This window comes from Pseudonocardia sp. WMMC193 (genome assembly GCF_021728735.1).
Classification (GTDB): Bacteria; Actinomycetota; Actinomycetes; order Mycobacteriales; family Pseudonocardiaceae; genus Pseudonocardia; species Pseudonocardia oroxyli.
This window is the reverse complement of record NZ_JAKKDO010000003.1, coordinates 4,248,862-4,360,226: the sequence shown is the minus strand read 5'-3', so window position 1 is coordinate 4,360,226 and position 111,365 is coordinate 4,248,862. Positions and strand designations below refer to the sequence as shown.

Here is a 111,365-nt window from a genome sequence, read left to right as displayed (position 1 = left end):
GATCAGCGGGCTGTCCGCGGGCCTGGCCACCGTGTCACTGCTGATCGCGTGCTCCGTGGTCGCGGCGCAGTGGCAGTCGGTGACCCGCGGGCAGAAGGGCCTGTCGTCCATCCCGACCAGCACCACGCTGTGGACGGCGCTGGGCTGGGTGCTCGTGGCGCTGGTGCTGGCCTGGGGCTATCAGCGCAGCTCCTTCGGGGTCCGGCTGCGCGCCTCCAAGTCCGACGAGGTGGCCGCGGCCGCCGCGGGCATCTCCGTCCCGGTACAGCGTGGGATCGCGTTCGTGCTCTCGGCGTTCCTCACCGGCGTCGGTGGGGCGCTCTTCGCGCTGCAGCTCGGGTCGATCAACCCGGACGTGTTCTACCTCGACGCCACCTTCCTGATCATCACGATGCTCGTGCTGGGCGGCGCCGGCTCGCTGACCGGGGCGGTGACCGGCGGAGTCGTGGTCTCGGTGCTGGCCGAGGTGCTGCGCCGCGTCGAGGGCGGCTCGCTGTTCGGGATGGACGTGCCCGCCCGACCCGGTCTCGCGGACGTCGTCCTGGGCGTGGTGCTCGTCGTGATGTTGTTGTGCAGGCCGTCCGGGCTCACCGGAGGCCGTGAGCTGCGCCTGACTCGACGTGGCACCGGCCGCGGCGACCCGACTCGAGAGCCGTCCGGCCGGCTGACGCCCGTGGGGGCCGCAGGCGGCCCCGGAGAGGACCGATCATGACCGACCGTTCGCCCGTGGGGGTGCTGGTGCACGGCACCACTCCGCCCGACCAGCTCGTGAGCGTCTGCGTGGGAATCGAGGACGCGGGCTTCGGGGAGCTGTGGCTCTCCGAGGACTACTTCTTCCTCGGTGGACCGACGAGCGCCGCGATGGCCCTGCAGGCCACCCGCGAGATCCCCGTCGGCATCGGCATCCTGTCCGCCGTCGTCCGGCACCCCGCGGTCACGGCCATGGAGGTCTCCACGCTGAGCCTCGCCTACCCGGGCCGCCTGATCACCGGGATCGGACACGGCGTGCCCTTCTGGACCCGGCAGATGGGCCTCTACCCCAAGTCCCCCATGCGGTCCCTGCGGGCGGTGATCGAGACGACGCGGGCGCTGCTGGCCGGCGAGACGCTCACGATCGACGACGGCCCGTTCACCTTCGACCAGGTCTCGCTGGTGCACCCGAACCCCGCGGGCGTGGACCTCTACGCCGGTGTGATCGGGCCGAAGTCCCTCGAGCTGGCGGGCGAGATCGCAGACGGCACGGTCATGTCCGTCATCGCGGCGCCGAAGTACCTGGAGTACGCGAAGCAGCACATCGCGGCGGGCGCGGCGAAGGCGGGCCGGGACCCCTCGACCCACCGGATCCCGACCTTCGTCATCTACAGCACGGATGCCGACGGGGACGTCGCGCGGGCCGCCGCCCGCGAGGGCCTGGCCTTCTACCTGCAGGCGGTCGGCCCGACGCCGATGACCGGCGTGTACGGCATTCACGATCGGCTGGGCGAGATCCTGGCCCTCGGTGACCTCGCCGCGATCGCCGAGGCGCTGCCGGAGGAGTGGGTCGAGGAGTTCACCGTCTCGGGTACACCGAAGGAGTGTGTCGGCAGGATCCGCAGGTTCCTCGAGGCCGGCGCCACCTCGGTGGTGCTCGCCCCGTTCCCCGCCGAGCGCAACGCCGAGATCCTCGCCCTCACCGCCACCGACGTCCTGCCCCACCTGGAGGAGCACCTGTGAGTGAGATCGTCTTCTTCCTGACCACCCTGCACTCGGAGGACGTCCGCGAGGCGTACGAGGCCTGGGTCCGCGAGGTCGACCAGCCCACCGCCGAGGCGCTGCCCGGGGTGGAGCGGTACCGGGTCGTGCGGCTCGAGGGCCCCGTCATGGACGGTGTGGACGTGCCACCCCACAGCTACATCGAGATCATCGAGGTCAGCGACCTGGCCACCTACCAGAAGTCGATCGGAGAGACCCCGGCGAGCTTCTTCGACCAGTTCCGCGCCTACATCTCCGGCTTCGACGCCGTCGCCGGACGGGTGGTGCAGTGACCGCGCCGGCGGCGAGCCCGCGCGTCGAGGTGCCGGGCACCGTCGACGAGGCCGTGGATCGCCTCGCCCAGCTCGGCCCGGACGGTGCCGCGCTGGCGGGAGGCACCTGGCTCATGCGGGGCACCCCGCCCCCGGTCCTCGTGGCCCTGCACCGGATCCCCGAGCTGCGGGGCCCCTTCGGGGCGCTGGCCACCCACACCGAGCTGGGCCGTCTCGCCCTGCCCCCCGCCCACCACGCACTCGGCCGCGCGGCCCGGCTGTCGGCGTTCCCCCAGGTCCGGAACGTCGCGACGCTGGGCGGGAACCTCTCCGCGCCCGGCTTCGCCGAGGCCGACCTGGTCCCCGCCCTGCTCGCGCTCGACGCCACCGTCGAGGTCGCGACCCAGCAGGGCAGGCGGCGCGAACCGGTCGAGGCCCACCTCCGGGACCGGGGCGGGCTCGTCGTGTCCGTGGCCGCTCCCGCTCCGGTGGGTCGGCGGTCCGGGTACGCGCGGCTCACCGTCCGCGGTGGTGGGGAGTACGCGCTGGTCTCCGTCGCGGTGTCCGCCGGACTCGACGCGCAGGGGGTCGCGACCGGGGTGCGCGTCGCCGTCGGGTCGGTGGAGGAGCGGGCCCGCAGGGTGCCCGACGCCGAGGCCGTGCTGGAGGGCACCGCGCTGGACGAGGCCACGGTGCGGCGGGCCGGGGCCGCCGCGGCCGCCGTGCTCTCCGCGCGGGACGACCTGCTCGCCCCGGCCTGGTACCGGCTCGAGGTGCTGCCCACCGTGCTGCTGCGCGCGGTGGCCGACCTGCTGGAGGCGCGATGAGGCTCACGGTGAACGGCCGGACGTCCGAGGTGGACGTCCCCGGCGGCACCCCGCTGCTCGAGGTCCTGCGGGAGCACCTGCACCTGCGCGGGGCGAAGCTCGGCTGCGGCACCGGCCGCTGCGGGAGCTGCACCGTCCGGCTCGGCGATCGCACCGTCGCTTCCTGTCTGCTCCCGGTCGCGCTGGCCGAGGACGAGGAGGTCACGACCGTCGAGGGACTCGCGGCCCCGGACGGCCCGCCCCATCCGGTGCAGGCCGCCATGGTCGCCTGCCACGGCGTGCAATGCGGGGCCTGCACGCCCGGCATGGTCATGACCCTGGCCACCTATCTGGACGCCGAGCCCGAGCCGCACGCCGAGGGCGTCCGCGAGGCGTTGACCGGCAACCTCTGTCGCTGCACCGGCTACCACACCATCGTCGACGCGGCGCTCGCCGCGGCCCGGTCGGTCCAGGAGGGAACGGCATGACGGCCCTGTCGGAGAGGCCCGCGCCCACGGCCATCGGCAGGTCGATCCCTCGGCCGGATGCGGACGCCAAGGTCCGCGGAACGGCCGTGTACGCGGTGGACCTGGCCGAGGCGGGTCTGCTGCACGCCGCCGTGTTGCGGGCGCCGCTCCCCGCGGCCCGGATCACCCGGCTGGACGCGACCGTCGCGGCGACCCTGCCCGGCGTCCACGCCGTGGTGACCGGGGCGGACGCGCCCGCGCGGTCCGGGATGCTCGTGATCAAGGACCAGACCGTCTTCGCGATCGACGTCGTGCGGTACGTCGGCGAGCCGATCGCCGCCGTCGCCGCCGAGACCCCGGCACAGGCCGCGGCCGCGCTGGCCGCGATCGAGCTGGAGCTGGAGGCGCTGGAGCCCGTCCTGGACCTCGACGCCGCGCTGACCGGCCGGGTGATCCACCCGGACTGGGCCGAGTACGAGGCGCCCGACGGCAACCGCGGCGGCAACGTCGCCTGGGACTCCGGCCTGGTCAAGGGCACGGACGCCGAGTGGGAGGCCGCGTTCGCCGCCGCCCACGCGGTGGTGAGCGACGAGTTCAGGGTGCCGCGCCAGCACCAGACCCCGATCGAGCCGCACGCCTGCGTCGCCCGCTGGAGCGGCGACCGGTACGTCGTGCACACCTCCACGCAGTTCCCGCACTCCGTCCGCACGCGCACCGCCGAGCTGCTGGGGACGCGGCCCTCGGCCGTGCGCGTGGTGGTGCCGACGGTCGGCGGCGGGTTCGGCGGCAAGCTCGACGCCATGCTGGAGCCGATCGCCTGTCTGCTGGCCCGCCGCTCCGGCCGCCCGGTCCGGCTGGTGAACAGCCGGGCCGAGGAGCTGGCCACCGCGGGCCCGCGGGAGAACGCGATCCTGCGGTTGCGCACCGCCGTCGACGCCGAGGGCCGGATCCTGGCGCAGGAGGCGGACGCGCTGCTGGACAACGGCGCCAACTCCAGCGGTGAGACCGTGATCTGCGGTGGGCTGCCCCCGCTCGCGCTGGGCGCGACGTACCGGGTCCCGCTCGCGCGCTACCGGTCCCGGGTCGTCTACACCAACACTCCGCCCACCGCGGCGTTCCGCGGGGTGGGCGGCCCGTACGTCGTCTTCGCGCAGGAGTCGCACCTCGACCACGTGGCTCGGGAGATCGGCGTCGACCGCCGCGAGCTGCGGCTGCGCAACCTGCTGCGGGCGGGCGAGAAGATGATCAACGGGCAGGTGCTGACGGACGCGGTCCTCACCGAGGCCATGGAGTCCGTGGAGCGCCGAGCCCCGTGGGCCCGCCCGGCAGAGGTCACCCCCGGATGGCTGCGCGGCCGGGCGGTCGTCCCGCTGACCTGGCTGACCAACCCCGGTCCGGGGGAGGCCTCGGTCTCGCTGTCCGACGACGGCACGATCCTGGTCACCACCGCCGCCACGGAGATCGGCACCGGCGCGGTGCAGACCGGCGTGCGCCAGATCGTCGCCGAGCGACTCGGCGTGCCGGTGGAGGATGTGCTCGTCTCCACCCCGGACACCGACGCCGGAGGCTTCGACAACGGCGCCCAGGGCAGCCGCACGACCTACGGCTCCGGTGCGGCGGCGGCCGAGGCGGCCACCGAGCTGCGCGCACAGATCCTCCGGGCCGCGGCCGGGATGCTGGAGGCGGCCGAGTCCGACCTCGAGATCGCCGACGGGGTCGTCGGGGTGGCCGGCAGCCCCGGGGCCACCGTGACCCTCGCCGCGGTGAGCGCCTCGGCCATGTGGACGACGGGTCCGTTGTCGGCGACCGGCAGGTTCGTCTCCCCCGCTCCCGAGTTCGACGGCGGCTGTCTCGTCGGCGCCCTCTTCACGACGATCAACGGCACCTCGTCGCACGCGCACACCGCAGACGTCGAGGTGGACCCGGCCACCGGCGAGGTGCGGGTGCTCGACTACACCGTGGCGCAGGACGTCGGCCGAGCGATCAACCCGGCCATGATCCGCGGTCAGGTGAACGGCGCGGTCGCCCAGGGCCTGGGTTACGCCCTGTACGAGGAACTGCGGATCGGGGCCGACGGGCGGGTGCTCGACGACAGCCTCGAGGGCTACCGCGTCCCCACCGCACTGGACGTCCCGCCCATCGACCTGGAGATCCTCGAGAGCCCCGGCTCGAACGGGCCCTACGGCGTCAAGGGCGTGGCCGAGCCGCCGATCGTGCCCGTCGCCGCGGTCGTCGCCTGCGCCGTCGCCGACGCCATCGGGGCGACCGTCACCGCGCTGCCCCTCACCCCCTTCGCCGTGCTCGCCGCCCTGCGGGGGAGGCGGCCGTGACGCGGTGTCCGAGGTCATCGCCCCGGTGAGCGGAGTGGCGGTGTCCGTCGATCCCGTCCTCGCCGCGGTCTCGTCGGAGCCGTGGCCTGCGACACCCTGTCGAATCACGGCCGAAACAATTCGTCGTCGTGCACTGGGAACGCGAGAAGTCTGGCGAATGGTCCATGGCGACGGCCCCCGAGGCCGCATAGCGTCCGATCCACCGTCCGGGTACACGAGGAGCAGCAGCGAACATGACCACCACCGCTGAACCGGTCGAGCGCCGGACCAGGTACACCGGGGCGCGAATCCGGCGCACCGAGGACCCGCGCCTGCTCGCGGGCCGAGGCCAGTACATCGACGACATCGTCGTGCCGAAGATGCTCGAGGCAGCCGTCCTGCGCAGCACTCACGCGCACGCGCGGATCCGGAGCATCGACGTCAGCCGGGCGCGCGCGTTGCCCGGTGTCTTCGACGTGATCGTCGGCGCGGACCTCGCCGAGCTGGCCGAACCACAGCCCGTGATCTGGTTCCCGATCCCCGAGCAGCGCATCGCCCGTGCCCACGCCCTGGCCGTGGACCGGGTCCGCTGGGTCGGCCAGGCGATCGCCGCCGTCGTCGCCACCGACCGCTACGTCGCGGAGGACGCGCTCGAGCTGATCGAGGTCGACTACGAGCCGCTGCCGGTGGTCGCGGACCTCGACGCGGCCCTCGCCCCGGGCGCCCCCCGGTTGTACGACGACTGGCCGGACAACGTCAGCGGCACCCTCACCTATCGCAACGGCGACGCCGACGAGGCGTTCGCCACCGCGGACGTGGTGGTCGCTGGCACCTTCGACCACGGTCGCACCTTCGGCTGCCCGCTCGAGCCGCGGGGCTGCATCGTGAACTGGGACGCCTTCGAGGGCACCCTCGACGTCTGGCTCGGCACCCAGTCACCCAACCTGGCCCGGGACCTGTTCGGGGAGGTGTTCGGGCTCCCGGTCCACAAGATCAGGGTCCGCACCCCGAACCTGGGTGGCGGGTTCGGCAACAAGTTCGACTTCTACGGCGAGGAGGTCATCGCCGCCGTGCTGTCCCGGCGCACGGGCAGGCCGGTGAAGCTGCTCGAGAGCCGGGCCGAGAGCTTCGTGGCCACCGGGCACTCCCGCGACCAGCGCATGGACTTCGAGATGGCGCTGCGCAGCGACGGGACGATCCTCGGATTGCGCGGCACGGCCTACGGCGTGCTCGGGGGCGCGCTGGGCACCGTCGGCTCCGGGCCGCCCTGGGCGTCGGTGCTGACCTGCATGGGGCCGTACAAGATCCCCAACCTCGAGCTGAACCTGAAGGCCGTGGTCACCAACCGCTCGCCGTACGGCTCCTACCGGGGCTGGGGTGCGCCGAAGGGCAACCTCGTCCACGAGCGGCTGATCGAGATGGCCGCCCGTGAGCTGGGGATGGACCGGGCCGCCATCCGGCGCAAGAACTTCCCCGCACCGGAGGAGTTCCCGTACTTCACCGGTGCCATCTTCACCTTCGACAGCGGTCGCTACGCCGACTGTCTCGACCTGGCGATGAGCAAGGTCGACGAGCTGGGCTGGCGCGAACGCCAGGCGCAGGCCCGCGCCGAGGGGCGCTGCGTCGGGATCGGGTACTCCTTCCACATCGAGCCGAGCGGCTACGGGCCCAGCCGGATCCTCAACCTCGCCGGGCTCACCCACTCCGGTTTCGACGAGGCGACCGTGCGGATGGACTCCACGGGCAAGGTGACCATCTACACCGGACAGATCAACATGGGGCAGGGCACCCACACGGTGTACACCCAGCTCGCCGCCGACGCTCTCGGCATCCCGATGGACGACGTCCTCGTCGTCACCGGTGACACCGACTCCTGCCCCTACACCGGATACGGCACCGGGGGCAGCCGGGCGACCGCACTCGGGGGCGCCGCGATCCTCCGGGCGGGGGAGCGGCTGCGCGCCAAGATCCTCAGGGTCGCCGGGCAGCTCCTCGAGGCGTCGCCGGACGACCTGGACATCGAGGACGGCACCATCTCGGTGCGGGGCACCACGGGAGCGTCGGTGACCACGCGAGACGTCGGAGACGCCGCCTACCGGCGGCTGCGCGACCGGCTCCCGGAGGACGAGATGCCGACCCTCGAGGAGGTCGACGTCTTCGACCCGGTCAACATGGCCACCTCGTTCGGCTGCGCCGCGCTGCTCGTGGAGGTCGATCCGGAGACCGGGACGGTGACCCTGCTGGACTGCCTGCAGGCCCACGACTGCGGCACGGTGGTCAACCCGATGCTGGTGGACGGCCAACTGGCCGGAGGCCTGGCCCAGGCGATGGGCGGTGCGCTGCTGGAGGAGCTCGTCTACGACGAGAACGGCCTACTGCACACCGGCAGCTTCCGGGACTACCTGCTGCCCACCGCCAGTGACATCCCGCCGTTCCGGTTCTTCCACCAGGAGACGCCCGCCCCGGACATCCCGGGCGGCATGAAGGGGGTCGGCGAGGCGGGCACGATCGCCGGGGTGTCACTCGTCGCGAGTGCCATCGACGACGCGCTGCGTGACCACGGCGTGACCGTGACGCGTTTCCCCGTCACGCCACCCCGCCTGCTCGCCCAGATCCGCGAGGCCGCGACCGGGAACGGAGGGGAGCGATGAAGCCGCCCGCGGTGGGATACGCCCGGGCCGGGAACGTCCAGGAGGCCGTCGCCATGCTCGTCGAGCACGGCACGGACGCCACGGTGCTCGCCGGCGGGCAGAGCCTGGTTCCGATGCTGTCCTTCCGGCAGGCCCGGCCGTCGTTCCTGGTCGACATCAACCGCGTCGCGGAGCTGGACTTCGTCCGCGACGAGGGGGCGAGCCTGCTGCTCGGCGCGACGGCCCGGCAACGCGACGTCGAGATGAGCCCGGTCGCCGCCTCGGCGGTCCCGGTGCTGCCCGAGCTCCTCGGCCACGTCGGGCACGTGACCAACCGCAACCGCGGGACCGTCGGTGGCAGCCTGGCGCACGCCGATCCGGCGGCCGAGCTGCCGACCCTGGTCACCGCACTGGGTGGTGAGCTGCTGGTGGAGGGACCGCGCGGCGCGCGCACCGTCGCGGCCGAGGACTTCTTCGTCGCACCACACCGGACCTCGCTGGGGTTCGACGAGCTGCTCACCGCCGTCCGGCTGCCCCGGTTGCCCGCAGGGGCCGGGATGGCGGTCCAGCAGATCGCCCGTCGCCACGGCGATCTCGCCCTCGTCGGAGTCCTCGCGGCAGTCCGGCTCGGCCCGGACGGGGCGATCGACCTGGTCCGGCTCGCCGCGAGCGGAGTCGGCCCGGTCCCGGTCCGGCTGCACGCCGCGGAGGCCGTCCTGACCGGGGTGCCCCCCACGACGGAGGCCCTCGACGCCGCGGCCGACGCGGTCGCCGCCGCCGTCCAGCCGCCCGACGACGTCCACGCCCCCGCGTCCTACCGGCGCGACATGGCCTGCCTGCTGCTCAAGCGGGCGGTCGGGGCGGCCCTCCGACGCAGCGAGGTGAACGCATGACCGACAAGCAGGCCGTGACGGTGACCATCAACGGGCACGTCTATACGGACGAGGTCGAGCCCCGGCTCACCCTGGCCGACTTCATCCGCCACCGCTGCGGGCTCACCGGTACCCATCTCGGTTGCGAGCACGGTGTCTGCGGGGCGTGCACGATCATGCTGGACGGCCGGACCGCGCGGGCGTGCCTGATGCTCGCGGTGCAGGTCGACGGATGCACCCTGACCACGGTCGAGGGCCTCGCCGAGGGGGACCGGCTCTCGCCGCTGCAGGAGGCCTTCTGGAACAACCACGGCCTCCAGTGCGGCTTCTGCACCCCGGGCATGCTGATGTGCGCGACCGAGCTCCTGCAGGCCGACCCCGATCCCACGGCCGAGAAGGTGCGGACGTGCCTGTCCGGCAACCTCTGCCGGTGCACGGGATACGACTCCATCGTCACCTCCGTCCTCAGCGCGGCGGAGCGGCTCCGGAGCTGAAGCCCGACCGGCGTGGGTCGAGGCGTGAGGCGTGTCACCCGGCCCGTAGGGCTTCGGCCAGGACCTCCACGCCGCGGCTCATGTCGGTCGGGGTGGTGCCCGCGTAGCCGAGCAGCAGGGCCGACCTGCTCTCGGGTCCCAGGTAGTGGATCGACAGCGGCCAGACGTGGACGCCCTGGCGCAGCGCGGCCTGGGCGACGGCGCGGTCGTCGTGGTCGTGGGGGAGCCTGCCGACGAGGTGCAGCCCACCGTCCGACGGCTCCAGCCGGATCTGCTCGCCCAGCGGCTCCATGCACCGGAGGAGCTCGACCTGGCGTTCCCGGTGCAGCACCCGCATGCGGCGCAGATGGCGGGTGAGGTGGCCCTGCTCGATGAAGTCGGCGACGACGGCCTGGTCGACGAGGTGGGCGTGCATGTCGGTGCTCAGGTGGGCGGCGAGGAAGCCGTCGACCAGGTCCGGTGGCGCGATGATGTACCCGAGCCGCAGCGCGGGGAACAGCACCTTGCTGAAGGTGCCGACGTAGATCACCCGTTGCCGGGTGTCGATGGCCATCAGCGCGGCGTGCGGCTTGCCGTGGTAGCGGAACTCGGCGTCGTAGTCGTCCTCGATGACCCAGGCGTCGGCGTCCCCGGCCCAGTCGATCAGGGCCAGCCTGCGTTCGAGCGACATGGTGTGGCCGAGCGGGAACTGGTGGGAGGGCGTGACCGTGGCGAGCCGGGCCGCGGGCTCGAGGGCGATGCCGGCCCCGACGTCGAGACCGTGCCGGTCGACGGGCACCGGGACGATCCGCGCGCCCGCGGAGATCAACGCGGCGCGGGCCCCCAGGTATCCGGGGTCCTCCAGCCAGGCGGGGTCGCCGGGGTCGAGCAGGATGCGGGCGCAGAACTCGAGAGCCTGCTGCGAGCCCGTGGTGATGATGACCTGGTCGGGGGTGCAGTGGATGCCGCGGGCGGTGCTGATGTGCCCGGCGACGGCCTCGCGCAGCGGCCGGTAGCCCGCGGGGTCGTCGTAGCGCATCAGCTGCGGCCCGGACTTGCGGAACCGCTCGCGGTGCAGCTTGGCCCAGGTGTCGAAGGGGAACGCGTCGAGCGCCGGGAGTCCGATGAGGAACGCCGTGCCGTGCGGACGACGGCCCAGGACCGACGGCAGCGGCACTCTCCGGGCCGCGGCGAGCCGCCTGCCGCGCGCCGAGAGGTTCGCACGACCGGTCGACGTCGACGGCCTGGCCTGCTCGGTGGCCGGCGGCGGGAGGACCTGCTCGGGCAGGACGGACGCGACATAGGTCCCGGAGCCCTGCCGACCGGTGATGTACCCCTCGGCCTGGAGCTGCTCGAACGCCGCGAGCACCGTGTTGCGGGACATGCCGGTCTCGGCCGCCAGGCTCCGGCTGGGCGGCAGGCGGGTACCCGCGGGCAGCTGACCGGTGAGAATGCTGGTGCGGAGCTGCTCGTAGAGCGCCTTGTACGCGGGCGCGGCCTTGGCCCGTGCGGAACCGGGACCGCCGTCGACGGGGACCTCCGTGTTGCGTGCAGATGTCACGTGGCCCCCCACGGCGGCGGTGAATTGGATCTGGTGGACCCGCTGATCTCGGCTAATCTCTGGAGCCAACAGGTCGCGGTCAGGATAGCCCCACGCGGGTCGTCGGCGAATGGTCACGCCGCCGCCTGAATCCGGTTCTCGCGATCTGCCGCTCGATCCCGACGATCGCCCCGAATCCCACCCGAGGAAGGCGCTGCCCGTGCCGATCTACCTGAGCATGCAACGCGTGCGGTTCTCCAGCCCGGACGCCTACGAGAAGTTCAAGGTCGTGTTCGGCGACACCCGACACCACCTGATGAAGCTGCCCGGATTCCTGCACCTGACCTGGTGGGAGCACCCCGACGACCCGGGCTGGTTCAACGAGTGCAGCTTCTGGACCAGCAAGAAGGCGCTCTACGACTGGCACACCGATACCTATCACAAGCACGCGAAGGCGTGGGCCGCCAATGGCGCCATCATGGAGGACATCATCACCAACTTCGAGTTGGTGGGAACGCGTCTGCTGCGCATCTGTCCGACCTGCGGGGAACTGCAGGACAAGGTCTACGAGCTCGCTCAGGAACAGGCGGTGCTGCGTGAGCAGTGCCCGAACTGCGGATTCCACTTCCCCTACCTGACCGAGCAGCCGTCCAGTTTCGCGGTGTTCAAGGACGTTCCGCTCGACCAGCTCGACGACGTTCCCGGACCGGACACCGAGGCGGCGACGAACGGGACGGCGCCGGTCGGGGACGACCGGCAGCCCGTCGACGCCTGAGTCCCGAGGACGCACGGTGACCGCGCCCACGCTGACGCGCTCGGACCCCCGGGCGCACCCGGGGATGACCCCCGAACTGGCCTCGCGGATCGTCGACGGCGTGCTGCTCACCTTCGCGTCGGGCCGGGTCGACCTGATCCTCCAGGGCTTCACCGAGGACGCCGAGCTGCGGTTCGGCCCGGCCGCCGTCCTCCGGGGCCGGACGAGGATCAGGGCGTTCCTCGAGCACCGGTTCGCAGAGCGGGTCGACCAGCGCCTCGAGAAGCGCCTGCGCGCCGTGGAGGGCGACGCCCTCGTCGTCGACTGGTGCGACCGATGGACCGACACGAGGACCGGCAGGGTCATGCGCAGCGAGGGCACCGAGGTCTGGACGCTGCGCGACGGCCTGCTCCGCACCTGGGAGGTCGACCCCCGCACCTGACCCGCCACGATGCCGGGTCAGGTCTCCGCGGCCAGCCGCTGCAGCACCTCGGAGGTGGGGAGGACGGCGCCGTGCCTGCGGCGGATCAGGTCGACGACCAGCCCGGTCCAGCCCGTCTGGTGGGAGGCGCCGAGCCCGGCGCCGTCGTCTCCGTGGAAGTACTCGTGGAACTGCACATTCTCCCGCCAGCGCGGGTCGGTCTGCATCCGGTCCACGGCGCCGTAGCAGGGCCTGCGGCCGTCCGCGCCGGGCAGGAACAGCGAGATCAGCCGGACCCGCAGGTCCGCGGCGATCTCGTCGAGGGGGAGGGTGCGGCCGGACCCGGTCGGGTACTCGACGGCCAGCTCGTCGCCGTAGAAGCGGTGGTAGCGCTCGAGGGCCGAGATCACCAGGGCGTTCACGGGGAACCACACGGGTCCGCGCCAGTTCGAGTTGCCGCCGAACATCGGGCCGGTGGACTCGGCGGGCTCGTAGTCGACCTGGGCGTGCAGGCCGCCGACGTCCAGCACCGCGGGGTGCTCGCGGTGCCGGGCGGACATCGACCGCAGCCCGTGCGGGGAGAGGAACTCGGCCTCGTCGAACAGCGCGGTGAGCAGCCGCCGCACCCGGGGCCCGTCGACCACGCCGACGAGCAGGCGCCGCTCGCCCTCGGGCCCGCGCAGCAGCCCGGCGGCGGCGAGCGCGTCCGGCTCGGCGACGCCGTGGCGCTGCAGGAACCGCGCGAACCGCTTCCCGACGACCAGGGACCGGTCCAGCCCCTCCTCACCGACTACCCCGCCCGCCAGCATCGGGATCATCCCGACGACCGAGCGGACCGGCACCGGCGCCGAGCGGCCGTCGGGCAGGGTGATCCGGTCGTGGAACATGCCGGCGTCGTCGTCCCAGAGCTCGGCGCCGTCGAGCGCCTCGCGGATCAGCGCGAAGTGCTCCAGGAACTTCTGCACCAGGTCCACCGCGGGCCGCCGCCCGGAGCGGTGCAGGATCGCGGCCATCGTGGCCATGGCGGCGGCGTAGCCCGCCATCCACCCGGTGCTGTCCGCCTGCTCGAGCCGCCAGCCGGGAGGGAGGTGGGAGCGGTCGATGGGGCCGATGTTGTCCAGACCCATGAACCCGCCCTCGAAGAGGTTCGAGCCGTCGGCGTCCTCACGGTTGACCCACCAGGTGAAGTTGACCAGCAGCTTGTCGAACACCCGGGAGAGGAAGTCCAGGTCCGTGCCGCCGTCGAGGGCGAACACCTCGAGCGCGGCCCAGGCCTGCACCGGCGGGTTGACGTCGTCGAAGTCCCACTCGTAGGCGGGCAGCGCCCCGTTGGGGTGCTGGAACCACTCCCGGCACAGCAGGCCGAGCTGGTACTTCGCGAAGGCCGGGTCGACGTGCGCCAGCGCCACGCAGTGGAAGGCCAGGTCCCAGGCGGCGAACCAGGGGTACTCCCAGGTGTCCGGCATGGACATCAGGTCGAAGGCGTTGAAGGTCCGCCAGCGGGCGTTGCGCCCCCCGAGTCTGCTGGGCGGCGGTGGCGGCTGATCCGGGTCGCCGTCGAGCCAGCGGGTGACGTCGTAGGAGTAGAGCTGCTTGCTCCACAACAGACCGGCCACCGCCTGGCGCAGCACCGCGGCCTCGTCGGCGGACGCCGCGGCCGGCGCGAGCTCGGCGTGGAACTCGTCCGCCTCGGCCCGGCGCAGCGCCACCACCTCATCCGCATCGGTGGGAGTGCCTCCCGGCGGGCGCAGCCGGAGCCGGATCTCGGTGGTCGCCCCGCCCGGCACGGTCAGCCGGTACCAGGCGGCGCACCGGCTGCCCCGACGCTCCGGGTTCACGGTGGCCGCCTTCTCGACGACGTGGTCCCCGATCCCGTCCTTCGGGTACCTCGGGCCGGGGCGATGGTAGAGCCGGTCGGTGTTGGTCTCGTTGTCGCAGAACAGGAACTCGTCCGGCGCGGGCTCGGCGGTCAGCTCCAGCTCGCCGAGGAACGGGTGGGTGGTCCGGACCCGGTCGTCGGTGCCGACGAGCTCGTCCGGCTCCTCGCCCCGCCACGACCAGGTGTTGCGGTACCAGAGCTGGGGGAGCACGTGCAGGGTCTCCGGCTCGGGCCCGGCGTTGGTGACGCGCACCGTCATCAGCAGGTCGGTCGGGTCCGCCTTGGCGTAGTCGACCTCCACCACCCAGTACCGGTCGTCGTCGAACACGCCGGTGTCGAGCAGCTCGTACTCGGGCTCGGCGCGGGTGCGGGCGGCGTTGGTCGCCCGCAGGTCCTCGTACGGGAACGCGGCGTGCGGGTAGTGGTAGCGCCAGCGGTTCCAGGCGTGGCTGGGCACCGCGTCGAGGAACCACCAGTACTCCTTGGCGTCCTCGCCGTGGTTGCCCTCGTCGCCGGTCAGCCCGTAGATCCGCTCCTTGAGGATCGGGTCCCGGCCGTTCCACAGGGCCAGGCCCAGGCACAGCCGCTGCTCGACGTCGCTGAACCCGGCCAGTCCGTCCTCGCCCCACCGGTAGGCGCGGGAGCGGGCGTGGTCGTGCGGCAGGTGGGTCCAGGCCTCGCCGTCGGGGCTGTAGTCCTCGCGGACCGTGCCCCACTGCCGTTCGGCCAGGTAGGGGCCCCAGAGGTACCAGTCGCTCGCCTGCCGCAGGCCGAGGTCCAGCCGCCCGAAACCGGCTGCCCGCTCCCGTTCCGCACCCATCGGCTCGTGCCCCTCCGCAGACAGCCCACGTCGATCACCCCGACTATGCCCACTTCCGGCGCGGAGCTCCATCCTCGGATGGCAGGACGGTCGTATGGTGAAGGCGTGCCGAAGCGGGTGGACCACGCCGAGCGGCGGGCCGTGATCGCGGACGCGGTGCTCGCCGTCGTCGCGCGGGGTGGGATCGAGCAGGCCAGCGTCCGGCACGTCGCGGCGGAGGCCGGGGTGTCGGCCGGGATGGTGCAGCACTACTTCCGCACCAAGGACGAGCTGATGCGGGCCGCGATGGAGCGGGTCGGCGCGGCGGTCGAGCGGCGGCTGTCCCTGCTGCCCGCGGACACCCCGCCGCGCGAGCTGCTGCGCGCGCTGTTCCGCCAGCTCCTGCCGCTCGACGACGAGCGGGCGCGGGAGGGCCGCGTGGCGCTGGCGTTCCTGGCGCACGCCGCGGTCGATCCCGCCGCCGCGGGCGAGCTGCGGGACAACGGCAGGCGGATGCGGGCCTACGTCGCGGGGCAGGTGCCGGGGGGTGTGGTCACCGCGGTCGCCCTGCTCGGCCTGATCGACGGCCTCGGGATGCAGGTGCTGACCGGGGATCTCGACGCGGCCACGGCGATCGCCGTCTTCGACGCCCAGCTGGCGGTGGCCTTCGGCGCGGAGCTCCAGGAGACCGGCCCGGGGGAGTGAGAGCGGACGACGGGATTCGAACCCGCGACCCTCACCTTGGCAAGGTGATGCGCTACCAGCTGCGCTACGTCCGCACTGCGCCCCGAAGAGCGCCCGTCGACTGTAGCAAGCTAGCGCAGGCGCTCGCGCACGTGCCCGGCGATCGCCGCCGCCAGCCCGACGGGCACGGCGTTCCCGATCTGCCGCGCGATCCGGATCTTCGAGCCGCACCAGGCGAAGTCCTCCGGGAACCCCTGCAGCAGCGCGGCTTCCAGGTGCGTGACCACCCGGTCCTGGTCCGGGTGCAGGTAGCGGCCCTTCTCCGGCTTGAAGAACTCGGTGCGGATGGTCAGGGACGGCTGGTCCCAGTGCATCCGCCCCATGACGTCCGTGGTGCCGGTCCGCTTCTCCCGCCAGCAGCGGGGGAGCAGCTCGTCCGGCAGGTCGAACCGGCCGCCGCCGGGCGGGATGTGGGCGTAGCGCTGCAGGGACAACGGCGTCGGGGTCCGCCCGAAGTGCAGGTCCAGCCATTTGAACGTGCCCGGCACCGACTCGCCGAAGACGGACGTCCGCGCGTCGGGCAGCGCGGTGGTGGCGGTGCGGGCCGGGAGCGCGCCGATGGTCTCGCGGACGGTGCGCCACCGCCCGCGCGCCCGCGTCGGCGCCGGGTGGTCGACGGGCCCGATCCGCGAGCCGATCACGATCGTGCGCGTCCGCCGCTGCGGCACCCCGTAGTCCGCGGCGAGCAGGTGGGCGTGCGCGAGCTCGTAGTCGGCGATCATGCCGCCCGCCGCCTCGTCCAGGAGCAGCGCGAACTCGGGGCTGCTGCGGAACCGGTCCACGTTCTCGATCACGAACACCTGCGGGCGCGCGACCTGCACGAACCGCAGGAACTGCTTCCACAGCTGGTTGCGGGGATCGTCGACGTCCTTGCTGCCGAGGTTGGAGAAGCCCTGGCAGGGTGGCCCGCCGATGACGACGTCTGCCCGCGGGATCCGCTCGTCCGGCACCTCGGCGATGTCCCCCCAGTGCACGTGGTGCTCGCCGAAGTTCGCGGCGTACGTCGCGGCGGCGTGCAGGTCGTGCTCCACCGCGAACACGGGCGTGAATCCCGCGCGGACGAACCCCGCCGTCATCCCTCCGCAGCCTGCGAAGAGGTCGATCAGCGTGGGCACGGTGGTCAGCCTAGCCGGCCGGGCTCCCGCGGCTCCGCAACCGCGCCGGCGAGTCCGCGCTGGTACCAGGCCACGTCCCACCAGGTCCCGAGCTTGTACCCGACGGCTCGGTAGGTCCCGACGAGCGTGAACCCGAGCGCCCGGTGCAACCCCTCGGACGCCGCGTTGGGCAGGGCGATCCCGGCGAACGCCTGCGTGTACCCGAGTTCGGTGAGGGCGCCGAGGAGCTCCTCGTAGAGGGCGCGGCCGACCCCACGGCCCCGGGCCGCGGGGTCGAGGTAGACGCTCACGTCCACACACCAGCGGTAGGCGGCCCGGCTGCGGTGCGGGCCTGCGTAGGCGTAGCCCCGGACCTCCCCGCGGTCGTCGCAGTCCACGAGCCAGAGGACCGAGTCGGACAGGCGTGCCGCCATGTCGGCGGCGGTCGGCGGCGTCTCCTCGAACGAGATCGCGGTGTCCCGGACGTACGGGGCGTAGATCGCGGCGACGCGCTCGGTGTCGGACGCGGTGGCGCGGCGGATCACCGGGGCACCAACACGTAGCCGGTGTAGCCGTAGTCGGACCCGTGCGCGGTGCGGACGTCGATCTCCTCGCGGGCGGGCGCGGCCTCCGGGCCCAGGGCCGCGAGGGCCGCCGCCAGCGGCTCGTAGTACTGCGCCCAGTCCGAGTCGGGCAGGACGTAGGTGGCCGCGACCCGCCAGCCCGCGGCCGTGGCGGCGGCGACGTTCCCCGCGGTGGTGCGCATCCCCGGGTAGCCGGCGTCCCAGAACGCGCGGGCACCCGCCGCCGGGGTGTCGGTGAGCCACTCCGCCTCGGTGAGCACGATCGCGCCGCCGGGTGCGAGCAGCCTGCGCCACAACGTCAGTGCCCGGTCGAAGCCCACGAGGTAGGCGGAGCCCTCGGCCCAGACGAGGTCGAACGCGCCGTCGGGGAAGGGGAGGTCGTCCATCGAGGCCCGCACCGGCTCGACGCCGGTGCCCGCGAGCGCGTCGAGGAACGGCTGGTGCAGGTCGACCCCCGTGACGTGGGCGCCGGTGAGCCGCGCGAGCGGGATAGCCGAGGCCCCCGTCCCGCAGCCCAGGTCCAGGATCCGGCGCGGCGTGACCCCGCTGAGCCGCAGCAGCAACGCGGTCGTCTCGGCCGATCCGGGCGCCTGGCGGGGCAGCCCGGCGTGGACCCGCCAGAAGATCTCCTCGTCCATGGGCCGATTCTCGCCTGGGAGACACGCCCTCGGGCTCATGGTCGTCCTCGGGGAGTCGGTTCACCCCGACGACGAACCGGACCCGCCCGGATCGACCCGCTGCCCCAGGAAGGTGTGGACGATCCCGCGCTGCCAGCCGGTCATCGGCTCGACCCGCACGTCCGCGAACCCCGCCGACCGCATCCGCGCGCTCAGTGCGGCGGCGCCGTCGAAGTCCAGGACGCTGCGCCAGAGGTAGCGGTAGAGATCGGCGCTGCCGGTGGCGCGCTTGCCCATCGGGATGATGATGCCCCAGCTCACCGCCGTCCAGACGGCCTTGGCGGGCAGGCTGTCCGCGACCGAGTACTCGTGCACGGCCACGGGAGCGCCGGGGGCGAGCAGGTCGTGGATCGTCCGCAGCCCGCCGTCCGGGTCGGCGAGGTTGCGCACGAGGTAGGCGGCCAGGATCCCGTCGAACGGGCCCTGCTCCTCCAGCTCCTCGAGGCGCGAGTGCACGAACCGCACCCGGTCCGGCCACCGCTTCCCGCGCGCGACCGCCAGCATCTCCGCCGACCCGTCCACCGCGGTGATCTCCGCGTCCGGGTGGGCGGCCAGCAGGGCCGCCGTCGAGGCACCCGTTCCGCAGCCCAGGTCGAGCAGCCGGGGGCCGGTGGGCCGCAGCCGCTCGGCCGAGCGGCGCAGGTGCTCGTGGTACCCGGGGTTGCGCCCGACGAGCGTGTCGTAGGAGGGAGCGTGGTCGTCGAAGGCGCGAGGCACGCCGGTGGGCTCGATCCGCACCCGCAGAATGATGCCGTGGCGCCCCGCCCCTCGCCGATCGGCTCGGGGCGTGGCGCACGTTCTGAGGGCTAGGACCGCAGCCGGTACCAGGTGCCCTCGTCGCTGGTCCGGTACTGCACGTAGTCCCGGTCCAACACCTCGCGGACCTGCGGCCCGCGGTCGGTGACCCAGCCGGCGGCGTCCGTGCTCACCATGATCACGGAGGGGTGGACGGCGGCGACCTCGCGGGCCACCTCGGACCACTGGTCGTCGGACATGAGGTCGTAGGTCCAGCCGTCGAAGCGGACGGACAGCGGCGTGCCGGAGAGCCGGTTGTAGAGCGGGTCACCGAGCACGTAGAGGCTGTCGGTGGGCTGCACGTCGGCGGCGGCGAGCTCGGCGCGGATCGTGGAGTAGTCCGCCACGCGCTCGTCGATCCGCTCGCGGCTCGCGGCCGTGAGACCTCCACCGTCGAGCACGGTGGGCAGTGCCCAGCTGCCGGCGTGGGCCAGCATCGGCAGGCAGACCAGGCCCAGGACGACGGCGGTGCGCGGCTGCCACCGCACGACGTCCAGCTGCCGCAGCGCCAGCACCACCAGCGGCGCCGACGCGAAGTACCACTGGTACCACCAGGCGAACTGGGTGGCGATGGCCACGACGTCGAGCAGGACGAAGGCGATCATCGCCAGGTCGAGGGCGTCTCGCCGGCGCCAGGCCGTGGCCGAGCGCCACGCCGCGAGGACGACCACCGGGAACATCCACGCGAGGTAGCGGCCCAGTCCCTCCGCGACGCGGGCGGGCGAGCGCGAGCCGGGTGCCGCGCCCATCTGCGCCGCCTCGACGATCCAGACGTGCAGCGTCTCGCGCAACGCACCCTGGGCGGCGAGCCACGCCAACACCGCGAGGACGGGCACGAACGCGGTCGCCGTGAGCACCACGCCCGCCGCGATCCGGTGCCGCCGCAGCGCGAACCCGAGGTAGACGAGCAGCGCCACCCCGGCCACCGCGGCCAGCAGCAGCTTGAACACCCCGATGATCCCGACGCACAGTCCGGCCAGCACGATCCGGCGGAAGGCGATCTCGGGCCCGGGCGTCGCGGCGACGAACGCGAACGCCCCGACGGCCGGGACGAGGCAGAGCATCTCGAGCTGGCCGAAGTCGCCCGGTCCGGCCGCGAGCAGCAGGGTGCCCGTGGCCAGCACCGGCAGCAGCCTGCGCAGCCGCGCCGACTCGGTCCGCCTGCGCAGCAGCGCCCAGACCGTGGCGCCGAACCCGAACGCCATGAGGACGTCCAGGGCGCGCATCCCGATCTCGCCGAACCCGAAGAGGCCGTACCAGAGGAAGATCCCGGGCTGCTTCACGTCCCAGAGGTCCACGTACAGGGTCTGGCCGTGCAGGATCTGCCGCCCGATCGCCGCGAACACGGCCTGGTCGCCGCGGAAGGGCCAGGTCAGCACCATGCCGCTGAGCGCGGCCAGCACCAGCCCGGACACCCACAGCTCCCACCGCCCCGTGTGCGGCGCCGGGGTGGTGGACGCCTCCTGCACCGCGATGGCCGAGGTCTCGGGCTCGACGGTGCGCGCCCGCTCGGCGCGCGCCGACTCCAACAGCGGCGTGGGCGCCCGGGTGGGCTCGGGGGCCGGGATCGCCCGGATCGTCGGGATGGGCTCGGTCTGCACGGTCGCGAACGGCCCGGTCGGTGCCTCCAGTGCCCGCGACGCGTGCCGCGGCAGCCCGGCCCGGCCGTCGGTCACCCGCACCCGCAGCGCCCCGGTGTCGGGGTCCCGGAACAGGGTCGGTCGATCGTCGGACGCAGGTGGGGCGGGGTCCGACGTCCGCGGAGCGGGGATGGCCGGCCGGAGCGTCACCGCCGCGCTCCGCCCGCCACCGGAGCCGACGCCCGGGTCTGCGCGCAGCCCGTCGGTCGGCGCGGCACGGTCTGGCATGGGTCCCCTCGTCCTGCGGGTCCGGCCGGCGGTCACCGGCTCGCCGGTGTCATCGCGGGATGCCCCCGTCCCGTTTCGTGTTGCGGCGAAATGCCCGACACGTCACAGGGCCGAACGGACGAGCGCGATGGTCGTCGGGTTTGTCCAGCTTGGTCCGATCGGCCCTGGTCAGGTGTGCGCAGATGTCGCTTCGGACACGATCGGGGTGGCGGGGCAACCTGAGAACGGCCGTTAAGGGTGCACCACGCCCACCGGGGCGCGGGTGTCGACCGGTGCGCCGCTTCCGGACGATCCTGTCCGGTTCACGAACCGCCGGAACCGGACGTCATCCGGCCTTCGAGGAAGAGTCGTTCGCCCTCGGTCGGGGCGAGCTCGGCCGCCCGGGCGTAGGCCGCGTCGGCCTCGGCCCGCCTGCCGAGCCTGCGCAGGAGATCGGCGCGGACCGCGTGCCAGGGCGGATAGTCGCCGAGCTGCAACCCGTCGACCAGGGTGAGCGCGGCCGCGGGGCCCTGCACCTCGGCGACGGCGACCGCCCGGTTGAGCGCGACGACCGGGGTCGGCAGCCGGCCGAGGAGCTGGTCGTAGAGGGCCAGGACCTGCGTCCAGTCGGTCGGCGGGTCGGTGTGGACGGCCTGGATCGCGGCCTGGAGCTGGTAGGGGCCGGGCCGGTCGCGCCGCAGGCACTCCCGGACCAGCGCGTGGCCCTCCGCGATCAGCGCGGCGTCCCACAGCGCGCGGTCCTGTCGGTCGAGCGGCACGAACCCGCCCGCGGTGCGCGCCGCCCGTCGGGACTCGGTGAGCAGCATCAGCGCGAGCAGGCCGCGCACCTCGGGCTCGTCCGGCATGAGCTCGAGCAGCTGGCGCCCGAGCCGGATCGCCTCCGCGGCCGCGCCCTGGTTGAAGATCAGGTAGACCACCGCGAGCACGGACGTCACGCGCTCGGGCAGATCGGCGTCGTGCGGCACGTGGTAGGGGATCCGGGCCCGGGCGATCTTGCGCTTCGCCCGCACGATCCGCTGGGCCATCGTCGGCTCCGGCACCAGGAACGCGGCCGCGATCTCGGCCGTGCTCAGCCCGCCCAGCAGCTTGAGGGTCAGCGCGACCTGCGCCGCGCGACCCAGTGCCGGGTGGCAGCAGGTGAAGATGAGCCGCAACCGGTCGTCCTGCACGGCACCCACCTCCTCGGGGGGCTGCGGGTCCCCCGCGAGCAGGTGGGCCTGGGCGTGCCGGGCGTCTCGGGTGGACTCCCGACGGTGCCGGTCGACCGCCTTGTTGCGGGCGGTCGTGATGATCCAGCCCGCCGGGCTCGGCGGCACCGGCGGCCAGCGCCGCACGGCCTCGGCGAACGCCTCGGCCACCATCTCCTCGGCCAGGTCGATGTCGCCCAGCTGTCGGACCAGCACCGACACGGCCCGCCCGTACTCCTCGCGGAAGACCCGCTCGACCTCGGAGGTCATGCCCAGTAGAAGGGGCGGACCTCGATGGGCAGGGTGGTCGCCAGCGTGGCCCGCCGCCCCCAGTGCAGGGCCTCGTCCAGGTCGGCGCAGTCGATGATCGTCAGGCCGCCGAGGTACTCCTTGGCCTCGGCGAACGGCCCGTCGGTCACCAGCACCTCGTCCCCCTGGGCGTGGACGACGGTCGCGGTCTCCTGGCCGTCGAGCCCGCCGGAGAACACCCAGACGCCCGCGGCCTTGGCGTCCTCCTCGAAGGCCGCGACCCGCGCCATGATCTTCTCGAGCTCCTCGGGCGCGGGCGGGGTGCCCTCGGGCTGGTAGACGCTGAGCAGGTACTTCGCCATCACGACCTCCGATGTGGGGTGGGAACACCTCCTACACGAACGCGGCCCGTGGATTCGACACCGCGACCGAGAAGAAACCGAGGGCCCCCGCGCGTGGCGGGGGCCCTCGGTGTGGTGGGAGCGGTGGCTCCAGACCTGACGGTCGTGCAGGGGACTCAGACCCGGCGGTTCTCCGAGCCGATCAGCCAGGCCTGCTTCTCCAGGTCGTGGATGATCTCGTGCAGCAGATCCGCGGTGGTGGGGTCCTCGGCGTCCACCGCGTCGTGCACCGCGCGGGCGGTGGCGGCGGTGCGGCGCGCCAGCTCCGCCATGTTGTTCGTGGCGGCGGTGGTGTCGATCTCGCCCGCGGGCTGCAGCGGCAGCGACGTGGTCTCGGCGACCGTGGTGGGGCGACCGTCCGGCACGGCGTACAGGGCGCGCATGCGCTCGGCGATCGTGTCCGCGTGGTCGCGGGCGGTGTCGATCAGCTCGTCGAGCTGCAGGTGCAGGTCGCGGAAGTTCGCGCCGACGATGTTCCAGTGGGCCTGCTTGCCCTCGAGGTGCAGGGCGGTCAGGTCCACGAGGACCTTCTGCAGGTTGCGCTCGAGGTCCGGGCTGGCGACGACGCCCTGGAAGCTGGGCAGTGCGCTGGTCTTGCTCTCCGTCGTGGTCATGACACCACTGTACCCCCACACTTGACTCGGTCTAACTATGAGGTGCGTCAACTTAGTGACGCTTTCAAAGGTATTGGGGTAGCCTCACCTGCATGAGCGACCTGACCGCACTGCTCCGGGAGCGGGGCTTGCGCAGCACGCCGCACCGGCGCGCGGTGCTGCACGCGCTCGCGGAGCGTCCGCACGTCACGGCGAACGAGGTGGCCTCCGCGGTCGCACGCACGGCATCGGGCCCGGGCGCGGTCACCGAGCTCTCCCGGCAGGGCCTCTACAACGTGCTGGAAGACCTCCGGCGGGTCGGCCTGGTCCGCAGCATCGAGCCGGCGGGCTCGCCCGCCCTCTTCGAGCTGCAGGCCGGGGACAACCACCACCACGCGATCTGCCGGTCCTGCGGGGCGGTGCAGGACGTGCCGTGCTCCATCGGCGCGGCCCCCTGCCTGGACGCGCCGTCGGTCGGCGGGTTCGTCCCGGACGAGGCGGAGATCGTCTTCTGGGGTCGCTGCGCGGCCTGTGCCGCTTCCCTCTGAGGGCAGGCTCGCCTAATCTTCGGGAGTGCGTCGCTTCCTCCCGTTCATCCTCCTCTGTGGACTCCTGCTCGCCGGCTGCGCGTCCGCGCCCGAACCCGGGCAGGGCTCGGGCGGGGTGACCATCGAGCACGTCTTCGGTCGCACGACCGTGCCCCCGGACCCCGTCCGCGTCGTCACCCTCGGCGTGACCGACGCGGACGCGGTGCTGGCCCTGGGGGTCACCCCGGTGGCGCTGACCGGCTACGGGTTCTACGGGGAGCAGGGCGGTCTGGGGCCGTGGGCGCGTCCGCTCGTCCAGGGCAGCCCCGTCCTGCTCGACTCCACCGAGCCGGACCTCGAGCAGATCGCGCGGCTGGCGCCGGACCTGATCGTGGGCGTCAGCGCCGGCTTCGAGCAGGACGTCTACGACCGACTCTCCGCCATTGCCCCGACCGTCGCGCGCCCGGTCGGGACCGTCGCCTACGCCGTCCCGCGGGACGACCAGACCCGTGTGATCGCGCGGGCACTGGGTCGGGAGGCCGACGGGGAGCGGCTGATCGCGCAGGCGAACGCCGCGTTCGCCGAGGCGGTCGCCGCGAACCCCGGGTTCGCCGGGAGGACCGGCACCGCGGTGCTGCCCTACGACGGCAAGTACGGCGCCTACACCCCCGGGGACAGCCGCGGGCAGGTCATGGCCGCCCTCGGGTTCTCGCTGCCGCCTGCCGTCGCGGCCCGCGACACCGGCGAGCGGTTCTACGTCGAGGTCGCGCCCGAGCAGGCCGGGATCATGGACGGGGACGTGCTGGTGATGCTGGCCGACCAGCCCGCCGCCCGCGCCGCGGTCGACGCCGACCCGGTCCTCCAGCAGCTCCCGGTGGTGACCGACGGCCGCATGGTCGTGCCGGACCTGGACACCCGCGGCGCCATGACCTACAACTCCGTCCTCTCCGTGCCCTACGCGCTGGACAGCCTCGTCCCCCAGCTCGCCGCGGCGGTGAGCAAGGCGGGCTGACCGCGCGGGGCCCCGTGGGGTGACGACGCCCGCGTCGGCGGCGCGGGGCCTGCCCGGGAGGATGCGGTGGTGACGACTCCCGGCCCGCCGCCCACAGGTCCCGGATCGGTCGCCGTCCTGCTGGCGATGCTGGGCCGTCGGGTGCGGGAGGAGATCGACGCCGCCCTGGAACCCCTCGACCTGTCGATGCGGCACCTGTCCGCGCTGGGGCACCTGGCCCGTCGGCCGGGGGTGTCCTACAGCGAGCTCGCCCGCCGGGCGGGGATCACCGTGCAGAGCCTGCAGGCGACGCTGCGCCGGCTCGAGGAGCTCGGTGCGGTCGAGCGGCGCGGGGAGCCGGGGCGCGGTCGGGTGGCCGAGCTGCACGTCACACCCGCCGGACGCCGTCTGCTCGGCACCGCGGAGAAGGCCGTCGCCGGGGTGGAGCAGGTGATGCTCGCCTCCCTCCCCCGTCCCGAACGGGCGCTGCTGACGCGCACGCTCGTCGGCATGGTGGGGCGCCTGGGCGACGGCCCCGGCTGAGTCCGGGGGCTGGTTTCAGCCTGACTGATGCTTGTCGCGGTTCCCGTGGGGGAGGGATGCATCCATGGTTTCAGTCGGACTGAAGGATTCCCGGTGGATCTGCGGGGCGGGAAGGGGGCTGCGAGGACCGCGGTGCTGCTGTCGGTCCACGTGCTCAGGGCGATCGTCGTCATCGGATCCGTGACCGTCGCCACCCCGATGCTCCCCCGAGCGGCCCGCGGGGCGCTGGACGGCAGCCGATCGGTGGCCGTCGTGCGGGTGCTGCACCGGATCAGCCGGGTCTACGCGGTGCTCGGGGCGTCGGGTATCGGTCTTCGGGTTCGCGGCGGGCGCGGCCATGGGTCTCCCGGGTGACCCGTGGCTCGTGGTCTCGACCGCGCCGACCCTGGTGGCCGCCCTGCTGCTCGGGCTCCGTGTGCTGCCGGGACGGGCGGCCGCGCTCTCCGCCCTGGAGGGAAGCGTGGTCCGGAGACCGCGCGGGCGATCCGGACGCTGCCGATGAGCACCGGGGTGTCCGCCCCTGCTCTGGGCGGTGGTCGCCGTGCTCGTGATCGTGCGTCCCGGGTCGACGACCGGGGCCTGACGTCGAGCGGGGCCTGCACCGGGCAGGAAAGAGCGCCTCCCACCGTAGGCCGCGGAATTGCTTCGCCCCCGCGTTCGCGGCACTCCGGTGAGAGGCGCTCAGTGCGTACAACGCGCGAATCGGGCCGGAGATGCACGCCCGAACGGGTGGTCGCAGGCTCGCTGCCTGCGACGACGCGTCGGGGGATCGCGATGTCGCGAAGTCGGGCCGCCTCCCGCGAGAGAAGGGGCCGCGTCGCGGGCAGGCGGGCACGCGGGTCGCGCCGGGGACCCGTCGTCGCAGTTGAGAGGGGTCGCGGCCGCCGTCCGTGACCTGGCCGAGACCGCGCCACGCAAGTCGGGGGCGCGAAGTGTGACCGCCGTCATGATCCCCGAAATCTGCCGTTAACCTGGCTCCGACGCGCACTGTAGGCCGCTCACCTGCGGAAACGGGCGCGCAACACCGCTGCGGACCCCGATTTGACCCACCCCGACCCCACCGCGTAACTTTCTCGTTGTCAGCGACGAGCCGGACAGAACGAGCCCCTGAGGCCCGGTCAACAGGCCCGCTGGCCGCCCCCGAGTCGGACCCCCGAGATCCTCTGGATTTCTGGTGGGTGTACGGTTCGGAAACAGCCCCGGAAGTTCTCCGACAGGAGAGCCATGGTGTGCGGGTGTCTTTTGAGAACTCAACAGTGTGTCGAGCTAGATTATCGGGACTGGCGGTTTGTGCCAGTTCTTTTTTGGGACTCGTTCCTCCGACCCCGTCGGAGGCGAGCCCGTCAGCTAGAGCCAGTTTTTGTTGGAGAGTTTGATCCTGGCTCAGGACGAACGCTGGCGGCGTGCTTAACACATGCAAGTCGAGCGGTAAGGCCCTTCGGGGTACACGAGCGGCGAACGGGTGAGTAACACGTGGGCGACCTGCCCTCCACTCTGGGATAAGCCCGGGAAACTGGGTCTAATACCGGATATGACCTTCCCTCGCATGGGGGTTGGTGGAAAGTTTTTCGGTGGGGGATGGGCCCGCGGCCTATCAGCTTGTTGGTGGGGTGATGGCCCACCAAGGCGACGACGGGTAGCCGGCCTGAGAGGGCGACCGGCCACACTGGGACTGAGACACGGCCCAGACTCCTACGGGAGGCAGCAGTGGGGAATATTGCGCAATGGGCGAAAGCCTGACGCAGCGACGCCGCGTGGGGGATGACGGCCTTCGGGTTGTAAACCTCTTTCGCCAGGGACGAAGCGCGAGTGACGGTACCTGGATAAGAAGCACCGGCCAACTACGTGCCAGCAGCCGCGGTAACACGTAGGGTGCGAGCGTTGTCCGGAATTATTGGGCGTAAAGAGCTCGTAGGCGGTCTGTCGCGTCGGTCGTGAAAACTTGGGGCTTAACTCTGAGCTTGCGGTCGATACGGGCATGACTGGAGTTCGGCAGGGGAGACTGGAATTCCTGGTGTAGCGGTGAAATGCGCAGATATCAGGAGGAACACCGGTGGCGAAGGCGGGTCTCTGGGCCGATACTGACGCTGAGGAGCGAAAGCGTGGGGAGCGAACAGGATTAGATACCCTGGTAGTCCACGCCGTAAACGTTGGGCGCTAGGTGTGGGGGCCATTCCACGGTCTCTGTGCCGCAGCTAACGCATTAAGCGCCCCGCCTGGGGAGTACGGCCGCAAGGCTAAAACTCAAAGGAATTGACGGGGGCCCGCACAAGCGGCGGAGCATGTGGATTAATTCGATGCAACGCGAAGAACCTTACCTGGGTTTGACATGCACCAGACATCCCTAGAGATAGGGCTTCCCTTGTGGTTGGTGTGCAGGTGGTGCATGGTTGTCGTCAGCTCGTGTCGTGAGATGTTGGGTTAAGTCCCGCAACGAGCGCAACCCTTGTTCCATGTTGCCAGCACGTAGTGGTGGGGACTCATGGGAGACTGCCGGGGTCAACTCGGAGGAAGGTGGGGATGACGTCAAATCATCATGCCCCTTATGTCCAGGGCTTCACACATGCTACAATGGCCAGTACAGAGGGCTGCGAGACCGTGAGGTGGAGCGAATCTCTTAAAGCTGGTCTCAGTTCGGATTGGGGTCTGCAACTCGACCCCATGAAGTTGGAGTCGCTAGTAATCGCAGATCAGCAACGCTGCGGTGAATACGTTCCCGGGCCTTGTACACACCGCCCGTCACGTCACGAAAGTTGGTAACACCCGAAGCCGGCGGCCCAACCCTTGTGGAGGGAGTCGTCGAAGGTGGGACTGGCGATTGGGACGAAGTCGTAACAAGGTAGCCGTACCGGAAGGTGCGGCTGGATCACCTCCTTTCTAAGGAGTCTCACCGTGTTGGTGGGATGAGGTCGGCGGCTGTTGTGGTTGTCCGATCCTCCTTATCACTGAATCATCCTTCGGGATGCTGGGTGGAACACGACCGTTGTGGTTCTGGTGATCGTTTGATGGTTCGACACACTGTTGGGTCCTGAGAGGACACCGTGTTGGTGGTGTTTTCTTCGGATCGCCTCGCGTGGGGATCGCTTAACGCCTGCTGTGTGTGGGTGGTGGCTTTCTGTGAAGCGCGGGTGTGGTTGTGTGTTGAGTGTTGCATAGTGGATGCGAGCATCTTGTTGTGGTCAAGTGTGTAAGGGCACATGGTGGATGTCTAGGCATCAGGAGCCGATGAAGGACGTGGGAGGCCGCGATAGTCCTCGGGGAGTTGTCAACCTAGCTGTGATCCGAGGGTGTCCGAATGGGGAAACCCAGCGCCCGTCATGGGGCGTTACCGTGCGATGAATTCATAGTCGTACGGGGGGAACGTGGGGAAGTGAAACATCTCAGTACCCACAGGAAGAGAAAACAACCGTGATTCCGTGAGTAGTGGCGAGCGAAAGCGGAGGAGGCTAAACCGTGTTCGTGTGATACCCGGCAGGGGTTGCGGATGCGGTGTCGTGGGTTATGGTCGTCGAGGTTCTGCCGGATCTTGGATCGTGTTGTCTGTGTGTTAGTGGAAGACGTCTGGAAAGCGTCACCGTAGTGGGTGAGAGTCCCGTACGCGAAAACATGCAGGGCATGGTGGACTGTGTACCCGAGTAGCAGCGAGCTCGTGGAATTTGCTGTGAATTTGGCGGGACCACCCGTTAAGCCTAAATACTCCCTGATGACCGATAGCGGACTAGTACCGTGAGGGAAAGATGAAAAGTACCCCGGGAGGGGAGTGAAATAGTACCTGAAACCGTGTGCCTACAAGCCGTCAGAGCCTTTCGGGGTGATGGCGTGCCTTTTGAAGAATGAGCCTGCGAGTTATGCTTCGTGGCGAGGTTAACCCGTGTGGGGTAGCCGTAGCGAAAGCGAGTCTGAATAGGGCGTGTAGTCGCGGGGTGTAGACCCGAAGCGGAGTGATCTACCCATGGCCAGGGTGAAGCTACGGTAAGACGTGGTGGAGGCCCGAACCCACCAGGGTTGAAAACCTGGGGGATGAGCTGTGGGTAGGGGTGAAAGGCCAATCAAACTCCGTGATAGCTGGTTCTCCCCGAAATGCATTTAGGTGCAGCGTCGCGTGGTGGGTACCGGAGGTAGAGCACTGGATGGTCTAGGGGGCCGACAAGCTTACTGAAATCAGCCAAACTCCGAATGCCGGTACTGTTAGCGCGGCAGTGAGACTGTGGGGGATAAGCTTCATAGTCGAGAGGGAAACAGCCCAGATCACCAGCTAAGGCCCCTAAGCGTGCGCTAAGTGGGAAAGGATGTGGGATCGCCGAGACAACCAGGAGGTTGGCTTAGAAGCAGCCACCCTTGAAAGAGTGCGTAATAGCTCACTGGTCAAGTGGTCCTGCGCCGACAATGTAGCGGGGCTCAAGCGCACCGCCGAAGCTGTGGCAATCCAGCAGAGATCCGCTTACCGGTTTTTCCGGTGGGTGTAGTCGTTGGGTTGGGTAGGGGAGCGTCGTGCATCCGTTGAAGCTGCGGGGGAACCCAGTGGTGGAGGGTGTGCGAGTGAGAATGCAGGCATGAGTAGCGAATGCAGAGTGAGAATCTCTGCCGCCGGATGACCAAGGGTTCCTGGGCCAGGTTGTTCCGCCCAGGGTGAGCCGGGACCTAAGGCGAGGCCGACAGGCGTAGTCGATGGATAACGGGTTGATATTCCCGTGCTCGTGATAGTGCGCCCATGCTGAGGTCGTTGATGCTAACCATCCGAACCTGGCTCTGTTGTCCCTTCGGGGGCTTGAGTTCGGGGGAGCGTGGGAACCGATTCGGTAGTAGGCAAGCGATGGGGTGACGCAGGAGGGTAGCTCCGCCACGCGGTGGTTGTCGTGGTGTAAGCCTGTAGCCTGATTCCTAGGTAAATCCGGGGGTCGTGAAGGGTGAGAGGTGATGCGTAGCCGATTGAGGCGAAGTAGAGTGATCCCATGCTGTCGAGAAAAGCCTCTAGTGAGTGCTGTTGCGGCCCGTACCCCAAACCGACACAGGTGGTCAGGTAGAGAATACCGAGGCGATCGAGTGAACTCTGGTTAAGGAACTCGGCAAAATACCTCCGTAACTTCGGGAGAAGGAGGGCCGGTTGTCTTGAAGCCCCTTTGCGGGCTAGGGGCGGCCGGTCGCAGAGACCAGGCCCAAGCGACTGTTTACTAAAAACACAGGTCCGTGCGAAGTCGCAAGACGATGTATACGGACTGACGCCTGCCCGGTGCTGGAACGTTAAGAGGACCTGTTAGTCCTTTCGGGGGCGAAGCGGAGAATTTAAGCGCCAGTAAACGGCGGTGGTAACTATAACCATCCTAAGGTAGCGAAATTCCTTGTCGGGTAAGTTCCGACCTGCACGAATGGCGTAACGACTTGGGCGCTGTCTCGACCAGAGACTCGGCGAAATTGCACTACGAGTAAAGATGCTCGTTACGCGCGGCAGGACGGAAAGACCCCGGGACCTTTACTATAGCTTGGTATTGATGCTCGGTTCGGCTTGTGTAGGATAGGTGGGAGACTGTGAAGCGGTCACGCTAGTGGTTGTGGAGTCGTTGTTGAAATACCACTCTGGTCGAATTGGGTGTCTGAACCTCGGGCCATGATCTGGTTCAGGGACAGTGCCTGGTGGGTAGTTTAACTGGGGCGGTTGCCTCCCAAAGAGTAACGGAGGCGCCCAAAGGTTCCCTCAGCCTGGTTGGCAATCAGGTGTTGAGTGTAAGTGCACAAGGGAGCTTGACTGTGAGACTGACGGGTCGAGCAGGGACGAAAGTCGGGACTAGTGATCCGGCACCGCCTTGTGGAAGGGGTGTCGCTCAACGGATAAAAGGTACCCCGGGGATAACAGGCTGATCTTGCCCAAGAGTCCATATCGACGGCATGGTTTGGCACCTCGATGTCGGCTCGTCGCATCCTGGGGCTGGAGTAGGTCCCAAGGGTTGGGCTGTTCGCCCATTAAAGCGGTACGCGAGCTGGGTTTAGAACGTCGTGAGACAGTTCGGTCCCTATCCGCCGCGCGCGTAGGAGACTTGAGGAAGGCTGTCCCTAGTACGAGAGGACCGGGACGGACGAACCTCTGGTGTGCCAGTTGTACCGCCAGGTGCATGGCTGGTTGGCTATGTTCGGAAGGGATAACCGCTGAAGGCATCTAAGCGGGAAGCTCGTTCCAAGATGAGGTCTCCCACCACCTTGCGTGGTTAAGGCTCCCAGTAGACGACTGGGTTGATAGGCCAGAGATGGAAGCCCTGTGAGGGGTGGAGTTGACTGGTACTAATAGGCCGAGGGCTTGCCACAACATGTTGTTCGCATCCACTGTGTGACCCTGAGCACACGACTGCTCTGTTCAAAGAATGTTTCACATTTGAATAGTGTTGTCGGTGGTCATGGCGGAGGGGGAACGCCCGGTCCCATCCCGAACCCGGAAGCTAAGCCCTCCAGCGCCGATGGTACTGCACTCGCCAGGGTGTGGGAGAGTAGGTCGCCGCCGACATCAAACATCGGAAAGGCCCCGCAGCATTCGCTGCGGGGCCTTTCTGCATTCCCGGTTCTGTTTACCGTCAGGTGGTGCCGACGGCCGCGGCGACCGAGCGGTGACGATTCCGGTGGAGCAGGACGGCGAGTTCCTGGTTGACCTTCTTGGGCCAGGTGGCGCCCCCGTAGATGAAGCCGGTGTAGCTCTGCACCAGCGAGGCGCCCGCGGTGATCCGCTGGTAGGCGTCCTCCCCGGTGAAGATCCCGCCCACGGAGATGATCGTGCGCTCGGGGCCGAGCTTCGCCCGCAGCGTTCCGACGACCGCCTGCGCCGCCTCGCGCAGCGGGAGACCGGAGACCCCGCCCGCGCCGAGGGCGTCGACCTCCGCCCGAGGCGTCCGCAGACCCTCACGGGAGACGGTGGTGTTGGTGGCGACCACGCCGTCGAGCCCCAGGCGCACGGACATGTCGGCGACCGCGTCGACGTCCTCCCCGGCCAGGTCGGTCGTGATCTTGACCAGCAGGGGGACGGTGCGTCCGGGCACGGCGGAGACGAGCTCGTCCCGCACCGCGCCGAGCAGCGGCTCGAGGACGCTGACCTGCTGCATGTCCCGCAGACCGGGGGTGTTGGGCGAGCTGACGTTCACCACCACGTAGTCGGCGAACCGGCCGAGGGCGCGGGCGCTGTAGCGGTAGTCGTCGACGGCCTCGTCCGGCGTCGCGGCCTTGCTCTTGCCGATGTTGATGCCGAGCACGGGACGACGCTCGGGCAGCGTCGCCAGGTGCGCGGCGACGGCGTCCGCACCGGAGTTGTTGAACCCCATGCGGTTCACGAGCGCCTTGTCGGCGGGCAGGCGGAACAGGCGGGGTTTGGGGTTGCCCGGCTGGGGCCGAGCCGTGACCGTGCCGATCTCCACGAACCCGAATCCGAGGTTCCCGAGTGCGACCGGCCCGCGCGCGTCCTTGTCGAACCCCGCGGCGAGGCCGAGCGGGTTCGGGAAGTCGACGCCGAACACGCGGGTGCGCAGCACCGGGTCCGGCGCCGTGAGCACCGAGCTCAGCCGCGGGCCCACGAGCGAGGAGCCCGCCACCCCTCGGATCGCCCCGAACGCGACGCCGTGGATCGGTTCCGCCGGGATGCGGCGCAGGACGTGCTGGAACAGCAGGTCGTACATGCCTTCATCATCGCCCACCCCGACGACCGCTCCACAATGCCGGGGGTCAGTGGGGGGAGCGGAGGGCGTCCATGGCGCGGCGTTCGCGTTTCGTCGGGCGGCCGGTGCCGCGCTCCCGGACGGCGAAGACCGGCCGCGCCTCCTTCGGCGGGGGCGGCGGCGTGTGGTCGATGTAGCAGGCCTGGGCGTCCGGCGCGCCGACGCGCTTGTCGATCACCTTGGCGACCTCGACGATCCGGGTCTGCTCGTACACCCGGGCGCGGACCCGGTCACCGGGGTGCACCGTGGTGGCCGGCTTGGCGGAGCGGTCGTTGACGCGGACGTGTCCACCGCGGCACGCCGCCGCGGCGTCCGACCGGGTCTTCGCCAGCCGCACGGACCACAGCCACCGGTCGAGGCGCGCGGACTCCATCACCCCAGCCTGGCATAGATGCGCGGCGACGGGGGTTGTCACCGACCATGGCACGTGACCGGACCTGGCTCGTGGCGGCCGCGGCCGCGCTGTGGGGCACCGACGGGTTGCTGCGGGCACCACTGGCAGGCGCATTGCCCGCGGCGACGGTCGTGTTCTGGGAACACCTGCTCGCCATCGTGGTGCTGATCCCCTTCCTGCCGTCGGCGTTCCGCGCGTTCCGGGCTGCGTCCGTCCGGGACCGCACGGCGATCGTCGTGATCGGGGCGGGCTCGAGCGCACTCGCCACCGCGCTGTTCACGGCGGCCTTCGCGACCGGGGACGCGTTGACCCCGCTGGTGCTGCAGAAGCTGCAGCCGCTGGTGGCGGTCGTCGCCGCCGCGCTGCTGCTCGGGGAGCGGGTGCGGGGGAGGTACTGGCTGTTCGCCGTGCCCGCGCTGGTCGGTGCGTGGCTCGTGGCGTTCCCGGACCCGTTGAGCGCGCAGCTGCGCGAGCTCGGGGCGGCGGGACTGGCGATCGGCGCGGCCGTGCTCTGGGGGCTCGGGACGGTGCTCGGCCGGATGGTCGGCGTGCAGACCGCACCCCGGGACGTCACCGTGCTGCGGTTCGCGATCGGGCTGACCGCGTCCGCGATCATCGTCGGGGTGCAGGGTGCGCCGGTCGCCATCACCGGATCCCAGGTCGTGCCGCTCGCCCTGTTGGCGCTGATCCCGGGGCTGCTCGCGCTCGTCCTCTACTACATCGGCCTGCAGCGGACGCCCGCCGCGCGCGCCACCCTGGCCGAGCTCGCCTTCCCCGCGACGGCCGCGGTGCTGGGCATCGCGTTCCTGGGCGTCCACCCCAGTGCGACGCAGTGGCTCGGGCTGGTGATCGTCGTGGCGGCCATCACCGCGCTCGGGCTGCGGGAGCGGGGTACGGAACCGGTCGTTCTCGCCCCAACCGGATAGTCTTCGCGGGTGGCGCGTTCCTACGACCGGGTGGTCGTCGTCTTCAACCCCCATTCGACCGGGGACGCGCAGGAGCGTGCCGAGGAGCTGAAGTCCGGGCTGGCGGAGCGGGCCGCGGACCTGCCCGTGGAGCTGCGGCCCACGGAGTACGCCGGGCACGCCCGCGTCATCGCCGGGGAGGAGACCGGAACTCCCCTCATCGTCTCGGTGAGCGGCGACGGCGGGTACAACGAGGTCGTCGACGGCGTCATGAAGTCGGACAACGACGCCGTCGCCGCGGTGCTCGCCGCGGGCAACGCGAACGACCATCGCCGCGTCGTCGGCAGGCGGCCCCTGCTCGACGCGATCGTCGACGGCACCACCGAGAAGCTGGACGTCCTCCGGATGACCGTCGACGACGAGGTGCGCTACGCCCACTCCTACATCGGCCTCGGGATCACCCCCGTCGTCGCGCTCGAGCTGGAGCGCGGCGGGAAGGGGTCGATCCGGGAGGTCCTGACCACGGTGCGCGCGTTCTCCCGGTTCCACCCCTTCGCGATCGACGTCGACGGCCGCACGCAGACCTTCGACAGCCTGGTCTTCGCGAACATCGCCGAGATGGCCAAGGTCGCGACGCTCGCCGAGGGCGCGGAGCCGGACGACGGCGTGTTCGAGGTCGTCCTCATCCCGCACCGCTCGAAGCTGCGCACGGCCCTGTCCGCGGCCCGGGCGGCGCTCGGCGGGCTCGGCCCGCAGCCGAGCGTGCGCGAGTACGCCTTCACCACGATCGACCCGATGCCCGCGCAGATCGACGGTGAGGTCCTCGAGCTGGAGGCGGGCGCGCGGGTCCGGGTGGACATCGTGCCCGGAGGGCTCACCACCGTCCGATAGCGGAGGATGGGGCCATGTTGCTCGAGCGGCTCCGGAACGTGCAGGTGTCCTCCCTCTGCGACGCCGACAAGGGCCTGGCGGTCGTGGACCCGGCGATCCGGGCGATGGTCCCGGACGTCTCGTTCGCCGGTCCCGCCTTCACCCTCCTCGCCTACGACGACCACCTGCCCGTGCTCGTCGCGCTGCGGGAGGCGGAGCCCGGGTCGGTGCTGGTCGTGGCCACCAACACGCTGAGGAAGGCGGTGTCGGGCGAGCTGTTCGCCACCGAGGCCCGGCGCCGCGGGATCGCCGCGATCGTCATCGACGGCTACTGCCGGGACCTGCGCGGCCTGCGCCGCATCGGACTGCCCGTGCACGCGCGGGGCACCACGCCGATGTCCGGCACCACCCGGGACCCGGGCACCTTCGGACGGGAGGTGCTGATCGGCCGGGTCCGGGTCGCGCCCGGTGATCTCGTCGTCGGGGACGACGACGGCGTGGTCGTCGGGAGCCGGGAGCGGTTCGAGGCGGCGATCGACCAGGCCGAGGAGATCGAGCGCGCCGAGCAGGCCCTGCTCGCGGGCATGGCGCGGGGCCGGCCGTTGCACGAGATGACGAACGTCGACGAGCACCTGCACGCACTGGAGGCCGACGTCCCGACGTCCCTCACCTTCCGCGTCTAGCCAGGCATTGTGGAGCCACGATGCGGCCCGGGCCTCAGGTGAAGGTGACGTCCACCTGGCCGAGGGGGCCGAAGTCCGCCCGCACGTGGTCGCCCGCCTGGATGCTGGGGACCTTGGTCGTGGAGCCGGTGGTGACGATCTCGCCCGCCTTGAGCCCGGAGCCCAGGTGGACCAGCTCCTCGGCGAGCCAGACCAGGGCGGTGCGCGGATCCCCCATGACGACGGCGCCGTCCCCCTCCGCCGTCCGCTCGCCGTTGATCCACAGGGCGGTCCCGATCGTCGCCAGGTCGTCCGGGACCGCGGAGAGCTCGGGGCCGAGCACCAGGTGCCCGGCGCAGGCGACGTCCGCGAGCAGCAGCGAGCTGCCCGCGTGCGCGTAGTCGGCGAGGCGGGAGTCCGGGACCTCGATGGCCAGGTGCATCCCGCCGATGGCGGCGAGGACCTCCTCGCGGGTCGGCTCCGGGCCGATGTCTCGCGCGAGGCGGAACGCGTACTCCGCCTCGACCGCCCGCATGTGCAGGCCCGCGAACGGGATCCGGTCGCCCGAGGCCACCCGCCCGCTCTCGAACAGCCGCCCCGGTAGCGGGGTCCCGATCCCGATCACGGCCTGGCTCGGCGCGGACGTCGCGGCGATCTTCCAGCCGTAGCTCGCGCCCGCTCGCTCGGCGACCCGCCGCTGGATGGCCCAGCCCGCCTCGTGGTCGTGCGGGTGGAGGTCCTCCGGCAGCCCGTCGAGCACCTCGCCCGTGGTCCACGCGGTCCACAGGAGGTCGGCGGCGCGGTCGGCGAGCGTCTCGGCAGTGAGCGGCATGGCTGTGATCCTCGCCTCAGCGATCCCCCGAGCGCAATGCCGCCACGACCTCCTTCACCCGAGGGTCAGTCCGCAGCTCCTCCACCGACACCGGGAGCGGCAGCCGCCAGTTGGGGTACTCGTCGACGGTTCCGGGCAGGTTGGGCTGCCGGGTCTCCCCGACGACGTCGTAGGGGCTGGCCAGCACGAGTCGGCACCGGCTGCGCGCGAGCAGGGCGTGCAGGGCGGGCACGATCTCCGCGTCCGACGCGTCGGCGGCGACCAGTCCCTCGGCGACGAGCAGGTCCACCAGCTCGGCGCGCTCCGCGGCGGCCTTGCGCTCCTCAGCGGGCACGTCGTCGAGCAGGTCCAGGTCCGCGCGGGCCCGGACGTGCTCGCCGCCGAGGAAGCCCGCCGCCGTCGGGAGGTCGTGGGTGGAGATCGTCGCGACCGCCTCCTCCGGCCACTCGTCCGGCGGCAGCAGCCTGCCGGTCTCGGGGTCGCGGACGAACCACAGGACGGTGGAGCCGAGCATGTTCCGGCCGTGCAGCGCCTCGGTGACCTCGGGCTCGACCGTGCCGAGGTCCTCGCCGATCACGGCGGCCCCGGCGCGCGCGGCCTCGAGGGTGAGGACGGCGAGCATCGCCTCGGCGTCGTAGTGCACGTAGGTGCCGCGGTCGGGCGAGCGGCCCGGCGGGACCCACCACAGCCGGAACAGCCCGGCGACGTGGTCGATCCGCAGCCCGTCGGCGTGCGTGAGCAGCGCGCGGAGCATGTCGCGGTAGGCGGCGTAGCCGGTCGCGGCGAGGCGGTCGGGGCGCCACGGCGGCAGGCCCCAGGCCTGTCCGCGCTGGTTGAAGGCGTCCGGCGGGGCGCCGACGGTCACGTCGAGGGCGAGCACGTCCTGCAGCGCCCAGGCGTCCGCCCCCTCCGGGTCGCAGCCGACGGCGAGATCGTGGATCACCCCGAGCGGCATGTCGCGGGCGGCCTCGCGGGCCGCGGCCAGCTGGTCGGCGACGCGCTGCTGCAGCCACCCGTGGAACGCGACCCGCGGCGCCAGGGCGCGTCGGGCCTCGGCGACGGCCGGGTTCCCGGGATGGCGCAGCTCCGCGGGCCACAGCGAGAACCGGCCGCCGTAGCGCTCGGCGAGGGCGCAGTAGGTCGCGAAGTCCACCAGGTCCGCGCCGGGGTCGACCGGCTCCGGGCGGCCCGCGGCCCGCCAGAGCGCCTCGGCCGCCGACTTCTTCGCGGCCCACACGCGGTCGTGCGGGATCCGGTCGCCGACGATCTCGGGCCGCAGCGCGTCCACCTCCGCCCGGGTGGCGGGGTCCGCCGCCGCGTACTCGGGCAGGTCGGTGACCCGCAGCGCGAGCGGCGTCGAGAACCGGCGGCTCGACGGCGTGTACGGACTCGGCTGCACGGGCGAGAGCGGGGTGATCGCGTGCAGCGGGTTCAGCAGGATCGCCGAGGCGCCCTGCCCGGCGGCGTGCTCGGTGAACTCGCGCAGGTCACCCAGGTCGCCGATCCCCCAGCTCTGCGCCGATGTCAAGGCGTAGAGCTGCAGCATCCAGCCCCAGGAGCGGGGCGCGGCGGGCAACGCCGCGGGCGACACGACGACCGTGACCTCCTGCTCCGCCGTCCGCAGCCGGTACCAGCCCGGCTCGAGCCCGGCCAGCTCGGTGACCTCGCGGGACGTCCCGTCCTCGGCGGTGAGAGTGCCCGCGCCGCGCCGGGTGTCGCTCGCGCGCATCCCGATGGTGCCGGGGAGCAGGCCGCGCGCCGCCTCCTCGCGGGCCGCGGCGAGCGCGGCGGCCCGGGCGGCGGGCGTCGTGGCGTCGACGTCGAGCAGGCCGAGGACTTCCACGACCACCTCCTCGTCGACGGTCACGGGCCTGCGGTCGCCGTCGTGGTAGCCGGTGGCGACGCCGTGCGCCGCGGCCAGCTCGGAGAGGTCGGGATCGATCGCCACGGGGGAATGCTTCCCCATCGGCCCGGGTCCCATTCGTCCGGTCGACTGAATCGCGCTGAGCTGCGACATCGACACCGGCGTGGGCGCAGCGGCGTGCGGCGTCCCCGGTGCTACGGTCGCGGCCACGAGTCCGGGCGGGCCCGTACCCCTGTGTGCGTACTCGGCCCTTCGGTCGTCCGCACGAGGAGTGAAGCGATGAGCACGTGGGCCCTGCTGGTGATGGTGCTGCTCGTGCTGCTCGCCCTGGGGATCGTCCTGGTGGCGTCCCGGCGGACGCGCACACCGGCCGCGGTGGCGGCCGATCCGCAGCCCGTCGGGCGCACGGTGGGGGACCTGGTGCGCGACCGCGCCCCGGCCGCGCCCGCTCCGGAGCAGCCCGCGGACGAGGTGGTCGCCCCGGCCCCCGAGGCGGTGGCTCCCGTCGAGAGCGGCGCGGAGGAGGACGGGCCCGCGCGGGGCTCGGAGCCGGCGCTCGAGCGCCGCGCGGGCACGGGTGTCGACGCCGGGCCGGTCGGGCCGCCCTGGACGCGCGGCTTCGTGGACGGGGTGCCGGTCGAGGGTCCGCCGGTGCCGAAGCCGCCGCGGCGCACCGGTGTGGACCCGGCGCTGGTCGCCCGGGTGACCTCGGTGTCCCCGCCGGTGCGGCCCAGCGAGGAGCGGGTGGAGCGCGGGATCGTGAGCCCCGCGGTCGCGGACGCCGTGGCCCGCGCCGAGGCACGTCGGCAGGGCGAGCGTCCGGTGCTCACCGCGGTCCCCGACCTGCCGCCCCGCCCCGCCCCGCGCCGCGGCACGTTCGTCGCCAGCGGAGCCGGTGTCGCGGGGCTGGCGCTCACCGGGTTCGTGGGCGGGCGCCGGGACGAGCCGGTCGAGGCCGACGCCGAGCCCGAGCCGCCCGCCGAGTCCGAGCCGCCCGCCGAGCGCACCGCCGTCGAGGCGGCGGCCGACGCCACCGACACCGCTGGCACCGCGCCGGAGGAGTCCGCTGGGGACGCCGAGGCCGCGGACGAGAGCACGGCCGAGGCCACGGTGGACCCGGCGACGGCACCACTCGACGGCGAACGGCGCGTTCGCTCACTGGGTATGAGCGAAGGCGCCGTTCGCCGGGACGCGGAGCCCGAGGGGGCTGACGCGGCTGCGGGTGACGCCGAGGCCGCGTCCGCCGACACCGCCGGGTCCGCCGACACCGGCGCCGCGTCCGTCGAGACCGTGACACCCGTGGTCCCCGTCGCTCCCGTGGCCCCGCTGCCCAGCCCGCGGGACGGGGCGGGCGCCGCCCCGCGGCCCGTGGCCGTCCCCGCCGCGGCCGTGCGCCGGCTCCAGGCCGTCCCGACCAGCGCGGACACCGCGATCCCCACCCCGGCTGTGACCGCCTCGTCGCGGCCCGTCACGCTGAGCGCCGTGACCTCCCCGCACTCCACGGCCGCCCCCGCTCCGGCCGTCGACGCGCGTGCCGCCGAGCACGCCGCTGTGGACCTCGCGCTGCTGCGCACCCTCGGCTTCGCCGACCCCAACCCGCGCAAGGGGGCCTCGCCGGTGGTGGACATGTCCGTCGAGCACCCGGACGACACACCGGAGCCGCCCCGCGACCCCGTCGCCGTCGCGTTCCGGGTGACCGGCCGCGACCACGCGCCGCTCCCGGACGCCACGGTCGCCCTGCTCGACCACCGCGGGCGGGAGGCCGCCTCCGCCCACGGCGACGCGGCGGGCCACGGCTCCGTCGAGGCCCCGCGCCCCGGCGGATATGTACTGGTCGCGTCGGCGGACGGGCACCAGCCCGGGGTCGTCGCGGTGCGCGCGGAGCACGCGGGGGCGTCGGTCGAGGTCCCGCTGGTCCGTTCGTCGGCGATCGCGGGCCGCGTCACCGACGCGGCGGCCGAGCCGGTCGCGTCGGCGGCGCTGGACCTCCTGCAGGACGGCGAGCTCGTCGCCTCCGCCACGACCGGCGCGGCGGGCGACTACCGGTTCGCCGACCTCGCCGCGGGCGAGTACACGATCGCGGTGCAGTCCGGCGGCCACGCCCCGGCGCTCGCCGCGGTCCGGGTCGGCGAGGAGGCCGACGTCGAGCAGGACGTGACCCTGCCCGCCGCGGTCCGCGGCTGATGCGACGGGCGGAGGGGCGCTTTCCCGGCGTCCTCGGAGAGCTGTTCTGGCAGGCCTGGCTCCCGGAGCCCGCCACGGGGATCGTGCTGGTCAGCCACGGTCTCGGGGAGCACTCGGGTCGCTACAGCCACGTGGCGGAGGCCCTCGTCGAGGACGGCTGGGCCGTGTACGCCCTCGACCACGCCGGGCACGGTCGCTCCGAGGGCCGCCGGGTCGACGGCGGGCACGCCAACTGGGTCCCGGACCTCGACCTCCTGCACCTGCACGCCGCCGCCCGACACCCCGGCCTGCCGGTGTTCCTGGTGGGGCACAGCATGGGCGGGCACATCGCGCTGGCCTACGCGCTGGAGCACCAGACCGACCTGGCCGGGCTGGTGCTGTCGGCGCCGGGGCTGTCGAAGCAGGCTGTTCCCGCGCCCGTCGTGCCGGTGCTGCTGGCGCTCGGCAGGCTGCTGCCGACGCTGCGCCCCGCGGGGATCGACCTCACCGACATCAGCAAGGACCCGGCCGTCGTCGCGGCGGTGCGGGCGGACCCGTTGTGCTACTCGGGCAATCCGACGCTGCGGCTCGGCGCCGCGATGTTCGGCGCGATGGACGACCTGCTCGCCCGCTCCCGCGAGCTGACCCTGCCGGTGCTGCTGCAGCACGGCGAGATCGACGCGATCACCACCGTCGAGGTGACCCGGACGCTGGCGCGCACCATCGCCTCCGACGACCTCACCGTCGAGATCTATCCCGGCCTGTGGCACGAGATCTACAACGAGCCGGAGCGGGACCGCCCGATCGGTGATCTCCGGACGTGGCTCGGGGCCCACCGGGAGTCCGTCCACCCGGCGTGATCACCTCGCCGGGTCCATGTCGAACGCCAGGTGGGCCACGCTCGCGGTGAGCAGCGGGCGGCGGGACAGGGCCCGCAGCTCGTCGGCCATGGGGTGGCCGTGGCCCGGGACGAGGGCGGCGCCGCGCCCGATGCGGATCCCGCGCAGGCGGGCGTGGACCGGGGAGGCGAGGCGTCCGTCGTCACCGAAGGCCGTCACGCTGCCGCGGACGGGGAACGGCAGGGGCAGGGCCGCGGAGAGCGCCAGGGTCAGGACGTGCCTGCCCGCGTGCGCCAGCACCCCCGTCGCGCGGGTGGGCGTGAACTCCAGCGACGCCTCCCCGACCCACTTCGGCAGCCCCCACAGCGCCGCGCCCGCCTCCCGGGTGAACTCCTCGGTCACCGGCAGCTCGCTGATGTGGATGCCCGTGTCGGCCCCGCGGCGGACGGGGTAGGCGAGGGCCAGCTCGTCGTAGGTGCCGAGGTCGTTGACCCGGTACCGCACCAGCCCGACGACGGCGACGGTCCAGCCGGCGACCGCGACGGGCCGCAGCGCCGGGGGCAGGGCCACCCGGGACGCCCGGACGGGGTAGACCGCGCAGGCCGCGGCGGCGTCGCCGATCCGGACCGGGAACGTGAGCCGCTCGCCCCGGATCTCCCAGCTGCCGTCCTCGAGCCGCGTCGCCATGCCCCGATCCTGCCGGGTCGGCGGCGCGGCGCGGGGGCCGCGCCCGGCCCGCGCGGGTCACCGGTCGCCGGGTCGGGCGGGACCTGGCAGGCTGGTCCGCGCTGAGCCGCGAAGGCCTCGACGGACAGGAGCGGAACGTGAGCGACCCGGGCGACTCCGTCCGGCGCGACGACGGCGAGCAGGCCGACCACCACGCCGACCACGTCGACGCGGCCCGGCGCTCGGCGCTGCTCGACGGCACGATCACCGAGTTCTTCACCGGTGTGAGCCACGAGTTCCGCACCCCGCTGTCGCTGATCATGGGCCCGTTGGAGGTGCTGCTCGGCTCGTCCGATCCCGTCGTGCGGGAGGAGGCGGGCGTCGCGCAGCGCAGCGCGCAGCGGATGCTCAAGCTGGTCAACACGCTGCTGGACGTCTCGCGGCTCGAGGCGGGCCACACGGACGCCGTGTTCGCCCCGATCGACCTCGGTGCCCTCACCGGCGAGCTCGCGGCCCTGTTCACCGCGCCGACCGAGCGGGCCGGGCTGCGCCTGGACATCGACTCGCCGCCGTCGGGCCGTCCGGTGTGGGCGGACCAGGACATGTGGGAGAAGATCGTCCTCAACCTGCTGAGCAACGCCCTGAAGTTCACCTTCGAGGGCGGCCTGCGGGTGCGCACCCACCTCGCCGACGAGCACTTCGTGCTGGAGGTGGCGGACACCGGCACGGGGGTCCCGGAGGCCGAGGTGCCGCGGCTGTTCGACCGCTTCCACCGGGTGCCCGCCGCCCGCGCCCGCTCGCGCGAGGGCAGCGGGATCGGGCTCGCCCTGGTGCGCAACCTGACCGAGGTGCACGGCGGCACCGTCGAGGTGTCGAGTGTGGACGGTGAGGGGACCCGGTTCACGGTCCGGCTGCCGCTCGGGTTCGCCCACCTGCCCGCGGAGAACATCACGCTCGGCAAGCCGCCCACGGCGCCGCACCCGCGTCCGGAGACGTTCGAGCCGTTCGTCGCCGAGGCCCTGCGGTGGACCCCGGCGCCGGTGGAGGAACCGGGCGGGTGGGTCAGCCCCCTGCCGCCCGAGGTGCCGGGCCCGCCCAGCGGTCGGGTCCTCGTCGTCGACGACGACCCGGACATGCTCGACCACCTGCGCAAGCTGCTCAGCGCGCACTGGTCGGTGCAGGCGGTGGCGAGCGGTGCGGCCGCGCTGGAGCTGGCCAGGGTCGACCCGCCGGACCTCGTCGTGGCGGACGTGATGATGCCCGAGCCGGACGGCATCGCCCTGCTGCGTGCCCTGCGCGCGGACGCGCGCACCGCGGGGCTGCCCGTGGTGCTGCTGTCCGCGCGGGCGGGTGAGGAGGCCGCGGTCGAGGGTCTCGCGGCGGGCGCGGACGACTACCTGGTCAAGCCGTTCTCCGCGCGCGAGCTGCTGGCCCGGGTGGCCAACCACCTGCAGCTCGGCCGCGTGCGCCGGGACGCCGAGCTGCGCTTCCGGGCCATGGCGAACTCCACGCCCGCCCTGATCTGGGTGGACGACGCGGGCGGGCACCGTGTGTTCGTCAACCGCGGCTGGCTGGACTTCACCGGCGCCGACCCCGGCTTCGAGCTGGGCCTGGACTGGCGGGACCGCATCCACCCGGACGACCGGGAGCGCTACCGCTCGGTCGTCACCGCGGCGACGCGCGCGGGAGCCCCGTTCGAGGTGGAGTACCGCCTGCGCGGCGGCGACGGGCGGCACCGGTGGGTGCTGGACCGCGGCGCCCCGGTCGGCGAGGGCGACGGGCGGACCGGCGGGTACGTCGGCGGCTGCCTGGACATCGACGACCGGCACGCCGAACAGCGCCGCCACCAGCTCTACGCCGACCTCGGCGAGATCCTCGACCGCGAGGTCACCCGGGCGGACCGGTTCGCCGCGCTCGCCCGCGCCCTCGTCGACGAGGGCCTGGCGGACCTCGTGCGGGTGTTCGTCGACGACGGCCGCGGGGGCCGGTCCGGCCTCGAGGTGCACACCTGCGCGGCCGCCGACCCGGGGCGGGAGGCCGCCCTGGGGGACCTGCCCGGCCTGCCGGTCCTCGACGAGATCTCCGACGAGCCGGTCCTGCTGGACCCCTCCGCGCTGGCCGCGATGCTGGCCCGGATGCCCGCCGACCAGCGCGAGACGTGGGAGCGCACCGGGGCGCACTCGGCGCTCGTGCTGCCGCTGCAGGCCCGCGGCAAGATGCTCGGCCTGCTCGGGGTCGCCCGCTGCGGCGACTCCCCGGTGCTCGACGGTCCCGATCTCGCCGTGTTCGGCGAACTCGCCCGCCGTGCCGCCGTCGCCATCGACAACGCCCGGCTGCTGGAGCAGGAGCGGGCGGCCGCGACCCGGCTCGGGCTGCTGCACACCGCGACCGCCGAGATGTCCGCCGCGGCCACCCCGGAGGAGGTCGCCCGGATCGCCTCCAGCCACCTCGTCGCGCTGCTGGACGCGCCCACCGCCGGGGTCTGGCAGTCCGCCGGGCGCGGCCTGCGGCTGCTGTCGCTGCACGGGTGGGTCGGCGAGGTGCCCGAGGAGCTGGACCGGATCTCGCTGCTGCAGCCGAGCCCGGCGGACGCGGTCCGCTCCCGCCGCCCGCTCTGGGCGGAGTCGACCGCGCAGCTCGCCGCCGAGCACCCCCGGACCGTCGAGTGGATGGGCCGCTTCGGGCTGCGCGCGGCCTGCTGGCTCCCGCTCGTGGCGGGCACCCGGGACCTGGGCATGGTCGCGGTGGGATTCACCGAGCCGCGGGTGTTCACCGCGAGCGACCGCGAGGCCGCGCTCGCCGTGGCCGAGCTCGCCGCGCAGGCCCTGGACCGCTCGCTGCTGCTGGTCGCCGAGACGGAGGGCAGGCGGCTCGCGGAGCGGCTGGGGGCGGTCGCCACGGCGCTGTCGCGCGCGACCGACATCGAGTCCGTCGCCGACGTGATCCTCGCGCACGGGCGGTCCGCGATCGGCGCGGACGCCGTGGTCGTCCTGCTGGCGGACGACGAGCGCGCCCTGCACGTGCTCGCGGCCGAGGGCTGGGAGACGACCGGGTTCGGGCCCGTCACCGGCACCCACCCGTTGGCGCAGGTCGTGCACTCCGGCGAACCGGTCTGGGAGTCCACCGGGCTGCCCGATCCCTACCCGGCGGGCACGGCCGTGCCGCTGCTGGTGGCGGGCACGGCGATCGGTGCGGTCGGGCTCGGGTTCGGGTTCGCCGAGGAGCCCGCGTTCGGCCCGGACGAGCGCGGGTTCGTGCTGACGTTGGCCAGCCAGTGCGCGCAGGCGATCATGCGCGCCCGGCTGCACCAGGCCGAGCACGAGGTCGCGGTGACGCTGCAGCGCAGCCTGCTGCCGTCCGAGCTGCCCGAGATCGAGGGGCTCACGGTCGCCACCCGCTACAACCCCGGCACCGAGGGCACCGAGGCGGGCGGGGACTGGTACGACGTGTTGGACCTGCCGGACGGGCGCACCGCGCTGGTCGTCGGGGACGTCGTCGGCCGCGGCCCCGGCGCCGCGGCGGTGATGGGCCAGCTGCGCAGCGCCCTGGCCGCCAACCTGGTCAACGGCGCACCGCCCGCGACCGCGCTCGAACAGCTGGACCTGTTCGCCCGCCGGGTCGCGGGGGCGCGGGCCAGCACGGTGGCCTGCGCGATCGTCGACACCTCGACCGGGGCGCTGCGCTACGCGTGCGCCGGGCACCCGCCGCCGATGGTCGCGGGCGACCACGGGGTCCGCGCCCTCGACGGCGGCCGCGGCACCCCCCTCGGGGTCGTCGGGCGCCCGCCGTACGTCGAGGCGGACGGCCGGATCGACCCCGGCGAGACGATCCTGCTGTGCTCGGACGGGCTGTTCGAACGGCGCACCGAGGTGGTCGACGACGGGCTCGACCGGCTGGCCGCGACGTTCGGCGAGCTCGCCCACCACCGTCCGCCGGACATGGTCGACGCCCTGCTGGAGCGGATGCTCGACGCCGCGGGCGCCCCCGACGACACGGTGGTGGTCCTGGCCCGCCGGGTGCCCGAGCCGTTCACCCGGTCCATGCCCGCCGCCCCCGAGGTGCTGGCGCCCATGCGCCGCGCGATCGCGGAGTGGGCCGCCGGGTGCGGGCTGGACGTGGACGCCGTCACGGACCTGCAGCTCGCGGTCGGCGAGGCCGTCACCAACGCGGTCGAGCACGCCTACACCGGCGGGCCCGAGCCCGGCGCGGACGCGGTCGCGCTGTCGCTGGAGCTGCGGCCGGACGGCTCGGTCGCGGTCCGCGTCGCCGACCACGGGCTGTGGCGGCCGCCGCCCGCGGATCCCGGCTTCCGGGGCCGGGGGCTGGCCCTGATCCGCGAGCTCGCGGTCGACGTCGAGGTGCTGGCCGCGGACGACGGCACCGAGGTCTGGTTCCGCATGCCCGCGATGCCCGTCGAGATCTCGGTGCGGGCGGGGACGGCCCCGCTGCCCGGCGGCCCGGCGGACGTCCCCGCCGGCGGCGCCGACAGCGCCGGCAGCGCCGGCAGCGCCGGCAGCGCCCCGCCGCGGGTCACCCGGCTGCGCCGCTGGGCGGACGAGCACGCCGTGCGGCTGCACGTCGAGGGCGACCTGGACCTGGCGGGGGTCGCCGCGGTGCGCGGCGACCTGCTGGCCGCCCTCGAGCGCGGCGGCACGCTGGTCCTCACCCTCGCCGCCGACTCCTACGTGTCCAGCGCCGGGATCGCGGTGCTGTCCGAGCTGGCCCAGCGCGCGCGGACGGCGGGCACGGACCTGTCGGTCGTCACGGCGTCCGAGAGCCCGGCCCGTCGGATCCTGGTGCTCGCGGGCCTCGACACCCTCGTGGGCAGCTCCGGCTAGACCGCGCACGGACCGGACATTTACCGGACATTGTGCGGTGCGTCCCTCCCGGCGGGAGAGGGCTGGGATTTCCGCGACGGCGTGTGTACAACGGTGGAGTGATGCCCGCCTGGAACCTCGGCCCCATCTGGGAGAGCCGTCGCGGGTACGTCTTCGACGAGTGCTGTCGCCCCGGGAACTGACTCCCGGCCCGACCCCCTCGCGAGACACTCTGGAGTACTGCCGTGCGTGCGCCCACGCCGCTGTCCCTGCACGACCTCACCGCCCTCACCCGCACCTACGCCGCCGAGGTCGCGGCGGGCCTGCACCCGGTCCAGGAGGACCCGTTGCACCGCTGGTCGCGGCGCCTCGTCGCGGACGACGTCGTGGACGTCTGGCTGATCTCGTGGACCACCGACCAGATCGCCGAGCTGCACGACCACGCCGGGTCGCTGGGTGCGCTGACCGTGGTGCGCGGTGAGCTCGTCGAGCAACGGTGGGTGGCGGGCCGGGGCCTGCGGTCGCGGACGCTGCACACCGGCCGCGGGGCGTCGTTCCCGCTCGGCCACGTCCACGACGTCGCGAACACCCGCGCGGAGACGGCCGTCAGCGTGCACGCCTACTCGCCGCCGCTGACGGCGATGAGCTACTACGACGTGAGCCCGGCCGGGATCCTGCGGCGCACCCGCACCGAGCTCACGACCGAGCCGGAGAAGGCGCCTGAGACGGTGTCCGTGTGACCGTCGACGAGATGCTGGCCGCCGCCCGGGAGAAGCTCGACCGCGTGGGCCCGGCGCAGGCCGCCGACCTGCTGCGCGCCGGCGCCCGGCTGGTCGACATCCGGCCCGGCTGGCAGCGCGTGCGGGAGGGGGACTTCCCCGACGCGGTGGTGATCGAGCGCAACCACCTCGAGTGGCGCCTCGACCCCACCTCGGCGGCCCGGATCGCGGAGGCCGACTCGCACGACGTCCAGTGGATCGTGGCGTGCTCCGAGGGCTACACCTCCAGCCTGGCCGCGGCCGCGCTGCAGGACCTCGGCCTGCACCGGGCCACCGACCTGGTGGGCGGCTTCCGGGCCTGGCAGGCCGCCGGACTACCCGTCCGGGAGTCCGACGGGGCGCCGCCCGACTATGCGGCTGCGCCGCCCGTGCGTGGTAAGTAGTGCTCTAGCACCACTTGCCGCGCACGAGCGGCGGCGCCGCAGGTCAGGCGAAGGCGCCGATGCCCGTCACGTCCTTGCCGACGATCAGGGTCTGCATCGTCTCGGTGCCCTCGAACGTGTGGATGGCCTCGATGTCCGCCCAGTGCCTCGCGACGTGGTGCTCCAGGAGGATCCCGTTGCCGCCCAACATGTCCCGCGCCGTGGAGAGGATCCGCCGTGCGGCGCGGGTGTTGTGCATCTTGGCCAGCCCGGCCACGGTCGGGGACAGTCGCCCGGCCTCGGCGAGGCGCCCGATCTGCATGCAGTAGAGCTGCATGCCGGTGAGGTCGGCGAGCATGTGCACCAACCGCTCCTGCACGATCTGGAAGCTCGCGAGCGGCTTGCCGAACTGGCTGCGCTCCGTCGCGTACCGCAGGGCGGCGTCGTAGCCCGCGGTGGCGTGGCCGAGCGCCATCCACGCGCAGATCCCGCGGGTCGTGGCGAGCACCCGCGCGCAGTCCGCGAACCCGTTCGCCTCGGCGAGCCGGTTCTCCTCCGGCACCCGGACCCCGGTCAGCACGATGTCGGCCTGGTGGATCGCCCGCAGCGACACCTTGCCGCCGATCACGGTCGCCGCGTACCCCTCTGCGGGGGTCTCGACGACGAACCCCTTCACCTCGCCGTCCTCGGTGTCCCGGGCCCAGACGACGACGAGATCGGCCACCGCGCCGTTGCCGATCCAGCGTTTGCGCCCGTCGAGCACCCAGTGGTCGCCGTCTCGCCGGGCGGTCGTCTCCAGCGCGACGGAGTCCGAGCCGTGGTCCGGCTCGGTGAGTGCGAAGGCCCCCAGCTTGTCCATCGTGGACATCGCGGGGAGCCAGCGCTCCCGCTGCTCCGCGCTGCCGCACATCGCGATCGACTGCATCGCCAGGCCGGCGTGCACACCGAGGAACGTGCCCAGCGACCCGTCGCCCCGGTGCAGCTCCATGTGCACCAGGCCGCAGGCCAGCGGGCTCATGCCCGCCGCGCCGTACCCGGTGATGGTCTCGCCGACGATCCCGAGCTCGGGGAGCCTGCGGACCAGGTGCCACGGCACCTCGGCCCGCTCCCAGTAGTCCCCGATGTCGGGCAGCACCTCGGTGTCGACGAACGTGCGGACGGTGGCGAAGCGGGTCCACTGCTCCTCGGTGAACTGCTCGCGCACCGAGAAGAAGTCCGTGCCCAGCGCCTCGCCGAGATGGGCGTACTCCATGGGGACAGCCTGGCAGGTCGGGCCGCGTGGCGCCCGCCCACTCACAGGGCGTCGAGGGCCTTCTGGATCCGCTTGACGCTGACCGGGTAGCGCGTCTTCATCGGCTGCGCGTAGAGGCTCACGCGCAGCTCCTCGATCATCCAGCGGATCTCGACCAGCGGCGGGGGCGGGTCCACGCCCGGGGGGAGGGCGGCGAGCTCGGCCGCGTACTCGTCCTGGACCTCGTGGACCTGGGTGGTCCACTCGGCGTCCCGGGCGGGGTCGACGCGGAGCTTGTCGATGCGGACGGCGAGGGCCTGCAGATAGCGGGCGACGTCCGCGAGCCGGGCCGCGCCCGCCTGCTCGGCGAAGTGCGGACCGGTCAGCTCCTGCAGCTGGGCGCGGATGTCCGCGGGCGGGTTCCGCAGCTCGGCCAGCGCCGCCTGCACGGGGTGCCAGCGCTCCAGGACCGCACGGACGGCCTGCAGGACCTGCATCGTGGCGCTGCCGAGGTGCTGGGCGAAGACCCCCGAGAGCGAGGCGAAACCCGCTGCGTCCCAACAGGGTCCGCCCGCGCGGGCGATGAGGTGGTCGGCCGCGCACAGCACGCAGTCCGCGATCAGCGCGTCGAGGCCGCCCTGGGGGTTGCGGGCGATCGTGAGCCTGGCCCGGGGGTCGAGGCCCCGCTGCACCTGCTTGGCCGGGCTGGGGGTGGCCAGCAGCAGCAGTCTGCGGACGCCGCGGCGGTGCGCGGAGTCCCGCTCGGCCTCGGTGGCGAACACGCGCACGTCCACCGAGTCGCCGCGGTCGACCAGGCCCGGGTAGCCGGTCACGACGTGGCGGCCGCGGCGGATGGCGTGCTCCCGGGGCAGGTCGCCGAGGTCCCAGGTGGTCAGCCCGGTGCGTTCGATGTCCCGCCCCGCGGCGGCGATCTCCTCGCGCACCTTCGGCGCGAGCTGCTCGCGCAGCGCCTCCAGGTCGGTGCCGCGGGCGACCTCGCGACCTTTCTCGTCGAGGACGCGGAAAGTCACGGTGAGGTGGTCCGGGAGCCGGGCGAGCTCCCAGTCGTCCCGGTGGATGACGACGTTCCGCATCCGGCCGAGCTCGCGCTCCAGCCCGTCGAGCAGGGGCTCGTCCTGGTCGCGCAAGCGGGACAGCACCGCGCGGGCGTGGTCGGGGGCGGGGGAGAAGTTGCGGCGGAGGGTCTTGGGCAGCGTCTTGATCAGCGCCGTGACCAGCTCCTCGCGCAGCCCGGGGACCTGCCAGGTGAACGGCGTCGGGTCGACCTGGTGCAGCGCGGCGACCGGGACGTCGACGGTCACGCCGTCCGTGTGGTGGCCCGGCTCGAACGCGTACGACAGCGGCAGGGACAGCCCGCCCGCGGCGACGTGGTCCGGGTAGGCGGCGCGGTCGATGCCGCGGGCCGCCTCGGTCTCCAGCATCTCCGCGGTGAAGTCCAGCAGGTTCTTGTCCGGCTCCTTCCGCCACCAGGAGTCGAAGTGCCGCCCGGACACCACCGAGGCGGGGATCCGCTTGTCGTAGAAGGCGAACAGGGTGTCCTCGTCCACGACCAGGTCCCGGCGCCGGGCGCGGTGCTCCAGCTCCTCGGCGTCCTCGAGCAGCGCACGGTTGGCGCGGAAGAAGCGGTGCCGCGTCTCCCAGTCGCCCTCGACGAGCGCGTGCCGGAGGAACAGGTCGCGGGAGACCTCGGGGTCGACCCGGCCGAAGTCCACGGTGCGGTCGGCCACCACGGGGATGCCGTACAGCGTGACCCGCTCGGTGGCCACCGCGCTCGCGCGCTTGCGCGACCAGCGCGGCTCCGAATACGTCCGTTTGACGAGATGTCCGGCGAGCGGCTCGATCCACTCCGGCTTGATCGACGCGACGGTGCGCGCCCAGAGCCGCGAGGTCTCGACGAGCTCGGCGGCCATGACCCAGTGCGGCGGCTTGCGCGCCAGCGCCGACCCCGGCCAGATCGCGAACCTCGCGTTGCGGGGGCCCAGGTACTCGCGGGCGCCGCGCTTGTCCCCCTTCTTCTCGGTGCGCTCCTCCAGCAGCCCGACCTGCGAGAGCAGCCCGGACAGCAGCGCCTGGTGGATCCGGTCGGGATCGGCGGGGGCGTCGTTCGCGGTCATCCCCGCGGAGCGGGCGGCCTGGCGGAGTTGGCCGTGCAGGTCCCACCACTCGCGGATCCGCAGGTAGTGCAGGAACTCCTCGCGCAGGGTGCGCCGGAACCGGCTCCCGCTCAGCTCGGCCCGGCGCTCGGCCAGGTAGTCCCAGAGGGCCGTGTAGGCCAGGAAGTCCGAGCCCGCGGCGGTGAAGCGCCGGTGCTGCTCGTCCGCGGCCTGGCGCTGCTCGGTGGGCCGCTCGCGCGGGTCCTGCACGCTCAGCGCCGCGGCGATCACGAGCACCTCGCGCAGGCACCCGGTCTTGTTCGCCTCCACCAGCATCCGGCCCAGGCGGGGGTCGACGGGCAGCCGGGAGAGGGCCTGGCCCACCGCCGTCAGCCTGCCGTGGTCGACGGCGCCCAGCTCGTGGAGCAGGGCGAGGCCGTCCGCGACGTCCCGGCGGTCCGGCGGCTCGACGAACGGGAACGCGGAGATCTCGCCGAGGTCCAGCGCGATCATCTGCAGGACGACCGAGGCGAGGTTGGTGCGCAGGATCTCCGGGTCGGTGAACTCCGGGCGGGCGTCGAAGTCGTCCTCGGCGTAGAGCCGGATGCAGATGCCGTCGCTCGTCCGGCCGCACCGGCCCGCGCGCTGGTTCGCCGACGCCTGGGAGATCTTCTCGATGGGCAGCCGCTGCACCTTGAGCCTGCGCGAGTACCGCGAGATGCGCGCCGTGCCGGTGTCGATCACGTACCGGATGCCGGGCACGGTTAGGGACGTCTCGGCGACGTTGGTGGACAGCACGATCCGGTTGCCCGGGTGTGCGCTGAAGACCCGCTGCTGCTCGGCGGTGGTCAGGCGCGCGTACAGCGGGAGGATCTCGGTGTTGCGGAAGTCCCTGCGCTGCAAGGCTTCCGCGGTGTCCCGGATCTCGCGTTCGCCGGGGAGGAAGACCAGGATGTCGCCGGGGCCCTCGCGCTGCAGCTCCGCCACCGCGTCCGCGATCGCGTCGATCTCCTCGCGGTCCGGGTCGGCGTCCGCGTCGTCCGGGTCGACGACGGGCCGGTAGCGCACCTCGACGGGGTACGACCGGCCGCTGACCTCGACGATGGGGGCGTTCCCGAAGTGCCGGGAGAAGCGCTCCGGGTCGATCGTCGCGCTGGTGATGATGACCTTGAGGTCCGGGCGGCGCGGCAGGAGCTGCGTGAGGTAGCCGAGGATGAAGTCGATGTTGAGGCTGCGCTCGTGGGCCTCGTCGATGATCAGTGTGTCGTACTGCAGCAGGTCCCGGTCGCCGGTCAGCTCGGCGAGCAGGATGCCGTCCGTCATCAGCTTGACCATGGTGCGGTCGCCGACCTGGTCGGTGAAGCGCACCTTCCAGCCGACGACGTCGCCGAGCTCGGTGTGCAGCTCGTCCGCGATCCGGGTGGCGACGGTGCGCGCCGCGAGCCTGCGCGGCTGGGTGTGCCCGATGATCCCGTCGACGCCGCGGCCCAGCTCCAGGCAGATCTTCGGCAGCTGGGTGGTCTTGCCGGAGCCCGTCTCGCCGGCGACGATCACGACCTGGTGGTCCCGGATCGCGGCGGCGATGTCGTCCTTGCGCTGGGAGACCGGGAGCTGCTCGGGGTAGCTGATCCGGGGGACGGCGGCGCGGCGGCGCTCGCGGCGGTGCTCGGCCGCGGCGATCGCGTCGGCCACGGCCTGCTGGGCGCGGCCGTCTCCGGAGCGGCGGGCGCCGTGCAGGCGCCTGCGCAGGCGCTCGGCGTCCGTGCTGCGCAGCTCCGCGACCCGCTGCTCGAGGTCGGCGAGCACGTCGTCCGGCAGAGCGGGGAGCGCGGGCTCGGTCCGGCGGCGGGGCGCGCCGTCGGTCGGGGAGGACGTGCTGGTGGGGCCGGGCGCGTTGCCCCGCTGTGCGGGTGCGCTCCGGCCCCGGGAGCCGCGCCGGCGGGGTCGTCGGCCGCGGCTCCCGTCGCCGCTCGCGGCGCTGCCGGTGGGTTCGGCTGCGGCCTGCGAGGCGGCGGGTCCGGTCGCTGTGGTGGGAGCACCGGACTGGGCGGGGGAGTCCGCGCGGGAGCCGGGGTCTCCGGCGCGCACGTCGTCCCCGGTGGATCGGGAGGAGGTCATCGTGAGGTCAAGTCTGCCAAGTCGGGGCGAGAGAGGTGCCCGGCGGGCCTTCTCTGCAACGGGACGGCTGCCGGAGTTGTTCCCGCGAGCCCCGAGCCCGCCGAGAGGAACCTGAGGGCGATTCCGACCCGTGCGGAATCGCCCTCAGGTTCATCTCGGCAGCATCTTCTCGAAGGCGGACCAGGCCTGCTCCAGGGCGGCCTCGCGGTCCGGGGCCGCGGCGATCCACAGGGCGGCCTCGTTCAGGGCGCCGTTGAGCAGGGGGGTGAAGGCCGGGGCGAGTCCCGCGGCGGCGACGCCCTCGGCCAGGAGCCGGGTGCCTGCGGCGTCGTGCGCCCGCCAGACGGCCCACCCCAGGACGGCGGGGGCGTCGACGAGCAGGATCCGGCGGACCTCCGGGGCCACGGCGGCGGCGAGGAACGCCCGGCAGCCCCGTTCGAGCTGCTCGCGGGCGTCTCCGGTCGCCGCGGCGGCAATGGCCTCGGCCACCTCGCGCTGCACCTCGGCCAGCACGGCCTCGAACAGCGCCTGCTTGCTGCGGTAGTGGTGGTAGACCGCCCCGCGGGTCACGCCCGCCGCGGCGGCGACCTCCTCCAGCCCGACGTCGGCGTAGCCGCGGGCCACGAACAGCTCGCGCGCGGTGGCCAGCACCCGGGCGGCGGTGGCCTCGGCCTGCGCCTTCGTCGCACGTGCCACGGGGCCCCTTCCACTTACGTACAGGATGCATGTATAACATACGTACAGTCTGAATGTATGGGAGTGTGGCGATGACCCCGACCAGCGTGTACCCGGTCCTGATGAGCGCGGACGTGCCCGCGGCGGCCCGGTTCTACCGGGAGCGGTTCGGCTTCGAGACGACGTTCGAGGCGGACTGGTACGTCAGCCTGCGGAACGGGTCGTGGGAGCTCGCGATCCTCGATCCCGCGCACGAGACCGTCCCCACCGGCTACGGGCGACCCGTCGCGGGGATGCTGCTGAACCTGGAGGTCGAGGACGTGGACGCGGAGTACGCGCGCCTGCAGGACCTGGAGATCGTGTTGCCCCTCCGGTCCGAGGCGTTCGGCCAGCGGCACTTCATCGTCGCGGCACCCGACGGGGTGCTCGTCGACGTGATCACGCCGATCCCGTTCACCGGCGCGTACGCCGCGAAGTAGGTGTCCGAGCCGAGCGCAGGTCGCCTCGCGGCGAGTGGCACACCGCGGCTCCAGCCTGACGGTATTCCGCGGCGGCGGTTATCTATTGCGGCCCGGGGACACTGCATCGCCCGGCTCGGACAGGTGGTTCAACGGGTGACCCCCGGGAGATGTTCCCGAGGCCCGGTTCCGTGTGCTGCGTCACGATCGCAGCGCGGCGACCAGCCCGTCGTTGTAGGGGGTCCAGGCCTGCACGGCCCACTCGCCGAACGTGCGGTCGGTCAGGACCACGGCCGCCGCGCCCAGCTCCGGGTCCACCCAGAGGAACGTCCCGGCCTGGCCGAAGTGGCCGAACGTGCGCGGCGAGTGCGTGGTGCCGGTCCAGTGGGGCGACTTGCCGTCCCGGATCTCGAAGCCCGCACCCCAGTCGTTGGGCCGCTGGGAGCCGTAGCCGGGGAGCACGCCGTCGAGCCCGGGGAAGACGACGGAGGTGGCCGCGGCGAGGGTCTCCGGGGCGACGAGGGTCGGCTCGAGCAGCTCGGCGGCGAACCGGGCGAGGTCGGTGGCGGTGGAGTACGCGGCGTGCCCGGCGGGCCCCCGCAGCTCGGTCGCGGTCATGCCCAGCGGTGTGCAGACGGCCTCGGCCAGGTACTCCGGGAACGGGATCCCGCTGGCCTTCTCCACCGTCTCGCCGAGCACGGCGAACCCGGTGTTGGAGTAGATCCGCCGCGTGCCTGGCTTGGCCTGGACCTGCATCGAGTCGAACGCCAGGCCCGAGGTGTGCGCGGCGAGGTGCCGGACCGTCGCGCCCTCCGGGCCTGCCGGGTCGTCCCACTCGACGGCGCCCTCCTCGACGGCGACGAGCAGGGCGTAGGCGGAGAGCAGCTTGGTCACCGAGGCCAGCCGGAACTCCCGGTCCAGGTCCCCGGCCGTCGCGACGACCGCACCGCCCCGGACGACGGCCGCCGCCACGTGGTCGACGGGCCAGTCCAGCAGTGCTCGGGTCGCGCGGGGGAGATCCATGGACCCATCCTCATCTGAAGAAGGCCGGGACGTCGACCGGGCCTCCCTTCGCGGCGAACTCCTCGTGGACGGCGGCGCGCAGGGCGTCGTCCACCAGGTAGTCCAGGGCGGTCAGGGCGAGGCCGTCGGCCCCGTCCCGGACCCCGCGATCACCCGTCTCGCTCCCCGCCGCCGCGGCGAACCCGACGGTGTGCAGGGCGGCGGTCGGGCCGGCGATGGCGAGCATCGGGTGGATCGCGGGCATCCGGTAGGAGAGGTTGCCCAGGTCGGTGGATCCGGTGAGGAACTCGGGGACGACGCCGGGTGCCAGCGGTGTCCGCCCGCGTTCGACCTGGCGGGCGGCCCACCGCCCGGCCAGCGCCGCGTTCTGCCGGATCGGCAGGTAAGGGGGCTTGTCGTCCCAGGTCACGTCCACGGTGCAGCCGTGCATCCGGGCGGCGCCGTACGCGATCTCCGCCACGCGGTGGGCGAGGTCGCGCAGGGTCTCGGGCTCCATGGAGCGGACGTAGAACAGCAGCGCGGCCCGGTCGGGGACGACGTTGGGGCGCGCGCCGCCGTCGGTGAACGTGCCGTGCAGCCGGTCGCTCGGGGGCAGGTGCTGGCGCAGCGCGGCGACGGCGGTGTAGGCGGCGACGGCGGCGTCGAGCGCGTTGCGGCCCATGAACGGCTGGGCCGAGGCGTGCGCGGCCACCCCGTGGAACACCATCTCGACCTGGCGGCGGCCCAGGAACGGGTGCATCGCGACGTCGTGGCTGAAGGGGTGCAGCATCACGACGGCGTCGACGTCGGCGAACAGGCCCGCGCGGGCCATCGTCTCCTTGCCCCCGCCGCCCTCCTCGGCGGGCGTGCCGAACAGCGTGACCCGGCCGGGTGCCCGGCCCGCGAGGCCGAGGAAGGCGCCGACGGCGGTCGCGCAGATGACGTTGTGGCCGCAGCCGTGGCCGATGCCGGGGAGGGCGTCGTACTCGGCGAGGATCCCGATGTGCGGGCCGTCGTCCGAACCGGTGGTGCAGCGCAGGTCGGTGGGCAGGGCGGTGCCGATCTCCGCGGTGTGCCCGTGGCGCGCGAGCAGGTCCGCGACGGCCCGCACCGAGCGGTGCTCCGCGAAACCCGTCTCGGGGTGGGCGTGCAGGTCCCGGCTCAGCGCGACGAGCTCGTCCCCCAGCGCGTCGACCGCCGCCCGCACCGGTGCGCACAGCTCGGCCGGTGCCCCGGTGAACGCGCTGGTCAGCGGCTCGGCGCGGGCGACGGCCGCCTCGGTGGCGGCGACGAGGGCGCGCAGGTACGACTCGTCGGGCTGGGCGGGACCGGTCATGGGGCGGAGGGTAGCGCCGCGAGCCCCGGGTTCCGTGCTCGCGAGTCCTCGCGGCTCAGTCCGAGGAGGACGAGGAGGACGAGGAACCGGAGTCGGAGGAGGACGAGCCGGAGTCGAACGAGCAGCTGGCGCCGTCCGCGGACCACGAGTCCCCGGAACCGCAGGCCCCGGCGTCCGACCACGTGCTCTGCCCCGTCCAGTCCGGGTAGGAGTCCGTGCTGCTGCTCGACCACCGGTGGGGCTCCGACCCCGCCACCCGGTACGGCCCGGCGGGGATCCGCAGCTGCGACACCGCCCGCCTCGTGCGCGTCGTGATCGTCAGCACGACCAGCGCGATGATGCTCCCCGCCACCACCGGCACGGCGAAGAACACCGCGGGCCAGCCCAGGACCAGCGACAACAGGACGATCACGGCCGCGTCCGAGGCCACGACCAGCGGCACGATCCACCGAGGCATCACGGGTCCTCCCTCTCTCGCCCCGTACACGAACGAGCGGGTCGGCACGTCACAGGTCGTGAGTGGGCCGGGGGACGGCAGCGGCGGAGCCGCGGGGTGGGTGAGCGCAGTGGTGCCCTGGCACTACTTTCCGCGCACGGGCGCGAAGCGCGTGTCCTCGATGCCCAGGGCGCGCATCTTGCGGTAAAGGGTCGATCGGGCGATGCCGAGGCGTTCGGCGGCGGCGAGCTTGTTGCCCCGCGCGTCCCGCAGGGCTTCGAGGATCGTCTCGCGTTCGGTGCGGCGCAGCGTCGGCAGCGACGGCGACGCGGCGCGCCGGTGCTCGGCGGGCAGGTGGGCGAGCCCGATGTCCCCGCCCAGCGCCCGCAGCCGCGCCGACGCCAGGACGGCGCCCAGCTCGCGGACGTTGCCCGGCCAGCCGTACGCCTGCAGCGCCTGCAACGCCGCCGGCTGCAGGCGCGGCGCGGGGGAGGGCGTGCGGAGCAGGGCCGCCGCCACGTCGGGGAGGTCCTCGGGGCGCTGCCGCAGCGGTGGCAGCTCGATCCGCGCGCCGAAATGGTCGAACAGGCGGGCGGCGGGGTCGCTCGCGGTCGCGACCACGCGCGAGGTCCCCAGCAGCGCGGCCACGACCGGGGCCAGGTCCGCAGGCAGCGCGTCCAGGTGTCGCAGGATCACCGGCCCGCGCCGCAGCGCGTCCTGCAGCTCGGCGGTCCAGGTCGGCGAGACCGCCGCCAACGCCGCGTCGAACACGGCGGCGCCCGGCAGGATCCGCGCGGCGACCCGGGTCTTGCCGGTCCCCGGCTCGCCGGTGACCAGGACGTCGAGCCCGGAACGGGTGGCGGCGCCGACCTCGGCGAGGGCCCGGCGCCAGGCCGCGCTGCGCCCGGGCAGCTCGGGGTCGGACGTGGCGGGCCTGCGGTGCGGGGAACCGGCGCGGTCCCCGCGCAGCTCGATCAGCACACCCGCGTCGGGGACCATCCGGGCGCGCGCCGAGACGACCGCGCCGCCGTGCAGCCGGACGTCTCCCGCGCACTCGCCCCGCCGCGTCATCGCGTCCGACGCCCACTCCCACAGCAGGGCGTGGTCGCTCGGGTCGAGCAGCGTGGCGGCCGCGGTGGTGGTGATCAGGAAGTCCTGGTTGAGCGTGACGACCGCGGCGGACGTGCGGCGGGAGGCCTTCAGGAACTCCTCCAGGAGCATCCGCTCGCGCAGCGACGACTCCGCGTACATCCGCGACTCGATCTCCCGCGCCGCGGAGAGCATGAGCGGGGTCATCAGGTCGTTGGTGTCGTCGTAGCGGCAGCAGACGTCGAGCACGCCCATCAGCCTGCGGTGCACGGGATGGCGCAGCGGCGTCCCGACGCAGGTGAAGCCCTGCAGGTTGTCCCGGTAGTGCTCGGCGCCCGCGATCCGCACCGGACCGGACGCCTCCAGCACGCTGCCGATGCCGTTGGTGCCGATGTGCTCCTCGCCGAACTGGGAGCCGGGTACGCACAGCACCGTGTCCAGGTGGCGGGAGAGGGTGCGGCCGTCCGCGCGGCGGTCCAGGATGCGGGCGTCCGCGTCGGCGAGGATGACCGCGGTCCCGCCGGTCAGCTGGTCGGCGAGCCAGTCCAGGACGGGTGTGGCGGCGGCCGTCAGCAGCCGGTTGGCCCCGTCGAGCAGCGGCGCGTAGGGGACGCTGTCGTCGCTCGGGGCGACCCGGGACAGTCGGCTGCGACGCCAGGACGAGGCGATCTCCGGGCGCAGCCGCGCGTCCGGGCGGTCCCCGGATAGGAACCCCTCCCGGGCGGCCCGGACCAGGCGTTCCCGCTCGTCGACGGTCATGGGCACCTCCGCGTCGTTGCGGCGTCCCCCGAGTCAACACGTCCCGGGTCCCGTCCGACTGTCCCAGAACGCGACAGACATGACGACCGTTCGGGTGGTGTCGCGAAGTCGGACACTCTCGGCGGGCGCCCGGCCGCATGCTCCTCGGCCATGGCGAGCGCGGAGTCCGCGGAGCTGCGGACGATCTACCAGAGCTGGAGCGACCGGATGGCGGCGGCGCCGGACATGGACCTGCCGACGTTGCGGGACCTGTTCGAGGAGTGGCACCTGCCCACCGCCGAACCGACCGGGGTGACCTACGAGGAGGTCGACGCGGGCGGACGGCCCGCGCTGTGGTGTCTGCCGCTCGACGCGGCCGACGACCGGGTGCTGCTGTACCTGCACGGCGGCGGTTTCGTCGTCGGGTCGATCGCGACGCACCGCAAGCTGGCGGGCCATCTCGCGAAGGCGGTCGGTGCGCGGGCGCTGGTGCTGGACTACCGGCTCGCGCCCGAGCACCCGTTCCCGGCGCAGGTGCAGGACGCCGTCGCGGCGTACCGGTGGCTGCTCGCGCAGGGCTACGCGCCCGAGCACATCGCGACGGCGGGCGACTCCGCGGGCGGCAACCTGGCGATCAGCACCGTCCTGGCGCTGCGCGCGGAGGGCGTCCCGCTGCCCGCCGCGATCCTGCCGATGTCGCCCTGGCTGGACATGGAGCACGTCGGGAAGACCCTGGAGGCCAACGCCGACACCGACGCGCTGGTGCAGCGCTCCGTCGTCGAGGCGATGTCCGGGATGTTCCTCGGCGAGGACGGGGACCGGCGCGACCCGCTGGCCAATCCGCTGCACTGCGACCCGACCGGCCTGCCGCCCTGCTACATCGCCGCGGGCGGCCACGAGACCCTCCTGGACAACGCCGAGCTGTTCCACGAGAAGGCCCGCGCCGCGGGTGTGGACGCGACGCTCGAGATCACTCCGGAGATGCAGCACGTCCACCCGTTCTCCGCGGGCCGCGCGCCCGAGGCGGACGCCACGATCGCGGCGATGGCGGCCTGGGTCCGCCCGCGCCTGGGGCTGGAGGCCCGATGAACACCTACGACGTCCTCATCGTCGGGGCCGGGTTCTCCGGCCTGGCCATGCTGAACCGGGTCCGCGAGTCCGGGCTGTCCGCCCGGGTGATCGAGGCGGGCGCGAACGTCGGCGGGACCTGGTTCTGGAACCGCTACCCGGGCGCCCGCACCGACAGCGAGTGCTACTACTACTGCCTGTCCTTCAACAAGGAGCTCGTCGCGGAGTGGACCTGGTCCGAGCGCTACCCGGGGCAGCCGGAGATGCAGCGCTACCTGGAGTTCGTGGCCGACCGCGCCGACCTGCGCAAGGACATCACGTTCTCCACGCGGGTCACCGCCATGGAGTACCGCGACGAGGGCTGGGACGTCTCGCTGGACTCCGGTGAGCAGCTGCGCAGCCGGTACGTCGTGACGGGGCTGGGGTTCCTCACCGACCCGCACGTCCCCGACTTCCCCGGGCTGGACACGTTCTCGGGCGACCTGCACCTGACGTGCCGGTGGCCCGCCGAGGGCGTGGACCTGCGGGGCAAGCGGGTGGGGGTCATCGGCACGGGGGCGACCGGGGTGCAGGCGATCCCGGTGATCGCGCAGGAGGCGGCGGAGGTGGTCGTCTTCCAGCGCACGCCCAACTACGTGGTCCCCGCCCAGAACCGGCCGATGGACCCGGACGAGATCGCCGACCTCAAGGCCCGGCACTACGAGATCCTCGCCAAGGCCCGCGCGCACTCCTTCGCCATGCCGTTCGACGCGGGCCACGGCGCGGCCATGGCGGTCGACGAGGACGAGCGGCGGCGGATCTTCTCCGACGGCTGGGCCCGCGGCGGCTTCCGGTTCCTCTTCGAGACCTTCGACGACCTCATCCTCGACCCGGCGGCGAACGAGGCGGCCGCGGAGTTCATCCGCTCCAAGATCCGCGAGATCGTGCACGACCCCGCGACCGCGGAGCTGCTCTCGCCGCGCGGCTACCCGTACTCCGGCAAGCGGCCGCCCGCGGGGCACGACTACTACGAGGCCTACAACCGGGACAACGTCCGGCTCGTCGACGTCTCGGCGAAGGGTGCGCCGATCCAGGAGATCACCCCGACCGGGCTGCGCACCGCGGACGCCTCCTACGAGCTCGACGTCCTGGTCCTCGCCACCGGCTTCGACGCCGTGACCGGTGCGCTCACGGCCATCGACATCCGCGGCCGGGACGGGATCACGCTGAAGGAGAAGTGGCAGGACGGTCCGCTGACCTTCCTGGGCACCACCACGGCGGGCTTCCCGAACCTGTTCATGATCACGGGTCCGTTGAGCCCGTTCGCGAACCTGCCGGTGTGCATCGAGAAGAACGTCGAGTGGATCGGCGCGGCGCTCGACCACGCGGCCGGGCGGGTCGTGGAGGCCACCGAGGAGGCCGAACAGGACTGGGCGCGGCAGACCCGCGAGGCCGTCGAGCCGACCCTGCTGACGGAGGGCGAGGGCGTGCACACCTGGTTCCTCGGGGCGAACATCCCGGGCAAGGCGCGCGGGGTGAACGTCTGGTTCGGCGGCGCGAACAACTACTTCCGGATCTGCGACGACAACGCCGAGCAGGGCTTCCCCGGTCTCACCCTGCGCTGACGCACCCGTGCGTGGTAAGTGGTGCCAGAGCACCACTTACCACTCACGAGCGACGGAGTCGCCGATGGCGAGCTGGAGGACCGGCACCTCGGGCTGGCGGTATCCGCCGTGGCGCGGCACCTTCTACCCGACGGGGCTGGCACAGCGCCGCGAGCTGGAGTACCTCTCCCGCGCGGTGTCGTCGATCGAGATCAACGGCTCGTTCTACTCCATCCAGACCGCCTGGCCGAGCTGGCGGGACGAGACGCCGGAGGACTTCCTGTTCTCGGTGAAGGGCCCCCGGTTCGTCACCCACATGAAGCAGCTCAAGGACGTCCGGGTGCCCGTGGCGAACTTCCTCGCCTCGGGCGTCCTGGCGTTGGGCCCCAAGCTCGGGCCGATCCTCTGGCAGCTCCCGCCGCGGATGCTGTTCAAGCCGGACCGGATGCGCGAGTTCCTCGCCCTGCTGCCGCGCACCACCGCGCAGGCCGCGGAGCTGGGCACGGAGCACGACGAGCGGATCGCGAACCCCGTGCTGCACACGGACGACCGACCGCTGCGGCACGCGATCGAGGTGCGCCACGAGAGCTTCCGGAACCCGGAGTTCCTCGGGCTCCTGCGTGAGCACGGGGTCGCCCTCGTCGTGGCCGACACCGCGGGCAAGTGGCCCTTCCTGACCGAGGTGACCGCGGACTTCGTCTACTGCAGGCTGCACGGCAGCGAGGAGCTCTACGTCTCCGGCTACACCCCCGAGGCGCTCGACGCGTGGGCCGAGCGGATCCGCGGCTGGCTCGCCGACGGCCGGGACGTGCTCGTCTACTTCGACAACGACGTCAAGATCCGGGCGCCCTACGACGCGATCGCGCTGGCCGAGCGCCTCTCCTGAGCCACCCGGTGGGCGACCAGCATCCGCCGCCCCACCAGCACCCCGGCGCCCGCGACCAGCATCGCCGCCGCGGACACGAACCACGCCACCGTGAACGACGCGTGCGTGGCGAGGAACCCGAACCCGATCGGCCCCACGAACCCGCCCGCGTAGACCCCGACCTGCACGATCGCCGTCGCCGCGGCGGGGGCCGAGGGGTTGAGCCGCACGACCGCGTACTGCAGCAGCCCGGGCCACGACCAGCCCAGGCCGAACCCGAGGACCACCCCGGCGATCAGCGTGACCGGGCCGGGGACGGCGAGGAGCGCGAGCCCGACCGCACCGGAGAGCAGCGAGCCCGCGACGAACGCGATGTGCGCGCCGCTGCGTCGGTCCGCCAGATAGCCGTGCAGCATCCGCATGACCAGGCCGACGACGCTGCCGAGGGTTAGGACGAACCCGGCCGTCCCGGGATCCACACCTTGATCCACAGCTGCGGACACCAGGAAGATGCCGAGGCCGGTGGCGGCCGCGGCGCCCAGCCCCGCGGCGGCGCCGATGACCGCCAGCGCACCCGTCGCGCGGTCCTCGGGGACGGCGCGGTCCCGCGTGGCGGGCCCCGAACCCCGCGGCGCCGCGGCCAGCGCGGTCAGCGCCAGCCCGGCGGCGATCACGAACGCCCACCGCCATCCGACGGTCAGTGCGACGGCGGGCACCGCCACCCCGGCCAGCAGCGTGGCCAGCGGCACCGACGCCTGCTTGACCCCGAACGACAGCCCCATCCGGTGCTCCGGCATCGACCGCGCCAGGGTGAGGTTGGAGGAGAGCTGGCCCATCACGTTGCACCAGGCGCCGCACAGCAGGATCGCCACGAGCGACGCGTAGTTCCACGGCACCAGGCCCGTGAGCAGCATGAACCCGGCCGCGCCGCACACCGCGACCCGGCTCGTGCGCCGCGACCCCCACCGCTCCACGAGCTTGCCGACCGGCAGCGACGCCAACGCCGACACGCCGAAGTAGAGCGCCACCACGAGCCCCAGCGCCGCCGGGTCGAAGTGCAGCTCCGCCCCGATCTGGACGCTCAACGCGCCCAGCAGGAACACCGGCAGGACCGTCGAGGTGGTGATCGCGACGGCCCCCGCCCCCACCCGCACCGCACTCTGCTCAGCCATCGTGAGCAAGGCTAAACGGCTCGTGAGTGGCGATGGTCGCCAGAGCGACCATCGCCACTCACGGGCGCTTGCGCAGCTCGAACTTCTGGATCTTCCCGGTGCTGGTCTTGGGGAGGGACTCGACGATCTCGATCTCGCGCGGGGCCTTGTAGCGGGCGATCGTCGACTTGACGTGCTCGATCAGCTCCTCCGGCGTCGCCTCGCCGGAGAGCACCACGAACGCCTTCGGGCGCTCGCCCCACTCCTCGTCCGGCACCCCGATCACGGCGGCCTCCAGCACCGCGGGGTGCGAGACGACGGCCTGTTCCACCTCGATCGTCGAGATGTTCTCGCCGCCGGAGATCACGATGTCCTTCGCCCGGTCGCGGAGCTCGACGTAGCCGTCCGGGTGCACCACGCCGAGGTCCCCGGAGTGGAACCAGCCGCCCTCGAAGGCCTTCTCGGTGGCCGCGGGGTCGTCGTAGTAGCCGGTCATGACGTTGTTGCCGCGCATCACGACCTCACCCATGGTCGTGGCGTCCGCGGGCACGTCCCTCATCTGTGCGTCGACGACCCGGACCGCGTCCGTCTGCAGCATCCCGACGCCCTGCCGGGACTGCAGCCGCGCCCGCTCCTCGGGGTCGAGGCCGTCCCACGCGCGCTGGTACTGGTTGACGGTGTAGGGGCCGTAGGTCTCGGTGAGGCCGTAGACGTGCACGATCCGGAAACCCATGCGTTCCATCTGCAGGATCGTCGTGGGGCTGGGCGGCGCCCCGGCCGTCGTGACGACGAGCTGGTAGTCCAGCTGCCGCGCCTGCTCCGCCCGCATGATCGTGGTGACGACGGTGGGGGCACCGTTCAGATGCGTCACCCCGTGCTCGCCGATCAGCTCCCAGATGCGGTCGCCGCGCACCTCGCGCAGGCAGACGTGGGTGCCGCCGACGCCGGTGACCGCCCACGGGGTGCACCAGCCGTTGCAGTGGAACATCGGGAGCGTCCACAGGTAGACGCTGTCCGGGGTGAACCCGGAGTGCACGATCTCGCCGAACGAGTTCAGGTAGGCGCCGCGGTGGCTGTACTGCACCCCCTTGGGGCGCCCCGTGGTGCCGGACGTGTAGTTGATCGAGATCGTGGACTCCTCGTCCGCGACCTCCCACGGGATCGGGGCCTCGGTGCCGCGGGCGAGCAGGTCGTCGTAGCGCACACCCGAGCCGACGCCGTCTCCCGGGTCGGCCGGGTCGATGACCGTGATGATCTCCTCGACGCTCTTCAACCCGGACGCCAGCGGGGCCACCCGGGGGTGCAGCGCGGCGTCCACGACCAGCAGCTTCGCGCCGGAGTGGTCGAGGATGTACCGGATCTCCTCGGTGGACAGCCGGGTGTTGATCGCGACCAGCACGGCACCCGCCAGCGGCACCGCGAAGTGCGCGACGAGCATCTCCGGCAGGTTCGGCAGCAGGTAGGCCACCCGGTCACCGGGCTGGATCCCGGAGCCGCGCAGGCCGTGCGCCACCCGCGTGACCTCGGCGGCGAACTCCGCGTACGTCGTGCGGCGCTCGCCGTAGACGATCGCGGTGTGGTCGGGATACACCTGCGCCGAGCGGCGGAGCAGGGCCAGCGGGGTCAGCGGGGTGTGCCAGACCGGCGTCATCCGTCGATCCTGACCGCTCCGGCGCCGGCGTGCTACCCCTGTGACGGGATGTCTGACGGGTCAGGCATCCCGTAGCGTGATGGCGGCTTTCGGGCAGGCCCGAACGGCCTCCTCGACCTTGGCCCGCAGGGACTCGGGCGGGTTCTCGTCGAGGACGTAGAGGAAGTCGTCCTCCCGGACCTCGAAGACCTCGGGCGCGGCCGCCATGCACAGCGCGTTGCTCTCGCAGAGGTCGAAGTCGACTGTGACCTTCATGCCCTCATGGTGCTCCCCGCAGCCGCGGACCGCCGGACTGAGGACAGCCTTCCTCGACGTCAGCGCTGGTCACGGCTTGGCCTGCAGTCGGGAGCCCACGGGGGTCAGCTCCCGGGTACGGGCACACGGGGGCGTCGGCTCGACCGCGAGCGCCGCCCGCGCCGCCTCGGCCAGGAGCGACGGCGCCGGCGCGGGCGGGGTGGTGACGGGAAGGCGGGCGGCGGTGGGCGGCGGCGCCGCCCGTGCCGGGGCGGGCTCGGGGGGCGCGGCGCCCACGGCGACCGCCGCCGTCGCCAACGCGGCGACGACGAGCAGGCCGAGGACGGCCGCGGACACGGCGACCACTCGGGTGCGGAGCATCGGTCTCTCTCACGAACGGGGGAGCGACGGCCGGGGAGCGGACCGTCGACTCCTCATCGGGTGAGAGACCGGCGCGTTACACGATCGGGTGACTACTCCGAGCCCGTCAGCCGCGCGTAGACGACGACGTTGTCCCGGTAGTTGCGGGTGGCGGCGTCGAACTCTCCGCCGCAGGTGATCAACCGCAGCTCGGACCCCGCGGTGTCCCCGTAGACGTCCTCGGTCGGGAAGGCCGACTTGTCGTACCGGGCGACCCGGTACGCGGTGAAGACCGCGGTGCTCCCGTCGGCGCGCGGCACCCTGATCCGGTCGCCCTCGCTCATCGCCTTCAGGTTGGTGAACGCCCCGGGGACGCCCCGGTAGTCCACGTGCGCGGCCAGCACCGCGGGGCCCGGCGCGCCGGGTGTGGGGCCGAGGGTGAACCAGCCGACCGTCGTCGCGTCCGGCGGGACCTCGAGCGCGCCCGCGCGGTCGATCCCGAGGCGCATGAGCGGGCCCGAGCGCACCCCGATCGTCGGTACCTCCAGACCCACCGGGTCCGACGGCGCCAACGCGGCGATCGGGGCCGCGGCCGGTCGCGTCGCGGCCGGCTCGGCCGCGACGGGTGCGGGAGCCGGCGCCGGGGCGGGGGTCGGGGTGCTGCAGCCCGCCAGCGCGGCCAGCAGCAGGGCGGCGGCGAGCGCCCGGACCCTCATCGGAGGCCGGACCCGCCCGTCGCGACGCCCCCGAGCGGGAACACCGCGACCTGACGGCCCTCGGTGCCGAACGCGTTCTCGCAGGCGATGCCGTCGTCGTCCGCGTCGAGCCGCTCGGGGTCGGAGGGGTTCGCGGTGAGGGCGGCCTGCGCCTCGGCCTGCGTGGCGAAGTCGGCGCAGTCGCGGTCGCCGACGGCCGGAGGCGTGCTCGCACCCCCGTTCCCGCCCGCTGTCGCCACGAACACCGGAGCGGCCTCGTGGGACGGCTCCGGGGCGGGCTCCTCGTGCTCGGAGGTCTCCTCCACCGGCTCGTCGGCGGGGTCGGCAGGCGTGGTGGGGGTCGTGGTCACCGGCGCCTCGGTGCCGCTCGTGGGCGCACCCGGAAGCGACTCGCACGGGATCCCGTCGCCGTTCCGGTCCATTTCGGCCGGGCGGCCTTGCGCCCTCCAGTAGGCGTCCGCCTCCGCCCACGAGCTGAACGTGGTGCAGTTGCGGAGGTCGTCGGCGGCGGCCGGTGCGGCCGTGCCGAACAGGAGCGCCGCGGACGCGGAGACGAGTACGGCGGCGAGTCGGGTCGTGCGGGAAGGCATGCGTGTCCCATCGGTCGGGCTCGGCGGTCGCGTCCCTGCGACCGCCGTGCCCGACCTATCGCCCTCATTACCCCGCCATTACCTCACCTCATCAAAGGTGACTACTCCTTGCGCAGGACCGGGCGGAGGGCGTCGAGGATGTCGGGGTTCTCGATGGTGGAGGGGACGGGTTCGTCGAGGCCGTCGGCGATGCCGCGCATGGTCTTGCGGAGGATCTTGCCGCTGCGGGTCTTGGGCAGGGCGGCGACGACGGCGATCTCCTTGAGGCTGGCGACGGCGCCGATCTGGTCGCGGACCATCTGGACGAGCTCGGCGCGCAGCTGTTCGGGGTCGGGGTCGGCTCCGGCTTTGAGCACGACGAACCCGCGGGGGATCTGGCCCTTCATGGTGTCCGCGACGCCGATGACGGCGCATTCGGCGACGTCGGGGTGGGAGGCGAGGACCTCCTCCATCCCGCCCGTCGAGAGGCGGTGTCCGGCGACGTTGATGACGTCGTCGGTGCGGCCCATGACGAACACGTAGCCGTCTTCGTCGATGCGGCCGCCGTCGCCGGTGAGGTAGTAGCCGTCGAAGGCGGACATGTAGGAGGAGACGAACCGGTCGTCGTCGTTCCACAGGGTCGGGAACGCGCCCGGGGGTAGCGGGAGCTTGACCACGATCGCCCCGTCCTCGCCCGCGGGGACCGGCTTGCCGTTCGCGTCGAGGATCTGGACGTCCCAGCCGGGCAGCGGTTTCGTCGGCGAGCCGGGTTTGACGGGGAGCTGTTCGATGCCCACCGGGTCGGCGACGATGGGCCAGCCGGTCTCGGTCTGCCACCAGTGGTCGATCACCGGGATGTCCAGCAGTGCCGAGGCCCACCGGTAGGTCTCGGGGTCCAGCCGCTCCCCGGCCAGGAACAGGTACCGCAGCCGGGAGAGGTCGTACTTGCGCGCGTAGTCCCCGTCGGGGTCCTCCTTCTTCAGCGCCCGGAACGCCGTGGGGGCGGTGAACAGGGACCGGACCCCGTGTTCGGCGCAGACCCGCCAGAACTGGCCCGCGTCGGGGGTGCCGACGGGTTTGCCCTCGTAGAGCACGGTGGTCGCCCCGGCGAGCAGGGGGGCGTAGACGATGTAGGAGTGCCCGACGACCCAGCCGACGTCGGAGGCGGTGAAGATCGTCTGGCCGGGGCCGACGTCGTAGACGTTCGGCATCGACCAGGCCAGCGCGGTGGCGTAGCCGCCGCCGTCGCGGACCACGCCCTTGGGCCTGCCGGTGGTGCCGGAGGTGTAGAGCACGTACAGCGGGTCGGTGGAGCGGACCGGGACCGGCGCCGCGGGCGTCGCGCGCGCCACCGCGTCGGCCCAGTCCAGGTCGTCGGCGCCCATGGCGGCCTCGGCCTGGGGGCGTTGCAGGATCACCCGCTTGCCCGGCTTGTGGGTGGCGAGCTCGATCGCCTTGTCCAACAGGGGCTTGTACTCGATGACCCGCGTGCCCTCGATCCCGCACGAGGCGGACACGATCACCGCCGGGGTGGCGTCGTCGATGCGCACGGCGAGCTCCTTGGCGGCGAACCCGCCGAACACCACCGAGTGCACCGCGCCGAGCCGGGCGCAGGCGAGCATCGCGATCGCGGCCTCGGGGACCATCGGCATGTAGACCACGACCCGGTCCCCGACGCCCACCCCGAGACCGCGCAGGACTCCGGCGAAGCGGGCCACCTCTTCGGTCAGCTCACCGTAGGTGTAGGTGCGCTGGGTCCCGGTGACCGGGGAGTCGTAGATCAGGGCGGCCTGATCGCCGCGACCTGCGGCGACGTGGCGGTCCAGGGCGTTGTGGGCGACGTTGAGCACGCCGTCGGGGAACCAGCGGTAGAACGGCGGGTTCGACTCGTCCAACGCCCGTGTCGGGGCCTGCTCCCACTCCAACGCCCCGGCCGCGTCCAACCAGAACCCCTCCCGGTCCTGCACCGCGGCCTGGAAGACCTCCTCGTACGCACCCACCGGCGACCTCCTGACCTCGACGTCTCTACGGCAGACCCTAAGGCGTTTCTCCCGACGGGGACACCGTCGCGCTCGCCGAGCAGGCGCTCACAGGAGGTGATGTCGGATCCACGTAACGTCACCCGGCGCGAGGCCGATACGCGAATGGACGGGCGTGATCGTTCGTCCGGGTGAACGGCTCTTCCCTCGAAAGGGGCACAGGTGCGCGCACTGCTGGCGTGGCTGACCGGGGTGGCGGCGCTGTTGAGCGTGGGGCTGGTCGCGCTGCCCCCGTCGGCCGCTCCCGCCTCGGCGACGGCGCCGGCGCCGGACTGCGGCGCCGCGTGGGTCGGCGCGTGGCGCACGAGCCCGCAGCCCGGACCCGGCGCGGACGTCGCGGGCCGCACACTGCGCATGATCGCGGTCCCGCAGGCGACCGGCACCGAGCTGCGCATCCGGGTCTCCAACCGGTTCGGTGCCTCCCCGCTCCAGGTCGGCTCGGCCTCGGTCGGGCTCGTCGGCGCGGGGGCGGACCTGGTGCCGGGCTCCGGGCGGCCGGTGACGTTCGACGGCGCGCCCGGCGTCGTCGTGCCCCCGGGGGCGGAGTGGGCGAGCGACCCGGTCACGTTCGTCGCCGAACGCGGACGGGCGGTGGCCGTCAGCCTCTTCGTCCCGACCGCGCCCGCGCTCGTCTCGGTGCATCCCGTCGCGCTCACGACCTCCTACGTCTCCGAACCGGGGTCCGTCGTCGACGACCCGTCCGGCGCCACCTTCACCCGGCCCGTGACCTCGTGGTCGGTGCTCTCGGGGCTGGACGTGCTGACCCCGCGGACCGAGCACGCCGTCGTCCTCGTGGGGGACTCGATCACCGACGGGGTGGGTGCCACGGCCGGGACCCGCTGGTCGGACGCCCTCGCCGAGCGTCTCACCGGGGCGCTGACCATGCCGGTGCTCAACGCCGGGATCTCGGCGAACCAGCTGGTCGCGGGCGTCAGCGGGCCGCCTCCCGCGCAGCGGTACGCGACGGACGTGGCGGACGTGCCGGGGGCGACGGACGTCGTGCTGCACATCGGGACCAACGATCTGGCCGCCGGACGGTCCGCCGCGGAGGTCACCGCGGGGCTGGCCGGCTACGCCGACCGGGCGCGGGCCGACGGGCACCGGGTCTTCCTGACCACGATCACGCCGTCGGACGCGGGGGCGCACGGCCTGGCGACGGCGCAGCGGGACGCGGTCAACCGCTGGGTACGCACCGAGGGGGCGGCCCACGCGGACGGCGTGTTCGACTTCGCCGCCGCGGTCGCCGACCCGAGCGACCCGACGCGCCTGGCCGCGGCCTACGACTCCGGCGACGGCCTGCACCTCTCGCCCGCCGGCTACCGCGCGCTGGCCGGCGCCGTGGACGTCGGGCGGCTGACGGGCAGCCCGTGCCTGGCCGACGACGCCGCACAGGTACGGGCCTCGGCGGCGCGCTGAGGGCCGGTGCCTACACGGTGCGCAGCGGGCCGGTCGGGGGCTCCTCGCGACCGAGCCGCTCGACGAGCCAGGCCGCGGCCAGAGCGGCCGGGGTGACGCCCTGCTCGGCGGCGACCCGACGCAGCTCCTCGGCCTGGATCCCCGGCAGGCGGACCTGCAGCGTCTCGCTCAGACTGCCGGTCGCGGCCGGGTCGGGGGCGAGGGCGGCGAGGTAGGAGTCGAGCTCAGGATCGTGCGGTTCGAGCTCGGGAACGGGCGCGGCCCGTCGCGCTCCGTGCTTCGGTGCGTGACGGGCCATGGGCCGACAGTAGCCCTACGCCAGGGCGTAGCCCGCCTCGACCACGGCGGCCTCGATCTCGGGGCGGGCGAGCGGTCGGTCGCTGGAGATCGTCACCGCGCCGCTGTCCAGCACGACGTCCACCGACCGGACGCCGGCGATCTCGCCGACCTCCTCCTGGACCGAGCTGGTGCAGTGGCCGCAGGTCATGCCGACGACGGTCACGGTGGTCTGGAACGGGGTCTGGACGCTCATCTCGACTGCCTCTCGGTGTGGTGCGGGGGAGCTATCAGGACTTGACGAGCCGGGCGATGGCGTCGGCGGCTTCCTTCACCTTCGCGGCGCCCTCCTCGGGGGACTGGCGGGCGGCGTCGACCACGCACCCGGCCATGTGCTCCTCGAGCAGCTCCAGAGCGAACGACTGCAGGGCCCGGGTGGCGGCGGAGACCTGGGTCAGGATGTCGATGCAGTACACGTCGTCGTCCACCATCCGCTGCAGGCCGCGGACCTGGCCCTCGATCCGGCGCAGCCGGCGCAGGTGTGCCTCGCGCGAGTCCGCGTATCCGTGCATCCCGCCTCCGCTCGTCGTGTCGCTCGCCGTCCAGCATACCCCTCCGGGGTACGGGCGGGCCGCCGCCCCGACTGTTCGGACGGTGTCCGGGTCGTGACGCAACGTCGTGGTCCTCACCCGGGAAGGGGCATGCGCCGACGGTCTCGGATGGGTAACGTTCCGGCCACGGCCACGGGGGTGGTCGGCGGGAGGCTTCGGGTCGACGGACGCGGCGCCGGTCGGGGGATCGGCGGTCGTGCATCCCGTCGTGCCCGCAGGTCCGTGCGGTCCACCCCACGGGCGTTCGGGGTGCGACACGAGGGAGACGCCGTTGAGCGGGATCGTGAGGACCGGAGTCGTGAACGAGGGTGTCGCCGCATCGGACGGGGAGGACCGCGGGTCGATCCCGAGCCCACGCAACGCCGCGGACGCCTACCGGGTGTCCGACGAGGAGCTGCACCGCGCCCGCAAGGTCGTCGCCGACAACTCGCAAGGCCCGGACGATCTCCGGCTGCTCCTCGACATGCTCGGCCTGGTGTCCAACAACCCCGATCTGCCACCCCCGGTGAGCCGCTGAGAACTGTGCGGCAGGTCTCACCGGGGCCGCATCCGGCGAACCGACCCGCTCTCGACCGCCCGCACCCCCGCTGAGCTGCGACGATCCAGCGGGGGAGGGGTGGTGGTGAAGCCCGGTGCGGGGTGTCGTAAGCTTTCCTCGCTCCCAACGGACAGCCGTTGGAGGTCGAGGACAGCCTCCGGGTCGTCCGAGCCCCCATCGTCTAGCGGCCTAGGACTCCGCCCTTTCAAGGCGGCAGCGCGGGTTCGAATCCCGTTGGGGGTACGGTTTCACAGCAAGGCCCAGTGGCGCAGTTGGTTAGCGCGTCGCCCTGTCACGGCGAAGGTCGCGGGTTCGAGTCCCGTCTGGGTCGCTCCACTCTCCAGGTTCCGCTCCGGAGCCGGGGCCAGGTAGCTCAGTTGGTACGAGCGTCCGCCTGAAAAGCGGAAGGTCGGCGGTTCGACCCCGCCCCTGGCCACACCTTCTCACCAGGCACTTCTTCCAGCCTGGCTCTCCCGAAATCGCTCAGCTGTAGCAGTCGCTGTAGCAACGGGGTCATCCGATCCGCTCCTGGAGCAGCGCCAGGGCCTCGCGCTTGTCCTTCAACGACACGTGCGCGTAGATGCCGAGCGTCACACTCATGTCCGCGTGGCCGACGATCTCCTGAACCACATGCGGCGGCACACCGAGCCCGAGCAGCAGGGTCACGCAGCTGTGCCGGAGGTCGTGGAAGCGGGTTCCCTCGGCGTCGATCTTCTTGCGCAGGGGGTACCAGGAACGGCGGAGGTTGTCCGGCTCCAGCGGGGTCCCGACGCGGCTGGTGAAGACGAGCCCGGTGTCGGTCCAGCCGAAGCCGGCTTCCAGCCGCTCCTTGTGCTGGGCGATGCGGTGATCCTTCAACGCCTTGGCGGCGGCCGCGATGAGCGGGACCGTCCGTGCCGAGCTGTCCGTCTTCGGCGGCAGGAACTGGAGCCGGCCCTCGACCCGCTGCAGCGTCTGGACGATCTCGAGGGTGCCCGCCTCGAGGTCGACGTCGACCCACCGGAGCCCGAGCAGTTCGGCGCGGCGCATGCCGAGGTAGAGCGCCAGGACGTAGAGCGCGTGGAGCCGGTCGCCCTTCGCCGCGGTCAGCAGGTGCTTGGCCTGTTCGAGCGAGAGGCCGCGGTTGATCCGGTAGCGCGGGGTCTCGACCTGCACGAGCTTGGCGACGTTGCGCGGGATCATCTCCTCTCGCACGGCGTTCTGGAGTGCGTTGCGCAGCACCGCGTGGACGAACTGGACCGTGCGGACCGAGAGCACCTGGTGGCAGCACTCGCCCTTGGCACAGCACTTCCGAGCCTTCTCCTCGCGGGCGGCGTCGATCCCGTCCGCGCAGCACCGGCACTCGGTGCGGAGCCGGGTCATCATCATCTTGACGTCCGGAGCCGTGAGCCGGTGGAGCTTCTTCCGGCCCAGGATCGGGGTCAGGTAGCGCCGGACCACACCCTCGTAGCCCTGGTAGGTCTTGGGCCGGCGCGGCTTGACGATGTGCTCCAACCAGTACGCGAGGTACTGGGCGACGGTCCAGGTCTGAGCAGCGACCGGGATGCCGGCGTCGGAGTCGGCGATCTTGCGAGTCAGTGCCTTGCGAACCTCGTCCGGGTCGCGGTTCGACACTGTGATCCGCTTCCGGTGCCCGGTGGTGGTGAGCACGTAGGCGGCGCCGATCCACATGCCGTCCTGTTTACGCTGGTAGACCGAGCCCTGGCCGTTGAGATTCTTGCCAGCCATCAGCTGGCCTCCGCGAGCTCGTCGACGAGCTCGGCCAGGGCGTCGACCGGGATGCGGCGGCTCCCGCCGATCTTGACCGAGCGCAGCCGGCCCGAGCGCATGAGGTCGTAGACCTTCGTCCGGCTGACCCCCAAGGCCTGGGCGGCCTCCTGGGCCGTCAGCAGCAGGCGTTCCATGACGTTCCCCTCTCAGCTGGTGATGGACAGTTCCTCGCGGGCGGTGAGCCGTTGCGCGCGGGCCTTGGCCGCTGCGGTGTTGGCGAGCAGGGCGTCGGCGGTGGTGTGCCAGCCGATGCCAGCGAAGGCCAGGGAGTTGATGACGACGGTCGTGTCGTCGTCCTCGGGGGCCGGCTCGTCGGGGCCGGTGTCGCGGAGCTGGGCGCGGCGCCAGTCGCGGCGGGCCTGGCGGAGAGCGCCGAGGGTGGTCGAGTAGCGCCGGCTCTTGGTGGAGAAGTGGCCGCCGAAGCCGAGCATGTGGGCCCAGCGGCGCAGGCGGCCGTAGCCGGCGTTCCAGCGGCCGAGGGGTGAGTCCGGGTCGAGCGGGTCGCCGCCACTGCGGAGCCACGCTTCCTGGCCCTGGCGGACGTCGGCCGGCGGCGTGCCGAGGTCCCAACAGGTGCGGATGAGCCGGCCGGGGTGGGTGGTGCGGTCGCCGTGGATGCGGGCGGTCTCCTCGTCGAGGCGTTTGGAGGCGTGGCCGGTGATCTCGGTGGCCTTGGTGGCGTACTTGGCGAGGTACCCGGCCACGGCGCCGGTGGTGATCTCCCCGCGGTCGTCGAGGTCACGAACAGTGAGCCGGACCTGTCGGGGTTCGAGCTGGCTGCCCCAGGCGATCTCCCAGCCCTGCGCGCGGTCAGGGTGCGGCGGGGTGGTGAACGCGGTGGAGCGCATGGCGTCGGCGAGCAGCTGGCCGAGGTGCCCGGGGCCGACGCCGAACGGCGGAGCGATGATCTTGTCGGGATCGAGTGGGTCGACGCCGTCGAGCCGGACCATGGCGTGGATGTGGGCGACCCCGCGGCGTTGGAACTCGGCGACCTTGGCGTAGGACAGGCGCAGGCGGGCGCCGTAGCGGTCTCCGAGGCGGCGCAGGGCGCGGTTGGCGGTGTTGGTGGTGCGTCGCCACAGCTCGCCGGCGTAGCCGTTCCAGACGGCTTGGTGGGCGTGGTCGTAGCAGTCCAGGCACAACGGTCGCCCGACGGCGGGGTCGTCGTCGCGGTGGCGGGTACGGCAGTCGAGGACGACGCCGTGCGGGCAGGTCTGCGGGTCGCGGCGGGGTCGGCAGGGGCGGCCGTCGCGGTGGTGGGCGTGGACCGCGCCGAAGGAAGGGGCGGTGCCGGTGAGGAACACGCACGGATGCTCGGCGACGGTCGGTGGGACGCCCTTGCCGCCGGCGAGTCCGGCGCGGACGAGTTGGAAGGTGTCGGCGCGGTAGGTCTCGGCGCAGGAGGGGCAGACGGTGGCGCGGCGGTTGCCGCAGGGCACGTAGATCACGCCGTCGGGCATGTCAGCGGTCGCGGTGCTGCGGGTGATCCGCCCGGTCGCGGTCTCGACGCGGTGGATCTCGCCGGTGAGCCGGATCGGGTGCGAGCAGCCCGCGGCCGCGGTGATGTGCCCGCGCCACCGATCGAAGTCGGGCGACCCGGCCCGGCGGACCAGCCCGTCGACGAGCGCCTGTGGGGTGCTCATCGGCACTGCACGCCTTCGATGGAGCCGTCCGGCAGGGCTCGGACCACGGCCCGCTCCCCGGTCTGGCACGGGTCCACGACGGTGATCGACGAGGAGCCGACATCGGCGGCGGGGGTGGCGGCGCTCTCGGCTGCGCCGATGAGGCGGAGCACCACGATCACGGTGGCGACGGTGACGGCCAGCCCAGCAAGGAACCTGATCACCGGTGCCTCCGGGGCTGGTGCGTCTCGCAGACCGAGCCGTGACCCGCCCACCAGGCGCGGCGCAGCAGGGAGGCGACCACGGCGATCGTCGGGACGTCCCAGCACGCCAGCCAGTCGATGATGCGGTGGTCGTAGTCGCCGAGCGGGATGCCGTCGAGGTGTTCGAGCAGGGCGGCCCGGTTGTCGATGTGGATGCGCGAGCGCCACTCGTCGGAGGTCTCGAAGCCGAAGACCTGGTGCCGCATGTCGTCGGGCTGGTCGTAGGGCGGGCGCAGCCGCAGGGGCGGGGTGTCGATCGGCTCGTTCATGCCGCGCTCCCGCTGTCGGGGTGGCCGGCGATCCGGCTGATCTCGACGTCGGACAGGTAGGCGCAGCGCATCCGGCGCGGGATGCCGCCCTCGGCGAGCAGCAACCCGACCCCGGGCGTGGTGGGGTCGATCTGCGAGGCGTCGAAGCCGCGGGAGTGCCAGCCGTGCCCGAGCACGATGTCGGAGCTGGTCTCGGTGGTGCAGCGGAACGCGAGGCGGTAGCCGAACAGGTCCCGCAGGCTGGTCGGGATGATGTCGGCACTCGGCCGCTGGGTGGCGGCGACGACGATGATCCCGGCGGCCCGCCCGCGGGCGATGACGTCGCGGAGCAGGAGCGAGAAGGTCTCGCGGGTGCGCTTGTCCCCGGCAGTGGCCGAGAAGTAAGCGAGTTCGTCGATCACCAGCATGATCGGGTGGTTGCCATCCCCGCGGCTGATCTTGCGGAGCTTCCAGCCGTCGAGATGGTCGTAGCGGGCGTCCATCTCGGCCTGTAGCTCGCGGAGTCGGTCGATCGCGTCGTCGAGCGAGGAGCCGACGAAGACCTCGGCGCGGTCGCGCCACAGGCCCAGCTCGACGCGCTTGCCGTCCATCAGCCACAACCGGCAGTCGGAGGCGAGCGCCGCGTGAGCGACCAGGTTGTTCAGGGCCCCGGACTTGCCCGCGCCGGGCTCCCCGGCGGCCAGCAGGTTCTTGTAGATGAGGGTGATGTCGACGGGGCAGGCGTTCTCGTCGATGCCGAGGTAGATCGGGTCGTAGATCGACAGCGGCCCGTACTCGGTGGCGCGCTTACGCATGGCCGGCCTCCTCCAGCGGCGGGACGGGGACGAGGTGCGTGCGGCTCAGCGGCGAGACGACCGCAGGTCCGGTGAGCGGGTCGCGGCGGATGATGTCGACCACGACGATCGCGGCCAGCCGCTGGTTCGGGACTACGCGGGCGTCACGAGCCCAGCCGGACACGGCGTAGTAGGACGCGGCGGCCTCTATGTCCTGGGGGTCGATGCCCGCGCGGAGCAGCACCCAGACCCGCTCGCCGACCGGCGTGGGGCGAGCCCAGAGCAGCAGGGGCAGGTTGCCCGAGTAGTTCATGACGCGCCGCTCCACGAAGGTCGAGCGCAGTCGGTGTCGGACCATGACCGCGTAGCCGCGGTGGACGAGGTAGCGGCGCGAGGCCGGCCAGATCACCAGGATCACGACGGTGCCGCCGAGGGTGGTCCCCGCGGCCCAGGCGGGCATCTGCTTGGTGAGCCAGACCCACGCCGCGAGGAGGAGACCGAGGACGAGGAGCTCGGCGCGCCAGCGGATCACCAGCCCGACGATCCGGGCCGGGAGCGAGCGCTGCGGGCGGGTGAAGACCTCGAAGGGCTCGGAGCGGACGAGCCGGTCGGAGTGCGAGCGCACGATCGTCCGGCCCCGCTGCTTCGCGGTACGCATCAGGCGCTCTTGGCGGCCGCGATGTGGCGGACCTCGTCGGCGCGGTAGGCGACGCCGTCGCGGCCGTTGCGGGCCCAGGGCATCGCGACCAGGCGCACGAGGGTGACCGGCTGCCCCTGCTGGAGCTGGGGCGGCTCGGTCGCGGCGATCGTGACGGTGATCGTGTCGGCGCCCTCGGGGTCCATCACGACGAGCTGGGCAGCCCACAGCGGGGCGCCAGTGCGGCGGTCGAGTCGGTGGACGCCGTTGTCGTCGAGGCGGCGGTCGAAGGGGCGGCCGACGGTGAAGTTCATCTGGCTGGTGTCGATCAGCAGTCGCACGGCTGGTCTCCTGTTCGAAGGGCACTGAGTGGTGCCTCACCAGGAGAAGCCCGAAGTTGCGAAAGGACCCGGACAAACTGTCCGGGTCTGTTCTGGGAGGGGTTGCGCGGTGCGGGGAAGTGCTACCGCGTTGCCGCGGTGACCTGCTCGACCAGGTCCAGGATGGTCGACCACGGGAGCGGGCGGCCGGGCGGGGCTTCTCGCGGCTCGTAGAGCGGCCAGACCTCCTCGCCGGTAACCAGGTGTACCCCAGCGGACCCCAACGCCGCCAGGTGAGATTCCCAGGCGGGGTGACGAGTGTGCGCGGCGTTGACCCGCGGGAAGACGATCACCGGGACGACGCCGCCCCCGATGGCCTCGTTCACGGTCGTGAGGGCCTGGTTGTCGGAGATCCCAAGCGCGAGCTTGGCGACGACGTTGGCCGTGGCCGGCGCGACGACGTAGCAGGAGATCGGCGGGTGCGGGCTCTTCTCGCCGGGCATCCGCGGGGAGCTGCGTACGAGGTGCCCGGTCAGCTCTTCGAGCTTGGCCGCCTCGCCGGACTCCTCCAGCCACGTCGCAGTGGTCGGGGTCAGCGTGATCGCGACGTCCCAGCCGCGCTCAATGGCCGGCTCGACGAAGTCAGCCCGGATCGTCTCAGCCCCGCCGGCGGCGCAGGCGATGAGCCCGATCGTCCCCTGACTCACGCCACCGCCCGGCAGCGCTGCGCGAACGCCAGCAGCTCCGAGGACCGCGAGCCTCCCGTCACCGGGGACCGCCGGTGCATGTCCTTGACCATCTCCCGCACGGAAGCACTGTGCCGCACGAGCGCCGGCGCCTGCCTCTCGGCGTTGAGCAGGAGGTCCAGGGCCTCGGTGTCCTTGGCGAGGTAGGACAGCGCCCGAGCGACATCGATCATGTGGGTAACCCGCCGCTCGACGGGTAGATCCTCCGCGCCTACCTGCTGCCCGTGCTCGGCGACCCAAGCGACGTCCCCAAGGTCGAGGCCGGCGGAGAGCCGGTGCAGCTCGACGTTGGTGGGTCCGAACCCGGTCTGCCAGTAGTTCGCGTCCACCCCGAGCTGTTCGGCAGCACGAGCTGCCCGCCCGAGCAGTTCCGCCGCGGTCGCGCGGTCCTGATGCCGTGCCGCCGCCACGGCTGTCCGAAGATGGAGCATCCCAAAGAGGCTCAGCGCCTCCGGGTCGCCGTCAGCTACTCGCGGGGCCAACCAGCGCGCCGCAGTCTCACCCAGGTTCAAAGCGTCTTCGAAGCGCCCGACCGCAAGTAGGGCATGTGTTGCCGCGCGCGCAGCAGACGCGAGAACTAGTGGATCATCGGACTCGTCGGCAGCCTTCATAGCCCGTTCCGCAGCGATCCAGGCGAGGTCGGCCTCACCAATCTTGCTTAGTGTCGTAGCGGCGAGGTGATGAGTCCGCGCTGATACCGCCCACGCCGACCGTTGGCCCTCGCGGGAGAAGTCCCTCGCCCGGTCCTCCAGGACCTGGGCAGCCTCAATGAGCCTAGGAAGCTCTGTAACGACGCTTCCTAGGCGGCCCGCCTGGTAGTTGATCCACAAGATCTCCACCAGGCGCCGTTGCTGTTCGGGATCGACAAGGTGCTCCGATTGAGGAGTTGCCGCGAAGAGTACTCTCGAAAGACGGCCCGGCGCCATCAACGCGTCGCGGATTGCAGGCACATTATCCTGTGAGCGATCCTCTTCCATGAGGACGGGCTGCCCCAGAAGATCCGGCAGCATTACGCGCAACGCTCGCGCTAGAGCAGCTATTAGCTCAATGTTTCGCAGACTCCGCTCGCCTCGCTCGATCTTACTCAACCAATCGGTCCGCCGCCCGACCAGATTTGCAAGCTGCGTCTGAGTGTAACCCCGCCGAGCGCGGTAGAAGGCAATGCGCTCACCTATGCTCATCGCGTCGTCTACACCCCGCATCGGACGAGTGTACCGAAGCTAGTGCAGTCAGTGCTAGTCTGAGCGGAAAAGGGCCATCGAGGGCCACTCGTGAGTAGTAGGGAACGATTTGACGCTAATTCTCGTGCTAGCCTCCGAGCATGAAGTCCACATGACTTGCGACTTCAAACTGACAGATGCGCGCACCAGTAAGGAGATAAGTGTCGACACGCACAAGTTGGTATCAGTGCACAGGCCAGCATTTCAGGCGCTTGTAGGTGCTACCGGGCTGGCTAGACTCGGACGCCAGGGGGCGGCGGACTGGGTTGCGGAGGCAACTGGCGACTTACCGCATGATGCGACCCTCGACGATCTATTGAACGCGCTCAAGCGCGTATCTGAGGCTCTTGATAACGTGCCCTTAGCTATCCATCGCTTTAGGCGCCTGTCGCTTGTTGTTGGCGCTATTCAAGGGTCGCAGTCGGTAATCGCATTGGTGTCAAACTTCCAGAGCTTCAGAGGCACCTTTCTTTCTCCCGGCGAGACGCCATCCGCAGAGATGCAAGTCGATGTGATCCGGCCCAGTAAGCCGATGCTGCGAGTTGCTGGTGAGGTCGCCGCCATCCGGAAGGAAGACCGCAAAGCTGCTGAAGCTATGTTGCGTGCCGGCCTTGAAGGAGCAGTGATTCGTAAGAGACTGGCGGGTTTGAACAAGCGTGCTGCTGCTCGCGTAGTGACCGTCAGCGAAGGCTGCTACGCGGCGAGTCAGTACGCCACCGGAAACGGTGCGGCTGAGCCTCATCTTGTGGAGCAGACGGGCGATTTCATTCCGCTAGAGGTAAAGCGGATGTTTGACCAAATAGGCATGCAACTCAGGCCAGCGGTTCGCCCCGATGGAACCACAGCTCCGATACAGATGCGCGGATCGACGTCCGTAAACTACGCCCCGTCGCAGTCGTTCTTTCGAGAACAGTTCAAGCTGCGGCCCGATGACTCCGAACTCTGGAACAATTACGGCGCTTACGAGGATTCGGAAGGTCGGGCCGAATCTGCACGGAGAGCATTCGAAAAGGCTCTCTCCCTGAAGCCCGACAACTACTTCGCGGCGAGAAACCTCGGCAACATCCTCTGGCGCAGATTCGGCGAAAGAGTTCGCGCCCAAGAGAATTTCGAGATTGCACTCCGCGAGTCCGACCAGAATCATCGCCGAGATACTCTGTCGTTGTATGCAGAGAATCTTGCGATGGAGGGTGACCTCGACGCGGCAAGTCGATACTTTGGTGAAGCCATGGCTGGAGAGGTCCTTCCGGTCGTAGCCACTAGGTATGCAGCGTTCCTTCTTGATCACCGCCCACAGGCTCATGGCGATGCCGTGCGCGCGGTCAAGGATGTACTAGAGAAGGAGCCGAACTACGTCAGGGCAGTGGTAGTTGACGCATACTGCCGCCTGCGGCAGGGCGAGCCCGCCGCTAGTGCTGCGGGCGATCTTCTAGCGCTCGCTGCGCGGTTCCCGCAAGATGCAGATCTAATGATCAATGCCGCCTGTTTCAGTCTTTATGCTGATGATTGTCACGCCGCGGAGAAGTACTTTAAGCGGCTAAGAAGAGTGAAGAATGTTTCCGCGGAAGTCATCCACGCGTTAGGCGGAATCTTGATGCTTTGCCGGGCTGGACCTGTTGCTGAAGTTGTTGACGAATTCGAAGCAGCGGACGGTGTTGCATGTGTGATGAATCGCGCGCTTCTGGCCTGGGCCGGCGGGGATGGCGATCGGGCGCGATCTCTGCTGGGAGAAGTCGCAGCGGAGGGTCTCCCCGCAAGCTATCGCGTTGAGGCTCATATCCTCTCAATGCTCATTGAAGGTGCGGAAGTTGGTAATGTGATTCAGGATTCGCGCAGTCGATTCGATGGATATTCGCTTCGTGCGTTCGATCCTACAGTTATGGTCCTGGCGTCTAGGCATCCTGACATTCCAATTGAGAACCGAGAGAAGCTCGCCGACTTGGTGGACAAGTTGCACGCATCTTGCGAGCCGTTCCCGGGATGACTTTCTGTACGTCTTCAAGCCGGCCCTGGCGGGCCGGGGCGCAGCCCTCCATGCGCGCTCGGCCTTGCCGCTCCGCTCCCGGCCGGCGCGCCCGGGCGGCGCCGGGACCAGAACCGGATGAGACGCAGAAGGGCTCCGGGGCGACGGGGGCACTAGCTCGTCCGCAGCAATCGTCAACGACCGGGCCGACCGCATCAAGGCCGCTTCGCGCACCACGGCACCGGCCCCGCCCAGGCTCCCGAGGATCGACCACCAGGGAGGAAGGGGCGAGGCCGGCGCCGCGGTGTTCCAGCCTTGACACGGCCGACCCGGTCGATGAGGCGGCCAGGACGACGAGCAAGGCCGCGGAGTGAGCAGGTGGGGAGCGCCAGGTCAGCCGGGTGCTGCTGTAGCTACAGCTGTAGCAACGGGGCCAGCACCAGGCGCACGGATCGGGACGCCGATGCAGGTCAGCGGGACGCACTGGACGCCCACGGACTCAGTGATCACACGCGACCGTGCCTGAAAATCGGAAGGTCGGCGGTTCGACCCCGCCCCTGGCCACACCTTCTCACCAGGCACTTCTTCCAGCCTGGCTCTCCCGAAATCGCTCAGCTGTAGCAGTCGCTGGAGCAACGGCCGTCGACCGTGACGGTCTCTCACCGCGGGAAGAACTCGCGTAACGCGTCCGCCACTGCGTTCGGGCCCCGGCGGCCGGTCCCGTTCCACGGGCCGGAGTGGTCGAGCTCCTTCAGGTCGACGAGTTCGGCCTGGGGGATGAGCTCATGGAGGGCGCGGATGGCCTCCTTGAGGAAGGACGGGCTCCGCGAGCCCGTCAGGAGGAGTGTCGGTCGGGTGATCTCGGCGAACCGTTGACCGTGTCCGTCGACGCCGCCGACGACGGCGAAGTCGTACCGGACGCTCGGCACGAGGTCGCGCAGGCTGGGACCGGGGCGGGATCGACGGCTGTCCACCGCGAGGACCACCGACGCCAGCACGCGGGCGAGCGGTCGCGGCAGTGCCCGAAGTGGGCCCGGCGCCGTGCCGCTGGTCAGGAGGGCGGTCACGAGCGCGGAGGGCAGGTCGCCACGCTCGATCTCCCTCCCGAGCCTCGCGATGCCGGAGTGCGAGACGCCGGTGGCGTAGAAGGGCGGCTCGTAGACGGCGGCGTGGGTGACCGACGGCAGCGTTCGCGCCGCCTCCAGCGTGATGACGGCACCGGAGCTGAGGCCGAACACCCGGGACGAACCCGTCTCGGCGAGGACGGCCTGCAGGTCTTCGACGTCTCGCGCGATGTCGTGGTCGTCCTCGTACGCTCGCGGGCTCATCCCCCGCCCACGGCGGTCGGGGGTGTGGACGGTGAAGTCGGGTGACAGCGCCCGAGCGAGGTCGTCGAAGTCCTTCGCCGTCCCCATCGCACCTTGGACGAGGACCACGCCCGGTCCGGAGCCACGGCTGGTGAAGCCGATGTGGGTGCCGTCCGCTGAGATGGCGGCGTGATGGAGGCCGATGTCGCGCATGCCGCCTCCTTCCGTCGAAGTGTCCGCGCACAGCGTAGCTAGTTTAGCTAGTGATGAGACAAACTAGTGACTAGCTGCGTCTGAGAAACTGGACGCATGGCAGAGCACGAGCCCCTGCTCCCCGAGCGGCTCGACCCGGCGACGCTGGCCGTCCGTGACCTCCTCGCGGGTTCGCGCGAGGTCCTCGGTCGGGCGGCCGAGCGAATGGGGATGAGCGTCAACGACATGTCCGCGATCGGTGAGCTCGTCCAGCACGGACCGCTGGGAGCGTCGGAGCTGGCGCGTCGTCTCGGTATCCGAACAGCCTCCGTGACGTCGATGATCGACCGACTGGAAGCTGCCGGACTCGTGGAACGGGTCCGGGACCCCCTCGATCGCCGGCGGGTGACCGTCGTGGTGACGGACGCGGCGCGCTCGGCGTCGCTGCAGGCATGGGGCCCCGTCGTGCGACGAATCGACGAGTACTGCACGACGCTGTCGGCGACCGAGCGCGAGACCGTCGTGGCGTTCTTCGCGCGCATCACCGCGATCGTCGGCGACGCCTCGTGAGACCGTCCCCGGCCCCTCTCAACGTATAGCGGTGATCGGGGCTTGTGGCAAGCCCCCCACGGGCCCGCAGAATGCCGTCTCACCTGCGGGAACGAGGGGGATTCGTGATCGACGTGATCGTCGCCGGGGGCGGGCCGACCGGGATGGTGCTGGCGAGCGAGCTGCGGTTGCAGGGCGTGGGCGTGGTCGTGCTGGAGCGGGATCCGGAGCCGACCGAGGTGGTGCGATCGCTCGGGATGCACGCCCGCAGTATCGAGATCCTGGACCAGCGCGGACTCCTCGACAGGTTCCTCGAGGTGGGCACGCGGCACCCGTTGGGCGGGTTCTTCGCCGGGATCACCAAGGTGGCGCCGGAGGGCCTGGACACCGCCCACGCCTACACGCTCGGCATCCCGCAGCCCACCACGCTGCGGTTGCTGACCGAGCACGCGGTCGCGCAGGGCGCAGAGGTCCGGCGGGGGACCGAGGTCGTCGGCCTGACCGAGGACGAGGACGGGGTCACCGTCGAGACCTCGGCCGGTCCGCTGCGCGCGCGGTACCTCGTCGGGTGCGACGGCGGCCGGAGCACGATCCGCAGGCTGCTCGACGTCCGGTTCCCCGGGATCGCGGCGCGGCACCAGTGGCTCCTCGGCGAGATCGAGCTGACCTCGCCGGCGGCCGAGGTGACCGCGCGGGTCGCCGAGATCCGGCGGACCAACCTGTGGTTCGGCGTGGGGCCCGCCGGGAACGGGCGGTTCCGGGTCGTCGTGCCCGCGCTCGAGCACAGCGCGGAGCCCCCCACCTTCGAGGAGCTCACCGAGCGGATGCGCGCGATCGCAGGCACGGACTTCGGCGCGCACTCGCCGCGGTGGCTCTCCCGCTTCGGGGACGCGACCCGGCAGGCCGAGCACTACCGCGTCGGGCGGGTGCTGCTGGCGGGGGACGCCGCCCACGTCCACCCGCCGCTGGGCGGGCAGGGCCTGAACCTGGGCATCCAGGACGCGTTCAACCTCGGGTGGAAGCTCGCCGCCACCGTCCACGGCCGGGCGGACCTGCTGGACACCTACGAGACCGAGCGGCACCCCGTCGCCGCCGCGGTCCTGGACAACACCCTCGCGCAGGGCGAGCTGATGGCCCTCGAACCGGGGGCGCAGGCCGTGCGGAGGCTGCTCACCGAGCTGATGGACTTCCCGGAGGTCAACCGGCACCTGGTCGGGAAGATCATCGGGATCGACGTCCGCTACGACCTCGGCGGCGACCATCCGCTGGTCGGGCGGCGGCTGCGGGACCTGCCGCTGCGGCAGGGACGGCTCTACGAGCGGACGCGCGCGGGCCGGTGGCTGCTGCTCGACCGCACCGGGCTGCTCGCGGCGCCGGACGGCGTCGACGCCGTCGTCGACCCGACGGTGGAGCTCGACGTCCCCGCGGCCCTGCTGCGGCCGGACGGGCACGTCGCCTGGGTCGGGGACGACCAGCCCGAGCTCGACCGCGTCGTCGGACCTACGCCGGCGGGAGTACATGGGGCGCGGCGTCGCCCCCGCGGGGAGTAGTCGAGGTGCCCGCGCTCGCCCGATTCGCGCGGGCGCGGACTGGGCGAGGCTCGTCCCACCGACAACCCCTGGAGGGACCGTGACCGCAGTGACCTCCGTGCGCGTGCCCGTACCCCGGGCGGCCCGCAGCACGCTGCTGGTGGTGCACCTCGTGGCGATCGCGGCGTGGATCGGGCTCGACGTCGCGCTCGGGCTGCTCGTGCTCGTGCCGATGGCGGCGCCCGAGTGGACCACCGTCTGCTACCAGGTGCTGCCGCTGCTGTTCTGGCCGTTGCTCACCGCCGGGATGCTGAGCGCGCTCAGCGGCGTGGCCCTCGGCCTGGTCACCCGGTGGGGGCTCGTGCGGCACTGGTGGGTCGCGATCAAGCTGGTGATCAATCTCGTGCTGATCGTGCTGGTGGCGCTCCTGCTCGGCCCCGGTCTCGACGCCGCGGGGGAGTTCGGCCGGGCGCTCGCCGCGGGGGAGGTCCCCGCCGTCGAGGTGCCGCGGCTGTACATGCCGCCGATCGTCTCCACGACCGCGCTCGTGGTCGCCACGGTGCTCTCCGTCGTCAAGCCGAAGGGGCGCCTGCGGGCCTAGCCGACCCGCCGCAGCTGCGGCCAGAGCGCCGCCCAGCCCTCCCGGGGTGGCCCGCACCGCCACACCGGGCGCCCCTGCTCCTGGTTGTCCAGCCCGACGCCGTTGTCGATCGTGGCCGCGACCGTGCAGTCCGGGAACCACTCCCGCACCCGCGCCTCCGGGTAGCCGACGACGACGGCGGGGACCGCCCCCGCCGGGGGCACGCCCCAGTCGGCGAAGGCGTTGTGCCCGCTCAGGACCGGGACGTACGGGGCGAAGCGGCGCAATGCTCCGGCCTCGCCGTAGTTGGCCGCCACGACCACGCCGCCGGGCGGCACCACCGCGGAGACGGTGCGCGCGAACTCCGGCCAGCCCACCGTCTCGCCGACGTCTCCGACCATCGCCGTGATCGGGGTGTCCGCCAGCGCGGTGACCGGCACGACGGGAAGCATGAGCACGACGTTGACCAGTGCCGTCAGCGCCACGGCCACCCCGAGCAGCACCCGCCGCAGCGTGGTGCGTGCCCAGCCCAGCACGGGACCCGCGCCCGCCGCGAGCAGCAGCGGGAAGAGGCCCGCGAGGTAGTAGGGCTTGCCCCCGGTCGCCATGAACAGCACGGCCAGCACCGCGGCCGCCACCGGGAAGAGCGGGTACCGCCGCCACAGCGCGACCAGCCCCGCCACCCAGACCGGAATGAGCAGCGGCCCGACCAGCACCGCCTGGAACGGCACGACCAGCCACCAGGGCTCGCTGGAGGTGGAGGCCCCCGCGGCGATCGACCGGGACAGGGCGAGCATCGGCCAGCCGTGCCACGCCTGCCAGACCAGGAACGGCGACCAGATCGCGAGCGCGAGCAGGCCCGCGCCCCACAGCCACGGGTCCCGCAGCACCCGGCGCGGCCCGGCGACGAGCACACCGACCAGCAACGCCGCGAGCAGGAACGCCACCAGCATCTTGTTCTGCAGGCCCACGCCCGCCGCGAGACCCACCAGCAGCCACCGCGGCCCGCCCGCGGACAGCGCCCGCACCGTGAACCAGGTGACGAGCGCCCACACGAGCAGGTCCACGGTCGTCGTGGACAGCAGGTGCCCGGTCTGCAGCAGGATGGCCGACACCGCCATGCAGCCCGCCGCGAACACCTGGGCGGCCCGCGCGGCGCCCAGGTCCCGTGCGATCAGACCCGTGACCAGCACGACCAGACCCGCGAGCAGCGCGGGAGCCACCCGCAACGCGATCAGTGAGTCCCCGCCCAGCAGGGCGAGCAGCGGCGTGAGCGGGCCCTGGTCGACGTAGCCGGTCGCCACGTGACGTGCGGCCTCGAGGAAGTACAGCTCGTCCCGGTGGTAGCCGTATCCGCTGCTCAGAGCGATCAGGAGCGCGGCGACGAGCACCCCGATCCCGGCCGCCGGGAGCAGGCCGCCCGGGTCCATCGCCCTGGGTGACGGCGCGGCGCGCGTCGACGAGCCCGTCGGAGTGGCCTCGGTCATGGTTTCGACCCACCTGCTCGTGCCCGTTCGGGGCCCGGGTGCCCCCACCGTGCGGGGCGCCGCTCACCAAGCGTGAGCTGATCAAAGGATATGCGGCCGAACGGGTCACGGCTCACTGCATCGAGTGACGACCTTCGGGCGATCGGGCTTGACTCGGCCCGCCGGCGATGCCTGATGAGAGCAATAACCACACGCACAGTAATTCTGTTCACACGATGGTGGTAGATGGCTCGATACCTCGGTCGGGGGCCGGATAGCTTTTTGTCATCAGCGGGGCTCCCCAAGTCACACGCTGAAACACGATGGGTTCGACTTCGGATCCCCGTACGTAACAGGAGAAGCACTGTGCTGAAGAAGGCTGCGATCCTCACCGCTGGCGTCGCTGCGTCCCTCGTGGCGGTCTCGCCGCTTGCCTTCGCCGGCGAGGGTCACCACGAGCACTCCTCGTCGCCGAAGAACGTGGGCGTCATCTCGGACGGCGGCTCGTCCAGCGCGAACGGCCTGGTCGCCGTCAACGCCCTGAACGACGCCGAGGTCCTCAAGAACGTCAACGTCTGCGGCGTGGACGTCGACGCGGCGCTGTCGGTCCTGGGCATCCTGGGCGGCCAGGCGGCCAACGACGCCGCCCCGCAGTCGGTCGCCTGCGACGCCGGCGACTCCGCGGGCATCTGGCAGAAGTGAGCTGACTCAGCTCCACCGGGGATGACGCACCGGATCCGCTTCCGCGGGTCCGGTGCGTTCCTGTTTCCGGGCTTGCTCGGAAACGAATTCCGACGCCGCCGGAGAACGGTCAGGAATCGGGCCGCAGCTCCGCCGGGAGCCCGAACAGGGCGAACAGTTTCGTGTCCAGGAACGAGGTGATGCCGGTGATCCGGTCGCCCTCGATCCGCAGCACCTGCAGGCCCCACGGACGGTGCACCCCGTCCTCGCCGAGCCGGTACTGACCGAAGGCGGGCGCGCCGTTCGCCGAGGTGGGCAGCATGCGCGAGCCCTTGCACCCGATGCCGGCCCCCTGCATCCAGGCGAGCAGGTTCTCCCGGCCGCGCAGCCACAGCTCCAGCGGGGGCATGTTCTGCTCGACGTCCTCGTGCAGCAGGGCCACGAGACCCTCCATGTCGAAGGCCTCGAACGCTGCGACGTACTTGGCCAGCAGCTCGAGGTGCTCCTCCGGGGGCGGGGATGCCGACGCGTCGTCCGCGCTGCCGATGCCCCGCTCGTCCAGCGTGGCCCGTGCCCGCTGCAGCGCGCTGTTCACCGAGGCCACCGACGTGCCCAGCAGCTCCGCGACCTCCGCGGCCTTCCAACACAGCACCTCGCGCAGGATCAGCACGACCCGCTGGCGCGGCGGGAGGTGCTGCAACGCCGCCACGAACGCGAGCCGGATGGACTCCCGCGCCACGGCCGTCTCCGCCGGGTCGCTGTGTGACGGGGTGACCCGCGCGTCCGGCATCGGCTCCAGCCACGTGTCGTCCGACAGGGGCTCGCGCAGCAGCTCGGCCCGCGGCTCCGAGGGCCCCCCGAAGTCCATGGGGGTGGCGCGGCGCTTCCGGCCGTTCAGCGCGTCGATGCAGACGTTCGTGGCGATCCGGTAGAGCCAGGACCGCAGCGAGGACCGCCCGTCGAACTTGTCGAGGGCCCGCCAGGCCCTGATCATCGTCTCCTGCACCGCGTCCTCGGCCTCGAAGGAGGAGCCGAGCATGCGGTAGCTGTAGCCGGTGAGCTCACCCCGGAACTGCTCGAGCTGTGGCTCGAGCTCGTCCCGGGTCGGTGCCGTTGCGGGCGCACTCATCTCGCCTGTCCCCCCTGGGTGGTCCGATCGTGGTCCCCCGAGTGTGCCGTGCACCACCGACAAAAGCAGCGGGTGTGCGCCGATGCGTCCGGAACCGACGGTCGGCGGTGGAGCACTAGGATGCGTGAAGGACCAGGTGCCCGGTCCCTCGACGTCAGCCCTCGGGCGGAGGAAGGCTCGATGCCCGCAACCACCGGCACCCGACGGGCAGGCCGCAGGCCGGTCACCAGCCGGGACGAGATCGAGCACATCGCCCTCGAGCTCTTCAGTGCGCGGGGGTTCGACTCGACGACGGTGGACGACGTCGCGCAGGCCGCCGGCATCGGGCGGCGGACCTTCTTCCGCTACTACGCCTCGAAGAACGACGTGCCGTGGGGCGCGTTCGACGAGATGCTCGACCGGATGCGCGCGCGGTTCGCCGCCCTGCCCCCGGACGTGTCGGTCATGGCCGGGATCCGGGAGACCGTGCTGGACTTCAACGACATCCCGGTCGAGGAGCAGCCCTGGCACCGGCAGCGGCTGCGGCTGATCCTCGAGACGCCCGCGCTCCAGGCCCACTCCGCGCTGCGCTACGCCGAATGGCGACGGGTGGTCGCGGACTACGCGGGCGCGCGCCTGGGACAGGAGCCCACGGCGCTGCTCCCGCGCACACTGGGCCACCTGTGCCTCGGCGCGGCGCTGGCGGCGTACGAGCAGTGGTTGGCAGCGGAGGACGCGGAGCTGCGAGACCTGCTCGACGAGGTGCTCGCGGCCCTGGAGACCGGGTTCGCGCAGATTCGCGTGGGCTGATGGTCGGGGCGCCGGCGTGGGGGTGACGCTTGGGACGCCCAAGCGTCGGTGAGTGACGCTTGGGACGCCCAAGTGTCGGAGGTCGGGTTGACGCTTGGGACGCCCAAGCGCCGCTGGGTGACGCTTGGGCCGCCCAAGCAGCGCGGGGCGGCGTTCGGGGCGCCCGGGCGTTGGAGGTCGGGTTGACGCTTGGGACGCCCAAGCGCCGCTGAGCGATGCTTGGGCGTCCCAAGCGTCAGTGGGCCGCTCAAGCGTGAGTGGGCCGCTCAAGCGTCAATGGGCCGCTCAAGCGTGAGTGGGCCGTTCAGCCTCGGAATCGTCGGAGCACGTCGAGGGGCCCGGCCACCGGACGTGCCGGTGGCCGGGCCGTGGTCGAGCTCGCGATCAGGGGGTGGCGACGGGCGGGAGCGGGGTCGACCCGGGTGTCACCGCGACCCCGGGCAGCGCACCGGCGGCCGGAGCAGCACCCGCGGCCGGCGCGGCCGGGACCTCGGGAGCACCCGGAACGGCCGGAGCGGCCGGGACGTCCGGAACGTCCGGGGCCCCCGGCACGGCGGGCACGGCGGGCACGGCGGGCGCTGCGGGCACGGCCGGGGCCTCGACCGGGAGACCGGTGGCCGGGTCGACCGCCGCGGGGTCCGGGACCGCAGGGGCCGGGACGGCGGGCTCCGGGACGGCCGGGGCCGGCACCGCAGGCACCGCAGGCACCGCGGGCAGGGCGGCCGGGTCCGGCACCGGGACCGACGGGGCCGGCAGCGGGACCGTGAGGTCCTGCTCGGCCGCCGTCCCCGCCGGGAGCGCCGGGGTGTCCACGGGCAGCGCGGGCGCCGCCGGGACCGCGGGCACAGCAGGCACGGCGGGCACGGCAGGCACGGCGGGGACCGCGGGCACGGCCGGCACCACGGCCACCGGGTCGGGTGGGATGAGCCCACCGAGCAGCGAGGGCAGCAGCCCCTGCGCGGTGGTCAGGACGTCGTTGAGCAGGCCGCCGAGCAGCGACGGGGGCTCGAGCGGCACCGCGGGCAACGCGGGTACCGCGGGTACGGCCGGTAGCTGCTCCGCCGCGGGGGCGGCGAGCGCAGTGCCCGCCCCGAGAACGGCGACGCTGCCACTCGTCGCCACCGCGACGACGGCCAGCGCGATCTTCTTTCGCACGGCGTGTCTCCTCATGATTCTCCGAGCGGGAACGGCGGAATCATGCGAAGCGGCGCGCCGAGAGGCCATGACCCGATCGTGCAGGGCCCGACGACGAGATCGCACAGGGTGATCGAAAGGCCCGGATGTTCTCGATCGGGCGACCCCGAACCGGGCGGTCGAGCCCCGTCCGCCGGGCGACACCCCGTCCGGGTGGCCCGACGCGCCGGTGCGTGTCACCCACTGGCGTACTTCCGCGATCACCCTCACCCGTTCGGGCGCACGCTCACCGAACGTGGACGATCACGGGCGCGTGCTCTACGCAGCGTCAGCGGAGCGGGTGAGTCGATCGAGTCGTCTCGCCGTCGGCCAGCGCACGGAGTGTGCCCAGCCGAGCTGCTCGAAGGTGCGGATCGCGCGCGCCGAGACGTCGATCTGCCCGGGCTTGGCGCCGTGGCGCGCGCAGGTCGGGTCGGCGTGGTGGAGGTTGTGCCACGACTCGCCGAAGGACAGCAGGGCCAGCCACCACACGTTCGCGGAGCGGTCCCGTGCGGCGAAGGGCCGATCGCCCCAGATGTGGCAGACGGAGTTGATCGACCAGGTGACGTGGTGCAACAGCGCCACCCGCACGAGTCCGGCCCAGAACAGCGCCGACAGCGCGCCACCCCACGACCAGGTGAGCAGTCCGCCGAGCAGGCCGGGCAGCAGCAGGCTCGTCAGGGCGTACCAGAGGAAGTGGTCGGAGACCCGGCTGACCGCCCGGTCGGCCAGCAGGTCGGGGGCGAACCGGCGGAAGTTCGTCTTGTCCCGGTCCAGCAGCCAGCCCATGTGGGCGTGCCAGAACCCGCGGGCCAGCGCCCGCGGTCCCGTCCCGAACAGCCACGGCGAGTGCGGGTCGCCCTCCTTGTCGGAGTAGGCGTGGTGGCGGCGGTGGTCGGCGACCCAGGAGAGGGGCGAGCCCTGCAGCGCGAGCGAGCCCGCCACGGCCAGGGCGACGCGCAGGGCGGGCGTCGCCTTGAACGACCCGTGGGTGAAGTGCCGGTGGAACCCGACGGTGATGCCCATCCCGCTGACCACGTAGAACACCGCGAACAGTGCCACGTCCGTCCAGCCGAGACCCCAGCCCCAGGCCACCGGGACCGCCGCCGCCACGGCGAGCAGCGGGATGATCATGAAGGCGATGACGAGGACGTGCTCGAGCGTCGAGCGGCGGCCTTCGGTGGCGGGTTCCGCGGCTCGGGAACGGTCCGGTCGGTCCGGGGCGAGTATCGACATGCAGGGGCCTCACGTTGCGGGGGTCGGTCGGGGGAGGACCGGCTCCGGCCGCCGCATGCGACCCCGTCGGGACTCGCACGGCGGCCGAAGGTCACGGTAGCGCAACGAACAGGACAAGGAGCGGTCGCGGAGATGTGCGGTGAATGAGCATCCGCGGACTCGACCGCAGTCGGCCGTCGGCGTGATAGGTTCGGTGCCGGTTGCAGTCGTGTCTTCCTCGATCGTTGAGACAGCGTGCGTGGATGTGTGTGACAGCGGGCTCCGCACGCGCGGTCGGGGGGATGACTCCCACAGTTCGTGTACCCGTGCAACCTCCGGGCGTCGACATGTCGCGCGGATCCGTTCAGTGTGTGGGAGAACAGTTATGCCGCAGGGCACCGTGAAGTGGTTCAACGCCGAGAAGGGCTTCGGCTTCATCGCCACCGACGACAACGGGCCGGACGTCTTCGTCCACTACTCGGCCATCCAGACCAACGGCTTCCGGACCCTCGAGGAGAACCAGCGCGTCTCCTTCGAGTCGTCCCAGGGCGCCAAGGGCCCCCAGGCCGACTCGGTGACCCCGCTCTAAGCGGCAACACCAAGGCTTTCCGCTGCCGGCGATCCCCTCGGGGTCGCCGGCAGCGGCGTGTCAGGGGGTCAACCAGTCGCAGGTCAGGCGCAGCCCGTCGGCGACGCCGCGCAGCTCGATCCCCAGCCCCCGCGTGTTCGCGTCCTCCACGTGGACGGTGGGGAAGCGGCCGTAGACCTCGGAGCGGCGCGCGAAGGTCGGGGCGTCCGGGCCGAGGTCGGAACCCGGTGGCAGCGTCCGGACCCGGTGCGGGCTGCCGAGCAGCGCACAGGCCCGGTTCACGACCTGGCCGAACGGCGCCACCTCGCCGTAGAGCACGTACCGGGTCCCCGCCGCGCCCGCGTCGAGCACCCGCAGCGCGGCACGGGCGGTGTCCGCCGCGAGCGTCCAGCCGATCGGGGCGTCCACGACCGCGTCGAGCTCCCCGCGGGCGGCCGCGAGGAGCAGCCCGTTGTAGCTGTGCGGACCCGCGGGGGACGGACCGTAGATGCTGCCGGGCAGCAGGAAGGACGCCTCGACGTCCGCGGCGAGGACCAGCTCGTCCGCCTCGGCCTTCGCGCGGGAGTAGGGATCGGTCAGAGCCTGCGGCCCGGTGGGCGTCTCGCTGACCAACCCGGTCGGGTCCATGACGGCCGCGCCCGAGCTGCAGTGCACCAGCCTGCGGATCCCCGCGCGGCCCATCGCGGCGAGCAGGGCGCGGGTGCCGTCGACGTTCGCCGCCCGGATCTGGGCCTCGGTCCCGCCGACCAGCCCCGCGAGGTGCACGACGGCGGAGCAGCCCGCCAGCGCGGCGTCGAGGGAGCCCGGGTCGTCCAGCCGTCCGACGACGGCCTCGACCCCGGCGGGCAGCACCGCCGCGGCCTTCGCCGGGTCCCTCACGAGGACCCGCAGGTCACGCCCCTGCGCCTGGGCCACCAGCGCGCTCCCCAGGTAACCGGTCCCGCCCGTCAGCAGCAGCATGGCGCCATCATCCCCGAGCCGCGGCGAGCGGCGTCCGGCGCTGCGTGCCTCGAACGGAGTATCCGCCGATCTCGGGCACCCGACCGGTCGCCCGCCGCCCACCGGCACCCGGATCACCGATGATCGGTGATCGTCGCCACTCGTCTCTACGTCACGCGCGGTCACCGTCCGCCCCCGTGTCACGCGTACCTCGGCCCTCGTCGATGGTGTTGCATGTGATGTGGGCGACGGAGACGTCGCCGGGACGCGGGTACGGAACGAGGAGTGGGTCGGATGTCGTGGTGGGACAGCTACCGGGCCGTGTACGGCGCGGAGCTGCGGGCGGCCGCGGTGGAGTACGTCGAGCACGGGTGGCCGCTGGTGCCGGGCCCGGGCGCGGACGTGCTGCTGGACACCGGGACCGTGCTCGACGTGATCGAGGTTCCCGCCGAGATCGGCCGCCGCGTGTGCGCCACTCTGCGTGACCGCGGGATGGTCGTGCCCGTCGCGGCGACCCCCCACGACACGTGGTGGTTCCCGATGACCCCGAACCACCCGCTCCCGGCGGAGCTCTCGCTGCACACGGACGTCGTGCTGCACACGGACGGCATCGGGGTGCTCGCCCCGCCGACCGAGCGGCCCGACGGCTGGGTGCAGTGGCGGGTCCGCCCGGCGTTCACCGGCTATCGGGTGCCGGACGCCGACATGATCATCGATGCCGTCCTGGCCGCCGTCCGGCGCCGGGCGGGCAGTGCGGTGGAGGAGGTCGAGCGCCCGGACACCCAGCGATCCGTGGCGCAGATCGCCCGCGGGGTCTAGCCGACCCCCGCGTCCCGCCCGGACGGTCTCGCGCGGCGTCGACCGCGCGCCCGGGCCGCGGACGCACCCGTGTGTGGCGCGATCGCCCCGCTGCCGCACCACGGACCCCCGGCCGGGTCCGGCGGATCACCGCCGGACCCGGCCGGTCTCATGTCCCGCCTGCCCGCGGTCGGGCCGGGTGTCGGTCGGTGACCGCGGCTCCGCTGAGGAACCCTCAGCGGATTCGGGCACTATGGGGCGGTGAGCACACCCGCGGGTCTCGAGCTCGGCCCGGTCGCCGAGGAGCAGAAGCGGCGCGACCTGCGCCGGATGAAGATGGTCGCCACCGGGTTCCTGGTCGGCGCGACGATCGTGTTCTTCGTGATGCGCTACCTGGAGCTGCGCCAGGGCCTGGCCTGGGCGGGGTACGTCCGGGCCGCGGCCGAGGCGGGCATGGTGGGCGCGCTCGCCGACTGGTTCGCCGTGACCGCCCTGTTCCGGCACCCGCTCGGGCTCAAGATCCCGCACACCGCGATCATCCCGCGCAAGAAGGACACGATCGGCGACGCGCTGGGGGACTTCGTCGGGGAGAACTTCCTCTCCGAGGAGGTCGTCCGGGACAAGCTCGGCCGGGTGCAGGTCTCGCAGCGCGTCGGCACCTGGGTCGCGCAGCGGGAGAACGCCGATCGGGTCACCGCCGAGCTCGCCACCGCGGCCAGCGGCGTCGTCACCATCCTCAAGGACGACGTCGTGCAGGACCTCATCGAGCAGGTCCTGGTCCGCAAGCTGCTGGACAAGGAGGTGGGGCCGCCGCTCGGCAAGCTGCTGGAGGGCGTCCTCGCGGACGGCGCGCACCGCCACCTCGTCGACCTCGTGTGCGACCGCGCCTACGACTGGGTCACCGCCAACCAGGAGATGGTGCTGCGGGTCGTGCACGACCGGGCGCCCATGTGGACCCCCCGGTTCCTCGACGACATGATGGCCGACAAGCTGTTCACCGAGGTCCAGGGCTACGCGTGGGCGGTGAAGACGGACCCCGAGCACCCCCTGCGGCACGCGGTGGACCGCTTCCTCACCGAGTTCGCGAAGGACCTGCAGAGCGACCCGAAGACGATCGAGCGGGCGGAGCGGGTCAAGCAGCAGGTCGTCGAGCACCCGGACGTCCAGAAGTTCATCGGGCAGGCCTGGGGCGTGGCGAAGGGCATGATCCTCGACGCCGCGTCGGACCCGTCGAGCGAGCTGCGGTCCAGGGTCCGGGACGGGCTGATGAGCCTCGGCGCCCGCCTGGAGCAGGACGCGGAGCTGCGGGGCCGCCTCGACGGCTGGCTCGCGGACGCGGCGGGGTACGTCGTGCGGCACTACCGCGGCGAGATCACCACGCTGATCACCGACACCGTCGCCAAGTGGGACGCCGAGGAGACCAGCCGCAAGATCGAGCTCCAGGTGGGCCGCGACCTGCAGTTCATCCGGATCAACGGCACGGTGGTGGGTGCCCTGGCAGGCCTGGTGATCTACACGGTGTCCCAGCTCGTCTTCTGAGCCCTCCACGATGCGGTCAGAGTGCCGCGCCCACCGCCAGGCCGAGGCCCGCCGCGCCCAGGCCTGCGAGCACCGAGGCCACGGCGTTCGCGACGGCGAGGGGGCGCGGCAGGTGCACCGTCTCCCAGCCGAAGGTGGAGTACGTGGTCAGGGCGCCGCAGAAGCCGGTGCCGACCAGTGCCGTGATCCAGGGGCTCGCGGCGGCCCCGGTGACCAGGCCCAGCACGAACGAGCCCACGACGTTCACCGCGAACGTGCCCCACGGGAAGCCGGTGGCGTGGCGGGACTGGACCAGCCGGTCCGTCAGGTAGCGGGCCGGGGCCCCGACGGCCGCGCCCAGCACGACCATCAGTGGAACCATCGCCCCGCCCACATCCCCGCCCAGGTCGCGACCAGCGCGGCCGCGAGCGTGCCGACCAGGTAGGCCGCGCCGAGCCCGATCCGCCCCTCGAGCAGGAGCCGCTGCGCGTCCACGGCGTAGGTGGAGAACGTGGTGAACCCGCCCAGCACGCCGGTGGCCAGGAAGGGCCGCAGCAGGGGGTGGGCGCCGCGCGCGATGAGCACCGTGAGCGCCACGCCGATCGCGAAGCACCCGACGACGTTGATCAGGAACGTGCCCGGGGGGCCCGGGAGCGCGAGGCCCACGGCCCACCGGGCGAGCGCGCCGAGCACCCCGCCCGCCGCGACCGCCAGGACGGGGCGGCTCTGGCCGCGCAGCACCTCGGAGGTCACCACGGGAGCCTAGTGCGGTGACCGCGGACGCTCACCGGTCCGCGCGCGGCGCCTTGGGCGACACCACCCGGATCCCGCGACCACCCGGCGAACCTGTGGTCGGCGCACGAGCTGAATCGTGTCCGAGGCCACGCGACCAGCGCAAGCACCCCGCTTGCAGGAGCTAGCACTGCCGCGTACGGTCGAGACGTGTCCGAGGGGTCGACCGACAAGCTCAACCAGGCCGTGGGTCAGGTGGGGCACGTCGTCGAGAAGGTCGAGAAGACCGTCGACGACATCGGCTCCTACATCCGCGCCCAGCGCGAGTCGGCGCAGGTCTCCCTGCGTCAGCTCGCGAAGACCGCGGGGGTCTCCAACCCGTACCTCAGCCAGATCGAGCGCGGGCTGCGCACACCGTCCGCCGAGATCCTGCAGCAGATCGCCAAGGGGCTGCGCATCTCGGCGGAGGCCTTGTACGTGAAGGCCGGGATCCTCGAGCAGCGTCCCGCGGGTGCCGTCACGGATGCGGTGCTGATCGACCCGCACCTCACCGAGCGGCAGAAGCAGGTGCTGCTGGACATCTACCAGTCCTTCCGGCGCGAGAACGAGCCGGGCGAATCGACAGAACAGGGAGAGTGATCACCATGGCCGTGTCGCTGCCGACCGCCGCGGACGTCCGCAAGGTCCGCGAGCAGTTCGCCGAGTCCGTGGCCGACCAGGCGGGAGTCGTGAAGACCCCGGCGCTCGCCGTGCTGGGTGCGGGCGAGTACGCGTACTCCACCGTGCTCGGCGCCTACTCCACGGTGAAGACCCGCGCCACCGAGCGGGCCGAGGCCGCGCAGAAGTTCGCAGGCGAGCTGCCGGGCGAGCTCGAGGAGCTGCGGGGCAAGCTCAGCACCGAGGAGCTGCGCAAGCTCGTCGAGCAGCTGCGGGCGCAGGCGGAGAAGTACTACGCCGACCTGGCCAAGCACGGTGAGTCCACCTGGACCACCATCCGCAAGCAGCCGCAGGTCAAGCAGGCTTTCAGCTCGGTCGAGGAGTTCACCGGCAAGGTGGACGCCCGCGTGGACGCCCTCGTCGACGACGCGCACGACGTCGCGGAGAAGGCCCTCTCCACGCTGACCACCCAGACCCGCTCGGTCGGCGAGAAGGTCGCCGTCCGCACCCAGAAGGCCGCGGACGAGGTCGCCGAGACCATCACCGAGGTCTCCGCCGAGGTGTCGGAGAGCGTCGCCGAGGCCGGCAAGGAGGCGGCCGAGGCCGTGGACACCGCGGGCGACGAGGCGGCCTCCACCACGCGCAGCGCCACCCGGCGCGCGGCCAACCGCACCGCCCCGGCGAAGGCCGAGCCGAAGACCGCACCGAAGCCGGCCCGCAAGCCCGCCGCGCGCCGCACCACCACGGCGAAGGCCGCCCCCAAGGCGGAGCCGAAGTCGGACTCCTGACCCACGCCGTCGAACGGCCCCGGAGACACCGCCGAGCGCGGGCTCCGGGGCCGTTCACGCGTCGGTCACGGTGCGGGTATGTCGGGATCGCGGCGACCCACGTAGTCTGACCCGGTGAACGTGTTCACCATGCTCGACCGACTGGTGCTGTTCGTCATCGGCATCGTGGTCGCGGTGTGCGCGGGGTACGCCTTCGTGCACGCGATCCGCCAGCGGGCGGACGCGTTCCAGGCCGCGAGCAAGCTGACCAAGAACGCGTGGCTGGGCATCACCGGTGCCGCCGCGCTGTTCCTGCTGGTCATCCCCATCTTCGGGGTCATCTCCCAGCCCAGCGTCTACGGCGTCATCATGTCGTTCCAGGGGCTGCGCAGCGAGCTCACGCTGTTCTGGCTGGCGGGCACCGTGGCGATGCTGGTCTACATGGTCGACGTGCGGCCCGCCGTCGTCGCGGCCTCCCGCGGGGGCAACGGCTGGTGAGCGTCTGGGGCAGCCTGTCGGCGGTTCCCGCGGCCGACCGGCCAGACCTGCTCGCCGAGCCCGTCGCCAAGGCCGTCGCCGGTCTGTCCGGGGTCGAGGTCGCCGAGATCGACCCCGCGCTGGCGGACACCGCCGCGTTCTGCGAGGCCTACGGGTCCCCGCTCGAGGCGAGCGCCAACTGCGTCGTCGTGTCCGGCAAGCGCGCCGGCGAGGTCCGCTTCGCCGCCTGCCTGGTCCTCGCGACCACCCGGGCGGACGTCAACGGCCTGGTCAAGCGCAGGCTGGACGTCCGCAAGGCCAGCTTCGCCCCGATGGACCAGGCCGTGGAGCTGACCGGCATGGAGTACGGCGGGATCACCCCGCTCGGCCTCCCCGCGGACTGGCCGATCCTGGTGGACGCGCGGGTCGCGGCCGCCGAGGCCGTGATCGTCGGCAGCGGCATCCGGGGCTCCAAGCTCGCCGTCCCGGGCGCGGTCCTGGCCGGGCTCCCCGGCGCCGAGGTCGTCGAGGGCCTGGGGAACTGACCGCTCACGCGCTCAGGTGCGCGGCCAGCCGGATCGCCAGGGCCACCGTCGTGAGGCTCGGGTTGGCGGCGGGCGAGGCGGGGAAGACCGAGTTGTCGCAGGCGTAGAGGTGCTCGACGTCGGCGAAGCGCAGGTTCTCGTCCACCACCGCGCCCATGCGCAGCGTCCCGACCTCGTGCGCCACCCCGCCCAGCGTGCCGTTCTCCAGGAACAGCCCCTGCTCCTCGGCGACGGGGGTCGCGCCCAGCCCGGCGAACAGGGCGGCGGTGAGGTCGTCGGCCAGGGCGAGGTCGGCGGCGGGCGGCGGCACTCGCTTGAGCTCCAGCTTCACCGGCGCCGCGGGATCCGGGCCGCTCAGCCGGACCGCGTTGGTGTCGTCGAGGTCCGCGTAGTGCAGGTAGACGATCTCGCAGGCCGTCCAGCCGTTGCGGACGGCGCGGTCGCGGGCGAGGTTGGCCGGGTCCACGAAGCGGCCCTGGTTGAGGTTGGCCCCGATCTCGACGACGACGAGGAACCCCTTGTCCGTCCGGCTCGCCAGCGGGTGCCGCAACACCACCTTGGCGGAGTCGCCGGGCGTGATGCCGAACGTGCCCGGCGGCAGCGCGAAGTGCCGGAAGCGGATGGTGTGGTCGGTGATCCCGACGCCCGTCCGCGGCCCGCCGAGCCCGGAGGCGAGCGCGATCTTGGCCGACTCGATGGTGCCCGCGCTGAGCACCACCTGCTCGGCGCGGTACTCGCGGGGCTGCCCGTCCCAGCACTCGACGACCATCGGGGTGCCCGGGCGCACGCGCTGCACCGCCGTCTCGAGGTGGACCTGCGGCCTGGTCCGTCCGGGATCGTCGACGAGGCTGTCCTCCAGGAGGAGGTCGGCGGTGGAGAACAGGCCGGCGGGCAGCGCGAGCGGGGTGGCGCCGTTGTACTGCACGGCCAGCGGGGCGTCCTCCGCGACGAACCCCGGCATCCGCTGTTCGAGCTCCACCCGGGCGACGCGCTGGAAGTCGGCGAAGTCCGGTCGGGCTCGGTTGAGGGCGGCCTCGGCGGCGGCGAACCCGCCGTTCAGCAGGAGGTCGTCGGCCACCGCCCGGGGCCAGCCCGCCAGCTCCCACGGCGCCTGGCGCGGGATCAGCCCGCCCCAGAACAGCGACCGGCCGCCGAGGGCGAAGGCCTGTCCGCTGTCGACGTCGGGGCCCGCGCCCTCGTAGTTGACGGTCTTGAACTCGTCCCACAGTGACCAGATGTGCTTGCTGAACCGGCCGATGGGGATCTGCCGGGCGAGGTTGCCGACGTGCGTCGGGAACAGGTATCCGCCCGCCTCCAGCACGAGCACGTCCGCGCCGCGGCGGGCCAGCTGGGAGGCCAGCACGCCGCCGCCCATCCCTGACCCGACGACGATGACGTCGTACACGTGGCCCGGGTCGACGGTGCGCGGGAAGAAGAGGTCGGCCGGTGCGGGAGGCATGCTGGAACGAGCCGCGAGGGTCGCGGCGAGATACCCGGTGCGGTCAGGCGTAGGCGCGCAGGGCCGTGTCGAGGTCGTCGAGCAGCAACTCGGCGGCCTGGTAGCCGGCCGGGAAGAACCACCGGGTGACGGTGGCGTGCCCCGCCCGCACCGCGGCGAGGTTCTCGTAGCCCGCCTGCCCGGCGAGGGGGTTGTTGCCGGCGGCGTCGACGGCCACGATCAGACCGTTCGTGCCGCTCAGCACGCCGAAGTTCTCCTCCGACTGTTGCACGAAGTTGGCCTGCTGCCCGGCCGCGGCGCCGAACCGGACGCCCGCCTCCTTGAGCACGACCCCGTGCGACGACTCGGGTCCGTAGAGGTACCAGGGGGCGCCCGGTTGGCCGCTGACCAGGTCCCAGGTGGTGCGGCCGAGGACGTCGGCGTGGGTGCTCGCGATCCGCGCGGCCTTCTGGTGCGTCGCCGCGGCCAGTGCGGCCATGTCGGCCTCGCGCCCGACGGCCGCGGCGGTGCGGGCGGCCTCGTCCTGCCAGTTCCCGCCCGCGGCCTTCCACTCGAACAGGACGGTCGGGGCGACCGCGGACAGCGCCTCGTAGGGGATCGCGCCACCGGACCGCTGGATGTCCGAGCTCGGGGAGAAGTCGCCGCCGATGACGAGGTCCGGTTTCAGCGCGGCGACCTTCTCGACGTCGACCTGGTTGTTGTCGTCGACGCGCGGGACGTTCGCGATCAGCGCGTCGTAGGCGGGCACCTTCGGCACGTAGGTGGGCAGCCCGACCGGGACGATCCCCAGGTCCAGCAGGGCCATGGCCTCCGGGAAGCCGATCGCGACGATCCGGGTCGCGGTCGCGGGGATCTCCACCGGGCCCCGGATGGTGTCGACCGTGCGGGTGGCGGCGGGGGGCGCTGCGGGGGCGGCCGTGCCGCAGGCGGCCGTGACCAGGGCGAAGGTGGCGACCGTGAGACCGGTCAGCAGAGGGCGAAGCACGAGGTGAGGTTAGCCATGCCTCATATCGAGGGGAGGCCGGCTTCGGCGGCGGATCGGCCATCCCGTCCCCGGCCTGCGGTCGGATGTCCGGAATGTCATCGCGGTCACGGCGACGGAACGGGTGGGCCGGCGCACGGGCGATAGGATCGCACCTCGTGTCGGACAGCGGCCGGCCCGCGATCTCGGTGCTCGACTTCGCGCTGGCCCACGGGCAGTTCTTCCCGGACCACGAGCACTCGGTGCACCAGCTCGCCTGGTCGCCTGCGGGGGTGCTGACCGTCCGCGTCGGGGCGCGGTCCTGGGTGCTGCCGCCGCACCTCGGGCTCTTCATCCCCGCCGGGCTGCGGCACTCGACCGGTGCCCACCGGGCCACGACGATGCTCGCGCCCTACCTCGATCCCGCTCGCTTCCCCCGGGACTGGGCGTCCCCCATGGTCGTCCGGATCGCGCCGCTGGCCCGGGGGCTCATCGAGTACCTCGCCGATCCCGACCTGTCCGTCGAGCGGCGCCGCCCCGCCGAACAGGTGTTGTCCGACGTGCTCCACCCCGTCGGCGTGGCCACCATCGAGGTGCGGGAGCCCACGGACCCCCGGGCGGCCGAGGTCGCCAGGGCGCTGGCCGCGGACCCGGCGGACGACCGCGGCCTCGAGGCCTGGGGGCGGCAGGTCGGCGCCTCGGTGCGGACTCTCACCAGGGCGTTCGCGGCGGAGCCGGGAAGCAGCTTCACGGAGTACCGCACGCAGGTCCGGCTGCGGGCCGCGCTCGCCCTGCTGGCGGACGGCGTGCCCGTCGGCGCCGTGGCGCACCGGGTGGGCTACCGCAGCCCCAGTGCCTTCATCGCCGCCTTCCGGCGCCGGACCGGGGTGGCGCCGGGCAGCTACTTCGGGGAACCTGAGTGAGGGGCGCTCAAGGTTCCTGTGTTCGCTCCGGGAAGAATTACTTGAGCGCTGGAATGAGGCTTGCGGTGTAAGCGTTGGGCAGGACATGACACAGACGCTGAAGCTGCCGGTGCTTCCGCTGACCGACTCGGTGGTGCTGCCCGGCATGGTGGTGCCCGTCCGGCTCGACGCGCCGGAGGTTCAGGCAGCGGTCGACGCCGCTGAAGGCAAGCAGGTCCTCGTCGTCCCCCGTCTGGACGGCAAGTACGCCGCGATCGGTGTGGTCGCGGTCCTCGAACAGATCGGCAGGCTCCCGAGTGGTGAGCGTGCCGCGGTCGTCCGCGGTGAGACGCGGGCGCGCATCGGCTCCGGTGTGACCGGGCCCGGCTCGGCCCTGTGGGTCGAGGCCGAGACGGTGGCGGAGTCCCCCGTCACCGGCCGGACCCAGGAGCTGGCCAAGGAGTACAAGGCGCTGGTCGTCTCGATGCTGCAGCAGCGGGGCGCCTGGCAGATCATCGACGGCGTCCAGCAGATCACGGACCCGTCCGAGCTGGCCGACACGGCCGGCTGGAACCAGTGGCTCGACCTGGAGCACAAGTCGCAGCTGCTGAACGAGACCGACGTAACCCGCAGGCTCGAGCTGCTCCTGGAATGGACGAAGGAGCACCTGGCCGAGCAGGAGGTCACCGAGAAGATCGCCGGTGACGTCCGCGAGGGCATGGAGAAGCAGCAGCGCGAGTTCCTGCTGCGCCAGCAGCTGGCCGCGATCCGCAAGGAGCTCGGCGACGACGACCCCGAGGGCGAGAACGACTACCGCGCCCGGGTCGAGGCCGCCGACCTGCCCGAGGACGTGCGCAAGGCCGCGCTGACCGAGGTCGGCAAGCTGGAGCGCGCGAGCGACCAGAGCCCGGAGTCCGGCTGGATCCGGACCTGGCTCGACACGATCCTGGACATCCCGTGGAAGTCCACCACCGTCGACACCGACGACCTGGTGGAGGCCCGCCGGATCCTGGACAGCGACCACGCCGGACTCGACGACGTCAAGGAGCGGCTGATCGAGTTCCTGGCCGTCCGGAGCAGGCTGAACCGCAAGGGCGTGGAGAACGTCGGCGGTCGTGGCTCCGGTGCCGTGCTCGCGCTGGTCGGCCCGCCCGGCGTCGGCAAGACCTCCCTCGGTGAGTCCGTGGCCCGCGCGCTCGGTCGCAAGTTCGTCCGCGTCGCCCTCGGCGGCGTGCGGGACGAGGCGGAGATCCGGGGCCACCGGCGCACCTACGTCGGCGCGCTGCCCGGCCGCATCGTCCGCGCGATCCGCGAGGCCGGGACGATGAACCCCGTCGTCCTGCTCGACGAGATCGACAAGGTCGGCAGCGACTACCGCGGCGACCCGTCCGCGGCCCTGCTCGAGGTGCTCGACCCGGCGCAGAACCACACGTTCCGCGACCACTACCTCGAGGTGGACCTGGACCTGTCCAACGTCCTGTTCCTCGCCACCGCGAACGCCTACGACACCATCCCCGGCCCGCTGCTGGACCGCATGGAGGTCGTGACGCTGGACGGCTACACCGAGGCGGAGAAGGTCGCCATCGCGCGCGACCACCTGCTGCCGCGGCAGCTCGTCAAGGCGGGCCTGGAGCCCACGGACGTGGAGTTCTCGGACGTCGCGCTCGGCATGATCGCCGCGGAGTACACCCGCGAGGCGGGCGTGCGGCAGCTGGAGCGGGGCCTGGCGAAGGTCCTGCGCAAGGCCGCCGTCGCGATCGACACCGGCGAGGCCACGCCGATCCACGTCGACGCCAACACCCTGGTCACCTACCTGGGCCGGCCGAAGTTCACGCCGGAGTCCGCGGAGCGCACCTCCGTCCCCGGTGTGGCGACGGGCCTGGCGGTCACGGGAGCGGGCGGAGACGTCCTGTTCATCGAGGCCACCGCCATGGACGGCGACCCCGGCCTGACGCTCACCGGCCAGCTCGGCGACGTCATGAAGGAGTCCGTCTCCATCGCCCTGTCGTACCTGCGCAGCAAGGGTCTGGCGGGCGACCTGGCGTCGAAGAAGCTGCACGTGCACGTCCCCGCGGGCGCGGTCCCGAAGGACGGCCCGTCGGCAGGTGTCACGATGACGACGGCGCTCGCGTCGCTGGCGTCGGGACGCCCGGTGAAGTCGTCGGTCGGCATGACCGGTGAGGTCACCCTGCAGGGCAAGGTCCTGCCGATCGGCGGGGTCAAGCAGAAGCTGCTGGCCGCCCACCGTGCCGGCCTGACCGACGTGATCATCCCGAAGCGCAACGAGCCCGACCTCGACGATCTGCCGGAGTCGGTCCTCGCGGAGCTGCGGGTCCACCCGGTCGCGGACGTCGCCGACGTCCTCGCGCTGGCCCTGGAGTCTGCAGACTCGACCGTCTCGGCCTGAGCACCCCGTGAGTGGCGATGGTCGCTATGGCGACCATCGCCACTCACGGCTGTTCGGGGGCGTGCCGGCCCAGCACCACGTCGCGGCCGGCGTCGCCCTGGTGCTCGCCGGCTTCGGCGACCCGGGGGAGCACGCCGCCGCGGTGAAGGCCGCGGCCGAGCGCACCGCCCCGCTGTTCGCGACCGAAGCGCCGCTGCCCTATGTCGCCCTGCAGCAGATGCTGGACGCCGCCGCCCTGCACGGCAACCTCCTGCACGTCAACGCGAACATCGCGCCCGCCTGAGGTCGTGCGGTAAGTGGTGCCCCAGCACCACTTACCACGCACGGGCGGCGGAGCCGCGGGTCAGCGGAAGACGACGGTCTTGTTGCCGTGCACCAGGACCCGGTCCTCCAGGTGCCAGCGCAGGCCGCGGGCGAGGACGAGGCGCTCGATGTCCCGGCCCCGGCGGACCATGTCCGGCACCGTGTCGCCGTGGTCCACCCGGATGACGTCCTGCTCGATGATCGGGCCCGCGTCGAGGTCCGCGGTGGCGTAGTGGCAGGTCGCGCCGATCAGCTTGACGCCCCGCTGGTGCGCCTGGTGGTACGGCCGCGCGCCCATGAACGAGGGCAGAAAGCTGTGGTGGATGTTGATCGCCCGGCCCGCCCACTCCTCGCACAGGTGCGCGGGCAGGATCTGCATGAACCGGGCGAGCACGATGGCGTCCGGGGAGAAGGAGTCGACGATCTGGCGCACCTTCTCGAAGGACGCCACCTTGCCCTGCTCCTTCTTGGGGTCGCGGGGGCCGGGGAACGGCACGTGGTGGAACGGCACCCCGTGCGCCTCGACCAGCGGCGCCAGGTCGGCGTGGTTGCCGATCACCGCGTCCAGCGTGACGGGCAGCTCGCCCGCGGCGATGCGGCCCAGGAGGTCGTGCAGGCAGTGCGGCTCGCGGGTCACCAACAGCACGGCGTGCTTCGGGACGCCGGTGTCCGTGACCTGCCAGGTGGCCTCCGGCCCGAACTCGTCGGCGACCGCGGCGAACCGGGCCCGCAGCTCGTCGACCCCGAAGGGCAGTGAGTCCGCCCGCACGGCCTGGCGGGTGAAGAACCAGTTGTCGCCCGCGTGGTAGGCCGCCTCGACGATCCAGCCGCCCAGCTCGGCGAGGAACCCGGAGATCCGCGCGACGATGCCCGTGCGGTCGGGGCAGCTGAAGGTGATGACGTACCGGCGGTCGAGCTCCACGGGCACGATCGTCGCAGATCACAGTGCGCAGCCGATGCGCAGCCGGGCGTGCGGGCGCAGGGTGGTCCGGTGAGCCGTACGTCCGCCGTCGCCGCCATGACGTTCGCGACCGGCGCGATCATCGCGAACAACTACTACGCCCAGCCCCTCGAGGCCGAGCTGAGCGCGCACTTCGGGGTGCCGTCCTCGGCGATCGGGGCGGTCCTCACCCTGATCCAGCTGTCCTACGCCCTGGGCCTGGCCACCCTCGTGCCCCTCGGTGACCTGCTGGAACGGCGGCGCCTGGTCGTCACCCTGTTGGGGGTGACGGTCCTCGGACTGGTCGGGGTGGCCCTCTCGCCCACCCTCCCGCTGCTGGCCGCCGCGGCGGGCGTCGTCGGCCTGACGACGGTCGCCGCCCAGATCCTCGTACCCTTCGCCGCGACGATCGCCAGGCCGGGTGAGCAGGGCAAGACCGTCAGCACCGTGATGAGCGGGCTGCTGATCGGCATCCTGGTGTCGCGGGTGGTCGCCGGAGTGGTGGCCGAGCTCGTCGGCTGGCGCGGGGTCTTCGTGCTGGGTGCGGTGCTCACGGCGGTCTCGGCGCTGGCCCTGTGGCGAACCCTGCCCGTGCTCGAGCCCGCCACCGACCTGCGGTACCCGAAGCTGCTGGGCTCGGTGCTCACGCTGATCCGTGAGGAGCCGGTGCTGCGCTTCCGGATGGCGGTCGGGGCGTGCGGCTACGCGTCGTTCGGGGCGCTGTGGACGAGCGTCGGCTTCCTGCTGGCGGCGCCGCCGTTCGGCCTGTCGCAGGCCCGGATCGGGTTGTTCGCGTTGTTCGGCGTGGCGGGGGCGCTCGCGGCGCGGTTCGCGGGGCGGCTCGCGGACCGGGGCAAGGCGTTCCCGGCGACCGGTGCGTTCCTCGCGCTCGTCGCCCTGTCCTGGATCCCGCTCGGCCTCGGCGCGGTCTCGCTCGTGGCGCTGGCGATCGGGCTGGTGCTGTTCGACCTGGGCGTGCAGGGCAGCCACATCAGCAACCAGAACACGATCTACGCGCTGCACCCCGAGGCCCGCAGCAGGCTCAACACCGCCTACATGACCAGCTACTTCCTCGGCGGGGCGCTGGGCAGCGGGCTGTCGAGCGCGGTCTACGCGAGCCACGGCTGGCTCGGCGTGAGCATCGTCGGGGCGGCGTTCCCGACGCTCGGGTTCCTGCTGTGGGCCGGGGCGGCGCGGCGTCAGAGCCGGCTGAGGGTGTAGCCGGTCTCCATCTCCAGCAGCCGCACGATCTGCTGCCCGACGGTCTCCTCGATCTTCCCGCCGATGATCGGCACCTTCACCGCGACGTCCACGGTCACGACCAGCTCCGAGCCCTCGGGCGTCGGGGACAGCCGCATCACGCCGGAGGCCTGCGCGGGCAGCCCCGGCAGCGCCACCGCCACCGTGCCCTCGTAGTGGTCCCCGACCTTCGTCCAGGCCTCGTCCCGCTCGATCTGGATGCCGTCGTTCCCCACCACCGTCTTCACGACGCCCGGGAGGTCCTTCGCGTCGATCCCGTGCTTGACGCGGTACCGCGCGTTCTCACCGTCGGAGGTGTACTCGAGGATCCCGGCCCCCGGGCCGCCCATGCGGGCGAGCCGGTCGCTGAGGATCTGCTTGTCGATCATGGCGGCGTACACCGCGTCGACGGGATGGCTGCTGGTGGCGCGGAACTCGGTCGAGCGGGGCACGCGCGGAGGCTACCGCTACCGTCGGGCGCGTGCAGTCGCTCTCCGACCTGACCACCCTCCGTCTCGGCGGACCCGCAGGCCGCCTGGTCGAGGCCACCGACGCGGCGGCCGTGGTCCAGGAGGTCCACAAGGCGGACGCCGCGGGGGAGCCGGTCCTGGTGCTCGGCGGCGGGTCGAACGTCGTCGTCGCGGACTCGGGCTTCGAGGGCACGGTGGTCCGGGTGGCGTCGACCGGCATCGTGACCGACCGCCGGTCGGACGGCTCGGTGCTGCTCACCGTGGAGGCGGGCGAGAACTGGGACGACGTCGTCGCCGCGACCGTCGCGGACGGGCTCGGCGGGCTGGAGTGCCTGTCCGGGATCCCCGGCCGCACCGGCGCCACCCCGGTGCAGAACGTCGGGGCGTACGGCGTCGAGGTCGCCACGCTCCTCGAGTCCGTCGACCTCTACGACCGCGCGACCGCCACCGTCTCCCGCGTCCCCGCCGCGGACCTCGGCCTGGGCTACCGGACGAGCACGCTCAAGGGGACGGACGCGGGCGTCGTCCTGCGGGTCCGGTTCGTCCTGCCCGGCGGCGGCGCGAGCATGCCGATCGCCTACGCCGAGCTGGCCCGCACGCTGGGGGTGGACCCCGGCACCACGGTCCCGGCCGCGGTCGCCCGCGAGGCGGTCCTCGACCTGCGCCGCGGCAAGGGCATGGTGCTCGACGCCGCCGACCACGACACCTGGAGCGTCGGGTCCTTCTTCACCAACCCGGTCGTCGACGAGGCACCGGACCCCGAGATGCCGCGCTGGCCCGTCGACGGCCGGGTCAAGCTGCCCGCCGCCTGGCTCATCCAGCACTCCGGCTTCGCCCCCGGGCACCCCGGCCCGGGCGGGCGGGTCGCCCTGTCCACCCGGCACGTCCTCGCCCTGACCAACCGCGGGGAAGGCCGCACCGCGGACCTGCTGGCCCTGGCCCGCACGGTGCGCGACGGGGTGCGGGACCGGTTCGGCATCACGCTCGAGCCGGAGCCGGTGCTGGTCGGGTGCCGGCTGTAGTGGGGCACGATCACACGATCGTGGCACGCGTCGTCGCTGTCGGTGGTGGCGCGTAACCTCCCTTTCGGGACGCAACCCGACAGACGTTCACACGTCCGTCCATTCGGGGAACTGTCCGCAGCGGGGGAGTGTGATGAGGCGGTTGTTGCTGGTCCTGGCCGTGATCCTGGTCGGGACCGTCGGGGTGGTCACGGCGGCCACGGCCGCGGGCCGCGGGGGCCCGGGTCTGCCGACCCTGCTCGCGAAGTCCGCCACGGTGGCCTACGCGCCGGGTCCGGGCGCGACCGACGTCGCCCCCACCGCGCCCGCCACCGTCACGGTGAGCGACGGCACCTTCGCGCAGGTGTCCCTGGTGAACGCGAAGGGTGAGCCGGTCGCGGGCACCCTGACCGGGAACACCTGGAGCACCACCGAGCCGCTGGGGTACGACGCGCAGTACACCTGGACCGGCACCGCCGTCGGTGCGGACGGCGTGGCCGTCCCGCTGGCGGGCGGCTTCCACACCCTGGCGCCCGCGAAGGTCGTCCGCGGTGTGCTCAACATCGGGGACGGGCGGACCGTCGGCGTCGCCGCGCCGATCGAGATCCAGTTCAACGCCCACGTCGAGGACCGGGCGGCCGTCGAGCGGGCTCTCACGGTGGAGACCTCGGTCGCGGTCGAGGGCGCCTGGGGTTGGCTGCCGGACGAGGCGGGCGGTTCGCGCGTGCACTGGCGACCCAAGGAGTACTGGCCCGCGTACACGAAGGTCCACGTCGGGGCGAAGCTCTACGGCGTCTCCTACGGCGGCGGGCGGTACGGCGCCGCGGACGTGACCAGCGACTTCGAGATCGGCCGCGCGCAGATCGTGAAGGCGGACGCGCAGTCGTTCCGGATGGTCGTCGAGCGCGACGGGCAGCAGGTCGCGGACTACCCGGCCAGCTACGGCCTCGCGTCGGACCCGGACCGCAACACCCGCTCCGGGGTGCACGTGGTCACGGAGAAGTTCACCGACAAGCGCATGACCAGCCAGCAGTACGGCTACGACGTCATGGAGAAGTGGGCCGTGCGGATGAGCAACAACGGCGAGTTCATCCACGCCAACCCCGCCTCGGCGGGTGCGCAGGGCTCGTCGAACGTGACCCACGGCTGCATCAACCTGTCCACCGAGAACGCCCGCGCCTACTACGACACCGCCCTCTACGGCGACCCCGTCGAGGTCACCGGCACCCCGGTGCAGCTCTCCGCGCGGGACGGGGACGTGTGGGACTGGACCCTGAGCTGGGCCCAGTGGCAGGAGTTGTCCGCGCTCTGACGGGGTAGGCCGAGGGCATGACCGATCCGTCCGTCAACGAGATCCCCGCCGAGCGCGCCGAGACCCGCGCCGAGCCGCTCCCGGAGGAGCGCGCCGCGGGGGACGTCACCGACCGCCGCGACGAGGCCGAGCAGATCCTGGAGGAGTCGGAGGAGCGCATCGCCGGAGCCCTCGACGGCAACGCCCCCGCGGACGCCGCGGAGGAGAACCGCGCGTCCGACGAAGGGGTCTAGGCGTCCCGGTGGGCGCGCATCGCGTCCGCCTGGGCCCTGGGCTTGAGCACGATCTGGTCCAGGTTGACGTGGCTGGGCCGGGTGGCGGCGAAGGCGATGACGTCCGCGACGTCCTCCGCGGTGAGCGGGGTGAGCCCGCGGTAGACGTTGTCCGCCTTCTCCTGGTCGCCTGCGAAGCGGACCAGGGAGAACTCCGTCTCGACCATGCCCGGCGCGACCTCGGTGAGCCGGATCGGCTCGCCCAGCAGCTCCCCGCGCAGGGTGCGGTGCAGCATCGCCTGGGCGTGCTTCGCGCCGGTGTACCCGGCGCCCTTGTCGTAGGGCTGCAGCGCGGCGATCGAGGTCACGGTGACGATGTGGCCGTCCCCGGAGGCGCGCAGCGTCGGCAGCAGGCCCTGGACCAGGCGCAGCGTGCCGAGCACGTTGACCTCGTACATCCAGATCCAGTCGGCCTCGTCGGCCTCCTCGACCGGCTCGAGCCCCTTCGCGCCGCCGGCGTTGTTGACGAGCAGCCGACACTCCGGGACCGCCTCGACGAAGGCGGCGACCGACGCCTTGTCGGTCACGTCGAGGGGCAGCGCGGTCCCGTCGATCTCCTTGGC

The 111,365-nt window shown here is 72.3% G+C and carries 104 protein-coding genes, 4 tRNA genes, 3 rRNA genes and 1 pseudogene (2 of these 112 only partly in view); 56 read left to right on the top strand and 56 right to left on the bottom strand.

What is annotated here, in order from left to right; translation table 11 throughout:
- From L3X23_RS22525 to L3X23_RS22485, 9 genes are all read left to right on the top strand, one after another.
- Positions 1-712: the 3' portion of a branched-chain amino acid ABC transporter permease gene (locus L3X23_RS22525; RefSeq protein WP_237194316.1), read on the top strand. Its footprint begins 374 nt before the window's first position; 712 of the gene's 1,086 nt are visible here — the last part of the coding sequence; its start codon lies beyond the left edge, outside the window; it ends in the stop codon at positions 710-712.
- A complete protein-coding gene (locus L3X23_RS22520) occupies positions 709-1,713 on the top strand; it encodes an LLM class flavin-dependent oxidoreductase (RefSeq protein WP_237194315.1) in 1,005 nt (334 codons plus the stop codon). The genes L3X23_RS22525 and L3X23_RS22520 overlap by 4 nt, the downstream gene beginning before the upstream one ends.
- A complete protein-coding gene (locus L3X23_RS22515) occupies positions 1,710-2,024 on the top strand; it encodes a hypothetical protein (RefSeq protein WP_237194314.1) in 315 nt (104 codons plus the stop codon). Before L3X23_RS22520 ends, L3X23_RS22515 begins: the two co-directional genes overlap by 4 nt.
- Positions 2,021-2,830 (top strand): xanthine dehydrogenase family protein subunit M, encoded by an 810-nt coding sequence (locus L3X23_RS22510; RefSeq protein WP_237194313.1) that lies wholly within the window; start codon positions 2,021-2,023, stop codon positions 2,828-2,830. The genes L3X23_RS22515 and L3X23_RS22510 overlap by 4 nt, the downstream gene beginning before the upstream one ends.
- Positions 2,827-3,297 (top strand): (2Fe-2S)-binding protein, encoded by a 471-nt coding sequence (locus L3X23_RS22505; protein ID WP_237194312.1) that lies wholly within the window; start codon positions 2,827-2,829, stop codon positions 3,295-3,297. The genes L3X23_RS22510 and L3X23_RS22505 overlap by 4 nt, the downstream gene beginning before the upstream one ends.
- Positions 3,294-5,606 carry a xanthine dehydrogenase family protein molybdopterin-binding subunit gene (locus tag L3X23_RS22500; RefSeq protein WP_237194310.1) on the top strand — a complete coding sequence of 771 codons (2,313 nt, stop codon included), beginning with the start codon at positions 3,294-3,296 and terminating at the stop codon, positions 5,604-5,606. The genes L3X23_RS22505 and L3X23_RS22500 overlap by 4 nt, the downstream gene beginning before the upstream one ends.
- A gap of 233 nt (positions 5,607-5,839) precedes the next feature.
- Entirely contained in the window at positions 5,840-8,236 is a 2,397-nt protein-coding gene (locus L3X23_RS22495; protein ID WP_237194308.1) for a xanthine dehydrogenase family protein molybdopterin-binding subunit, read from the top strand.
- Entirely contained in the window at positions 8,233-9,108 is an 876-nt protein-coding gene (locus L3X23_RS22490) for a xanthine dehydrogenase family protein subunit M (RefSeq protein WP_237194305.1), read from the top strand. The genes L3X23_RS22495 and L3X23_RS22490 overlap by 4 nt, the downstream gene beginning before the upstream one ends.
- Positions 9,105-9,581, top strand: coding sequence for a (2Fe-2S)-binding protein (locus L3X23_RS22485; protein ID WP_237194303.1), 477 nt, complete (start codon positions 9,105-9,107; stop codon positions 9,579-9,581). The genes L3X23_RS22490 and L3X23_RS22485 overlap by 4 nt, the downstream gene beginning before the upstream one ends.
- A gap of 34 nt (positions 9,582-9,615) precedes the next feature.
- On the opposite strand, the gene L3X23_RS22480 is transcribed toward L3X23_RS22485, so the two are convergent.
- Positions 9,616-11,121, bottom strand: coding sequence for a PLP-dependent aminotransferase family protein (locus L3X23_RS22480; RefSeq protein WP_237194300.1), 1,506 nt, complete (start codon positions 11,119-11,121; stop codon positions 9,616-9,618).
- Between the two features lie 109 nt (positions 11,122-11,230).
- On the opposite strand from L3X23_RS22480, the gene L3X23_RS22475 reads away from it, so the two are divergent.
- The gene (locus L3X23_RS22475; protein ID WP_237194298.1) at positions 11,231-11,875 is read left to right on the top strand and encodes an antibiotic biosynthesis monooxygenase; all 645 of its coding nucleotides are present in this window, start codon (positions 11,231-11,233) and stop codon (positions 11,873-11,875) included.
- Between the two features lie 16 nt (positions 11,876-11,891).
- Entirely contained in the window at positions 11,892-12,296 is a 405-nt protein-coding gene (locus tag L3X23_RS22470; protein ID WP_237194296.1) for a nuclear transport factor 2 family protein, read from the top strand.
- A 17-nt stretch (positions 12,297-12,313) separates the two neighbouring features.
- Here the strand turns inward: L3X23_RS22470 and L3X23_RS22465 are convergent, their stop codons facing one another.
- Positions 12,314-14,974, bottom strand: a complete 2,661-nt coding sequence (locus L3X23_RS22465) for a glucosidase (RefSeq protein ID WP_237194294.1) — start codon at positions 14,972-14,974, stop codon at positions 12,314-12,316.
- A gap of 105 nt (positions 14,975-15,079) precedes the next feature.
- Between L3X23_RS22465 and L3X23_RS22460 the strand changes: the two genes are divergently transcribed.
- A complete protein-coding gene (locus L3X23_RS22460; RefSeq protein WP_237194291.1) occupies positions 15,080-15,658 on the top strand; it encodes a TetR/AcrR family transcriptional regulator in 579 nt (192 codons plus the stop codon).
- A 1-nt stretch (position 15,659) separates the two neighbouring features.
- Here the strand turns inward: L3X23_RS22460 and L3X23_RS22455 are convergent.
- From L3X23_RS22455 to L3X23_RS22415, 9 genes are all read right to left on the bottom strand, one after another.
- Positions 15,660-15,732 (bottom strand) — tRNA-Gly (locus L3X23_RS22455).
- A 36-nt stretch (positions 15,733-15,768) separates the two neighbouring features.
- On the bottom strand, positions 15,769-16,812 hold the full coding sequence (locus L3X23_RS22450; RefSeq protein ID WP_237194289.1) for a DNA cytosine methyltransferase: 1,044 nt from the start codon (positions 16,810-16,812) through the stop codon (positions 15,769-15,771).
- 5 nt (positions 16,813-16,817) lie between these two features.
- Positions 16,818-17,336, bottom strand: coding sequence for a GNAT family N-acetyltransferase (locus tag L3X23_RS22445; RefSeq protein ID WP_237194286.1), 519 nt, complete (start codon positions 17,334-17,336; stop codon positions 16,818-16,820).
- Positions 17,333-18,013, bottom strand: coding sequence for a class I SAM-dependent methyltransferase (locus L3X23_RS22440; protein ID WP_237194284.1), 681 nt, complete (start codon positions 18,011-18,013; stop codon positions 17,333-17,335). Before L3X23_RS22440 ends, L3X23_RS22445 begins: the two co-directional genes overlap by 4 nt.
- Before the next feature lie 60 nt (positions 18,014-18,073).
- A complete protein-coding gene (locus L3X23_RS22435; RefSeq protein ID WP_374205001.1) occupies positions 18,074-18,796 on the bottom strand; it encodes a class I SAM-dependent methyltransferase in 723 nt (240 codons plus the stop codon).
- 62 nt (positions 18,797-18,858) lie between these two features.
- Positions 18,859-20,715 carry a hypothetical protein gene (locus tag L3X23_RS22430; protein ID WP_237194282.1) on the bottom strand — a complete coding sequence of 619 codons (1,857 nt, stop codon included), beginning with the start codon at positions 20,713-20,715 and terminating at the stop codon, positions 18,859-18,861.
- A 302-nt stretch (positions 20,716-21,017) separates the two neighbouring features.
- Positions 21,018-22,172, bottom strand: a complete 1,155-nt coding sequence (locus L3X23_RS22425) for an RNA polymerase sigma factor (protein WP_237194281.1) — start codon at positions 22,170-22,172, stop codon at positions 21,018-21,020.
- On the bottom strand, positions 22,169-22,513 hold the full coding sequence (locus tag L3X23_RS22420; protein ID WP_237194280.1) for a YciI family protein: 345 nt from the start codon (positions 22,511-22,513) through the stop codon (positions 22,169-22,171). Before L3X23_RS22420 ends, L3X23_RS22425 begins: the two co-directional genes overlap by 4 nt.
- Before the next feature lie 155 nt (positions 22,514-22,668).
- A complete protein-coding gene (locus L3X23_RS22415; protein ID WP_237194279.1) occupies positions 22,669-23,166 on the bottom strand; it encodes a Dps family protein in 498 nt (165 codons plus the stop codon).
- A gap of 92 nt (positions 23,167-23,258) precedes the next feature.
- Here L3X23_RS22415 and L3X23_RS22410 point away from each other — a divergent pair, with 92 nt between their 5' ends.
- The 7 genes from L3X23_RS22410 (at position 23,259) to rrf (ending at position 31,699) form a co-directional block, all read left to right on the top strand.
- The gene (locus L3X23_RS22410) at positions 23,259-23,693 is read left to right on the top strand and encodes a Fur family transcriptional regulator (protein WP_237194278.1); all 435 of its coding nucleotides are present in this window, start codon (positions 23,259-23,261) and stop codon (positions 23,691-23,693) included.
- Between the two features lie 25 nt (positions 23,694-23,718).
- A complete protein-coding gene (locus L3X23_RS22405) occupies positions 23,719-24,684 on the top strand; it encodes an iron-siderophore ABC transporter substrate-binding protein (protein WP_237194277.1) in 966 nt (321 codons plus the stop codon).
- 69 nt (positions 24,685-24,753) lie between these two features.
- A complete protein-coding gene (locus L3X23_RS22400) occupies positions 24,754-25,206 on the top strand; it encodes a MarR family winged helix-turn-helix transcriptional regulator (RefSeq protein WP_237194276.1) in 453 nt (150 codons plus the stop codon).
- 93 nt (positions 25,207-25,299) lie between these two features.
- Entirely contained in the window at positions 25,300-25,560 is a 261-nt protein-coding gene (locus L3X23_RS22395; protein WP_237194274.1) for a hypothetical protein, read from the top strand.
- Positions 25,561-26,566: 1,006 nt separating this feature from the next.
- A 16S ribosomal RNA gene (locus L3X23_RS22390) occupies positions 26,567-28,083 on the top strand.
- A gap of 300 nt (positions 28,084-28,383) precedes the next feature.
- Positions 28,384-31,503 (top strand): 23S ribosomal RNA (locus tag L3X23_RS22385).
- 79 nt (positions 31,504-31,582) lie between these two features.
- A 5S ribosomal RNA gene (gene rrf / locus L3X23_RS22380) occupies positions 31,583-31,699 on the top strand.
- The 16S, 23S and 5S rRNA genes sit together here, the layout of an rRNA operon.
- A gap of 67 nt (positions 31,700-31,766) precedes the next feature.
- On the opposite strand, the gene L3X23_RS22375 is transcribed toward rrf, so the two are convergent.
- Positions 31,767-32,855, bottom strand: coding sequence for a quinone-dependent dihydroorotate dehydrogenase (locus tag L3X23_RS22375; RefSeq protein WP_237194272.1), 1,089 nt, complete (start codon positions 32,853-32,855; stop codon positions 31,767-31,769).
- A 46-nt stretch (positions 32,856-32,901) separates the two neighbouring features.
- Positions 32,902-33,267 (bottom strand): RNA-binding S4 domain-containing protein, encoded by a 366-nt coding sequence (locus tag L3X23_RS22370; RefSeq protein WP_237194270.1) that lies wholly within the window; start codon positions 33,265-33,267, stop codon positions 32,902-32,904.
- Between the two features lie 47 nt (positions 33,268-33,314).
- On the opposite strand from L3X23_RS22370, the gene L3X23_RS22365 reads away from it, so the two are divergent.
- Genes L3X23_RS22365 through L3X23_RS22355 form a run of 3 tightly spaced genes read left to right on the top strand, consistent with a single transcriptional unit; the run spans position 33,315 to position 35,746 of the window.
- On the top strand, positions 33,315-34,214 hold the full coding sequence (locus L3X23_RS22365; protein WP_237194260.1) for a DMT family transporter: 900 nt from the start codon (positions 33,315-33,317) through the stop codon (positions 34,212-34,214).
- Between the two features lie 9 nt (positions 34,215-34,223).
- Positions 34,224-35,084: a diacylglycerol kinase family protein gene (locus L3X23_RS36265; RefSeq protein ID WP_237194258.1), complete on the top strand. Its 861-nt coding sequence runs from the start codon at positions 34,224-34,226 to the stop codon at positions 35,082-35,084.
- Positions 35,085-35,098: 14 nt separating this feature from the next.
- Positions 35,099-35,746 (top strand): RraA family protein, encoded by a 648-nt coding sequence (locus L3X23_RS22355; RefSeq protein ID WP_237194256.1) that lies wholly within the window; start codon positions 35,099-35,101, stop codon positions 35,744-35,746.
- Positions 35,747-35,780: 34 nt separating this feature from the next.
- Here L3X23_RS22355 and L3X23_RS22350 read toward each other — a convergent pair whose 3' ends face one another.
- Both L3X23_RS22350 and malQ read right to left on the bottom strand, forming a co-directional pair.
- Positions 35,781-36,557 carry a 2-keto-4-pentenoate hydratase gene (locus L3X23_RS22350; protein WP_237194252.1) on the bottom strand — a complete coding sequence of 259 codons (777 nt, stop codon included), beginning with the start codon at positions 36,555-36,557 and terminating at the stop codon, positions 35,781-35,783.
- Between the two features lie 16 nt (positions 36,558-36,573).
- Positions 36,574-38,523, bottom strand: coding sequence for a 4-alpha-glucanotransferase (gene malQ / locus L3X23_RS22345; RefSeq protein ID WP_374204897.1), 1,950 nt, complete (start codon positions 38,521-38,523; stop codon positions 36,574-36,576).
- 177 nt (positions 38,524-38,700) lie between these two features.
- On the opposite strand from malQ, the gene L3X23_RS22340 reads away from it, so the two are divergent.
- Both L3X23_RS22340 and L3X23_RS22335 read left to right on the top strand, forming a co-directional pair.
- Positions 38,701-40,605, top strand: a complete 1,905-nt coding sequence (locus L3X23_RS22340; protein ID WP_237194251.1) for a carboxypeptidase-like regulatory domain-containing protein — start codon at positions 38,701-38,703, stop codon at positions 40,603-40,605.
- Positions 40,605-41,444: an alpha/beta hydrolase gene (locus L3X23_RS22335; RefSeq protein ID WP_237194250.1), complete on the top strand. Its 840-nt coding sequence runs from the start codon at positions 40,605-40,607 to the stop codon at positions 41,442-41,444. Before L3X23_RS22340 ends, L3X23_RS22335 begins: the two co-directional genes overlap by 1 nt.
- Here L3X23_RS22335 and L3X23_RS22330 read toward each other — a convergent pair whose 3' ends face one another.
- On the bottom strand, positions 41,445-42,110 hold the full coding sequence (locus tag L3X23_RS22330) for an acetoacetate decarboxylase family protein (protein WP_237194241.1): 666 nt from the start codon (positions 42,108-42,110) through the stop codon (positions 41,445-41,447). It lies immediately after the preceding gene.
- Between the two features lie 137 nt (positions 42,111-42,247).
- Here L3X23_RS22330 and L3X23_RS22325 point away from each other — a divergent pair, with 137 nt between their 5' ends.
- From L3X23_RS22325 to L3X23_RS22315, 3 genes are all read left to right on the top strand, one after another.
- The gene (locus L3X23_RS22325; protein ID WP_237194239.1) at positions 42,248-46,927 is read left to right on the top strand and encodes a SpoIIE family protein phosphatase; all 4,680 of its coding nucleotides are present in this window, start codon (positions 42,248-42,250) and stop codon (positions 46,925-46,927) included.
- A gap of 224 nt (positions 46,928-47,151) precedes the next feature.
- Positions 47,152-47,646 (top strand): cysteine dioxygenase family protein, encoded by a 495-nt coding sequence (locus tag L3X23_RS22320; RefSeq protein ID WP_237194237.1) that lies wholly within the window; start codon positions 47,152-47,154, stop codon positions 47,644-47,646.
- Between the two features lie 11 nt (positions 47,647-47,657).
- Positions 47,658-48,068, top strand: coding sequence for a rhodanese-like domain-containing protein (locus L3X23_RS22315; RefSeq protein WP_237198097.1), 411 nt, complete (start codon positions 47,658-47,660; stop codon positions 48,066-48,068).
- 43 nt (positions 48,069-48,111) lie between these two features.
- On the opposite strand, the gene L3X23_RS22310 is transcribed toward L3X23_RS22315, so the two are convergent.
- The 3 genes from L3X23_RS22310 to L3X23_RS22300 all read right to left on the bottom strand — a co-directional run bounded on the left by L3X23_RS22310 (position 48,112) and on the right by L3X23_RS22300 (position 54,206).
- Positions 48,112-49,299, bottom strand: coding sequence for an acyl-CoA dehydrogenase family protein (locus tag L3X23_RS22310; protein WP_237194235.1), 1,188 nt, complete (start codon positions 49,297-49,299; stop codon positions 48,112-48,114).
- 41 nt (positions 49,300-49,340) lie between these two features.
- Complete coding sequence (gene hrpA / locus L3X23_RS22305) at positions 49,341-53,510, bottom strand: ATP-dependent RNA helicase HrpA (protein ID WP_237194233.1); 4,170 nt, start codon at positions 53,508-53,510, stop codon at positions 49,341-49,343.
- A 150-nt stretch (positions 53,511-53,660) separates the two neighbouring features.
- Positions 53,661-54,206 carry a TetR family transcriptional regulator gene (locus tag L3X23_RS22300; protein WP_237194230.1) on the bottom strand — a complete coding sequence of 182 codons (546 nt, stop codon included), beginning with the start codon at positions 54,204-54,206 and terminating at the stop codon, positions 53,661-53,663.
- 71 nt (positions 54,207-54,277) lie between these two features.
- Between L3X23_RS22300 and L3X23_RS22295 the strand changes: the two genes are divergently transcribed.
- Positions 54,278-54,664 carry a VOC family protein gene (locus L3X23_RS22295; RefSeq protein ID WP_237194228.1) on the top strand — a complete coding sequence of 129 codons (387 nt, stop codon included), beginning with the start codon at positions 54,278-54,280 and terminating at the stop codon, positions 54,662-54,664.
- A 180-nt stretch (positions 54,665-54,844) separates the two neighbouring features.
- Here the strand turns inward: L3X23_RS22295 and L3X23_RS22290 are convergent, their stop codons facing one another.
- From L3X23_RS22290 to L3X23_RS22275, 4 genes are all read right to left on the bottom strand, one after another.
- On the bottom strand, positions 54,845-55,666 hold the full coding sequence (locus L3X23_RS22290) for a serine hydrolase (protein WP_237194227.1): 822 nt from the start codon (positions 55,664-55,666) through the stop codon (positions 54,845-54,847).
- Between the two features lie 10 nt (positions 55,667-55,676).
- A complete protein-coding gene (locus L3X23_RS22285) occupies positions 55,677-56,981 on the bottom strand; it encodes an amidohydrolase (protein WP_237194225.1) in 1,305 nt (434 codons plus the stop codon).
- Between the two features lie 55 nt (positions 56,982-57,036).
- On the bottom strand, positions 57,037-57,438 hold the full coding sequence (locus L3X23_RS22280) for a hypothetical protein (protein WP_237194223.1): 402 nt from the start codon (positions 57,436-57,438) through the stop codon (positions 57,037-57,039).
- 123 nt (positions 57,439-57,561) lie between these two features.
- Positions 57,562-59,265, bottom strand: a complete 1,704-nt coding sequence (locus L3X23_RS22275; RefSeq protein ID WP_237194221.1) for a sigma-54-dependent Fis family transcriptional regulator — start codon at positions 59,263-59,265, stop codon at positions 57,562-57,564.
- Between the two features lie 150 nt (positions 59,266-59,415).
- Between L3X23_RS22275 and L3X23_RS22270 the strand changes: the two genes are divergently transcribed.
- The 3 genes from L3X23_RS22270 (at position 59,416) to L3X23_RS22260 (ending at position 62,781) form a co-directional block, all read left to right on the top strand.
- Positions 59,416-60,333: an alpha/beta hydrolase gene (locus L3X23_RS22270; protein ID WP_237194214.1), complete on the top strand. Its 918-nt coding sequence runs from the start codon at positions 59,416-59,418 to the stop codon at positions 60,331-60,333.
- A complete protein-coding gene (locus tag L3X23_RS22265) occupies positions 60,330-61,916 on the top strand; it encodes an NAD(P)/FAD-dependent oxidoreductase (protein WP_237194213.1) in 1,587 nt (528 codons plus the stop codon). Before L3X23_RS22270 ends, L3X23_RS22265 begins: the two co-directional genes overlap by 4 nt.
- Before the next feature lie 64 nt (positions 61,917-61,980).
- Positions 61,981-62,781: a DUF72 domain-containing protein gene (locus L3X23_RS22260; protein ID WP_237194212.1), complete on the top strand. Its 801-nt coding sequence runs from the start codon at positions 61,981-61,983 to the stop codon at positions 62,779-62,781.
- Here L3X23_RS22260 and L3X23_RS22255 read toward each other — a convergent pair.
- From L3X23_RS22255 to L3X23_RS22220, 7 genes are all read right to left on the bottom strand, one after another.
- Entirely contained in the window at positions 62,745-63,932 is a 1,188-nt protein-coding gene (locus tag L3X23_RS22255) for an MFS transporter (protein ID WP_237194211.1), read from the bottom strand. The two genes, L3X23_RS22260 and L3X23_RS22255, sit on opposite strands and share 37 nt — an antisense overlap.
- A 58-nt stretch (positions 63,933-63,990) precedes the next feature.
- On the bottom strand, positions 63,991-65,562 hold the full coding sequence (locus tag L3X23_RS22250; RefSeq protein WP_237194210.1) for an acyl--CoA ligase family protein: 1,572 nt from the start codon (positions 65,560-65,562) through the stop codon (positions 63,991-63,993).
- A gap of 60 nt (positions 65,563-65,622) precedes the next feature.
- Entirely contained in the window at positions 65,623-65,817 is a 195-nt protein-coding gene (locus L3X23_RS22245) for a ferredoxin (RefSeq protein ID WP_237194209.1), read from the bottom strand.
- Between the two features lie 69 nt (positions 65,818-65,886).
- Entirely contained in the window at positions 65,887-66,177 is a 291-nt protein-coding gene (locus L3X23_RS22240; RefSeq protein WP_237194207.1) for a hypothetical protein, read from the bottom strand.
- Positions 66,178-66,269: 92 nt separating this feature from the next.
- Positions 66,270-66,872 (bottom strand): class F sortase, encoded by a 603-nt coding sequence (locus L3X23_RS22235; RefSeq protein ID WP_237194205.1) that lies wholly within the window; start codon positions 66,870-66,872, stop codon positions 66,270-66,272.
- Positions 66,869-67,462: an excalibur calcium-binding domain-containing protein gene (locus L3X23_RS36260; protein ID WP_308116930.1), complete on the bottom strand. Its 594-nt coding sequence runs from the start codon at positions 67,460-67,462 to the stop codon at positions 66,869-66,871. The genes L3X23_RS22235 and L3X23_RS36260 overlap by 4 nt, the downstream gene beginning before the upstream one ends.
- Before the next feature lie 101 nt (positions 67,463-67,563).
- Complete coding sequence (locus L3X23_RS22220) at positions 67,564-69,441, bottom strand: propionyl-CoA synthetase (protein ID WP_237194204.1); 1,878 nt, start codon at positions 69,439-69,441, stop codon at positions 67,564-67,566.
- A 201-nt stretch (positions 69,442-69,642) separates the two neighbouring features.
- Here L3X23_RS22220 and L3X23_RS22215 point away from each other — a divergent pair, with 201 nt between their 5' ends.
- Positions 69,643-70,896 carry a GDSL-type esterase/lipase family protein gene (locus L3X23_RS22215; RefSeq protein WP_237194203.1) on the top strand — a complete coding sequence of 418 codons (1,254 nt, stop codon included), beginning with the start codon at positions 69,643-69,645 and terminating at the stop codon, positions 70,894-70,896.
- A 10-nt stretch (positions 70,897-70,906) separates the two neighbouring features.
- Here L3X23_RS22215 and L3X23_RS22210 read toward each other — a convergent pair whose 3' ends face one another.
- Genes L3X23_RS22210 through L3X23_RS22200 form a run of 3 tightly spaced genes read right to left on the bottom strand, consistent with a single transcriptional unit; the run spans position 70,907 to position 71,744 of the window.
- Positions 70,907-71,194 carry a hypothetical protein gene (locus L3X23_RS22210; RefSeq protein ID WP_237194202.1) on the bottom strand — a complete coding sequence of 96 codons (288 nt, stop codon included), beginning with the start codon at positions 71,192-71,194 and terminating at the stop codon, positions 70,907-70,909.
- Positions 71,195-71,209: 15 nt separating this feature from the next.
- A complete protein-coding gene (locus tag L3X23_RS22205; RefSeq protein WP_237194201.1) occupies positions 71,210-71,428 on the bottom strand; it encodes a heavy-metal-associated domain-containing protein in 219 nt (72 codons plus the stop codon).
- A 34-nt stretch (positions 71,429-71,462) separates the two neighbouring features.
- Positions 71,463-71,744 carry a metal-sensitive transcriptional regulator gene (locus L3X23_RS22200; RefSeq protein ID WP_093084442.1) on the bottom strand — a complete coding sequence of 94 codons (282 nt, stop codon included), beginning with the start codon at positions 71,742-71,744 and terminating at the stop codon, positions 71,463-71,465.
- Positions 71,745-72,081: 337 nt separating this feature from the next.
- On the opposite strand from L3X23_RS22200, the gene L3X23_RS22195 reads away from it, so the two are divergent.
- The 4 genes from L3X23_RS22195 to L3X23_RS22180 all read left to right on the top strand — a co-directional run bounded on the left by L3X23_RS22195 (position 72,082) and on the right by L3X23_RS22180 (position 72,757).
- Positions 72,082-72,300 (top strand): hypothetical protein, encoded by a 219-nt coding sequence (locus L3X23_RS22195; protein WP_237194192.1) that lies wholly within the window; start codon positions 72,082-72,084, stop codon positions 72,298-72,300.
- Positions 72,301-72,491: 191 nt separating this feature from the next.
- A tRNA-Glu gene (locus L3X23_RS22190) sits at positions 72,492-72,564 on the top strand.
- Positions 72,565-72,578: 14 nt separating this feature from the next.
- Positions 72,579-72,652: transfer RNA gene (locus L3X23_RS22185), tRNA-Asp, on the top strand.
- 31 nt (positions 72,653-72,683) lie between these two features.
- A tRNA-Phe gene (locus tag L3X23_RS22180) sits at positions 72,684-72,757 on the top strand.
- 77 nt (positions 72,758-72,834) lie between these two features.
- On the opposite strand, the gene L3X23_RS22175 is transcribed toward L3X23_RS22180, so the two are convergent.
- The 10 genes from L3X23_RS22175 to L3X23_RS22130 all read right to left on the bottom strand — a co-directional run bounded on the left by L3X23_RS22175 (position 72,835) and on the right by L3X23_RS22130 (position 79,923).
- Positions 72,835-74,049 (bottom strand): site-specific integrase, encoded by a 1,215-nt coding sequence (locus L3X23_RS22175; RefSeq protein WP_237194191.1) that lies wholly within the window; start codon positions 74,047-74,049, stop codon positions 72,835-72,837.
- Positions 74,049-74,225 carry a helix-turn-helix domain-containing protein gene (locus tag L3X23_RS22170; RefSeq protein ID WP_237194190.1) on the bottom strand — a complete coding sequence of 59 codons (177 nt, stop codon included), beginning with the start codon at positions 74,223-74,225 and terminating at the stop codon, positions 74,049-74,051. The genes L3X23_RS22175 and L3X23_RS22170 overlap by 1 nt, the downstream gene beginning before the upstream one ends.
- Before the next feature lie 12 nt (positions 74,226-74,237).
- Positions 74,238-75,734: a replication initiator gene (locus L3X23_RS22165; protein WP_237194188.1), complete on the bottom strand. Its 1,497-nt coding sequence runs from the start codon at positions 75,732-75,734 to the stop codon at positions 74,238-74,240.
- Positions 75,731-75,937 (bottom strand): hypothetical protein, encoded by a 207-nt coding sequence (locus L3X23_RS22160; protein WP_237194187.1) that lies wholly within the window; start codon positions 75,935-75,937, stop codon positions 75,731-75,733. The genes L3X23_RS22165 and L3X23_RS22160 overlap by 4 nt, the downstream gene beginning before the upstream one ends.
- Positions 75,934-76,245 carry a hypothetical protein gene (locus L3X23_RS22155; protein ID WP_237194186.1) on the bottom strand — a complete coding sequence of 104 codons (312 nt, stop codon included), beginning with the start codon at positions 76,243-76,245 and terminating at the stop codon, positions 75,934-75,936. Before L3X23_RS22155 ends, L3X23_RS22160 begins: the two co-directional genes overlap by 4 nt.
- Positions 76,242-77,039, bottom strand: a complete 798-nt coding sequence (locus L3X23_RS22150) for an FtsK/SpoIIIE domain-containing protein (protein WP_237194185.1) — start codon at positions 77,037-77,039, stop codon at positions 76,242-76,244. Before L3X23_RS22150 ends, L3X23_RS22155 begins: the two co-directional genes overlap by 4 nt.
- Entirely contained in the window at positions 77,032-77,676 is a 645-nt protein-coding gene (locus L3X23_RS22145) for a hypothetical protein (RefSeq protein ID WP_237194184.1), read from the bottom strand. Before L3X23_RS22145 ends, L3X23_RS22150 begins: the two co-directional genes overlap by 8 nt.
- The gene (locus L3X23_RS22140) at positions 77,676-77,996 is read right to left on the bottom strand and encodes a hypothetical protein (protein ID WP_237194183.1); all 321 of its coding nucleotides are present in this window, start codon (positions 77,994-77,996) and stop codon (positions 77,676-77,678) included. The genes L3X23_RS22145 and L3X23_RS22140 overlap by 1 nt, the downstream gene beginning before the upstream one ends.
- 122 nt (positions 77,997-78,118) lie before the next feature.
- Positions 78,119-78,682, bottom strand: coding sequence for a flavoprotein (locus L3X23_RS22135; protein WP_237194182.1), 564 nt, complete (start codon positions 78,680-78,682; stop codon positions 78,119-78,121).
- Entirely contained in the window at positions 78,679-79,923 is a 1,245-nt protein-coding gene (locus tag L3X23_RS22130; RefSeq protein ID WP_237194181.1) for a helix-turn-helix domain-containing protein, read from the bottom strand. The genes L3X23_RS22135 and L3X23_RS22130 overlap by 4 nt, the downstream gene beginning before the upstream one ends.
- 130 nt (positions 79,924-80,053) lie before the next feature.
- On the opposite strand from L3X23_RS22130, the gene L3X23_RS22125 reads away from it, so the two are divergent.
- Positions 80,054-81,925 carry a tetratricopeptide repeat protein gene (locus L3X23_RS22125; RefSeq protein WP_237194179.1) on the top strand — a complete coding sequence of 624 codons (1,872 nt, stop codon included), beginning with the start codon at positions 80,054-80,056 and terminating at the stop codon, positions 81,923-81,925.
- 638 nt (positions 81,926-82,563) lie between these two features.
- Here L3X23_RS22125 and L3X23_RS22120 read toward each other — a convergent pair.
- Complete coding sequence (locus L3X23_RS22120) at positions 82,564-83,424, bottom strand: alpha/beta fold hydrolase (RefSeq protein ID WP_237194178.1); 861 nt, start codon at positions 83,422-83,424, stop codon at positions 82,564-82,566.
- A 96-nt stretch (positions 83,425-83,520) separates the two neighbouring features.
- Between L3X23_RS22120 and L3X23_RS22115 the strand changes: the two genes are divergently transcribed.
- The 3 genes from L3X23_RS22115 to L3X23_RS22105 all read left to right on the top strand — a co-directional run bounded on the left by L3X23_RS22115 (position 83,521) and on the right by L3X23_RS22105 (position 86,082).
- Entirely contained in the window at positions 83,521-83,973 is a 453-nt protein-coding gene (locus L3X23_RS22115) for a MarR family winged helix-turn-helix transcriptional regulator (protein WP_237194177.1), read from the top strand.
- Positions 83,974-84,077: 104 nt separating this feature from the next.
- On the top strand, positions 84,078-85,502 hold the full coding sequence (locus L3X23_RS22110) for an FAD-dependent monooxygenase (protein WP_237194176.1): 1,425 nt from the start codon (positions 84,078-84,080) through the stop codon (positions 85,500-85,502).
- Between the two features lie 79 nt (positions 85,503-85,581).
- Complete coding sequence (locus L3X23_RS22105; RefSeq protein ID WP_237194175.1) at positions 85,582-86,082, top strand: hypothetical protein; 501 nt, start codon at positions 85,582-85,584, stop codon at positions 86,080-86,082.
- Here the strand turns inward: L3X23_RS22105 and L3X23_RS22100 are convergent.
- The gene (locus tag L3X23_RS22100) at positions 86,079-87,548 is read right to left on the bottom strand and encodes a glycosyltransferase family 39 protein (protein ID WP_237194174.1); all 1,470 of its coding nucleotides are present in this window, start codon (positions 87,546-87,548) and stop codon (positions 86,079-86,081) included. The two genes, L3X23_RS22105 and L3X23_RS22100, sit on opposite strands and share 4 nt — an antisense overlap.
- Positions 87,549-87,893: 345 nt before the next feature.
- Here L3X23_RS22100 and L3X23_RS22095 point away from each other — a divergent pair, with 345 nt between their 5' ends.
- Positions 87,894-88,229, top strand: coding sequence for a hypothetical protein (locus tag L3X23_RS22095; protein WP_093084502.1), 336 nt, complete (start codon positions 87,894-87,896; stop codon positions 88,227-88,229).
- Between the two features lie 109 nt (positions 88,230-88,338).
- Here L3X23_RS22095 and L3X23_RS22090 read toward each other — a convergent pair whose 3' ends face one another.
- Positions 88,339-89,337: a sigma-70 family RNA polymerase sigma factor gene (locus L3X23_RS22090; RefSeq protein ID WP_237194173.1), complete on the bottom strand. Its 999-nt coding sequence runs from the start codon at positions 89,335-89,337 to the stop codon at positions 88,339-88,341.
- 180 nt (positions 89,338-89,517) lie between these two features.
- Between L3X23_RS22090 and mftR the strand changes: the two genes are divergently transcribed.
- Entirely contained in the window at positions 89,518-90,126 is a 609-nt protein-coding gene (gene mftR, locus L3X23_RS22085; protein WP_237194171.1) for a mycofactocin system transcriptional regulator, read from the top strand.
- Positions 90,127-90,510: 384 nt separating this feature from the next.
- On the opposite strand, the gene L3X23_RS22080 is transcribed toward mftR, so the two are convergent.
- Both L3X23_RS22080 and L3X23_RS22075 read right to left on the bottom strand, forming a co-directional pair.
- On the bottom strand, positions 90,511-91,281 hold the full coding sequence (locus tag L3X23_RS22080; RefSeq protein ID WP_237194169.1) for a hypothetical protein: 771 nt from the start codon (positions 91,279-91,281) through the stop codon (positions 90,511-90,513).
- 297 nt (positions 91,282-91,578) lie between these two features.
- A complete protein-coding gene (locus L3X23_RS22075; RefSeq protein WP_237194168.1) occupies positions 91,579-92,535 on the bottom strand; it encodes an acyl-CoA desaturase in 957 nt (318 codons plus the stop codon).
- A gap of 364 nt (positions 92,536-92,899) precedes the next feature.
- On the opposite strand from L3X23_RS22075, the gene L3X23_RS22070 reads away from it, so the two are divergent.
- A complete protein-coding gene (locus L3X23_RS22070; RefSeq protein ID WP_093084517.1) occupies positions 92,900-93,103 on the top strand; it encodes a cold-shock protein in 204 nt (67 codons plus the stop codon).
- Between the two features lie 60 nt (positions 93,104-93,163).
- Here the strand turns inward: L3X23_RS22070 and L3X23_RS22065 are convergent, their stop codons facing one another.
- Complete coding sequence (locus tag L3X23_RS22065; RefSeq protein ID WP_237194167.1) at positions 93,164-94,063, bottom strand: NAD-dependent epimerase/dehydratase family protein; 900 nt, start codon at positions 94,061-94,063, stop codon at positions 93,164-93,166.
- A gap of 273 nt (positions 94,064-94,336) precedes the next feature.
- Here L3X23_RS22065 and L3X23_RS22060 point away from each other — a divergent pair, with 273 nt between their 5' ends.
- Both L3X23_RS22060 and L3X23_RS22055 read left to right on the top strand, forming a co-directional pair.
- Entirely contained in the window at positions 94,337-94,861 is a 525-nt protein-coding gene (locus tag L3X23_RS22060) for a hypothetical protein (RefSeq protein WP_093084522.1), read from the top strand.
- Positions 94,862-95,101: 240 nt separating this feature from the next.
- On the top strand, positions 95,102-96,379 hold the full coding sequence (locus L3X23_RS22055; RefSeq protein ID WP_374204892.1) for a DUF445 domain-containing protein: 1,278 nt from the start codon (positions 95,102-95,104) through the stop codon (positions 96,377-96,379).
- Positions 96,380-96,395: 16 nt separating this feature from the next.
- On the opposite strand, the gene L3X23_RS22050 is transcribed toward L3X23_RS22055, so the two are convergent.
- Positions 96,396-96,740 carry a CrcB family protein gene (locus tag L3X23_RS22050; protein WP_237194166.1) on the bottom strand — a complete coding sequence of 115 codons (345 nt, stop codon included), beginning with the start codon at positions 96,738-96,740 and terminating at the stop codon, positions 96,396-96,398.
- The gene (locus L3X23_RS22045; protein WP_237194165.1) at positions 96,728-97,111 is read right to left on the bottom strand and encodes a CrcB family protein; all 384 of its coding nucleotides are present in this window, start codon (positions 97,109-97,111) and stop codon (positions 96,728-96,730) included. Before L3X23_RS22045 ends, L3X23_RS22050 begins: the two co-directional genes overlap by 13 nt.
- 225 nt (positions 97,112-97,336) lie before the next feature.
- Between L3X23_RS22045 and L3X23_RS22040 the strand changes: the two genes are divergently transcribed.
- From L3X23_RS22040 to L3X23_RS22025, 4 genes are all read left to right on the top strand, one after another.
- Positions 97,337-97,729, top strand: coding sequence for a helix-turn-helix domain-containing protein (locus tag L3X23_RS22040; RefSeq protein ID WP_237198096.1), 393 nt, complete (start codon positions 97,337-97,339; stop codon positions 97,727-97,729).
- A 5-nt stretch (positions 97,730-97,734) separates the two neighbouring features.
- Positions 97,735-98,535, top strand: coding sequence for a hypothetical protein (locus tag L3X23_RS22035; RefSeq protein WP_237194164.1), 801 nt, complete (start codon positions 97,735-97,737; stop codon positions 98,533-98,535).
- Between the two features lie 114 nt (positions 98,536-98,649).
- Positions 98,650-99,012 (top strand): DUF2516 family protein, encoded by a 363-nt coding sequence (locus L3X23_RS22030; protein WP_237194163.1) that lies wholly within the window; start codon positions 98,650-98,652, stop codon positions 99,010-99,012.
- Positions 99,009-99,536: a YbaK/EbsC family protein gene (locus L3X23_RS22025; RefSeq protein WP_374204891.1), complete on the top strand. Its 528-nt coding sequence runs from the start codon at positions 99,009-99,011 to the stop codon at positions 99,534-99,536. The genes L3X23_RS22030 and L3X23_RS22025 overlap by 4 nt, the downstream gene beginning before the upstream one ends.
- A 4-nt stretch (positions 99,537-99,540) precedes the next feature.
- On the opposite strand, the gene L3X23_RS22020 is transcribed toward L3X23_RS22025, so the two are convergent.
- Positions 99,541-100,995 carry a GMC oxidoreductase gene (locus L3X23_RS22020; protein WP_237194161.1) on the bottom strand — a complete coding sequence of 485 codons (1,455 nt, stop codon included), beginning with the start codon at positions 100,993-100,995 and terminating at the stop codon, positions 99,541-99,543.
- Between the two features lie 43 nt (positions 100,996-101,038).
- Positions 101,039-101,980 (bottom strand): ABC transporter substrate-binding protein, encoded by a 942-nt coding sequence (locus L3X23_RS22015; RefSeq protein WP_237194159.1) that lies wholly within the window; start codon positions 101,978-101,980, stop codon positions 101,039-101,041.
- A gap of 155 nt (positions 101,981-102,135) precedes the next feature.
- On the opposite strand from L3X23_RS22015, the gene L3X23_RS22010 reads away from it, so the two are divergent.
- The 3 genes from L3X23_RS22010 (at position 102,136) to L3X23_RS22000 (ending at position 105,548) form a co-directional block, all read left to right on the top strand.
- Positions 102,136-102,879, top strand: a complete 744-nt coding sequence (locus L3X23_RS22010) for a helix-turn-helix transcriptional regulator (RefSeq protein WP_237194157.1) — start codon at positions 102,136-102,138, stop codon at positions 102,877-102,879.
- Positions 102,880-102,964: 85 nt separating this feature from the next.
- Positions 102,965-105,265 (top strand): endopeptidase La, encoded by a 2,301-nt coding sequence (gene lon / locus L3X23_RS22005; RefSeq protein ID WP_237194155.1) that lies wholly within the window; start codon positions 102,965-102,967, stop codon positions 105,263-105,265.
- 61 nt (positions 105,266-105,326) lie between these two features.
- Entirely contained in the window at positions 105,327-105,548 is a 222-nt protein-coding gene (locus L3X23_RS22000) for a hypothetical protein (protein WP_237194154.1), read from the top strand.
- Between the two features lie 60 nt (positions 105,549-105,608).
- Here L3X23_RS22000 and purU read toward each other — a convergent pair whose 3' ends face one another.
- Positions 105,609-106,490: a formyltetrahydrofolate deformylase gene (purU, locus tag L3X23_RS21995; protein ID WP_374204890.1), complete on the bottom strand. Its 882-nt coding sequence runs from the start codon at positions 106,488-106,490 to the stop codon at positions 105,609-105,611.
- 69 nt (positions 106,491-106,559) lie between these two features.
- Between purU and L3X23_RS21990 the strand changes: the two genes are divergently transcribed.
- A complete protein-coding gene (locus L3X23_RS21990; protein WP_237194150.1) occupies positions 106,560-107,729 on the top strand; it encodes an MFS transporter in 1,170 nt (389 codons plus the stop codon).
- Here the strand turns inward: L3X23_RS21990 and L3X23_RS21985 are convergent.
- The gene (locus tag L3X23_RS21985; RefSeq protein ID WP_237194149.1) at positions 107,708-108,199 is read right to left on the bottom strand and encodes a DUF2505 domain-containing protein; all 492 of its coding nucleotides are present in this window, start codon (positions 108,197-108,199) and stop codon (positions 107,708-107,710) included. The genes L3X23_RS21990 and L3X23_RS21985 overlap by 22 nt on opposite strands.
- 2 nt (positions 108,200-108,201) lie before the next feature.
- Here L3X23_RS21985 and L3X23_RS21980 point away from each other — a divergent pair.
- The 3 genes and pseudogenes from L3X23_RS21980 to L3X23_RS21970 form a co-directional block, all read left to right on the top strand.
- Positions 108,202-109,239: pseudogene (locus L3X23_RS21980) on the top strand (UDP-N-acetylmuramate dehydrogenase); the annotation flags it as partial.
- Between the two features lie 133 nt (positions 109,240-109,372).
- Complete coding sequence (locus L3X23_RS21975) at positions 109,373-110,530, top strand: Ig-like domain-containing protein (protein WP_237194148.1); 1,158 nt, start codon at positions 109,373-109,375, stop codon at positions 110,528-110,530.
- A 17-nt stretch (positions 110,531-110,547) separates the two neighbouring features.
- Complete coding sequence (locus L3X23_RS21970) at positions 110,548-110,763, top strand: hypothetical protein (RefSeq protein ID WP_093084558.1); 216 nt, start codon at positions 110,548-110,550, stop codon at positions 110,761-110,763.
- Here the strand turns inward: L3X23_RS21970 and L3X23_RS21965 are convergent.
- Positions 110,760-111,365 carry the 3' portion of an SDR family NAD(P)-dependent oxidoreductase gene (locus tag L3X23_RS21965; protein WP_237194147.1) on the bottom strand. Its footprint extends 132 nt past the window's final position, so 606 of the gene's 738 nt are visible here — the last part of the coding sequence; the start codon falls outside the window, past its right edge; the stop codon is at positions 110,760-110,762. The genes L3X23_RS21970 and L3X23_RS21965 overlap by 4 nt on opposite strands.

What these genes read in the sequence shown, in the direction of transcription:
- L3X23_RS22520 (WP_237194315.1), top strand. Translation starts at nt 709, where the DNA reads ATGACCGACCGTTCGCCCGTGGGGGTGCTGGTGCACGGCACCACTCCG.
- L3X23_RS22505 (WP_237194312.1), top strand. Translation starts at nt 2,827, where the DNA reads ATGAGGCTCACGGTGAACGGCCGGACGTCCGAGGTGGACGTCCCCGGC.
- L3X23_RS22500 (WP_237194310.1), top strand. Translation starts at nt 3,294, where the DNA reads ATGACGGCCCTGTCGGAGAGGCCCGCGCCCACGGCCATCGGCAGGTCG.
- L3X23_RS22495 (WP_237194308.1), top strand. Translation starts at nt 5,840, where the DNA reads ATGACCACCACCGCTGAACCGGTCGAGCGCCGGACCAGGTACACCGGG.
- L3X23_RS22490 (WP_237194305.1), top strand. Translation starts at nt 8,233, where the DNA reads ATGAAGCCGCCCGCGGTGGGATACGCCCGGGCCGGGAACGTCCAGGAG.
- L3X23_RS22485 (WP_237194303.1), top strand. Translation starts at nt 9,105, where the DNA reads ATGACCGACAAGCAGGCCGTGACGGTGACCATCAACGGGCACGTCTAT.
- L3X23_RS22475 (WP_237194298.1), top strand. Translation starts at nt 11,231, where the DNA reads ATGGTCACGCCGCCGCCTGAATCCGGTTCTCGCGATCTGCCGCTCGAT.
- L3X23_RS22465 (WP_237194294.1), bottom strand. Translation starts at nt 14,974, where the DNA reads ATGGGTGCGGAACGGGAGCGGGCAGCCGGTTTCGGGCGGCTGGACCTC.
- L3X23_RS22440 (WP_237194284.1), bottom strand. Translation starts at nt 18,013, where the DNA reads ATGGACGAGGAGATCTTCTGGCGGGTCCACGCCGGGCTGCCCCGCCAG.
- L3X23_RS22430 (WP_237194282.1), bottom strand. Translation starts at nt 20,715, where the DNA reads ATGCCAGACCGTGCCGCGCCGACCGACGGGCTGCGCGCAGACCCGGGC.
- L3X23_RS22425 (WP_237194281.1), bottom strand. Translation starts at nt 22,172, where the DNA reads ATGACCTCCGAGGTCGAGCGGGTCTTCCGCGAGGAGTACGGGCGGGCC.
- L3X23_RS22420 (WP_237194280.1), bottom strand. Translation starts at nt 22,513, where the DNA reads ATGGCGAAGTACCTGCTCAGCGTCTACCAGCCCGAGGGCACCCCGCCC.
- L3X23_RS22415 (WP_237194279.1), bottom strand. Translation starts at nt 23,166, where the DNA reads ATGACCACGACGGAGAGCAAGACCAGCGCACTGCCCAGCTTCCAGGGC.
- L3X23_RS22410 (WP_237194278.1), top strand. Translation starts at nt 23,259, where the DNA reads ATGAGCGACCTGACCGCACTGCTCCGGGAGCGGGGCTTGCGCAGCACG.
- L3X23_RS22375 (WP_237194272.1), bottom strand. Translation starts at nt 32,855, where the DNA reads ATGTACGACCTGCTGTTCCAGCACGTCCTGCGCCGCATCCCGGCGGAA.
- L3X23_RS22370 (WP_237194270.1), bottom strand. Translation starts at nt 33,267, where the DNA reads ATGGAGTCCGCGCGCCTCGACCGGTGGCTGTGGTCCGTGCGGCTGGCG.
- L3X23_RS22365 (WP_237194260.1), top strand. Translation starts at nt 33,315, where the DNA reads ATGGCACGTGACCGGACCTGGCTCGTGGCGGCCGCGGCCGCGCTGTGG.
- L3X23_RS22355 (WP_237194256.1), top strand. Translation starts at nt 35,099, where the DNA reads ATGTTGCTCGAGCGGCTCCGGAACGTGCAGGTGTCCTCCCTCTGCGAC.
- L3X23_RS22350 (WP_237194252.1), bottom strand. Translation starts at nt 36,557, where the DNA reads ATGCCGCTCACTGCCGAGACGCTCGCCGACCGCGCCGCCGACCTCCTG.
- malQ (WP_374204897.1), bottom strand. Translation starts at nt 38,523, where the DNA reads ATGGGGAAGCATTCCCCCGTGGCGATCGATCCCGACCTCTCCGAGCTG.
- L3X23_RS22340 (WP_237194251.1), top strand. Translation starts at nt 38,701, where the DNA reads ATGAGCACGTGGGCCCTGCTGGTGATGGTGCTGCTCGTGCTGCTCGCC.
- L3X23_RS22335 (WP_237194250.1), top strand. Translation starts at nt 40,605, where the DNA reads ATGCGACGGGCGGAGGGGCGCTTTCCCGGCGTCCTCGGAGAGCTGTTC.
- L3X23_RS22330 (WP_237194241.1), bottom strand. Translation starts at nt 42,110, where the DNA reads ATGGCGACGCGGCTCGAGGACGGCAGCTGGGAGATCCGGGGCGAGCGG.
- L3X23_RS22315 (WP_237198097.1), top strand. Translation starts at nt 47,658, where the DNA reads ATGCTGGCCGCCGCCCGGGAGAAGCTCGACCGCGTGGGCCCGGCGCAG.
- L3X23_RS22310 (WP_237194235.1), bottom strand. Translation starts at nt 49,299, where the DNA reads ATGGAGTACGCCCATCTCGGCGAGGCGCTGGGCACGGACTTCTTCTCG.
- hrpA (WP_237194233.1), bottom strand. Translation starts at nt 53,510, where the DNA reads ATGACCTCCTCCCGATCCACCGGGGACGACGTGCGCGCCGGAGACCCC.
- L3X23_RS22295 (WP_237194228.1), top strand. Translation starts at nt 54,278, where the DNA reads ATGACCCCGACCAGCGTGTACCCGGTCCTGATGAGCGCGGACGTGCCC.
- L3X23_RS22290 (WP_237194227.1), bottom strand. Translation starts at nt 55,666, where the DNA reads ATGGATCTCCCCCGCGCGACCCGAGCACTGCTGGACTGGCCCGTCGAC.
- L3X23_RS22285 (WP_237194225.1), bottom strand. Translation starts at nt 56,981, where the DNA reads ATGACCGGTCCCGCCCAGCCCGACGAGTCGTACCTGCGCGCCCTCGTC.
- L3X23_RS22280 (WP_237194223.1), bottom strand. Translation starts at nt 57,438, where the DNA reads ATGCCTCGGTGGATCGTGCCGCTGGTCGTGGCCTCGGACGCGGCCGTG.
- L3X23_RS22275 (WP_237194221.1), bottom strand. Translation starts at nt 59,265, where the DNA reads ATGACCGTCGACGAGCGGGAACGCCTGGTCCGGGCCGCCCGGGAGGGG.
- L3X23_RS22270 (WP_237194214.1), top strand. Translation starts at nt 59,416, where the DNA reads ATGGCGAGCGCGGAGTCCGCGGAGCTGCGGACGATCTACCAGAGCTGG.
- L3X23_RS22265 (WP_237194213.1), top strand. Translation starts at nt 60,330, where the DNA reads ATGAACACCTACGACGTCCTCATCGTCGGGGCCGGGTTCTCCGGCCTG.
- L3X23_RS22260 (WP_237194212.1), top strand. Translation starts at nt 61,981, where the DNA reads ATGGCGAGCTGGAGGACCGGCACCTCGGGCTGGCGGTATCCGCCGTGG.
- L3X23_RS22255 (WP_237194211.1), bottom strand. Translation starts at nt 63,932, where the DNA reads ATGGCTGAGCAGAGTGCGGTGCGGGTGGGGGCGGGGGCCGTCGCGATC.
- L3X23_RS22250 (WP_237194210.1), bottom strand. Translation starts at nt 65,562, where the DNA reads ATGACGCCGGTCTGGCACACCCCGCTGACCCCGCTGGCCCTGCTCCGC.
- L3X23_RS22245 (WP_237194209.1), bottom strand. Translation starts at nt 65,817, where the DNA reads ATGAAGGTCACAGTCGACTTCGACCTCTGCGAGAGCAACGCGCTGTGC.
- L3X23_RS22240 (WP_237194207.1), bottom strand. Translation starts at nt 66,177, where the DNA reads ATGCTCCGCACCCGAGTGGTCGCCGTGTCCGCGGCCGTCCTCGGCCTG.
- L3X23_RS22235 (WP_237194205.1), bottom strand. Translation starts at nt 66,872, where the DNA reads ATGAGGGTCCGGGCGCTCGCCGCCGCCCTGCTGCTGGCCGCGCTGGCG.
- L3X23_RS36260 (WP_308116930.1), bottom strand. Translation starts at nt 67,462, where the DNA reads ATGCCTTCCCGCACGACCCGACTCGCCGCCGTACTCGTCTCCGCGTCC.
- L3X23_RS22210 (WP_237194202.1), bottom strand. Translation starts at nt 71,194, where the DNA reads ATGGCCCGTCACGCACCGAAGCACGGAGCGCGACGGGCCGCGCCCGTT.
- L3X23_RS22205 (WP_237194201.1), bottom strand. Translation starts at nt 71,428, where the DNA reads ATGAGCGTCCAGACCCCGTTCCAGACCACCGTGACCGTCGTCGGCATG.
- L3X23_RS22200 (WP_093084442.1), bottom strand. Translation starts at nt 71,744, where the DNA reads ATGCACGGATACGCGGACTCGCGCGAGGCACACCTGCGCCGGCTGCGC.
- L3X23_RS22175 (WP_237194191.1), bottom strand. Translation starts at nt 74,049, where the DNA reads ATGGCTGGCAAGAATCTCAACGGCCAGGGCTCGGTCTACCAGCGTAAA.
- L3X23_RS22170 (WP_237194190.1), bottom strand. Translation starts at nt 74,225, where the DNA reads ATGGAACGCCTGCTGCTGACGGCCCAGGAGGCCGCCCAGGCCTTGGGG.
- L3X23_RS22165 (WP_237194188.1), bottom strand. Translation starts at nt 75,734, where the DNA reads ATGAGCACCCCACAGGCGCTCGTCGACGGGCTGGTCCGCCGGGCCGGG.
- L3X23_RS22155 (WP_237194186.1), bottom strand. Translation starts at nt 76,245, where the DNA reads ATGAACGAGCCGATCGACACCCCGCCCCTGCGGCTGCGCCCGCCCTAC.
- L3X23_RS22150 (WP_237194185.1), bottom strand. Translation starts at nt 77,039, where the DNA reads ATGCGTAAGCGCGCCACCGAGTACGGGCCGCTGTCGATCTACGACCCG.
- L3X23_RS22145 (WP_237194184.1), bottom strand. Translation starts at nt 77,676, where the DNA reads ATGCGTACCGCGAAGCAGCGGGGCCGGACGATCGTGCGCTCGCACTCC.
- L3X23_RS22130 (WP_237194181.1), bottom strand. Translation starts at nt 79,923, where the DNA reads ATGCGGGGTGTAGACGACGCGATGAGCATAGGTGAGCGCATTGCCTTC.
- L3X23_RS22125 (WP_237194179.1), top strand. Translation starts at nt 80,054, where the DNA reads ATGACTTGCGACTTCAAACTGACAGATGCGCGCACCAGTAAGGAGATA.
- L3X23_RS22120 (WP_237194178.1), bottom strand. Translation starts at nt 83,424, where the DNA reads ATGCGCGACATCGGCCTCCATCACGCCGCCATCTCAGCGGACGGCACC.
- L3X23_RS22115 (WP_237194177.1), top strand. Translation starts at nt 83,521, where the DNA reads ATGGCAGAGCACGAGCCCCTGCTCCCCGAGCGGCTCGACCCGGCGACG.
- L3X23_RS22100 (WP_237194174.1), bottom strand. Translation starts at nt 87,548, where the DNA reads ATGACCGAGGCCACTCCGACGGGCTCGTCGACGCGCGCCGCGCCGTCA.
- L3X23_RS22090 (WP_237194173.1), bottom strand. Translation starts at nt 89,337, where the DNA reads ATGAGTGCGCCCGCAACGGCACCGACCCGGGACGAGCTCGAGCCACAG.
- mftR (WP_237194171.1), top strand. Translation starts at nt 89,518, where the DNA reads ATGCCCGCAACCACCGGCACCCGACGGGCAGGCCGCAGGCCGGTCACC.
- L3X23_RS22075 (WP_237194168.1), bottom strand. Translation starts at nt 92,535, where the DNA reads ATGTCGATACTCGCCCCGGACCGACCGGACCGTTCCCGAGCCGCGGAA.
- L3X23_RS22070 (WP_093084517.1), top strand. Translation starts at nt 92,900, where the DNA reads ATGCCGCAGGGCACCGTGAAGTGGTTCAACGCCGAGAAGGGCTTCGGC.
- L3X23_RS22065 (WP_237194167.1), bottom strand. Translation starts at nt 94,063, where the DNA reads ATGCTGCTGCTGACGGGCGGGACCGGTTACCTGGGGAGCGCGCTGGTG.
- L3X23_RS22060 (WP_093084522.1), top strand. Translation starts at nt 94,337, where the DNA reads ATGTCGTGGTGGGACAGCTACCGGGCCGTGTACGGCGCGGAGCTGCGG.
- L3X23_RS22050 (WP_237194166.1), bottom strand. Translation starts at nt 96,740, where the DNA reads ATGGTTCCACTGATGGTCGTGCTGGGCGCGGCCGTCGGGGCCCCGGCC.
- L3X23_RS22035 (WP_237194164.1), top strand. Translation starts at nt 97,735, where the DNA reads ATGGCCGTGTCGCTGCCGACCGCCGCGGACGTCCGCAAGGTCCGCGAG.
- L3X23_RS22020 (WP_237194161.1), bottom strand. Translation starts at nt 100,995, where the DNA reads ATGCCTCCCGCACCGGCCGACCTCTTCTTCCCGCGCACCGTCGACCCG.
- lon (WP_237194155.1), top strand. Translation starts at nt 102,965, where the DNA reads ATGACACAGACGCTGAAGCTGCCGGTGCTTCCGCTGACCGACTCGGTG.
- L3X23_RS21975 (WP_237194148.1), top strand. Translation starts at nt 109,373, where the DNA reads ATGAGGCGGTTGTTGCTGGTCCTGGCCGTGATCCTGGTCGGGACCGTC.
- L3X23_RS21970 (WP_093084558.1), top strand. Translation starts at nt 110,548, where the DNA reads ATGACCGATCCGTCCGTCAACGAGATCCCCGCCGAGCGCGCCGAGACC.